The 114588-nt window shown below is 72.0% G+C and carries 97 protein-coding genes, 1 tRNA gene and 3 pseudogenes (2 of these 101 running past the window's edge); 29 read left to right on the top strand and 72 right to left on the bottom strand.

Features of this window, described 5'->3' with window-relative positions:
• On the bottom strand, window positions 1-772 hold the 5' portion of the coding sequence (locus ACODT5_RS40700; protein WP_422524010.1) for an ATP-dependent Clp protease ATP-binding subunit. It extends 1754 nt beyond the left edge of the window; 772 of the gene's 2526 nt are visible here — the first part of the coding sequence; it begins with the start codon at window positions 770-772; its stop codon lies beyond the left edge, outside the window.
• Between the two features lie 486 nt (window positions 773-1258).
• Between ACODT5_RS40700 and ACODT5_RS40695 the strand changes: the two genes are divergently transcribed.
• The gene (locus tag ACODT5_RS40695) at window positions 1259-1921 is read left to right on the top strand and encodes an SCO3374 family protein (RefSeq protein ID WP_422524009.1); all 663 of its coding nucleotides are present in this window, start codon (window positions 1259-1261) and stop codon (window positions 1919-1921) included.
• Here the strand turns inward: ACODT5_RS40695 and ACODT5_RS40690 are convergent.
• The 12 genes from ACODT5_RS40690 to ACODT5_RS40635 all read right to left on the bottom strand — a co-directional run bounded on the left by ACODT5_RS40690 (window position 1903) and on the right by ACODT5_RS40635 (window position 12222).
• Entirely contained in the window at window positions 1903-2241 is a 339-nt protein-coding gene (locus tag ACODT5_RS40690) for a histone-like nucleoid-structuring protein Lsr2 (protein ID WP_422524008.1), read from the bottom strand. The two genes, ACODT5_RS40695 and ACODT5_RS40690, sit on opposite strands and share 19 nt — an antisense overlap.
• Before the next feature lie 166 nt (window positions 2242-2407).
• Window positions 2408-2938 (bottom strand): amino-acid N-acetyltransferase, encoded by a 531-nt coding sequence (locus ACODT5_RS40685; protein ID WP_422524007.1) that lies wholly within the window; start codon window positions 2936-2938, stop codon window positions 2408-2410.
• 9 nt (window positions 2939-2947) lie between these two features.
• Entirely contained in the window at window positions 2948-3412 is a 465-nt protein-coding gene (locus ACODT5_RS40680; RefSeq protein ID WP_422524006.1) for a BlaI/MecI/CopY family transcriptional regulator, read from the bottom strand.
• A gap of 113 nt (window positions 3413-3525) precedes the next feature.
• Window positions 3526-3699, bottom strand: coding sequence for a hypothetical protein (locus ACODT5_RS40675; protein ID WP_327254299.1), 174 nt, complete (start codon window positions 3697-3699; stop codon window positions 3526-3528).
• Between the two features lie 13 nt (window positions 3700-3712).
• Entirely contained in the window at window positions 3713-4306 is a 594-nt protein-coding gene (locus tag ACODT5_RS40670) for a hypothetical protein (RefSeq protein WP_422525179.1), read from the bottom strand.
• A gap of 101 nt (window positions 4307-4407) precedes the next feature.
• Window positions 4408-4593: a DUF397 domain-containing protein gene (locus tag ACODT5_RS40665; protein WP_327254297.1), complete on the bottom strand. Its 186-nt coding sequence runs from the start codon at window positions 4591-4593 to the stop codon at window positions 4408-4410.
• Between the two features lie 85 nt (window positions 4594-4678).
• Window positions 4679-6091 (bottom strand): RNA-guided endonuclease IscB, encoded by a 1413-nt coding sequence (gene iscB / locus ACODT5_RS40660; RefSeq protein WP_422524005.1) that lies wholly within the window; start codon window positions 6089-6091, stop codon window positions 4679-4681.
• Between the two features lie 473 nt (window positions 6092-6564).
• The gene (locus ACODT5_RS40655) at window positions 6565-7374 is read right to left on the bottom strand and encodes a type III pantothenate kinase (RefSeq protein WP_327254296.1); all 810 of its coding nucleotides are present in this window, start codon (window positions 7372-7374) and stop codon (window positions 6565-6567) included.
• A 3-nt stretch (window positions 7375-7377) separates the two neighbouring features.
• The gene (gene nadC / locus ACODT5_RS40650) at window positions 7378-8328 is read right to left on the bottom strand and encodes a carboxylating nicotinate-nucleotide diphosphorylase (protein ID WP_385370806.1); all 951 of its coding nucleotides are present in this window, start codon (window positions 8326-8328) and stop codon (window positions 7378-7380) included.
• A 56-nt stretch (window positions 8329-8384) separates the two neighbouring features.
• Complete coding sequence (locus ACODT5_RS40645) at window positions 8385-10172, bottom strand: L-aspartate oxidase (RefSeq protein ID WP_422524004.1); 1788 nt, start codon at window positions 10170-10172, stop codon at window positions 8385-8387.
• On the bottom strand, window positions 10169-11212 hold the full coding sequence (panC, locus tag ACODT5_RS40640) for a pantoate--beta-alanine ligase (protein ID WP_422524003.1): 1044 nt from the start codon (window positions 11210-11212) through the stop codon (window positions 10169-10171). Before panC ends, ACODT5_RS40645 begins: the two co-directional genes overlap by 4 nt.
• A complete protein-coding gene (locus ACODT5_RS40635; protein WP_422524002.1) occupies window positions 11209-12222 on the bottom strand; it encodes a Rossmann-like and DUF2520 domain-containing protein in 1014 nt (337 codons plus the stop codon). Before ACODT5_RS40635 ends, panC begins: the two co-directional genes overlap by 4 nt.
• 554 nt (window positions 12223-12776) lie before the next feature.
• Here ACODT5_RS40635 and ACODT5_RS40630 point away from each other — a divergent pair.
• Window positions 12777-14003 (top strand): threonine aldolase family protein, encoded by a 1227-nt coding sequence (locus ACODT5_RS40630; protein ID WP_422525178.1) that lies wholly within the window; start codon window positions 12777-12779, stop codon window positions 14001-14003.
• 496 nt (window positions 14004-14499) lie between these two features.
• Here the strand turns inward: ACODT5_RS40630 and ACODT5_RS40625 are convergent, their stop codons facing one another.
• The 3 genes from ACODT5_RS40625 to ACODT5_RS40615 all read right to left on the bottom strand — a co-directional run bounded on the left by ACODT5_RS40625 (window position 14500) and on the right by ACODT5_RS40615 (window position 16745).
• Window positions 14500-14709, bottom strand: a complete 210-nt coding sequence (locus tag ACODT5_RS40625; RefSeq protein ID WP_422524001.1) for a hypothetical protein — start codon at window positions 14707-14709, stop codon at window positions 14500-14502.
• A 768-nt stretch (window positions 14710-15477) separates the two neighbouring features.
• The gene (locus tag ACODT5_RS40620) at window positions 15478-16032 is read right to left on the bottom strand and encodes a DUF3291 domain-containing protein (RefSeq protein ID WP_422524000.1); all 555 of its coding nucleotides are present in this window, start codon (window positions 16030-16032) and stop codon (window positions 15478-15480) included.
• Window positions 16033-16064: 32 nt separating this feature from the next.
• Window positions 16065-16745: a helix-turn-helix transcriptional regulator gene (locus ACODT5_RS40615; protein ID WP_422523999.1), complete on the bottom strand. Its 681-nt coding sequence runs from the start codon at window positions 16743-16745 to the stop codon at window positions 16065-16067.
• A 325-nt stretch (window positions 16746-17070) separates the two neighbouring features.
• Between ACODT5_RS40615 and ACODT5_RS40610 the strand changes: the two genes are divergently transcribed.
• Together ACODT5_RS40610 and ACODT5_RS40605 are read left to right on the top strand one after the other, a co-directional pair.
• Window positions 17071-18195 carry a DUF5937 family protein gene (locus tag ACODT5_RS40610; protein ID WP_422523998.1) on the top strand — a complete coding sequence of 375 codons (1125 nt, stop codon included), beginning with the start codon at window positions 17071-17073 and terminating at the stop codon, window positions 18193-18195.
• Window positions 18196-18522: 327 nt separating this feature from the next.
• A complete protein-coding gene (locus ACODT5_RS40605) occupies window positions 18523-20079 on the top strand; it encodes a M28 family metallopeptidase (RefSeq protein ID WP_422523997.1) in 1557 nt (518 codons plus the stop codon).
• A gap of 322 nt (window positions 20080-20401) precedes the next feature.
• Here the strand turns inward: ACODT5_RS40605 and ACODT5_RS40600 are convergent, their stop codons facing one another.
• The gene (locus ACODT5_RS40600) at window positions 20402-21424 is read right to left on the bottom strand and encodes an SAM-dependent methyltransferase (protein ID WP_422523996.1); all 1023 of its coding nucleotides are present in this window, start codon (window positions 21422-21424) and stop codon (window positions 20402-20404) included.
• Window positions 21425-21530: 106 nt separating this feature from the next.
• On the opposite strand from ACODT5_RS40600, the gene ACODT5_RS40595 reads away from it, so the two are divergent.
• From ACODT5_RS40595 to ACODT5_RS40585, 3 genes are read left to right on the top strand one after another with little or no spacing between them, the layout of a single operon-like run.
• Entirely contained in the window at window positions 21531-22730 is a 1200-nt protein-coding gene (locus ACODT5_RS40595) for a sensor histidine kinase (protein WP_422523995.1), read from the top strand.
• Window positions 22731-22732: 2 nt separating this feature from the next.
• Window positions 22733-23428, top strand: coding sequence for a response regulator (locus tag ACODT5_RS40590; protein ID WP_385370622.1), 696 nt, complete (start codon window positions 22733-22735; stop codon window positions 23426-23428).
• Window positions 23429-23479: 51 nt separating this feature from the next.
• Window positions 23480-24592, top strand: a complete 1113-nt coding sequence (locus ACODT5_RS40585; protein WP_422523994.1) for an endonuclease/exonuclease/phosphatase family protein — start codon at window positions 23480-23482, stop codon at window positions 24590-24592.
• 33 nt (window positions 24593-24625) lie between these two features.
• On the opposite strand, the gene ACODT5_RS40580 is transcribed toward ACODT5_RS40585, so the two are convergent.
• Both ACODT5_RS40580 and ACODT5_RS40575 read right to left on the bottom strand, forming a co-directional pair.
• Window positions 24626-25972 carry a PH domain-containing protein gene (locus ACODT5_RS40580; protein ID WP_422523993.1) on the bottom strand — a complete coding sequence of 449 codons (1347 nt, stop codon included), beginning with the start codon at window positions 25970-25972 and terminating at the stop codon, window positions 24626-24628.
• On the bottom strand, window positions 25969-26460 hold the full coding sequence (locus tag ACODT5_RS40575) for a PH domain-containing protein (protein WP_422523992.1): 492 nt from the start codon (window positions 26458-26460) through the stop codon (window positions 25969-25971). Before ACODT5_RS40575 ends, ACODT5_RS40580 begins: the two co-directional genes overlap by 4 nt.
• A gap of 124 nt (window positions 26461-26584) precedes the next feature.
• Here ACODT5_RS40575 and ACODT5_RS40570 point away from each other — a divergent pair, with 124 nt between their 5' ends.
• From ACODT5_RS40570 to ACODT5_RS40555, 4 genes are all read left to right on the top strand, one after another.
• Entirely contained in the window at window positions 26585-27727 is a 1143-nt protein-coding gene (locus ACODT5_RS40570) for an NADH-quinone oxidoreductase subunit D (protein ID WP_243339796.1), read from the top strand.
• Complete coding sequence (locus tag ACODT5_RS40565) at window positions 27724-28587, top strand: arylamine N-acetyltransferase family protein (RefSeq protein WP_422523991.1); 864 nt, start codon at window positions 27724-27726, stop codon at window positions 28585-28587. The genes ACODT5_RS40570 and ACODT5_RS40565 overlap by 4 nt, the downstream gene beginning before the upstream one ends.
• Window positions 28588-28639: 52 nt before the next feature.
• A complete protein-coding gene (locus ACODT5_RS40560; RefSeq protein WP_266956188.1) occupies window positions 28640-28855 on the top strand; it encodes a hypothetical protein in 216 nt (71 codons plus the stop codon).
• Between the two features lie 92 nt (window positions 28856-28947).
• Window positions 28948-30249 (top strand): alpha/beta hydrolase, encoded by a 1302-nt coding sequence (locus tag ACODT5_RS40555; RefSeq protein ID WP_422523990.1) that lies wholly within the window; start codon window positions 28948-28950, stop codon window positions 30247-30249.
• Between the two features lie 50 nt (window positions 30250-30299).
• Here the strand turns inward: ACODT5_RS40555 and ACODT5_RS40550 are convergent, their stop codons facing one another.
• The 4 genes from ACODT5_RS40550 to ACODT5_RS40535 all read right to left on the bottom strand — a co-directional run bounded on the left by ACODT5_RS40550 (window position 30300) and on the right by ACODT5_RS40535 (window position 34025).
• Window positions 30300-31475 (bottom strand): hypothetical protein, encoded by a 1176-nt coding sequence (locus ACODT5_RS40550; protein ID WP_422523989.1) that lies wholly within the window; start codon window positions 31473-31475, stop codon window positions 30300-30302.
• Window positions 31476-31572: 97 nt separating this feature from the next.
• The gene (locus tag ACODT5_RS40545) at window positions 31573-32565 is read right to left on the bottom strand and encodes an ABC transporter substrate-binding protein (protein ID WP_422523988.1); all 993 of its coding nucleotides are present in this window, start codon (window positions 32563-32565) and stop codon (window positions 31573-31575) included.
• Between the two features lie 57 nt (window positions 32566-32622).
• Entirely contained in the window at window positions 32623-33300 is a 678-nt protein-coding gene (locus ACODT5_RS40540) for an ABC transporter permease (protein ID WP_422523987.1), read from the bottom strand.
• A complete protein-coding gene (locus ACODT5_RS40535; RefSeq protein ID WP_422523986.1) occupies window positions 33300-34025 on the bottom strand; it encodes an ABC transporter permease in 726 nt (241 codons plus the stop codon). The genes ACODT5_RS40540 and ACODT5_RS40535 overlap by 1 nt, the downstream gene beginning before the upstream one ends.
• Before the next feature lie 133 nt (window positions 34026-34158).
• Between ACODT5_RS40535 and ACODT5_RS40530 the strand changes: the two genes are divergently transcribed.
• The gene (locus tag ACODT5_RS40530; RefSeq protein WP_422523985.1) at window positions 34159-35148 is read left to right on the top strand and encodes an ABC transporter ATP-binding protein; all 990 of its coding nucleotides are present in this window, start codon (window positions 34159-34161) and stop codon (window positions 35146-35148) included.
• A 16-nt stretch (window positions 35149-35164) separates the two neighbouring features.
• Here the strand turns inward: ACODT5_RS40530 and ACODT5_RS40525 are convergent, their stop codons facing one another.
• Window positions 35165-36271 carry an alpha/beta hydrolase gene (locus tag ACODT5_RS40525; RefSeq protein ID WP_422523984.1) on the bottom strand — a complete coding sequence of 369 codons (1107 nt, stop codon included), beginning with the start codon at window positions 36269-36271 and terminating at the stop codon, window positions 35165-35167.
• A gap of 152 nt (window positions 36272-36423) precedes the next feature.
• Between ACODT5_RS40525 and ACODT5_RS40520 the strand changes: the two genes are divergently transcribed.
• The 6 genes and pseudogenes from ACODT5_RS40520 to ACODT5_RS40495 all read left to right on the top strand — a co-directional run bounded on the left by ACODT5_RS40520 (window position 36424) and on the right by ACODT5_RS40495 (window position 41294).
• The gene (locus tag ACODT5_RS40520; protein WP_422523983.1) at window positions 36424-38283 is read left to right on the top strand and encodes a phosphatidylglycerol lysyltransferase domain-containing protein; all 1860 of its coding nucleotides are present in this window, start codon (window positions 36424-36426) and stop codon (window positions 38281-38283) included.
• A 23-nt stretch (window positions 38284-38306) separates the two neighbouring features.
• Complete coding sequence (gene folP, locus ACODT5_RS40515; protein ID WP_422523982.1) at window positions 38307-39212, top strand: dihydropteroate synthase; 906 nt, start codon at window positions 38307-38309, stop codon at window positions 39210-39212.
• Window positions 39209-39652, top strand: coding sequence for a nuclear transport factor 2 family protein (locus ACODT5_RS40510; protein ID WP_385370648.1), 444 nt, complete (start codon window positions 39209-39211; stop codon window positions 39650-39652). The genes folP and ACODT5_RS40510 overlap by 4 nt, the downstream gene beginning before the upstream one ends.
• Window positions 39653-39783: 131 nt before the next feature.
• Window positions 39784-40142: pseudogene (gene folB / locus ACODT5_RS40505) on the top strand (dihydroneopterin aldolase).
• Window positions 40143-40150: 8 nt separating this feature from the next.
• Window positions 40151-40747, top strand: a complete 597-nt coding sequence (gene folK / locus ACODT5_RS40500) for a 2-amino-4-hydroxy-6-hydroxymethyldihydropteridine diphosphokinase (RefSeq protein WP_422525177.1) — start codon at window positions 40151-40153, stop codon at window positions 40745-40747.
• A 58-nt stretch (window positions 40748-40805) separates the two neighbouring features.
• Window positions 40806-41294: a DUF3180 domain-containing protein gene (locus ACODT5_RS40495; protein WP_422523981.1), complete on the top strand. Its 489-nt coding sequence runs from the start codon at window positions 40806-40808 to the stop codon at window positions 41292-41294.
• On the opposite strand, the gene ACODT5_RS40490 is transcribed toward ACODT5_RS40495, so the two are convergent.
• The 8 genes from ACODT5_RS40490 to dacB all read right to left on the bottom strand — a co-directional run bounded on the left by ACODT5_RS40490 (window position 41291) and on the right by dacB (window position 50497).
• The gene (locus ACODT5_RS40490; protein WP_422523980.1) at window positions 41291-41848 is read right to left on the bottom strand and encodes a GNAT family N-acetyltransferase; all 558 of its coding nucleotides are present in this window, start codon (window positions 41846-41848) and stop codon (window positions 41291-41293) included. The two genes, ACODT5_RS40495 and ACODT5_RS40490, sit on opposite strands and share 4 nt — an antisense overlap.
• A 40-nt stretch (window positions 41849-41888) precedes the next feature.
• The gene (locus ACODT5_RS40485) at window positions 41889-42875 is read right to left on the bottom strand and encodes a hypothetical protein (RefSeq protein WP_422523979.1); all 987 of its coding nucleotides are present in this window, start codon (window positions 42873-42875) and stop codon (window positions 41889-41891) included.
• A gap of 66 nt (window positions 42876-42941) precedes the next feature.
• On the bottom strand, window positions 42942-43550 hold the full coding sequence (gene folE / locus ACODT5_RS40480; RefSeq protein ID WP_327254273.1) for a GTP cyclohydrolase I FolE: 609 nt from the start codon (window positions 43548-43550) through the stop codon (window positions 42942-42944).
• Window positions 43551-43646: 96 nt separating this feature from the next.
• Window positions 43647-45674 (bottom strand): ATP-dependent zinc metalloprotease FtsH, encoded by a 2028-nt coding sequence (ftsH, locus tag ACODT5_RS40475; RefSeq protein WP_422523978.1) that lies wholly within the window; start codon window positions 45672-45674, stop codon window positions 43647-43649.
• 182 nt (window positions 45675-45856) lie between these two features.
• Window positions 45857-46417: a hypoxanthine phosphoribosyltransferase gene (hpt, locus tag ACODT5_RS40470; RefSeq protein WP_243339812.1), complete on the bottom strand. Its 561-nt coding sequence runs from the start codon at window positions 46415-46417 to the stop codon at window positions 45857-45859.
• Window positions 46418-46483: 66 nt separating this feature from the next.
• Window positions 46484-47617, bottom strand: a complete 1134-nt coding sequence (gene tilS, locus ACODT5_RS40465) for a tRNA lysidine(34) synthetase TilS (RefSeq protein WP_422523977.1) — start codon at window positions 47615-47617, stop codon at window positions 46484-46486.
• Between the two features lie 233 nt (window positions 47618-47850).
• Entirely contained in the window at window positions 47851-49002 is a 1152-nt protein-coding gene (locus tag ACODT5_RS40460) for a zinc-dependent metalloprotease (protein WP_422523976.1), read from the bottom strand.
• A gap of 58 nt (window positions 49003-49060) precedes the next feature.
• Window positions 49061-50497 carry a D-alanyl-D-alanine carboxypeptidase/D-alanyl-D-alanine endopeptidase gene (gene dacB, locus ACODT5_RS40455; protein WP_422523975.1) on the bottom strand — a complete coding sequence of 479 codons (1437 nt, stop codon included), beginning with the start codon at window positions 50495-50497 and terminating at the stop codon, window positions 49061-49063.
• 181 nt (window positions 50498-50678) lie between these two features.
• On the opposite strand from dacB, the gene ACODT5_RS40450 reads away from it, so the two are divergent.
• Complete coding sequence (locus ACODT5_RS40450; RefSeq protein ID WP_266912864.1) at window positions 50679-51173, top strand: inorganic diphosphatase; 495 nt, start codon at window positions 50679-50681, stop codon at window positions 51171-51173.
• A gap of 405 nt (window positions 51174-51578) precedes the next feature.
• Window positions 51579-53285, top strand: a complete 1707-nt coding sequence (locus ACODT5_RS40445) for a threonine/serine exporter family protein (RefSeq protein ID WP_422523974.1) — start codon at window positions 51579-51581, stop codon at window positions 53283-53285.
• Between the two features lie 65 nt (window positions 53286-53350).
• Here ACODT5_RS40445 and ACODT5_RS40440 read toward each other — a convergent pair whose 3' ends face one another.
• The 4 genes and pseudogenes from ACODT5_RS40440 to mrdA form a co-directional block, all read right to left on the bottom strand.
• A complete protein-coding gene (locus ACODT5_RS40440) occupies window positions 53351-54052 on the bottom strand; it encodes a DedA family protein (RefSeq protein ID WP_422523973.1) in 702 nt (233 codons plus the stop codon).
• 86 nt (window positions 54053-54138) lie between these two features.
• Entirely contained in the window at window positions 54139-54891 is a 753-nt protein-coding gene (locus tag ACODT5_RS40435) for a MerR family transcriptional regulator (RefSeq protein WP_422523972.1), read from the bottom strand.
• Window positions 54892-55031: 140 nt separating this feature from the next.
• Window positions 55032-55535 (bottom strand): annotated as a pseudogene (locus ACODT5_RS40430) (DinB family protein).
• 110 nt (window positions 55536-55645) lie between these two features.
• Window positions 55646-57715 (bottom strand): annotated as a pseudogene (mrdA, locus tag ACODT5_RS40425) (penicillin-binding protein 2); the annotation flags it as partial.
• A gap of 549 nt (window positions 57716-58264) precedes the next feature.
• Here mrdA and ACODT5_RS40420 point away from each other — a divergent pair.
• Window positions 58265-60031 (top strand): transposase, encoded by a 1767-nt coding sequence (locus ACODT5_RS40420; protein WP_422523971.1) that lies wholly within the window; start codon window positions 58265-58267, stop codon window positions 60029-60031.
• 15 nt (window positions 60032-60046) lie between these two features.
• Here the strand turns inward: ACODT5_RS40420 and ACODT5_RS40415 are convergent, their stop codons facing one another.
• Entirely contained in the window at window positions 60047-61504 is a 1458-nt protein-coding gene (locus ACODT5_RS40415) for an aldehyde dehydrogenase family protein (protein WP_422523970.1), read from the bottom strand.
• A gap of 119 nt (window positions 61505-61623) precedes the next feature.
• On the bottom strand, window positions 61624-62484 hold the full coding sequence (locus tag ACODT5_RS40410) for a helix-turn-helix domain-containing protein (RefSeq protein WP_422523969.1): 861 nt from the start codon (window positions 62482-62484) through the stop codon (window positions 61624-61626).
• 353 nt (window positions 62485-62837) lie between these two features.
• Here ACODT5_RS40410 and ACODT5_RS40405 point away from each other — a divergent pair, with 353 nt between their 5' ends.
• The gene (locus ACODT5_RS40405; RefSeq protein WP_422523968.1) at window positions 62838-63326 is read left to right on the top strand and encodes an ATP-binding protein; all 489 of its coding nucleotides are present in this window, start codon (window positions 62838-62840) and stop codon (window positions 63324-63326) included.
• A 99-nt stretch (window positions 63327-63425) separates the two neighbouring features.
• Here the strand turns inward: ACODT5_RS40405 and ACODT5_RS40400 are convergent, their stop codons facing one another.
• The 3 genes from ACODT5_RS40400 to ACODT5_RS40390 form a co-directional block, all read right to left on the bottom strand.
• Complete coding sequence (locus tag ACODT5_RS40400; protein WP_215011402.1) at window positions 63426-63662, bottom strand: DUF397 domain-containing protein; 237 nt, start codon at window positions 63660-63662, stop codon at window positions 63426-63428.
• Window positions 63663-63766: 104 nt separating this feature from the next.
• A complete protein-coding gene (locus ACODT5_RS40395) occupies window positions 63767-65863 on the bottom strand; it encodes an FUSC family protein (RefSeq protein ID WP_422523967.1) in 2097 nt (698 codons plus the stop codon).
• Window positions 65864-66256: 393 nt separating this feature from the next.
• Entirely contained in the window at window positions 66257-67435 is a 1179-nt protein-coding gene (locus tag ACODT5_RS40390; RefSeq protein ID WP_422523966.1) for a DUF2786 domain-containing protein, read from the bottom strand.
• Between the two features lie 222 nt (window positions 67436-67657).
• Here ACODT5_RS40390 and ACODT5_RS40385 point away from each other — a divergent pair, with 222 nt between their 5' ends.
• Window positions 67658-69316: a bifunctional 3'-5' exonuclease/DNA polymerase gene (locus ACODT5_RS40385; RefSeq protein ID WP_422523965.1), complete on the top strand. Its 1659-nt coding sequence runs from the start codon at window positions 67658-67660 to the stop codon at window positions 69314-69316.
• Window positions 69317-69348: 32 nt separating this feature from the next.
• Here ACODT5_RS40385 and ACODT5_RS40380 read toward each other — a convergent pair whose 3' ends face one another.
• From ACODT5_RS40380 to ACODT5_RS40370, 3 genes are all read right to left on the bottom strand, one after another.
• A complete protein-coding gene (locus ACODT5_RS40380) occupies window positions 69349-70629 on the bottom strand; it encodes a hypothetical protein (protein ID WP_422523964.1) in 1281 nt (426 codons plus the stop codon).
• An 86-nt stretch (window positions 70630-70715) separates the two neighbouring features.
• On the bottom strand, window positions 70716-71225 hold the full coding sequence (locus ACODT5_RS40375; protein ID WP_422523963.1) for a SigE family RNA polymerase sigma factor: 510 nt from the start codon (window positions 71223-71225) through the stop codon (window positions 70716-70718).
• 65 nt (window positions 71226-71290) lie between these two features.
• On the bottom strand, window positions 71291-71848 hold the full coding sequence (locus tag ACODT5_RS40370; RefSeq protein WP_422523962.1) for a GNAT family N-acetyltransferase: 558 nt from the start codon (window positions 71846-71848) through the stop codon (window positions 71291-71293).
• Between the two features lie 124 nt (window positions 71849-71972).
• Here ACODT5_RS40370 and ACODT5_RS40365 point away from each other — a divergent pair, with 124 nt between their 5' ends.
• Both ACODT5_RS40365 and ACODT5_RS40360 read left to right on the top strand, forming a co-directional pair.
• A complete protein-coding gene (locus ACODT5_RS40365) occupies window positions 71973-72536 on the top strand; it encodes a LemA family protein (RefSeq protein ID WP_422523961.1) in 564 nt (187 codons plus the stop codon).
• Complete coding sequence (locus ACODT5_RS40360; RefSeq protein WP_422523960.1) at window positions 72537-74594, top strand: DUF2207 family protein; 2058 nt, start codon at window positions 72537-72539, stop codon at window positions 74592-74594.
• Here the strand turns inward: ACODT5_RS40360 and ACODT5_RS40355 are convergent.
• The 5 genes from ACODT5_RS40355 to ACODT5_RS40335 all read right to left on the bottom strand — a co-directional run bounded on the left by ACODT5_RS40355 (window position 74572) and on the right by ACODT5_RS40335 (window position 80023).
• Entirely contained in the window at window positions 74572-75735 is a 1164-nt protein-coding gene (locus ACODT5_RS40355; protein WP_422525176.1) for a serine hydrolase domain-containing protein, read from the bottom strand. The genes ACODT5_RS40360 and ACODT5_RS40355 overlap by 23 nt on opposite strands.
• A 146-nt stretch (window positions 75736-75881) precedes the next feature.
• Complete coding sequence (locus ACODT5_RS40350; protein ID WP_422523959.1) at window positions 75882-76745, bottom strand: hypothetical protein; 864 nt, start codon at window positions 76743-76745, stop codon at window positions 75882-75884.
• Window positions 76742-78757: a GMC oxidoreductase gene (locus tag ACODT5_RS40345; RefSeq protein ID WP_422523958.1), complete on the bottom strand. Its 2016-nt coding sequence runs from the start codon at window positions 78755-78757 to the stop codon at window positions 76742-76744. The genes ACODT5_RS40350 and ACODT5_RS40345 overlap by 4 nt, the downstream gene beginning before the upstream one ends.
• Window positions 78754-79179, bottom strand: coding sequence for a hypothetical protein (locus tag ACODT5_RS40340; RefSeq protein ID WP_422523957.1), 426 nt, complete (start codon window positions 79177-79179; stop codon window positions 78754-78756). The genes ACODT5_RS40345 and ACODT5_RS40340 overlap by 4 nt, the downstream gene beginning before the upstream one ends.
• Window positions 79180-79474: 295 nt before the next feature.
• Window positions 79475-80023 carry a sensor histidine kinase gene (locus ACODT5_RS40335; RefSeq protein ID WP_422523956.1) on the bottom strand — a complete coding sequence of 183 codons (549 nt, stop codon included), beginning with the start codon at window positions 80021-80023 and terminating at the stop codon, window positions 79475-79477.
• 782 nt (window positions 80024-80805) lie between these two features.
• On the opposite strand from ACODT5_RS40335, the gene ACODT5_RS40330 reads away from it, so the two are divergent.
• On the top strand, window positions 80806-81042 hold the full coding sequence (locus tag ACODT5_RS40330) for a hypothetical protein (RefSeq protein WP_422523955.1): 237 nt from the start codon (window positions 80806-80808) through the stop codon (window positions 81040-81042).
• Between the two features lie 331 nt (window positions 81043-81373).
• Here the strand turns inward: ACODT5_RS40330 and ACODT5_RS40325 are convergent, their stop codons facing one another.
• Complete coding sequence (locus tag ACODT5_RS40325; protein WP_422525175.1) at window positions 81374-81940, bottom strand: Uma2 family endonuclease; 567 nt, start codon at window positions 81938-81940, stop codon at window positions 81374-81376.
• 309 nt (window positions 81941-82249) lie between these two features.
• Window positions 82250-84832 (bottom strand): DUF6397 family protein, encoded by a 2583-nt coding sequence (locus ACODT5_RS40320; protein ID WP_422523954.1) that lies wholly within the window; start codon window positions 84830-84832, stop codon window positions 82250-82252.
• A gap of 704 nt (window positions 84833-85536) precedes the next feature.
• On the opposite strand from ACODT5_RS40320, the gene ACODT5_RS40315 reads away from it, so the two are divergent.
• Window positions 85537-85680: a hypothetical protein gene (locus tag ACODT5_RS40315; protein ID WP_422523953.1), complete on the top strand. Its 144-nt coding sequence runs from the start codon at window positions 85537-85539 to the stop codon at window positions 85678-85680.
• A gap of 140 nt (window positions 85681-85820) precedes the next feature.
• Here the strand turns inward: ACODT5_RS40315 and ACODT5_RS40310 are convergent, their stop codons facing one another.
• Genes ACODT5_RS40310 through ACODT5_RS40290 form a run of 5 tightly spaced genes read right to left on the bottom strand, consistent with a single transcriptional unit; the run spans window position 85821 to window position 90414 of the window.
• Window positions 85821-86780, bottom strand: a complete 960-nt coding sequence (locus ACODT5_RS40310) for a hypothetical protein (RefSeq protein ID WP_422523952.1) — start codon at window positions 86778-86780, stop codon at window positions 85821-85823.
• Complete coding sequence (locus ACODT5_RS40305) at window positions 86777-87829, bottom strand: protein phosphatase 2C domain-containing protein (protein WP_422523951.1); 1053 nt, start codon at window positions 87827-87829, stop codon at window positions 86777-86779. Before ACODT5_RS40305 ends, ACODT5_RS40310 begins: the two co-directional genes overlap by 4 nt.
• A gap of 11 nt (window positions 87830-87840) precedes the next feature.
• On the bottom strand, window positions 87841-88506 hold the full coding sequence (locus ACODT5_RS40300; RefSeq protein ID WP_422523950.1) for a vWA domain-containing protein: 666 nt from the start codon (window positions 88504-88506) through the stop codon (window positions 87841-87843).
• A gap of 25 nt (window positions 88507-88531) precedes the next feature.
• Complete coding sequence (locus ACODT5_RS40295) at window positions 88532-89023, bottom strand: hypothetical protein (protein ID WP_422523949.1); 492 nt, start codon at window positions 89021-89023, stop codon at window positions 88532-88534.
• Entirely contained in the window at window positions 89020-90414 is a 1395-nt protein-coding gene (locus tag ACODT5_RS40290) for a hypothetical protein (RefSeq protein ID WP_422523948.1), read from the bottom strand. Before ACODT5_RS40290 ends, ACODT5_RS40295 begins: the two co-directional genes overlap by 4 nt.
• Before the next feature lie 274 nt (window positions 90415-90688).
• Between ACODT5_RS40290 and ACODT5_RS40285 the strand changes: the two genes are divergently transcribed.
• Window positions 90689-91375 (top strand): restriction endonuclease, encoded by a 687-nt coding sequence (locus ACODT5_RS40285; protein ID WP_422523947.1) that lies wholly within the window; start codon window positions 90689-90691, stop codon window positions 91373-91375.
• 198 nt (window positions 91376-91573) lie between these two features.
• Here the strand turns inward: ACODT5_RS40285 and ACODT5_RS40280 are convergent.
• The 11 genes from ACODT5_RS40280 to bldG all read right to left on the bottom strand — a co-directional run bounded on the left by ACODT5_RS40280 (window position 91574) and on the right by bldG (window position 108733).
• Window positions 91574-91647 (bottom strand) — tRNA-Thr (locus tag ACODT5_RS40280).
• 117 nt (window positions 91648-91764) lie between these two features.
• Window positions 91765-93345: an alpha/beta fold hydrolase gene (locus tag ACODT5_RS40275; RefSeq protein WP_422523946.1), complete on the bottom strand. Its 1581-nt coding sequence runs from the start codon at window positions 93343-93345 to the stop codon at window positions 91765-91767.
• A 182-nt stretch (window positions 93346-93527) separates the two neighbouring features.
• On the bottom strand, window positions 93528-94739 hold the full coding sequence (locus ACODT5_RS40270; RefSeq protein WP_422523945.1) for a DNA polymerase III subunit delta': 1212 nt from the start codon (window positions 94737-94739) through the stop codon (window positions 93528-93530).
• A gap of 120 nt (window positions 94740-94859) precedes the next feature.
• Window positions 94860-98141, bottom strand: a complete 3282-nt coding sequence (gene tmk, locus ACODT5_RS40265; protein WP_422523944.1) for a dTMP kinase — start codon at window positions 98139-98141, stop codon at window positions 94860-94862.
• A gap of 289 nt (window positions 98142-98430) precedes the next feature.
• Entirely contained in the window at window positions 98431-101250 is a 2820-nt protein-coding gene (gene topA, locus ACODT5_RS40260) for a type I DNA topoisomerase (protein WP_422523943.1), read from the bottom strand.
• A gap of 473 nt (window positions 101251-101723) precedes the next feature.
• Window positions 101724-101921, bottom strand: coding sequence for a hypothetical protein (locus ACODT5_RS40255; RefSeq protein WP_385367422.1), 198 nt, complete (start codon window positions 101919-101921; stop codon window positions 101724-101726).
• A 225-nt stretch (window positions 101922-102146) separates the two neighbouring features.
• Complete coding sequence (locus tag ACODT5_RS40250; RefSeq protein ID WP_422523942.1) at window positions 102147-103718, bottom strand: DUF7059 domain-containing protein; 1572 nt, start codon at window positions 103716-103718, stop codon at window positions 102147-102149.
• Between the two features lie 315 nt (window positions 103719-104033).
• Window positions 104034-104600, bottom strand: a complete 567-nt coding sequence (locus ACODT5_RS40245; RefSeq protein WP_422523941.1) for a small secreted protein — start codon at window positions 104598-104600, stop codon at window positions 104034-104036.
• Between the two features lie 173 nt (window positions 104601-104773).
• Window positions 104774-107191 (bottom strand): sodium-translocating pyrophosphatase, encoded by a 2418-nt coding sequence (locus tag ACODT5_RS40240; protein ID WP_422523940.1) that lies wholly within the window; start codon window positions 107189-107191, stop codon window positions 104774-104776.
• A gap of 658 nt (window positions 107192-107849) precedes the next feature.
• Window positions 107850-108290: an ATP-binding protein gene (locus ACODT5_RS40235; RefSeq protein WP_422523939.1), complete on the bottom strand. Its 441-nt coding sequence runs from the start codon at window positions 108288-108290 to the stop codon at window positions 107850-107852.
• Window positions 108291-108391: 101 nt separating this feature from the next.
• Window positions 108392-108733: an anti-sigma factor antagonist BldG gene (bldG, locus tag ACODT5_RS40230; RefSeq protein WP_243339893.1), complete on the bottom strand. Its 342-nt coding sequence runs from the start codon at window positions 108731-108733 to the stop codon at window positions 108392-108394.
• An 81-nt stretch (window positions 108734-108814) separates the two neighbouring features.
• Here bldG and ACODT5_RS40225 point away from each other — a divergent pair, with 81 nt between their 5' ends.
• A complete protein-coding gene (locus ACODT5_RS40225; RefSeq protein ID WP_422523938.1) occupies window positions 108815-111286 on the top strand; it encodes a DEAD/DEAH box helicase in 2472 nt (823 codons plus the stop codon).
• 589 nt (window positions 111287-111875) lie between these two features.
• Here the strand turns inward: ACODT5_RS40225 and ACODT5_RS40220 are convergent.
• The 5 genes from ACODT5_RS40220 to ACODT5_RS40200 all read right to left on the bottom strand — a co-directional run.
• Entirely contained in the window at window positions 111876-112238 is a 363-nt protein-coding gene (locus tag ACODT5_RS40220) for an Rv3654c family TadE-like protein (RefSeq protein ID WP_422523937.1), read from the bottom strand.
• A complete protein-coding gene (locus ACODT5_RS40215; protein WP_422523936.1) occupies window positions 112235-112588 on the bottom strand; it encodes a TadE family type IV pilus minor pilin in 354 nt (117 codons plus the stop codon). Before ACODT5_RS40215 ends, ACODT5_RS40220 begins: the two co-directional genes overlap by 4 nt.
• A complete protein-coding gene (locus tag ACODT5_RS40210; RefSeq protein ID WP_422525174.1) occupies window positions 112575-112757 on the bottom strand; it encodes a DUF4244 domain-containing protein in 183 nt (60 codons plus the stop codon). Before ACODT5_RS40210 ends, ACODT5_RS40215 begins: the two co-directional genes overlap by 14 nt.
• A gap of 195 nt (window positions 112758-112952) precedes the next feature.
• Entirely contained in the window at window positions 112953-113729 is a 777-nt protein-coding gene (locus tag ACODT5_RS40205) for a type II secretion system F family protein (protein ID WP_422523935.1), read from the bottom strand.
• Window positions 113729-114588 carry the 3' portion of a type II secretion system F family protein gene (locus tag ACODT5_RS40200; RefSeq protein WP_422523934.1) on the bottom strand. It continues 25 nt past the right edge of the window, so the window shows 860 of its 885 coding nt (coding positions 26-885); its start codon lies off the right edge, out of view — the gene reads right to left on this strand; the stop codon is at window positions 113729-113731. The genes ACODT5_RS40205 and ACODT5_RS40200 overlap by 1 nt, the downstream gene beginning before the upstream one ends.

The following is a 114588-nucleotide window of genomic DNA, read 5'->3' as shown; positions in this document are numbered from 1 at the left end:
GGGAACCGGCAACCAGGGCACCCAGGTCAAGCGTGTAGAGGTGCTTGTCCTTGAGGGTCTCGGGGACCTCGCCCTTGACGATCGCCTGGGCCAGGCCCTCGACGACGGCGGTCTTGCCGACGCCGGGCTCGCCGATGAGGACCGGGTTGTTCTTGGTCCGGCGGGAGAGCACCTGCATGACCCGCTCGATCTCCTTCTCGCGCCCGATGACCGGGTCGAGCTTGGATTCGCGAGCGGCCTGCGTGAGGTTGCGGCCGAACTGGTCCAGGACGAGCGAGGTCGAGGGCGTGCCCTCGGCCGGGCCGCCGGCCGTGGCCGACTCCTTGCCTCCGCCGGAGTAGCCGGAGAGCAGCTGGATGACCTGCTGCCGGACTCGGTTGAGATCGGCGCCCAGCTTCACCAGGACCTGGGCGGCGACGCCCTCGCCCTCGCGAATGAGGCCGAGCAGGATGTGCTCGGTGCCGATGTAGTTGTGGCCGAGCTGGAGGGCCTCTCGGAGCGAAAGCTCCAGGACCTTCTTCGCCCGCGGGGTGAAGGGGATGTGGCCGGAAGGGGCCTGCTGCCCCTGTCCGATGATCTCCTCAACCTGCTGGCGAACAGCCTCGAGCGAAATCCCGAGGCTCTCCAAGGCCTTAGCGGCGACACCCTCACCCTCGTGGATCAAGCCCAGGAGGATGTGCTCGGTGCCGATGTAGTTGTGGTTGAGCATCCGGGCTTCTTCCTGAGCCAGGACGACAACCCGCCGCGCGCGGTCGGTGAACCTCTCGAACATCGTTTATCGCTCCTCAGAGCGGTCGGGCAGTTCGGGGTCGGTCCCCGCCCTGTCCTTCCGCATGCTAGTCCCGCGGGGCGGGACAGCTCATTCCAACTGCCGACATCCGTCCGCGGCTCACCCTCACGTCCGTGGGAAAACCCGGCTGTAAGTGCCGACAACTGCTCCAACCCGATGGTGCGAGACGATGTTCCCGCAGGCCAGGCAGATACCCGTCACACGTGTACGCCGATGGCGAACGCAAGCCGGTCTCGGACCCTGCAAATCAGCGTGTCGCCCCGATCCACTAGGAATGTCTTACCCGTAAGAGCGGACGATTCACGCTGGTGGAGGACTGTTCCCTCCGCTACGGGCGAACACGCTTCCGTCCTGAATGTGAGACTCCGGCTCCTCGGGCGTTTACGCTCCGCATTGGGACGAGTGCACTGCGTCACGCCGCGCATCCCTCCCGCGTAACTCCCGAGCGTTTCCGCAGTTGCTCCGGGCATGGCCCTCACCGCGCCGCCCCCCACCGTCCCGCTCCCCCGCGCCCCGATCGGGGCGCCCGCCGCCGAAGCGGCCGGAGGCACCGATGCGTCCGCGGACTGGTACGCCCGCGTGCTCGGCTGGCCCGTGGCCGGCGGACCGCCCGCGCAGCTGGTGACCGGCGTGCGGTTCGACGTACTGGAGCTGCCGGCCGATGCCGGTGCCGCGGTGCTGCGCGGACCCTGCGGCAGCGCCACGGGTCCGGTGGCGCTCATGGGACGCAGGATGCGGTTCCTGGTGGCCCCGGGGAGCGCCGATGAGCTGGAGGGGCTGCTCGACTGGCTGGAGTGGGGCGGGGTGGCCCTGGATCTCGCCGCCCTGGGTACGGGTGGCCGGATCACCGCTCCGGCGCCGCCGGGACACCTGGTGGGGCCCGGGGAAAGCCCTCGGGGGGCCGCCGTGTGGCTGCGGCCCCCCGAGCAGGGGTGTGAGGCACTGCTGCCCGCCCTGCCCGTTGCGGGGCGGGGCTCCGGGCCCGGTCGTGGCGGGGACGCCGCCGGGCCCGGTCTCGTACGCCTGGTCGCGGCGGCGGCGACGGAATGCCACCGGGCGCGGCTGCGTACGGCCTGTGCGGATCGCATCGCCGCCGCGACTGTGACCGGAGGTCAGTCGCGGTTCTCGTAAGCCTCGCGGATGTCCTGCGGGACGCGGCCGCGGTCGTTGACGCTCATGCCCTTGGCCTTGGCCCAGGCACGGATCTCGGCCGTGTCCGGGTTGCCGGGCGCCGCTGCGGCGCGGCCGCCCTTGCTACGACCCGCCGCGGCACGGCCACCGGTGCGGCGACCGCCCTTGGTGAACGGGTCGAGGAGGCCGCGGAGCTTTTCAGCGTTGGCGGTGGTGAGGTCGATCTCGTAGGTCTTGCCATCCAGCGCGAACGTCACCGTCTCGTCCGCCTCGCCGCCGTCGAGGTCGTCGACAAGAAGGACCTGAACCTTCTGTGCCACCGGGATTTCCTTTCATCGAAAAGCAGTACGCGGAAAGGAAACCGCTTTTGCCTGGAAAACACAAACCCCCCGTCACGGGTTCGGGTCCGCAACGGGTCGGGAAACGTGCGCGATTCGGACATAGGGCACGGAGCCGGGGCTCCCGTGAAATCCCCGCGGTGATCGATCAGAGGTGCAGAAGCATCCGGCTGTTGCCCAAGGTGTTCGGCTTCACTCGTTCGAGACCGAGGAACTCGGCGACACCCTCGTCATAGGAACGCAGCAGCTCCATGTACACATCGGTCTCGACCGGGGTCTCGCCGATCTCGGTGAAGCCGTGCTTCGCGAAGAAGTCCACTTCGAAGGTCAGGCAGAAAACCCGGCTGACGCCCACCCTCCGGGCGGTCTCCAGCAACTTGTCGAGCACGAGATGCCCGACTCCCCCGCCCTTCAAGTCGCGGTCGACGGCAAGAGTGCGGACTTCGGCCAGGTCTTCCCACATCACGTGGAGCGCACCGCAGCCGACGACTTGGCCATCGGAGTCGCGTTCGGCGACCCAGAACTCCTGGATGTCCTCATAAAGGACGACCGGCGCTTTGTCCAGCAGGATCCGCTGCTGAACGTACTGGTCGAGCAGGCGGCGCAGCGCGGGAACATCACTGGTGCGCGCTCGGCGGATCGTCACTGTTTTTGCATGTGCAGCGGAAAACTCACCCATGCCCGGACGTTATCGCCCCGGCGCGGTGCCCGGTGCCGCGGAGTCGCCTTCGGCATCGGGCGGCGACGGCGGGGACGGCGGGGAGTCGGCGGCCTCCGCGGACGCTTCGGGTTCCGCGGGCTGCACGATGCGCACGGCGTCCCTGAGTGCCTCGCGCTGTTCCGCCGACATCATGCCGAAGAAGGCCACGAGGGCGGCTGCGGGGTTGTCGCTCGTCGACCAGGCTTCGTTCATCAGTGCGGCCGAGTAAGCGGCCCGGGTGGAGACCGCCGTATATCGATAGGCGCGGCCTTCGGCCTCGCGGCGGACCCAGCCCTTCTGGTGGAGATTGTCCATAACGGTCATGACCGTGGTGTACGCGATGGACCGTTCCTGCTGGAGGTCTTCCAGGACTTCACGAACGGTGACCGGGCGGTTCCACTGCCACACCCGCGTCATGACTGCGTCTTCGAGTTCTCCCAAGGGGCGAGGCACACCAGCACGATAGTGCGGGTTGTGGTGAATTGCGCGGCTATCCGGGCGGCAAGGCGCAACAAAATACGGGCGTACGGCTGGGAAGCCGTACGCCCGTCCCCTGTCGAGGGGGCCTACTTCTGGGGCTGGGACTGCTGGGCGGCCTCGGCGCGGGCGAGCACGGCGTCGACGGCCGCGTCCTCCTTGCCCTTGTTGGCACCGCCCTGGCTCTTCACGATCGTCACGACGAGCGCGATGAAGAACACGGCCATCACGAAGGGGGGCACGAGCGCGGAAACGTAGTCCATGCCCCCAGCCTAGCTACCCTGCCGCGCGCCCGGCCTCCGGGGGCGGGCTGGGCTTGCGGCGCGGCGGGAAGACCTCGCCCGGGGTCGGGACGGGCCGTGCGGGGCGGTCGTCGGGGCGCGGTTCGGTCTTCGGGCGCGCGGGGTCGTTCTCCTTCTCGGAGCCGCCCTTGCCGGCGCCGCCCGTGTCGGTGCCGCCCGCGAGGGTCAGCAGCCGGGTGCGCGGTGCGGGCGCCGTGGACAGCCTGCGGCGTACGGAGCGCTCCGCGATGGTCTGGGCGCGCTCCAGCAGCGCGGCGGCGACCGGGTTGGCGCGCAGCGCCCGCAGGGCGGCGAGGTCGTCCGGGACCGGTTCGTAGCCGGCGGCCAGGGCGTCCTGCAGCAGCTCCAGATAGCCGGAGAGGCTTCCGGGCAGCGCGGCTCTGTACCGCGCCAGGTCGGCCAGGAGGAACGCTCTGAGCCTCCCCGCCTCCTGGACCGCGTCGTCCACCGACGCCGCGAGGCGCAGGCAGTCCTGGACCTCGACGGCCGTCAGTGGGGCCGTCGAGGACTGAAGGGCGTGAGCGAGCGAGCGCCTGAGCACGTGAAGCTCATCGGCGCCGAACGCCATGCCGCCGCGGGATCCGTAGGGCGTGGGCATGGGCCGAAGATACGCGCTAATCGGACAAAATCCCTTGAGTGGACACGTACAGGGCGCGTGTCGGGACGGGGCTAGTCCGACTGCTTGACCACGCGCAGGAAATCGGCCCAGGCGGCCTGGGTGGTGGCGAGGACCAGGTGGGCCGGGTCGGCGCGGTCCGCCACCCGGACCAGGGTGCCGGGGGCGGCGCTGACGTAGACGCAGTTGTCCCCCTCACCGCAGAACGAGGACTTCTGCCAGGCGGGCCGAGCGGTCATCGCATTCTTCTTTCGTGGATGCTCCCTGGCTCAGCCAGGAGAGGAGACGAATCCTTGGATCGTAGGCACGGAACGCCGGAGGTCTCTACGGTTTGCCAGTGCCGCTCAGGTGGTGTGTCGGTGGGCCTTCGGGCCGAACGGTGTAGGCGTAGCCGTCGGCTCGTTGGAGGAGCCGGAAGTACTTGTAGCGAACGCCCTGGACGAGGCCTTGTGCCGTCCTGATGTTGAAGTTCCCGTTGGAGCGGACCGCGATGCGGCCGATGTGGGTACCGGCCTTCTTGCCCGTGGAAACGACGGCGCGGGCGAGGTCTCCGGTCTGGTAGCCGAAGAACTGCTTCTGCCTGGGCAGACGCAGGCGGGGGAAGCCGTACTTGTCGGCGCGGGTACGCGCGTAGGTACCGCGCCCGGTAGCGGCGACCGCGAGGACACGGGCCGGCGTACGGGTGATGGTGTCGAGTTCGCCTACGCACAGGGCGTCGAGGGTGTGGGTCTTCGGGGTACCGGTCCGCTGCCGGTTCCATTTCGTGCGGCCACCCGATGCGGTGTACACGGTGGGGAAGGCAGCGCCAAGAGCGCGCCACAGTGCCCAGCGGGTGACGTTGACGGCTGCCGCATCGCGGAGCGGGGCTTTGGCCTGGGCGAGAATCCGAGCCAACAGGCGCGGGGACTTCCTGAGGAAGTCTTCGACCGACTGGTTGGACTTCTTCTCGTTGCAGGGAATGCAGGCGGTGCACAGGTTGGAAACACGGTCGCTGCCGCCGCGTGAGCGGGGCTGTATGTGGTCGATGTTGAGTGGTACTCCGGTGCCGCCGCAGTAGGCGCAGGCCCTCTCCCACTTGGCCAGGAGGTATTCGCGGACTTCTGTGCCGTGCAGGGTCCCCTGCTGGTACTCGGCTCCTTCCAGCGGTCCGTCGTTGGCTATGGCGTGAGTGTCGAACGCGACCCGCTCCACGTGCACCGAGCGGACGGGTGCCCAGCGTGCGAGCCGTGTGGTCCACGACATCGTGGTGTCCACACGGTGGCGCAGCGACGGGGCGAGCCACCCCTTGGGACGGGTGCGATTGGAGAAGCGCGGCGCGCGGTAGCGCATGTTGCGGGTACGCCTGCCACGCCGGTGGGCGGCACGAGCGGTGAGCTTGTCCCGGATCATGCTGCCCCGGTGGGCGAGCTCGACCGCGTACAGGCCGCGGCGCTCACCATCCTTCGCGGTGAACACGGCGATACCGGTGTGCTTGGACCCGGGGTCGATCCCGAGTTCCACACCGTCCACCTGCGATCCGGAGACCGTGCGGTCCTTGAGCCGGATCACGAACGGTGTGTGCCGGGCCACGACCGCCCGGCCCTGACGGAGGAGCTTGCGAGCCCTGGCGGAGCTGGTGGGTTGGAGCGGTGAGCCGTGCCGGTCCAGGACGAACACGGCAGGATGGCCCTCACGGGCCTTCTCCCCAACCAGATGGTCGGGGGTGACGCGCCCGGCGCCAGGTGAAGCGTCGGGCATCTCCCCTCGCACATGTACCGCGCCGGGTGCCTTACGGCGTTCGGGTCCCGTTTCGTCCCCGATCCGGGGGGTGTCTGCTGACTCGAATTCGAGAGCAGGCTGCTGAGGAAGCACAGCTTGGTCGGTCTTCTGTCCTACGCGGTACGTAGCCAACTTCGTTCACCTCCGCATACGCGTTGGCTGGTGCTGGTAACGATGGCCTCAGTCTGTGCGGCTGAGGCCCCCTCCCTCCAGGAGGGGGATCCCGGTACGGCGTCTCCTCCGGTCACGGGCGCCTGGGCGCCGTGGACGAGCTTCAGGTATTTCTCGGGCGACCGTATCTCCGGAGTGGCCCCGCCCCGGCCATTTCCGGGGAATTTCCCGCGCCGGACATAAGCGTGCGGTAGGGGGAGCCTGAGCGGCCGGGGCCGCAGGACGGACGAAGGCCCCCGCCCTCGGGGGCGGGGGCCTCGCGTCAGGCGGTCCCGGCCCGGTCAGCCGAAGGCGGGCGCGTTGCGCTCGTAGACCAGCCGCAGGCCGATCAGGGTGAGCCAGGGCTCGTGGTCGTCGATGGCCTCGGCCTCGCCGAGGACGATCGGGGCCAGACCGCCCGTGGCGATGACGCGGACGTCGTCCGGGACGCCGTTCGGGCCGGCCAGCTCCTTGGCCATGCGGCCCACGATCCCGTCGACCTGGCCGGCGAACCCGTAGACCACGCCCGACTGCATCGCCTCGACCGTGGACTTGCCGATGACGTTGCGCGGGCGGGCCAGCTCGATCTTGCGGAGCTGGGCGCCCCGGACGCCGAGGGCCTCCATGGAGATCTCGATGCCCGGGGAGATGACCCCGCCGACGTACTCGCCCTTGGCGGAGACCGCGTCGAAGGTGGTCGCCGTGCCGAAGTCGACGACGATCGCGGGGCCGCCGTAGAGCTCGGCGGCGGCGACCGCGTTGACGATGCGGTCCGCGCCGACCTCCTTCGGGTTGTCCATCAGGATCGGTACGCCCGTCTTGGTGCCGGGCTCCACGATCACCGCCGGAACGTCGCCGTAGTAGCGCCGGGTCACCTCGCGGAGCTCGTGCAGCACCGCCGGCACCGTCGAGCAGATCGCGATGCCGTGGATGCCGTCGCCCAGTTCGTTGCCGAGCATCGGGTGCATGCCCATCAGGCCCTGCATCAGCACGGCCATCTCGTCGGCCGTGCGGCGCGGGTCGGTCGAGACGCGCCAGTGCTCGACGATCTCGTCACCGTCGAACAGGCCAAGGACCGTATGGGAGTTGCCCACGTCGATGGTGAGGAGCATCGGTTACACCGCCTCGCGCAGATCGAGGCCGATGTCCAGGATCGGGGAGGAGTGGGTGAGACCGCCGACGGCGAGGTAGTCGACGCCGGTCTCGGCGTAGGCGCGGGCGTTGTGCATGGTGAGGCGGCCCGAGGACTCCAGGACCGCGCGGCCGTGGACCAGCGCCACCGCTTCCTCGGTCTCGATGGGCGTGAAGTTGTCGAGCAGGATCAGGTCCGCGCCCGCGTCCAGGGCCTCGCGGACCTGCTGGAGGGTGTCCACCTCCACCTCGATGGGAAGGTCGGGGAACTGCTCGCGCACGGCCTTGAACGCCTCGCGGACCCCGCCCGCGGCGATCACGTGGTTGTCCTTCACCAGCGCCGCGTCGGACAGCGACATGCGGTGGTTGACGCCGCCGCCGCAGCGGACCGCGTACTTCTCCAGGCAGCGCAGGCCCGGGGTGGTCTTGCGGGTGTCGCGGACCTTGGCCTTGGTGCCCTCCAGCTCGTCGGCCCAGGCGCGGGTGGCCGTGGCGATGCCCGACATCAGGCAGAGCAGGTTCAGCGCGCTGCGCTCGCCGGTGAGCAGGTCCCGGGTGCGGGCCCGTACGGACAGCAGCACCTGGCCGGCCTCGACGCGGTCGCCGTCCTCGACGTGCCGCTCGACCTCGAAGGTGTCGGTGCAGACCACGGACAGGACGGCCTCGGCGACGCGCAGGCCGGCGACCGTGCCGGCCTCGCGCGCGGTGAAGTCGGCCGTGGCGACGGCGTCCTCGGGGACGGTGGCCACGGTGGTGACGTCGACCCCGCCGTCGAGGTCCTCGGAGATCGCCATGTGCGCGATGTCCTCGACCTCGATCGGGTCCAGGCCGGCGTCCACGAGCAGCTGGGCGAGCGCCGGGTCCAGGCCGGTCTCCTCGCCCTCGCCGCAGGCGCAGTCGTCGCCGCAGCCGCCGCCCTCGCTCTGGTCGAGGATCGGGAGCTCCTCGTGCGGGTGGGTGTGGTCGTTCTCGTGCTCGTGCGTGCTCACGGTTACCGCTCCAGGCTGTCGGTGCTGCGGGTACTGATGCTGTCGCTGCTGCTGCTGTTGCTGCTCAAGGGGACGCGTACGGACGGGAAGTCCGCCGAGTCCGTGGAGGTGACGACCAGGGCGCGCCGCTCGGTCTGCGACAGGCGCACGACCAGGTGGCGCCGCCACTCGGCGTCGTCCCGGTCGGGGTGGTCCTCGCGCCAGTGGCAGCCGCGGGTCTCCGCGCGCCGCTGGGCGGCGGCGACCAGTACCCGGGCCACGCACAGGAGGTTGGTGGCCTCCCAGGTCTCGGTGCCGGGGACGGCCGTCTTGCCCCGGGTCTCCAGCTCCGTCAGCGCCGTCGCGTACAGGGCTTCGAGCGCGGCGGCGGCCCGGCGCAGGGACTCGGCGGAGCGGAGCACGCCCGCGCCGTCGGTCATGATGCGCTGGATCTCGTAGCGCGCCTCGGCGGGCTGGAGGGGGCCGGTGGCCGGGACGGGGATGCCGGGGCCGGTGCCCACGGGCGGGTTCCCGATGATGTCGTCGGCGATGCGCTCGGCGAAGACCAGGCCCTCCAGCAGGGAGTTGGAGGCCAGCCGGTTCGCGCCGTGCACTCCGGTGCAGGCGACCTCGCCGCAGGCGTACAGCCCGGGGACGGTGGTGCGGCCGTGCAGGTCGGTCCGTACGCCGCCGGAGGCGTAGTGCGCGGCCGGGGCGACCGGGATGGGCTCGGTGACCGGGTCGATGCCGTGCGAGCGGCAGGCGGCGAGGATGGTGGGGAAGCGCTGCTCCCACATCTCGGCGCCGAAGTGCCGGGCGTCCAGGTACATGTGCTGCGTGCCCTGCTCCTGCATGCGGCGCATGATGCCCTTGGCGACGATGTCGCGGGGCGCGAGCTCGGCGAGCTCGTGCTGGCCGGTCATGAAGCGGACCCCGTCGGCGTCGACGAGGTACGCGCCCTCGCCGCGGACGGCCTCCGACACCAGGGGCTGCTGGCCCTCGGCGTCGGCGCCGAGGAAGAGCACGGTGGGGTGGAACTGCACGAATTCGAGGTCGGAGACCTCGGCGCCGGCGCGCAGCGCGAGGGCCACCCCGTCGCCGGTGGACACCGACGGGTTGGTGGTCGCGGAGAAGACCTGGCCCATGCCGCCGGTCGCGAGGATCACGGCGGGCGCGTGGACGGCGCCGACCCCGTCGTGCTGGCCCTCGCCCATGACGTGCAGGGTGACGCCCGCGGTACGGCCCTCGGCGTCCAGGAGCAGGTCCAGGACCAGGGCGTTCTCGACGGTCTCGATGCCGGCGTCCTGGACGGCCTCGACGAGCGCCCGGGAGATCTCGGCGCCGGTGGCGTCGCCGCCGGCGTGCGCGATGCGGCGGCGGTGGTGGCCGCCCTCGCGGGTCAGCTCGATCTCGCCGGTCTCGGCGGAGGTGTCGAAGACGGCGCCGGTCGCGATGAGGCGGCGTACGGCGTCGGGCCCCTCGGTGACCAGGAGCCGGACGGCGGCCTCGTCGCACAGGCCCGCGCCCGCGACGAGGGTGTCGTCGAGGTGCTGCTCGGGGGTGTCCCCGTCGCCGAGGGCGGCGGCGATGCCGCCCTGGGCCCAGCGGGTGGAGCCGTCGTCGAGCCGGGCCTTGGTGACCACGACGGTACGGCGGCCGGCGGCGGCGCAGCGCAGTGCGGCGGTCAGTCCGGCGACGCCGGAGCCGACGACCACGACATCGGCGTCCACGGACCAGCCGGGCGCCGGGGCGTGGAGCCGTATGCCGGTGCTGGTGCCCGCTGTTGCGGGGCCTCTGCCTGGGGTGCTCACGGTTGTGCTCCGAACTCCAATGGGATGTTGTCGATCAGCCGGGTCGCGCCCACTTTCGCGGCGACGGCCAGCACGGCCTGACCGGTGAAGCCGTGGCCGGCCTCGGTGAAGTCCTGGGGGTCCACCAGCGCCAGGTAGTCCAGGACGAGCGGCGGATCGTGCCGGCCCGCCTCCTCCAGGACGTGGCGCGCGGCGGCCCGTACGGCCTCCGGCAGCCCGGCGCCCGCCGCGGCGACGGCGTGGGCGTCGGCGGAGGCGCGGATCTCGCCGAGCCGGGCCAGGCCGGTGGCCCGCTCGTCGCCGGCCGGCGGGGCCTGCGCCTCGGCGCGGGCGCGCAGCGCGGACTGCGCGGCGAGGCGGTCGCGGCCGGCGAACAGGGCGCGGGAGAGGGCGAGGGCGGTGCCGCGTTCCTTGGCGGAGAGGTAGCGGTTGCGGGAGGAGAGCGCGAGCCCGTCCGTCTCGCGGACGGTCGGTACGCCGACCACCTCGACGGGGAAGTTCAGGTCGGTCACCATGCGCCGGATCAGGGCCAGTTGCTGCGCGTCCTTCTGGCCGAAGAAGGCCAGGTCGGGGCGGGTGAGGTGGAGCAGCTTGGCGACGACGGTCAGCATGCCGTCGAAGTGGCCGGGGCGGGTGGCGCCTTCGAGGCGGCCGCCCATCGGGCCGGCGGTGATCCGGACCTGGGGGTCGCCGCCGGGGTAGACCTCGTCGACGGCCGGGGCGAACACGGCGTCGGCGCCGGCCGCTTCGGCGATCGCCAGGTCGGCGTCGAGGGTGCGGGGGTAGCGGTCGAGGTCCTCGTTCGCCCCGAACTGCAGGGGGTTGACGAAGACGGTGACCACGACCTGGCCGGTGGGGCCGACGTGTTCGCGGGCGGTGCGGACCAGGGTGGCGTGGCCCTCGTGGAGGGCGCCCATGGTCATGACGACGGCGCGGCGGCCGTCGGTGGCGGCGGTCGCCACGGCGGCCGTCGCCGTGGCGGCGGCCGCCGTGGCGCGGGGCAGGCGGTGCAGTGCGTCCGCGGTGTCGAGGAGGATCACAGGTCGCCGCCGCCTTCGTTTCCCTCGGGGGCGGGGCGGCCGGGGTCGATGCCGTTCGCGCCGTCGGCGAGCACGCCGAGGAGGTCCTCGGCCAGCTCGGGCTTGAGCAGGCCGTGCGCGATGGCCCGGTCGGCGGTCGTACGGGCCATCGCGAGGTACCCGGCGACCGTGCCCGGGGCGTGCTTGCGCAGCTCCGAGACGTGCGCGGCGACCGTACCGGCGTCACCGCGGGCCACCGGGCCGGTCAGGGCGGCGTCACCGGAGCGCAGGGCGTTGTCGAGGGCCGCGCCGAGGAGCGGGCCGAGCATCCGGGCGGGGTGTTCGACGCCCGCCTTGCCCAACAGCTCCATCGACTGGGCGACCAGGGTGACCAGGTGGTTCGCGCCGAGGGCCAGGGCCGCGTGGTAGAGCGGGCGGTTCGCCTCGGCGATCCACTCGGGCTCCCCGCCCATCTCGATGACCAGGGCCTCCGCGGCGAGCCGCAGCTCGTCGGGGGCGGTCACGCCGAAGGAGCAGCCCGCGAGGCGCTGCACGTCGACCTCGGTGCCGGTGAAGGTCATCGCGGGGTGCAGGGCCAGCGGGAGCGCGCCCGCGCGGCGCGCGGGGTCCAGCACGGAGACCCCGTACCGCCCGGAGGTGTGCACGAGGAGCTGCCCGGGGCGGACCGCGCCGGTCTCGGCGAGGCCCTCCACCAGGGACGGCAGTGCGTCGTCGGGGACGGTCAGCAGCACGAGGTCGGAGACCTGGAGGACCTGCGCCGGGGACACCACGGGCACGTCGGGCAGCATCCGCGCGGCGCGGCGGCGCGAGGCGTCGGAGACACCGGACACGGCGACGGGCCGGTGCCCGGTCTGCTGCAGGGCGCGGGCCAGCGCCGGGCCGACCCTGCCGGCTCCGACGACACCGACGGAGAGCCGGGCGGGGCGCTCCGCCTGGGGGGCTGTGTTCACGCGGGGGAGGCCTTCCGTTCCGTTCCGGTCCGCGGGGGGTACCGGACGATACGTCGCCATGCTAGCTCCTGGTGTGCGGGCCGGTCGGCGATGATCGGGGCATGAACCAGGACACGGAGCGAACGGCGACCACGGGGGCGGGCTCGGGGCCGGGCACGGGGGCGGGGACGCAGTCGGGCTCGGGGACGGACACGGGTTCGGAGCCCGGCTCCGGTACGGGGACACAGCCGGTCGCAGGGCCGGGCTCCGGATCCGGAGCCGGCCAAGGGGCGGGAAGGAGCACGGGCGTGCAGCGGATCGCGGAACCCGATGCGGCGGCGGAGCAGGTCGCGGGCACGGAGCGGATCGCGGAACCGGACGCGGCAGCCGAACGGGCCGCGGGCGCGCACCCGGCCCCGGCCCCGGCCCCACAGCGGGGCACGGACGAGGCCGGGGAACGAGCGACCGTCCGGGTGACGGGGGCGGGCGCGGGCGCCGAACTGGCCCCGGGGCGGGCCCCGGACGAGGCCGGCGCGCCGGGCGGAGATGACGTAGCGGAGCAGGTCGCGGACCCAGCGGCGGCCCAGGAGGCAGAACCGGTGGCGGCGGAGCGCGCGGTCCAGGCTGCGGGCGCGGTGACGCGGCAAAGCGCGGGCGAGGGTGCGGCACAGGCCGCGGACCCGACGGCGGCACAGGGCGCGGACTCGGCGGCGGCACAAGCCGCGGAGCAGGCGGCGGAGCAGGCCGCCGACGATGTCGCGGCACGGATCGTGGTCGCGGGGCGGGCCGCCTCGCGGAAGCTGTCGGACAGCCTGCGGGAGGCGACGGTCGGGGAGCTGCTCGCGGAGCTGGGCGGGATGGCCCCGGACCCCGACGAGCCGGGCGACATCTACGGCAACGGGATCGTGGAGCGGCTGGAGCGGCGGGTCGCGGAGCTGCTCGGCACCGAGGACGCGGCGTTCTTCCCGACCGGGACCATGGCCCAGCAGATCGCGCTGCGCTGCTGGGCCGGCCGGACCGGGAACCCGGTGGTCGCCCTGCACCCGATGAGCCACCCGGAGCGCTGGGAGGGCGGCGCGCTGTCCGTCGTCTCGGGGCTGCGGACCGTCTACCCGACGGGCGAACCCCGCCAGCCGACCGCGTCGGAGCTCGCCGAGCTGCCGGAGCCGTTCGGGACGCTGATGCTGGAACTTCCGCTCCGCGACGCGGGCTTCCTGCTCCCGACCTGGGCGGAACTGTCGGCGCTGGTGGACACCGCCCGGGAACGGGACGCGGTGGTCCACTTCGACGGGGCCCGGCTGTGGGAGTCGACGGTCCACTTCGGCCGGTCGCTGCCGGAGATCGCGGCGCTGGCGGACTCGGTGTACGTCTCCTTCTACAAGTCCCTCGGGGGCCTCAGCGGGGCCGCCCTCGCCGGCTCCGCGTCGCTCGTGGCGGAGGCGCGGGTGTGGCGGCACCGGTACGGGGGCCAGATCTTCCGCCAGTTCCCGGCCGCCCTGTCCGCCCTGGCCGGGCTGGAACGGGAACTGCCGCAGCTGCCCTCCTACGTGGCCAAGGCGCGGGAGGTGGCCTCCGCGATGTCCTCGGCGTTCGCCGCGGCTCCGGAGGTGCCCTGGTTCCGGGTCCACCCGGAGGTCCCGCACACCCACCAGTTCCAGGTGTGGCTCCCGTACGACGCGGACCGCCTCACGGAGGCGGGCCTGCGCCTCGCGGAGGAGACGGGCACGGTCCTCTTCCGCCGCTGGTCCCCCGACGGCCCGCCGGGCCTCTCGATGACGGAGGTCGAAGTCACCCGCCCCGGCCTGTCCTGGACGGACACCGAAGTCACCACGGCGATCGCAGACTTCGTGGCCCGCCTGTAGCCCGGACGGGCGGGGCGGTCGAGCCGACGGGACCGGGGCGGCCTGCGCCGAGGCGAGCCGGGCCTGGGCCGGGCCGGCAGGAGGCCCAGGCCCGGCCGGGATGAGGCTAGGCCGGGGCAGGCAGAGCCTGCGAGTGGGCAAGAAGGGCGGGGACAGAGCCCGTGGGCCGCGCGCCGGGCCGTCAGGCGGTCGGGGGTGGGTCGGCAGGCGGTGCCAGGCCGACGCCAGGGGTGACCTGGGCCCGGCCGAGCCGGGGAGTGAGCAGGAGCGCGGGGAGGGGACCCGCAGCCCGTGCGTCGGAGCGTCAGGCGGTCGGAGGGCGGGTCCACAGGCGGTGGAGGGCCGAACGCCAGGAGTGGCCTGGGCCCGCAAAGCCGGGGCCGGGGCCGAAGCCGAGGCCGGACTGAAACCGACTGGCCGAGTCGGCCGGCCGTAGCCGGGCCTTGGAGTGGGCGGGAGCGGCGGGGAGAGTACCCGTGGGCCGCGCGCCGGGGCGTCAGGCGGTCGGGGGGCGGGTCAGTAGGCGGTGGAGGGCCGAGCGCCAGGGGTGGCGGGCCGAGTCACCGTCGAGGACGGCCCGGAACTGTTCGTAGCTGCGGGCCTCGCGCAGGACGGCCACGTCGTCGCGGCCCGGCGGCGGGGGCATCGGGGTGCCGTGCTGTGAGGCGCGGTAGATGTCGACGAGGTACTGCTCGATCGCGGTCATGCATCCACCCTGAACCCGTATGCGGGCGCTCCGCGCGGTGATTGACGGACACCGTCAATCCGCCCGCGGGGGTGGCGGCTCCGGCCGGTTGGATCCCCCTGCCCCCGCCGGGGAGGCTGCGCCGCCGCTGCGCGGGGCGGAGTCCCCTACCCGCCCTGCCACCGTTCCCAGGGCCGGCCCTGACCCGCGCCTCAAACGCCGGCGGGGCTGAGGAGGTACCGGGCTCTGGCTCTGCCCGGACCCGGTCCTCAGGCGCCGGATGGCTGGGGGTACCGCTGGGCTCCGTTCGGGCCCCCTTCAAACACCGGCGCCGGCTAGAGGCACCACCGAGCTCCGGACCGCCCCCTCAACCGCAGGCCGGGGGCTGGAGGCACCGCGGGGCCCCGACCACCCCCTCAACCGCGGGCCGGGGGCCGGAGGCACCGCGGGGCCCCGACCACCCCCTCAACCGCGGGCCGGGGGCTGGAGGGTGTACCGGGCGGCACCCGAACCCTTCTTGGGCTCCGCCCAGACCCAGGTCCGCAAACGCCGGGCGGCTGAGAACCCCCAGATCCCGATCTCCAGCACCTGACGGGTGGGGCCGGTTTCCGGGTGCGCAGGCACTGCTGCGGCTGCGGCGATGGCGCCGTGACCCCAGCCCGTCCGGCGGTTGAGGACCGGGTCAGGGCAGAGCCCTGGGAACGGTCGAAGGGCGGGTAGGGGACTCCGCCACCACCACGAGGGTGTCCAGCGCCGCGCCGTTACTCAGACGGGCTGAGCGGCCCTGCTTCAGGCCGCCGCCGGGTCCCCCGCAGGCGCCGCCCGCACGCTCCCTGCGGCCTGCTCGGGCTGCGCTGCCGGCATGGCCCCACCGTGCTGCGCGGCCTCGGCGGCGGTGTAGGAGGAGGCGAAGGTGAACGCGCGCGGGGACGGCCCGTGCGCCCGTAGGTCCGCCAGCTGCTCCAGCGCCTCACCGACGGTCGGGAGGTGCCCGGCGGGAACCCACCAGAGCACCATGTGCGCCTCGACGTGCCGTTCGAACCATTCGCGGCGCCGCCGCATCACCTCCAGGTGCCCGCTGCGGTAGGCGAAGTCCCACAGGGCTTCCTGGGTCTCCCACACCGACAGGTTGACGATGACGTTCTCGCCCGCCGGCCGCAGGCCGGTGGCGTCGCCCGCTCCCTCGTCCACGAGCCGCCACACGAAGCCGGGCGCGCCGTCGGCGGCTGCGTTGACCGGGTCGAGCATCTCGACGAAGGGCGCCATGCGCGGGTCGTCGAGCGGGTGGCTGAGCGTGGAGACGTTGAGCTGGGCGAGATGGGCGGCATGCGCGGATGCGGTCATGGCCTCATCCCAGCACGACCCGCATTTCTATGTCAACGATCATTGTCTTTAGAAGCCTCGATCACCACGCAGCACTCTCCCGGCCGGGCGTCCATGCGGGCGCGTACGGGACCGTCCGCACCGAGCAGCCCCTCCAGCAGGGCGAGATTCATGCCGCAGACGAGCGGCGGGAAGCGTTCGGCGACGGCATGGAAGGGGCAGTTGCGCATACGAACGACGGGCGCGGCCGCCCCGTCCACCCCCTCGGCGTCTTCCAGATGGGGTTCGTAGCCGCGGGCGGCCAGCATCTCCACCGCCTCCGCAAGGCCTCCACAGGGCGCCGCCGAGCCGCGCAGGGCCTCACCCCGGCGGTGAGCGGCCGCACGGAGCCCGGCGTCCAGCCCCGCCTGCTCAGCGGCCTCGGCGAGCAGCTCGGCGACCGTGCGGTAGTCGCGGGCGGGCAGCGACACGGACCACTCGGCCGGAGCCCGCGTGTACACCTTGGCGGGACGGCCCGCCCCCGGCCCCGAACGGCCCGTCAGGCGCCGGCTGCCGCTCTCCAACAGCCCGGCCTCAACCAGCCTGTCCAGGTGGTGCGCGGCAAGCGTGCGCGCCACCCCGGCCGCCTCGGCGGCCTCGTTGCGGCCGACCTCACGGCCCTGCGCCACCACGAACTCGTACAGGCGGCGCCGCACCGGATCCTGCAGCACCGCGATCACATTGATGTCCTCCACCCGGCCATTCTAGGAACAACACAGATTGGAGATAGAAGGCTGAAATCCACCCCACCCGCAGGCCTGGACGCGGCCCCCGCACCGAGGCCGGGGACGGGGGCGGGGTGGGGTGTCGGCCTGGACGTAAAGCGTGATGTGTGACGCACAAAAGGCCCGCGCTGTCGAAGCAGAACACAGGGCGCCTAAATCATGCAGTCCAGGCCGACACCCCACCCCGGCACCGGCCCACCGCAGCCACCCCGCACCCCGCACCCCGCATCGGCCGGGTGGCCGAACGAAGCGTGGCCTGGCAGGCACAGGGGCCGCGCAGCGGCAGAATGATCCGATGAGCGTCACCATCGACATCACCGGGCTCCCCGCGGAGCGGATCGGCTTCGCGCCGTCCCCGCTCGCAGAGCTCTGCATGGCGTTGCACGCGCTCTCCCAGCCCGGCCATCACCCCGGGCTCGCCTCCTGGACCTCCACCACCGCGGCCGCCCTCGAACCCGACCTCGCGGACCGGCTGCTGGAGGGCGATTTCATGTGGCGCAGCTCCTTCGCCGATCTGTTCATGGCCTTCGCCGGGATCCCCGGCGGCTCCGGCCTGCCCGCCGCCACCCTGGCGGCCGAGCTCGACGTCCTCGACCGGCTGGACGACGAGCGGTTCGTGACGGCCGCCCTGGAGCACTGCCGGCTGGCCCTCTACAACGACGACAGCGGGCCGTCCCCGCTCGCGGATCCGCTCGCCCGGGCCAAGGCCCTGGAGACGGCCTCCGCGCGCGGGCCGCAGCAGCTGGCCTTCGCCGTGCGGGTGCTCGACGACACCGCCGGCGTGCGGGTCTGGCTGCGCCGGCTCCTGGAGGACTGCGACGAGGCCTTCTTCGCGGAGACCTGGCGCCGGGTCGAGCCCCGTCAGAGCGCGGACGCCCGGCACAAGAAGGAGGTGCTGCGGCGCAAGGGGCTGCCCGCCGTGCTGAAGGAGGTCTCCTCGGCGCTGAGCGTCGACGAGCGGCTGACCACGGTCACGGTGGACAAGATGGTCCACGGGTCCACGACCGCGACCGACCCCCGAATAGGTGACGGCCTGCTGTTCGTGCCCACGAACTTCGGCTGGCCCCACCTGCTGGTACTGCACGCCCCCGGCTGGCGCCCGGTGATCCACTACCCGCTCGGCTCGCCCGAACTGGCCTCCTCCCCGGGGTCGGTGGAGCTGCTGCAGCGGCGCATGGAGGCACTGGCCCATCCGATGCGGATGCTGCTGTGCCGCAACCTGGCGCGCGCTCCGTACACGACCGGCGAGTTGGCGGCCGCGCACGGGATCACCGCCCCGGAGGTCTCCCGCCATCTGGCGGTGCTGAAGAAGGCCGGACTGATCCAGACCCGCCGCCAAGGACGGTACGTCCAGCACCAGCTGGACCTGGCGACGGTCGCGCGGATCGGCTCCGACTTCATCGAGGGCATCCTGCGGTAGCTCTGCGGCAGCCCCACGGCGGCCCCGCGTGAGCGGAGAGCGCAGAGCGGGCACTGGCCTGTTTTCGACGGCTCAGATACTCCGATATACGGATTTCACAAACCGGAATCAGTGAAAAGTCTGGCCATGGCCGCCACTTGGTGTCTAACGTGCGTCCACCGCTCCCCCTTACTCGGCGCAACGCACCTGACCTGCGTCCGCATCCGCGTATCAGCACCCCTGCACGCCTGCACACCTGCACTCCCGCACGTCATAGCCCCAACGCCGTACAGCCTTACGCCACACGCCATACGCATGCGCACGCGCATCTGCCGTGGAAGGACTTTCATGCCCTCACGCCGTATAGCCGCAGCCACCGCCGCCCTGGCGGCCGCGGCCCTCGTCTCCCCGCTGCTCCTCGCCGGACCCGCCGGAGCAACCGGCAGCCCCGCGAGCGACGCCGCCCGGGGTGACGCGCTGGCCCGAAAGCTGGTCAAGGACTCCACCGGCAAGGGTGCCAACAACCACCTGAAGGTCTTCCAGGCCATCGCCGACTACAACAAGGGCAACCGCGTCGCGGGTTCGAAGGGCCACGTCCAGTCGGCCCAGTACGTCGAGCTCGTCATGCGCGCGGCCGGGTACGAGGTCACCAAGAACGAGTTCGACTTCGTGTTCGTCGAGACGGTCGCCGAGACCCTGAAGGTCAACGGCCCGGCCGGCCGCGACGTCCCGATCAAGCTGATGACGTACACCGCCAGCGGCCCGGCGAACGGCGTGACCGCGCAGATCGCCGTCACCCCGGTCGACGCCGACGGCACCAACGGCTGCGAGGCCACCGACTTCGCCGCGGGCGCCTTCACCGGCAAGGTCGCGCTGATCAAGCGCGGCGGCTGCGCCTTCGCGGTCAAGCAGCAGAACGCGGCGACGGCCGGTGCGGTCGGCGCGGTGATCTACAACAACGCCGAGGGCGCCCTGAACGGCACCATAGGTTCGGCCGACGCGGGCAAGATCCCGACCGGCGGCGTCACCCTGGCCGAGGGTCAGCGGCTCGCCGCCGACGCCGCCGCGGGACCGGTCGAGGTCACCCTCGACATCCGCGAGTTCCGGGAGAACCGCAAGACGTACAACGTCATCGCGGAGACGCGGGGCGGCGACGAGAACAACACCGTCTTCCTCGGCGCGCACCTCGACTCCGTCGCGGCGGGCCCGGGCATCAACGACAACGGCTCCGGCTCGGCCGGCATCCTCCAGGTCGCGCAGCAGCTCGCGCACAGCCAGGGCAAGATCAAGAACAAGGTCAAGTTCGCCTGGTGGTCGGCGGAGGAGTACGGCCTGCTCGGCTCCGAGGCGTACGTCGCCGGGCTGACGGAGGAGCAGAAGAAGCAGATCAAGCTCTACCTGAACTTCGACATGATCGGCTCGCCGAACGCCGCGTACTTCGTCTACGACGGCGACGACTCGGACAAGGTCGGCGCGGGCCCCGGCCCCGAGGGCTCGGCCCAGCTGGAGAAGGGGATCAACGACTTCCTCGACTCCAAGAACATCCCGCGCGAGGGCACCGACTTCTCGGGCCGCTCGGACTACGGCCCGTTCATCGAGGTCGGCATCCCCTCGGGCGGTACGTTCACGGGCGCCGAGGGCATCAAGACGGCGGAGCAGGCCGCGAAGTTCGGTGGACAGGCCGGGGTCGCGTACGACGTGAACTACCACGGCAAGGGCGACACGATCGCGAACATCGACCAGAAGGCGCTCGACATCAACGTCGACGTCATCGCGGACGCGGTGGGGCACTACGCGTACGACCTCGCGCCGCTGGGGCGGCCGGTCGTCTCCGAGCCGACCAACGGTGGCGGTAGTGGGGGTGGCCTCCACGAGGGCCACGACCACGTCGGCGACACGGAGTAGTCCGGACGGGGGCGGGTCGGGGACCGGTGCGGCCGCTGCGCGGCGCCGAGTCCCCTACCCGCCCTTCGCCCGTTCCCCGGGCTCCGCCCGGACCCCTTTGCCGCGTGCGGCGCCGTTCCCGGGGGCCAGCCCCCGGACCCCCGCTCCTCAAACGCCGGAGGGGCTGGATATTGCCTGGTAGGGGCTGGATTGCCCGGAGGGGCTGGATTTTGCCCGCAGGGCAATTCCAGCCCCTCCGGCGTTTGAGGAGCGGGGTCTGGGGCGGAGCCCCAGGGAACGGCGGAAGGGCGGGTAGGGGACGGGCCCCGCGCAGCGGCGGCCGCTACCCCGGCCAGGGGGCCACCCCGGCCGGCTGGATCAGCCAGCCGAAGTCGCCGAGCCCGCCGCGGGCGGTGAGTTCCGCGGCCTCCCCGGCACGGGACAGCGCGCGCACGTACGCCGCCGGGTCCGTGGAGGCCAGCGCCAGCGGGGGCCGGGCCCCCGAGACGCCGAGCGCGGCCAGCGCGTCGCGCTGCGTCAGCAGCACCGCCCCCGGCCCCGCACACGCGTCGAGCGCCACGTGCGCGGTGACGTCGCAGCTCCCGTCCGGGACGGGGGCGGTCTCCCGCCCGGCGCGGAATCCGGTCAGCGTCCCGAAGGGCGGCCGGGCGTCCCGCGTGTGGGCGTAGTCCACGGCGACCGCGAGGCCCCGCTCCACCGTCGCGACGGCTCCCGCCCAGGCTTCGTCGCGCGACCGGCCGATCTCCGCCCGGCCCGCGCCCGCCTCCGCGCCCGCCTCCGGCCACCACCGCTCCAGCCAAGCCCGGTCCGGACCGTCCAAGGCGCCGCCTGGGCTCTCCGTGCCGTCCCGCGCGACCTCCACGTAGCGGCCGTCCTCCGCGAGGTCCAGCGGTACGTTGTCGAGCCACTCGTTGGCGAAGAGCAGCCCCCGGATCCCCCGGGGCGGCTCGCCCACCCAGCGGATCCGCCCGTCGAGCCCGGCGGGCCGCCCCGCGCGCTCCACCCCGTACGGCCGCACCCGCGCGGCGGTCTCCGGCGGCAGCGCCGCCAGCACCCCGGCCAGCAGTTCCCCGCGTCCGGCCCCTACGTCGACCAGGTCCAGCTCCTCCGGGCGGCCGAGCTCCCCGTCCACCCACAGGAGCAGCCGGGCCACGGCCCCCGCGTAGAGCGGCGAAGCGTGCACGGAGGTGCGGAAATGCCCTGCGGGGCCGGGCCCACCAGGGCGTACGTAGAAGCCGTCGGGACCGTACAGCGCCCGCTCCATCGCCGTCCGCCAGCGGACCGGACCGGCCTGCGGACCCGGCTGCCGATCCGACTGTGCCCTGCCTTCACCCTGAGTACTCATCGCTGAAAGGTTATGGTCGCCTCCACCTCCGGTAGTACTCGCGTCCCGCTCGGATCGCCCCTCTGGTTGACTCCAGCACCTATCTGCTGTCCCTACTCTGGGTTACGTGCAGAGCCTCTACGATTTCCTCCGCAGACACCCGACGGGCGTCGACAGCTTCTGGGCTGTCCTCTTCTTCGGGTTCTCGATGGCCATCGTCGCCTCGGAGCACCAGGGCACCGGCTCCGCACTGCTCGCCACGCCCTGCGTGGTCGCGCTGAGCACCGCCGTCGGCCTGCGCCGCAAGCGGACCGTGCCGGCGTTCTGGCTCACCGTCGCCACCGGCCTGTACCAGCTGGCCATCGGCGCGGAGGTGAGCTTCTACGACTTCGCGATGCTCGTCGTCCTCTTCACCGTCGCCGCCGCCGACGTGCCGCGCTGGGTCTCGCGCGCCGCGCTCGGCTGGGGTCTGCTCGCGTCCCCGCTGTACTTCGCGCGCATCGGCGTGGACAAGAACTCCTCCACCACCGACAGCGTGCTCTTCGTCGTGTTCATGATGATCCCGTTCGCCCTCGCCTGGGTGACCGGCGACTCCCTGCGCACCCGCCGGGCCTATTACGCCCAGCTCGTCGAACGCAACCAGCGCCTGGAGCAGGAGCGCGCGGCCCAGGCCAAGGTGGCCGTCGCCGCCGAGCGGGCCCGGATCGCCCGCGAACTGCACGACGTCGTCGCGCACAACGTCTCGGTGATGGTGGTCCAGGCCGACGGCGCCGCCTACGTGATGGACGCGGCGCCCGAGCAGGCCAAGGAGGCCCTGCAGACCATCTCCGGCACCGGGCGCCTGGCCCTCGCCGAGATGCGCCGGCTGCTGGGCGTCCTGCGCACCGGCGAGCCGCAGGAGTCCGAGGACTACGTGCCGCAGCCCGACGTGGAGCAGATCGAGGTACTGGTCGAGCAGGTACGGGCGGCCGGGCTCGCGGTGGACTTCGAGGTCGAGGGCGCCCCGCGCAAGCTGCCCAGCGGCGTGGAGCTGACGGCGTACCGGATCGTCCAGGAGGCGCTGACCAACACGCGCAAGCACGGCGGCCCCGACGCGAAGGCCAGCGTGCGGCTCGTCTACTTCGACGACGGGCTCGGCCTGCTCGTCGAGGACGACGGCCGGGGCGCGGCCCACGAGCTGTACACGGACGGCGGCGCGGACGGCGCCGGACACGGGCTGATCGGCATGCGCGAACGCATCGGTATGGTCGGAGGCACCCTCGACGCGGGCCCCCGGCCCGGTGGCGGCTTCCGGATCAGCGCCCTGCTCCCCCTGAAGAAAAGGTGACCATGTCCTTCCCCACCGGCCCCTCCATCCGCGTGATGCTGGTCGACGACCAAGTACTGCTGCGCACCGGTTTCCGGATGGTGCTCGCCGCACAGCCCGACATGGAGGTCGTCGCCGAGGCCGGCGACGGCCTGGAGGCGCTGGAGGTGCTGCGCGCCACCAAGGTGGACGTGGTGCTGATGGACGTCCGCATGCCCCGCCTCGACGGGGTCGAGGCGACGCGCCGCATCTGCGAGCCGGAGGAGCACCCCAAGGTCATCATCCTGACCACCTTCGACCTCGACGAGTACGCCTTCTCGGGCCTGAAGGCGGGCGCGAGCGGGTTCATGCTCAAGGACGTCCCGCCGGGCGAACTGCTGGCCGCGATCCGCTCGGTGCACAGCGGCGACGCGGTCGTCGCCCCGTCCACGACGCGCCGGCTGCTGGACCGCTTCGCGCCGATGCTGCCGTCGACCTCGGCGGAACCGCGGAACAAGGACGTCGAGCGGCTGACGGAGCGCGAGCGCGAGGTCATGCTGCTGGTCGCCCAGGGCCTGTCGAACGGCGAGATCGCCGCCCGCCTGGTCCTCTCGGAGGCCACGGTCAAGACCCACGTGGGCCGCATCCTGACCAAGCTGAACCTGCGCGACCGGGTGCAGGTCGTGGTCCTGGCGTACGAGACCGGGCTGGTCCGTGCGGGCGGCGGCGGGACCCTGTAGACAGTGCGACGCACCTCGAAGCCGCCCCTGGCAGGGGACGGCTCCCCATCCATGTCCAGCCCCGTACCCGGGGCCCGGCGCCGCAGGCGGTGGCCCCTCGTCACCGTGCTGGGGGCGGCCGTCCTGGCCCTGGCGATCCTGCTCGCGGGCGGCTGCCGGTCCGACGGACCGGACTGGGGGGCCGAGCTGGACACGGGCCCGGATCCGGACCTGGGGGTCACCGAGGCCCGGACCTACTCGGTGTGGCACTGGAACGTGGCCGGGAGCGCCATCCACCACGGCCGGACCGACACCGGCCTGATCGAGAACGCCGCCCGGTCCATCACGGCGGCGCGGCCCGACTTCATGTCCTTCAACGAGATCTGCCAGGGCCAGTACGAGGCCCTGGTGAAGCGGCTCGCCAAGACCGAGGGGTGGAAGGAGCCGTACGCCCACGCCCGGTTCACCCTGACCAGGGCCCCCGGCACCGGCATCTGCGAGGGCGGCGGCTTCGGGAACGCGCTGCTCAGCAGCCACGAGCTCGGACCGTCCAAGGACTACGTCCTGCCCAAGGACTACACCAAGGCCGAGAAGGCCCGGCTGACGGCCGCGGGCCGGGGCGTCGAGGACCGCAAAATGCTCTGCGCACCGCTGCGGGACCAGCCGCGGATGAAGTTCTGCACGGTCCACATCACCGGATCGAACCGTCCCATGCCCACCGGGGGCGGCGGCTCCGAGGAGAAGAAGATCAACGCGCAGCAGCTGACCGCGGTGGGCCGGGTGCTCGACTCCTTCGCCAAGGCCAGGCAGGTGTACCTCGTCGCGGGCGACTTCAACGCCCAGCCCGACCTCGACAAGTACGCCCGCCTGAAGCCCCTGATGAAGAAGCACACCGAGCTCGACGACTCCGACCCCGCCCACTGCCCGGGCTACGGCTCGTGGACGGCGCTGCCCCCGCGCGAGGTCAACGGGCCCCCCGCGTGCGGTCCGCACGCGAAGATCGACCTGATCCTCGCCCGCGGCGACCTGCCCGGGGGCACCTATTCGGCGCGGGTGCGGAACATCCCGGACGACTGCGAGGCCGTCGGGCCGGACGACCTGATCGCCCGGCCGGTGAAGCGGGTCAACTGCTCCGACCACCGCATCCTGACGGGCCGCGCCACGCTCCGGGTCCCCACGGGCTGAGCCCGCGGGGCCGGCGGCGGGGCCGTCACGGCCTCAGGTCATCCAGCGGTCCGGGCGGGCCGCGGCCCGGGAGGTGCGGGAGCGGGCCGCCTGGGCGTGAAGCAGTTCGGCGGCCTGGGGCGCGCCGCGCAGGCGGGCCGTGACCGTGCCGTTCGCGCCGGTGTCCACATGGACGTCGGCCAGGCCGCGGGCGCGCTGCCAGGGGCCCTGGGAGTGGCGCACGCTCTGCACCTTGGCGTGCGGGACGATCTCCGTACGCCGGCACAGGCGGCCGTGCCGGGCGGCGAACACGTCCGCGGAGACGGCCAGGCCGTACCCCTTCCACCACACCGGCACCACCCAGCGCGATCCGCTCCGGGGCGAGGGCTCGAAGACGAGGCCCCCGAGGTCGACCCCGGGCAGCACCCGCGCGACGACGGCGTGGGCGTCGGCCCGGGTGGCCACCGGGACCAGGACGTTGTTCTTCGAGCCGGCCACCGCCAGCTCCACCCGGACCCAGCCGCGCCGGCGCCACAGCAGCGGCTCGACGATCCGTACGGTCTGTACCCGGCCCGGCGGCACCGTCTCGTGGGCGCGGTCGAGCATCCCGTGGTCGAGCCGGAGCCCGTCCGGGGACTCGGCGACCCGCCAGTCGTACTCGGCGAGGAACCGGCCGGCGCTGCCCGCCCACATCGCGCCCAGGACCGGGAGCAGGGCGACGATGGCCACCCACGGGCTAGAGCTGAACCACCACACCAGCGAGGGGCCGATGATCCCGCCGGCGAGGATCGCCCAGGTGGTCAGGGTGAGCAGCAGGGACACCGCCAGATCGCGCGGCGCCACACGGAGCAGCTCCCGCTCGGGGGCCTCCCCCAGGAGCGGTGCCTCGGCCGGGGTGAAGCCGGCCGCGCGGGCCAGCAGCTCGGCGCGGAGCGAGACGGCGTCCTTCTCCGCGAGGAAGGCCAGCTCGTCCTTGGCCTCGGTCCCGATGACGTCGAGCCGCAGCTTGGCGACGCCCGCGATGCGGCCCAGGAGGGGGCGGGTGACGTCGACCGCCTGGATCCGGTCGAGGCGGATGTGCGCGGTGCGGCGGAAGAGGAGCCCGCTGCGGATGCGCAGTTCGGTGTCGGTGACGGCGTAGTGCGTGAACCACCAGCTGAGGAAGCCGTACGCGCCGAAGACGAGGACCAGCGCGAAGAGCGCGAGGACGCGCAGGGCGGTGGAGACGGCCGTCACCCACTCGGCGAGGTTCTCGCCCTGCTGGGCGATGATGCCGATGGTCGCGGCGATCGGCACCCAGGCCCGGCGCAACGGGGTGAGGAAGTGCAGCCGCCGCTCCTGCCCGGTCCCGGCTCCCGCTCCCGCTCCCGCCGACGGCGACGGCGACACCGACGGCGTCACAGTCCCGCCGACCTTGCCTCGCCGAGCTCCGTCAGCCGGTCGCGCAGCCGTTCCGCCTCCTCGGGCGCGAGTCCGGGGATCGTGGCGTCGGTCGCCGCCGCGGCCGTGTGGAGCTGCACGGTGGCCAGACCGTACCGGCGCTCCAGGGGGCCCGAGGTCACCTCCACCAGCTGCATCCGCCCGTACGGGACCACGGTCTGCTCGCGCCACATCACGCCCCGGCTGATCAGCAGGTCGTCCGCGCGCTCCGCGTACCGCCAGGAGCGCCAGTTCCGCCCCAGCATCACCCAGCCCCAGGCCAGCACCACCAGCCAGAACCCGCCGACCGCCGCCCACCCCGGTCCGACGGCCAGCCCCAGTACGAGGGCCGTCACCACCGCGAAGAGGGACATCCACAGCGCCAGCAGGAGCCTGCGCAGCGTCAGCAGTTCTCCCCGCAGCCCCACCCACTCGGGCAGACCCGTCCCACCCTCTGTCCCCGTGTCCATCCCCCCACCCTAGGGGCGTGCCCCTCGGATCGGGCCGGGCCCGCACCGCCCGCCGGCCGCCGCGCCCCGATCCGCAATCCGGACCGAGCTACGGGTCACCCCCGCAGGCTGAGACAATGCCGCCATGACGGAGACCACGGTCGGCATCGGCGGCGCGGCGGAGAGCACCGACATGGTGCTCAACATCGGCCCCCAGCACCCTTCCACGCACGGCGTGCTGCGCCTGCGCCTCGTCCTGGACGGCGAGCGCATCGTGAGCGCCGAGCCGGTGGTCGGCTACATGCACCGCGGCGCCGAGAAGCTCTTCGAGGCCCGCGACTACCGCCAGATCGTGATGCTCGCGAACCGCCACGACTGGCTGTCCGCGTTCTCCAACGAGCTGGGCGTGGTCATGGCCGTCGAGCGGATGCTCGGCATGGAGGTGCCCGAGCGGGCCGTGTGGATGCGGACCCTGCTCGCCGAGCTGAACCGGGTCCTGAACCACCTGATGTTCCTCGGCTCGTACCCCCTGGAGCTGGGCGGCATCACCCCGATCTTCCACGCGTTCCGCGAGCGCGAGGAGCTCCAGGCCGTCATGGAGGAGATCTCCGGCGGCCGCATGCACTACATGTTCAACCGCGTCGGCGGCCTCAAGGAGGACCTCCCGGCCGGCTGGCTGGGCCGGGCCCGCGCCGCCATCGCCGACGTCAACACGCGCATGCACGTCTACGACGACCTGGTGCGCGGCAACGAGATCTTCCGCGCCCGCACCCGCGGCGTCGGCGTCCTGTCCGCCGAGGCCGTCCACGCGTACGGGGTCTCCGGCCCGATCGCCCGCGCCTCCGGCGTCGACTTCGACCTGCGCCGCGACGAGCCGTACCTCGCCTACGGCGAGCTCCAGGACGTCCTGAAGGTCGTCACCCGCACCGAGGGCGACTGCCTGGCCCGCTTCGAGGTCCTGCTGGAGCAGACCCACAACGCCCTGGACATCGCGGTCGCCTGCCTGGACCGGATGGCGGAGCTGGCCCCCGGCCCGATCAACCAGCGGCTGCCCAAGGTGCTGAAGGCGCCCGAGGGCGAGACGTACGCGTGGACCGAGAACCCGCTCGGGATCAACGGCTACTACCTGGTCTCCAAGGGCGAGAAGACCCCCTACCGGCTGAAGCTGCGCTCGGCGTCGTACAACAACATCCAGGCGCTGGCGGTCCTGCTCCCCGGGCAGCTCGTCGCGGACATGGTCGCGATCCTCGGCTCGCTGTTCTTCGTCGTCGGCGACATCGACAAGTGACCGGCACGTACGCCGCCTACCTGCGGCGGCTCGGCATCGAGGAGCCCGGCGCGCCGTCCGTGGAGGGGCTGTTCGCCCTCCAGCGGGCGCACCTGGAGCGCGTCCCGTACGAGAACGTCGACATCCAGCTCGGCCGCGCCCCCGGCATCGACCCCGAGCTGTCGGCACGCCGCTTCGCCGCCGGTCGCGGCGGCTACTGCTTCCACCTCAACGGGGCCTTCGCGGCGCTCCTCGACCACCTCGGCTACGAGGTGAACCGCCATGTGGGCGGCGTGTACAAGGAGTCCCAGTCCGAAGACGCCGCACAGGGCGTGAGCGGCGACCACCTGGCACTCACCGTCCGCGTGCCGGGGGCCGGGGGCAGCTCCTTCTACGTGGACGCCGGGCTCGGCGACGGCCCGTACGAGCCGCTGCCGCTGCGCGAAGGCTCGTACCGCCAGGGGGCCTTCACCTACTCCCTGGAGCGGCTGCCCGCGGTGGGCTGGCTCTACCGCCACCCGGGCAGCTCCGCCCCGCTCGCGAACTTCCGCGCGGAGCCCGCCGGGCCGGCCGCGGCGGCCGGCTTCGAGGCCGAGCACGTCCGGCTGTCGACCTCCGCGGACTCCGGTTTCGTACGGACCTTCGCGGCCCTGCGGCGCGACGCGGACGGCATCGACGCCCTGCGGGGCCGGGTGCTGAGCCGCATCGACCCGGTGCGGGGGAACACGGAGCGCGTGCTCGACGGCCCTGAGGAGTTCTACGCCGCGCTGGAGGGGGTCTTCGGCCGTGCGCTCGACGACCTGACCCCGACCGACCGCGCGGCCCTGTGGACCCGGGTGGAGCGGGCCCACGAGAGCTGGGCGGCCGCCCGGGGCCGCTGACCCGAGGCCGGCCGGGCGGGCCGATGTCCGTGGGGCAGGGCAGACTTGGGGGATGTCCCTCTCACCCCGCCGGGCCTGCCCCTCCTGCGGCCGCGACTGCGCCGTCACCGCCGGGCGGATCGCCCGCCACGACCCGCCCGCCGGGCGGGGCCGCGGGGACCTCGTCTCCTGCCCCGGCTCCCGCGCCCGCGTCACCCTCGGCGCCTCCGCCCCCACGCTGGACGGCTTCACCCTGTCCCCGCTGCCGGGCCAACTCCCGCTGTTCTAAGGCCTGCGGGGCCCGGAGCAGGGGGTTAGCACCCCCAACTCGTTGAGGACAGCCGGATGTCGGGAGCCGCGGAGGCTCCGTAGTTTCGGGGTATGACGACGACCCAGCAGAAGCAGAGCAACCGGCAGCGGCTGCGCCGCGGCGCCGCCGCCGTGGTCCTCGCGGCCGTCCTCGGCGGGCTCGCCGCACCCGTGGCGCTCGCCGCCCCGGTGGGGAGTCCCGCGCCGGTCGCGTCCGCCGCGACCGTACAGACCGGCCGCGGGCACCTGATCTCCCTCACTCCCCTGGAGCGGCTCGCCCCCGCGGACGTCACCGGCCGCCTGTCCGACTTCGGCTTCGACGCCTCCACCGTCCGGTACGGCGTCGCCGCCTACCGGCTCACCTACGCCACCGTCGACCCGCAGGGCCGCCCGACCACCGCCACCGGCCTGTTCGTCCTCCCCCGAGGGGGACCGCACCGGCTCGACCTGGTCTCCGACACCCACGGCACGGTCGCCAACCGCGACGACGCCCCGTCCGGCGGCGCGGGCTACAACCGGCTCATCCCCTACCTGCACGCCTCCGCGGGCCGTGCCGTCGCCGCCCCGGACTATCTGGGCCTGGGGGGCGGGCCCGGCGCCCATCCGTACATGGACACCCGGTCCTCGGTCACCGCCTCCGTCGACATGCTGGAGGCGGCCCGGACCGCCGCGGACCGGCTGGGGCGCCCGGTCACCCGGGACGTGTACGCCACTGGCTTCTCCCAGGGCGCCCAGGTGGCGATGGCCCTGGGCCGCGAACTGTCCCGCCCGGGCTCCGGCTTCCGGCTGCGCGCGCTGGCCCCGATCGCCGGACCGTACGACCTGGACGGCTCCGAGCTGCCCGGCATCACCGACGGCCGGGTCGCACCGCGCACCGCCGTCTTCTACCTCTCCTACTTCCTCACCGCGCAGAACCGGCTGCACCCGCTCTACGCGGACCCGGCCGAGGTGTTCCGCGCACCTTATGCACAGGCTGTGGAAAGTCTGTTCGACGGGAACCACCGGGAGGAGGACATCGTGGCCGCGCTCCCCGCAACGCCGGAGGAGCTGCTCACCCCGGAGTGGTACGAGAACGTCCGCGCCCCGCGCGGGGCCCTGAAGGCGGCCGTGCGCGCCAACGACGACGCCTGCGCCTGGAAGCCCGCCGTGCCGGTCCGCCTCTACGCAGGCTCCGCCGACACCGACGTCCCGTTCGGCAACACCCGTGCCTGCGCCGCCGATCTGGCCCGCCACGGGGTCCGGGCGAAGGTCGTCGACCAAGGGGCGGACGCCGATCACTTCGTCTCGGCGATCCGCTCGGCGCCCCAGGCGGCTCGCTGGTTCGACTCACTGGGCCGCGGGACGGGACCGCGCCAGGAGACCGCGGTGCGCTAGGAACTCCCGGTGCGCCAGGAGCCCCCAGTACGCCAGGAGCTCGCGGTGTTCTAGGAGCTCGCCGCGCGCAGCTGGACCACGTCGATCGGCTCGGTCTCGTCGTGCGCGGTGAGGTCGATGACCTGGCCCACGGCGCGCTGCTCGTCGGTGGGCGCCTCGACGGTGCCGGCCAGGGCCGCCGGCGCCGCCCCGACCCGGGCGGACTCCGCCTGGTGGACGGCGAGGGCCTCCGCGCCGACGACGTCGGCGAGATCCTCGTTCTGGACGGACTCGATGACCGCGCGGGCCTGCGCGGCCGTCTTCGTACCGAAGAAGTCGAAGCCGCCCTCGACGCGCGAGGTCGGCCGCCGGTGCGCTGCGTACGGGGCCACCGCGGCGGCGAGCCGGCGCGCGGGGACGGCGGCCGCCGGACCCACGGGCACCGGGCCGGCGAGCACGGGGCGGGAGTGCGACTCCAGCGCGGCGGGCTTCGCCAGGGTGGTGGGGCCGGCCGGGGCTGCCGGGGCAGCGGGGGCGGCGGAAGCCGCCGGGAGGGCGCGGGCGCCCGGGGCCGCCTTGGCCGCCGGGAGCGCGGCCGGGCCGCGCCGGGGCTCCGGGGCGGGCCCGTCGCCGTCGGCGGCCTTCGCCACCTTGTCGGCCAGCGCCGCGAGCGCGGCGTGGGCGCGGGCGAAGCCCACCGAGGTGGCGGCGCCGGCGCTGGTGCGCTCCTCGGAGACCGCGGGAAGTTCCTTCTGCCCCGCGGCTGCGGAAGCGGCCCGGGCCGCCGGGGCCGCGGCCTCGATGGCCAGCAGCCGGCGTCCCTCCAGGGCGCTCGCCCGCTCGGTCTCCGCGGTGGCGTAGCGGCGCAGCAGCGCCGCGTGCTCCCCGCGCAGGCCCGCGAGTTCGACCCGCTTGGCGCGCAGTTTGGCGTCGAGCTTGCCGCGCAGCACCCGGGCCTCTTCGAGGTCGGATTCGAGCTCGGCTATCCGCTCGTCGGTGCGCCACTCGTCCTTGACCCGTTCGCGCCCGAGCTCGCTGACCCGGCGGCCGGCCGACAGGTCCCACGAGCGCATGACGACGGCGCCGGCCAGCCCGACGGCCGCGGTGAGCGCCACGAGCAGGCGCAGCGCCATCGGTTCCGCGAGCAGCCAGGCGGCTCCGGCGCCGGCTACGGACACACCGGCGACGGCCGTCGGCGTGAGCAGCCGGTGAAGGGGTTCGGGATTGCGGTGGCGTCCACGGGGCATGGCCTGAAATTTACAGGGAGTGGACGGGGTGTGGGGTAGCCGCCCGGGAATCTGTTCCCGAGCAGTTACCGCACCCGGCGCACGAAAGGCGCAACTCCTACTTCTTCAGAAGGCCCTTGGACTCCAGATAGGCCTTGGCGACATCCGCCGGCTTGGCGCGCTCGGCGTCGACCTTGCGGTTCAGCTCGACCAGGTCGGCCGTGGTGAGCGCCTTGGTGATCTTGTCGAGGGCGGCCGCGATCTCGGGGGCGCCGGCGTCCTTGGCGTTGACCACCGGGAGCACGTTGTCGGCGTTCTGGAGCTTCTTGTCGTCCTCCAGCAGGACCAGGCCGAAGCTGTCGAGGGTGGCGTCCGTGGTGGTGGTCAGGACGAGCTGGTCGGCGCCGTCCTTCACCGCCTGCTTGGCCTGCGGGGTTCCGACGCCCTTGGGGTCAATACCGGAAACGTCGATTCCGTATGTCGTCTTCAATCCGGGTGCGCAGAAGGGCCGCACCGCGCATTCGTCACCGGCCGCGATCTTCACCTTCAGACCGGACTTGCCCAGATCGGAAAGGGTCTTGAGATTGTTCTTCGTGGCGAATTCCTTACTGACCGCGAAGGCGTTCTGGTCGACCGCCGAGCCCGCGGGCAGCGCCTTCAGCCCCAGCGGGCCCGCCAGCTTCTCCAGGGCCGCGACCGTCGCCGCCACGTCGCTCGACGCGACCGGCTTGTCCGTCGGCGCCTTGGAGCCGTTCACCTTGGCGTTGAGGAACTCCGCGAGGGTCGCCGCGTACTCCGGGACGACGTCGATCTCGCCCTTCTCCAGCGAGGGTTCGTACAGCTCGCGGTTGTTGACCGTGGTGATCGACGTCTCGTAGCCCGCGTCCCCCAGGACCTGCGCGTACAGCTCGGCCAGCACGTTGGACTCGGTGAAGCCGGCGGCGCCGATCACCAGCTTGCCGCCCTTGGCGCCCTCGGACGACCCGGAAGCGGCGGCGGAGGAGCCCCCGTCCTTGGTCTTCTCCAGGCTGTCGCCGCCGCACGCGGCGAGCGATGCGGTCAGGGCGACCGCGCCCAGGGCCGCGCCGAGGGCGCGCGTGGACTTGCTCATCTCAATCTCCTTCAAGGGGTGGGCCAACAAGGGGTGGGCCGGCGTGTCGGGGCCCGCTCAGCGGGTGGTCGCGCGGGTGGCCGCGCCCGGCAGCAGCCGGTCGGCCGCCACCAGCGCGCCCTCCACGAGCAGGGCCAGCGCCGCGACCAGCAGGGCGCCCGCGACGACCTGCGGGGTGTTGTACGTGTTGAAGCCGGCGGTGATGATCCGGCCGAGCCCGCCCTGGCCGACCATCGCGGCGATCGTGGCCGTGGCGATGACCTGCACGGCTCCCGAGCGCAGCCCGGTCATCACCAGTCCGCGCGCGAGCGGCAGTTCCACCCGCCAGAAGAGCTGGCGGCCGGACATGCCCATGCCCCGCGCGGCCTCCACCACCGAGCGGTCGACCTCGCGCATGCCGACGTAGGCGTTGGTCAGCAGCGGCGGGATGGCGAAGAGGACGAGCGCGGCGATGGTGGGCACGTACCCGGCATTGCGCAGCGGGGAGACCATGAACAGCGCCAGCACCGCGAAGACCGGGACGGCCCGCCCGATGTTGGAGACGTTGACGGCGAGGCCGCCGCCCTTGCCGAGGTGGCCGAGCCACAGTCCGACCGGGAGGGCGAGCGCGCAGGCCAGCGCCAGGGCGACCCCGCTGACGTACGCGTGCTCGCCGAGCCGGTGCCACACCCCGCTCTCCCCGGCCCAGTTGGCCCCGTCGGCCAGCCAGTCCCAGGCCTGTCCCAGTACTCCCATCAGACGGCTCCCGCGCTGACCTCGGTGGCGCGCACGGCGCGCGTCCTACGGGTGGCCCGGGTCGCGCGGGTCCACGGCGTCAGCAGCCGCTGGACGCCGAGCAGGGCCAGGTCCGCCACGAGCGCGAGGAGCACGCACAGCACCGAGGCGGTGAGCACCTGGGCCTTGAACGAGCTGTTCACGGCGGGTGCGATGAGATTGCCGAGGCCGCCCTTGCCCACGATGGAGCCGACGGTCGTCAGCGCGACCGTGGAGACGGTCGCGATCCGTACGCCGGCCAGCAGGGCGGGCAGCGCCAGCGGCAGCTCGACCTGCCACAGCAGCCTGCCCGGGCCGTACCCCATCCCGCGCGCGGCTTCCCGTACGTCCTCGGGTACGGCTTCGAGACCGGCCAGCACGTTGCGCACGAGGATGGTCAGCGAATACAGCACCAGGCCGGTCACCACCAGCGCCGCCGAGAGCCCGAAGACCGGCAGGAGCAGGGAGAACATGGCCAGCGAGGGGACCGTGTAGAGCAGGGTGGTGAGGCCCAGGACGGGGGCCGCCCAGTGGCGGCCGCGGCGGGCCAGCAGTGCCAGCGGGACCGACACGGCGATGCCGATCAGCACCGAGACGCCGGTGATCCACACGTGCTCGAGGGTGGCGTCGGTGAGCTCCTGGGAGCGGGACGTGACGTACTCCCAGCAGATCCAGTCGTTCGCCACCAGGCAGCTCTGCCCGGCCATCGCCCCTCACCCCCCGTCACCGATCGTACGTAGGAGCGACCATAACCCCCGGCACGGACAATGGCCGGAATCCTTCGCACGCGGGCAACACGCCCTTCACAAACGGACCCCGCGGGTAGGGAAAGATGGCCGTGTGATCCGATTCGAGCAAGTGACCAAGCGCTACCCCGACGGGACCACGGCGGTCGCGGACCTGTCCTTCGAGGTCGCCGAGGGCGAACTGGTCACCCTGGTGGGCCCGTCCGGCTGCGGCAAGACGACCACCATGAAGATGGTCAACCGGCTCATCGAGCCGACCTCCGGCCGGATCCTCCTGAACGGCGAGGACATCGCGGAGGCCGACCCGGTCGAACTGCGCCGCCGCATCGGCTACGTCATCCAGCAGGTCGGGCTGTTCCCGCACAAGACGGTGCTGGAGAACACGGCCACCGTGCCGCAGCTCATCGGCACCCCCAAGGCCAAGGCCCGCGCGCGGGCCGCGGAACTCCTCGACCTGGTCGGCCTGGACCCGGCCGTCTACGGCGGCCGCTACCCGGAGCAGCTCTCCGGCGGGCAGCGCCAGCGCGTCGGCGTGGCCCGGGCGCTCGCCGCGGACCCGCCGGTGCTGCTGATGGACGAGCCGTTCGGCGCGGTGGACCCGGTGGTGCGCGAGCGGCTGCAGAACGAGTTCCTGACGCTCCAGCAGACCGTGCGCAAGACCATCCTGCTGGTCACGCACGACCTGGAGGAGGCGGTCCGGCTCGGGGACCGCATCGCGGTCTACGGAGCGGGCACCATCGAGCAGTTCGCCAGCCCGGCGCAGGTACTGGGCGCCCCGGCGACCGACTACGTGGCCGGGTTCGTCGGCTCCGACCGCGGGCTGAAGCGCCTCGCCGTCACCGCCGTGGCGGAAGCCGACCTGACCGACCTGGGCGACCCCTCCCACCTGGCCTCCGCCGACGGAAAGGCCCCCACCGCCGGAGTGGCGCTGGGGGCCAGTCTGCGCGAGGCGCTCGCGCTGCTGCTCCAGGAGGACTCGGGGCGGATCGGGGTCACGCATCCCGAATCCGGCGAGCTGATCGGCGTACTCACCCCGGAGGGGGTGCACCGGGCCCTGCGCCGCGCCCGGTTGCAGGAGGCCTGAGCCCCCTCGGCACGTGTTACGCCTGGATCCTGCCGCTCATCCACACCAGCATCGGCGGGATCTCGCGGCGCCAGGTGTTGAAGTTGTGGCCGCCGCTGTCGAGGATGATCGAGGAGACCCGGTCCGGGCCCTTGACCAGCTTGATGAACTTCTTCGTGCCGGCGAGGTTCGGCTCGCCCTTCTCGCTGCTGGTGACCAGGAACGACGTACCGGACGGCTGCTTCGCCTTCAGCGACTCCAGCACGTTCGCGCGCGCCTTCAGCTTGTCGTCCCCGTGGAAGAGGTCACCGGTCGTCGGGTCGTCCGCGGCCTCGTAGTACGCGGACAGCCCCGCGGCGGCACCGAAGGTCTTCGGGTAGTGCGCGGCGATCTTCAGCGCGCAGTAACCGCCCGTGGAATTGCCGATGAAGCCCATGTTCTCGGGCTTCTTGCCGACCCGGAAGGTGCTCTGGATGGCGCGGGGAAGGTCCTGGCCGTAGAAGGTCTCGGTCTGCGGGCCACCGGGTATGTCCACGCACTCGGTGTCGCGCGAACCGGGGGTCGGACGGAGCATGACCAGGATCATCGGCTTCATCTTGCCCGTCTTGGCCTGCCTGAAGGCCGTCATCGGGTAGTCCAGCCCTTTGATCAGGTTCTCCGCCATCCCCGGGTAACCCGTGAGGACGATGGAGGCCGGGAAGTTCTGTTCCTTGTGCTGCGGCTGGAAGTACTCCGGCGGCAGCCACACGAAGCCCATCGTCGTTATCTTCGACTGCTGGCCGGTTATCGCCACTTTCAGGATCTGCCCGCCGACGGGCGGCTTGGCCCCGCCGGGCACGTCGAGCTGCTGCTTGTCGACGACCTTGATGTCGGCACTGCTCATCGAATGGTCGACGACCTTGCCGATCGAGGTCTCCTGGCCGAACAGGTCGGCCCAGGACCCGTAGAACAGGAACGACTTGTTCGCGCCGAGACCGATCGCCGCGAACAGGGCCAGCTGCGTCGCCAGCAGGAGGCCGATCCGGCCGAGGACCGAGCGCCAGGAGCGGCCCGAGAGCTTCGGCCAGAACCACACCGTGGCCGCGAACAGCAGCACACCGACAAGGACGGCCAGCGCCAGAACCGTATTACTGGTGAGACCCATGAGCAGTCAGTCGACTTTCTATGGCAGGACTAGATTTTTTCTCGAGGATGAGTGAACCCGCTCCCCTTCGATGTCGTCCTAGTGGACGCACCACCCAACGAAGGCCCCAGCGGCCTTCGGCCACATGATCTCTCGCGGAGCAACGGGAAGCGATGTCTAGCAGGATAGATGGCGATAAGTCGGGACAGGTTCCGAAGCCTGTCAGCCGAATCCTCCGAGGCCCACGACCGGAGTCCGTCCCCGGGATCGTGGGCACCGCCGTCACGGTCGTCGGCCTGCTGGACATCGCCGCGGGAGTCTTCCCGCGGTTCCGGCACAGCCGCATCCACGCGGTCACCGAGGTGCTGCCCGGCTCCGTCGGTCCCTTCGCCGCAGCCCTGGCCATCAGCGCCGGCGTCCTGCTGCTGCTGCTCGCCCACGGGCTCAAGCGCCGCAAGCGCCGCGCCTGGCGGGCCGCGGTCGTGCTGCTGCCGGCGGGCGCCGTCGCGCAGTTCACGTACCGCCACTCGGTCCTCGGCGTGGTCATCGCGGCGGTGCTCCTGGCGCTCCTGCTGCGCCACCAGAGTGAATTCAAGGCGCTGCCCGACCCGCGCAGCCGCTGGAAGGCGCTCGCCAACTTCGTGCTGATGAGCGCGGGCTCCATCGGCCTCGGTCTGGTCATCGTCAACTCGCACCCCGGCCGCGTTGTAGGCAATCCGGGTGTTTACGAACAGATCAGCCACGTCGTCTACGGGCTCTTCGGCTTCGAGGGTCCCGTCGACTACGCCGGCCGGGTGTCCTGGACCGTCGGCTACTCGCTGGGCGCCCTCGGCATGCTGACCGCCGTCACCACCATCTACCTGGCCTTCCGCCCCGAGCACCCGGCCGCCCGGCTCACCGCCGACGACGAGGTCAAGCTGCGCGAGCTGCTGACCCGGCACGGCGGCCGCGACTCGCTCGGCCACTTCGCGCTCCGCCGCGACAAGGCCGTCGTCTTCTCCCCCAGCGGCAAGGCCGCCGTCACCTACCGCGTGGTCTCCGGCGTGATGCTCGCCTCCGGCGACCCCGTCGGCGACGTCGAGGCCTGGCCCGGCGCCATCGAACGGTTCATGGAGGAGGCCAAGACCCACTCCTGGACCCCCGCCGTCATGGGCTGCAGCGAGACCGGCGGCGAGGTCTGGACCCGCGAGACCGGTCTGGACGCCCTGGAGCTCGGGGACGAGGCGATCGTCGACGTCAAGGACTTCTCCCTCGCCGGCCGCGCGATGCGCAACGTCCGGCAGATGGTGAAGCGCATCGAGCGCAACGGCTACACCACCAAGGTCCGCCGGGTCAGCGAGCTGACCGCGACCGAGCTGGAGCAGGTGCGCGGCGCCGCCGACGCCTGGCGCGGCACCGACACGGAACGCGGCTTCTCCATGGCACTGGGCCGCGTCGGCGACCCCGGCGACGGCGACTGCTACATCGCCACCGCCCACCGCGTCGAGGAGGGCGACACCTCCCCCTTCGGCGACCTCAAAGCCGTCCTGCACTTCGTCCCCTGGGGCAAGGACGGCATGTCGCTGGAGCTGATGCGCCGCGACCGCGCCGCCGACCCCGGCATGAACGAGCTGCTGATCGTCGCCTCCCTGGAGGCCTCCCCGGCGCTCGGCATCGAGAAGGTCTCCCTGAACTTCGCGATGTTCCGCTCGGCCCTGGCCCGCGGCGAGAAGATCGGCGCCGGCCCGGTCCTGCGGATGTGGCGCAGCCTGCTGGTGTTCCTCTCGCGCTGGTTCCAGATCGAGTCGCTGTACAAGTTCAACGCGAAGTTCCGGCCCCGCTGGGAGCCCCGCTTCGTGGTCTTCCGCACCACCCGCGACCTGCCCCGCATCGGCTTCGCCGCGATGCAGGCCGAGGGCTTCGTCACGCTGGCCCTGCCCCGCCTGTTCGCCGGCCGCCGGCGCCCCAAGCCGGTCCGCACCTGCGCCCACCACCGCGTACAGACCCCGACGGTCGTTCCCGCCCAGCCGGAACGCGAAATCCAGGCAGCCTGAACCCGGGCCCTACCCTGGGAACCATGAACACGAACCGCGGCCCCGCCCCCAGGGGCCTGGTGACAGGCCTCCCCGACTGGGACCGCTGCGCGGTCATGGGCGTCGTCAACGTCACCCCCGACTCCTTCTCAGACGGCGGCCGCTGGTTCGACACCACCGCCGCCGTCAAGCGCGGCCTCGACCTCGCCGCCCAGGGCGCCGACCTCGTGGACGTCGGCGGCGAGTCCACCCGCCCCGGCGCCTCCCGCGTCGACGAGGAGGAGGAGCTGCGCCGGGTCGTCCCCGTCGTCCGGGGCCTGGCCTCCGAAGGAGTCGTCGTCTCCGTCGACACCATGCGCGCCTCCGTCGCCGCGCAGGCCGTCGCCGCCGGCGCCACCCTGGTCAACGACGTCAGCGGCGGCCTCGCCGACCCCGGCATGATCCCGGCCGTCGCCGCCGCGGAGGTGCCCTTCGTCGTCATGCACTGGCGCGGATTCAGCGACGGCATGAACAGCCTCGCCGTCTACGAGGACGTCCTCGCCGAGGTCACCGCCGAACTGCGCACCCGCATCGACGCCGTCGTCACCGGCGGCATCGCCCCCGAACGGCTCCTCGTCGACCCCGGTCTGGGCTTCGCCAAGAACGCCGAGCACGACCTGGCCCTGGTCGCCCACCTCGGAGAGCTGCGCGCCCTCGGTTTCCCGCTGCTGGTGGCCGCCTCGCGGAAGCGTTTCCTCGGCCGGGTGCTGGCCGGCGCCGACGACGCCTCCCCGCCGCCCGCCCGCGAACGCGACGCCGCCACCGCCGCCGTCTCCGCCCTCGCCGCCTCCCAGGGCGCCTGGGCCGTACGGGTCCACGAGGTACGGGCGAGCGCCGACGCGGTTCGGGTGGCCCGCGCCGTGGAAGGGGCACTGCGTACGTCCCGTAGCAACGAGGAAGGGGCACGGTGAGCCGTACCGACATCGAATCCGTCGAAGAGGTCAACACGGCCTTCTACGAGGCCATGGAGCGGGGGGACTTCGACGCGCTGTCGGCGCTCTGGCTCGAAGACGAGATCTCCTGCGTGCACCCGGGCTGGCCGGTGCTGTCGGGACGCGGCGAAGTGCTGCGCTCCTACGCGCTGATCATGTCGCACACCGAGTACATCCAGTTCTTCCTCACCGACACCAAGGTCACCGTCATAGGCGACACCGCCCTGGTGACCTGCACCGAGAACATCCTCAGCGGCGGACCCGCCGAGGACGGCGGTGAACTGGGCCCGCTCGTGGGCCAGCTCGTCGTCGCCACGAATGTGTTCCGACGCACACCGGAGGGCTGGCGGCTCTGGTCGCACCACGGTTCTCCCGTGCTCACGGACTCCGACGAGGACGAGGACGAAGACCCCTCCTGACCCCCTGCGTCGGGCTCCGAGGTATTTCGCAGGTAAATTCGAAGATGGACGACGCCGACCGCACTCGGCTACGGCCATGGATCCGGGGAGTCCCGGACCGGAAGCACCTACGAAAAGCAGGAGTGATTCGCGTGGATCGTGTCGCGCTGCGCGGCCTCAAGGCTCGCGGGCACCATGGCGTCTTCCCCGGGAACGCGAGGAAGGCCAGACCTTCATCGTCGACCTGGTGCTCCACCTCGACACCCGTCCCGCGGCGGCGGGCGACGACCTGGCTAAGACCGTGCACTACGGGGTAGTCGCGGAAGAAGTCGTCGGCGTGGTCCAGGGCGAGCCCGTGGACCTGATCGAGACCCTCGCCGAGCGGATCGCCCAGCAGTGCCTCAAGCACGAGGCGGTCGCCCAGGTGGAGGTCGTCGTCCACAAACCGGACGCGCCGATCACCGTCCCCTTCGACGACGTGACCATCACGATCACCCGGAGCCGCGCGTGAACAACGGAATGAACGCCCAGAGCGACCCCACGGTCCAGCCCGTACCCGCCTCCGTGGTCGAGGCCGTCGACGCGGCAGACGTCACCCTGTCCAACCCCAAGTGGGCCGTCGTCGCGCTCGGCGCGAACCTGGGCAACCGCCTGGAGACCCTCCAGGGCGCCATCGACGCCCTCGGCGACACTCCGGGTCTGCGGGTCAAGGCCGTCTCCCCCGTCTACGAGACGGAGCCGTGGGGCGTGGAGCCCGGCTCGCAGCCCGCGTACTTCAACGCGGTCATCTCGGTGAAGACCACCCTGCCCCCCAGCTCGCTGCTGGAGCGCGGCCACGCCATCGAAGAAGCCTTCGACCGCGTCCGCGAGGAGCGCTGGGGGCCCCGGACGATCGACGTCGACATCATCGCCTACGCCGACGTGGTCTCCGCCGACCCCGACCTCACCCTCCCGCACCCGCGCGCCCACCAGCGCGCCTTCGTGCTGGCCCCCTGGAACGACATCGACCCCGAAGCGCAGATCCCGGGCCACGGGCCCGTCGCCGCGCTCCTGGCGGCGGTCGGCCTGTCCGGACTCACCCAGCGCACGGACCTGGAACTGCGCCTCCCCGAATAGGATCACCGGATACGCACGCGCGGAGAGCGGGCGCTGGGGAATGGCGGGAGAGGCGTACGTGAAGCAACTGAGGCCGGCGGTCCTGGCGGGCATTTTCGCGATCGCGGCAGTGCTGTCCTGGGCCGGAGCCCGGCTGTGGAACGCGTACGGCACGCTCCCCGGCGTCCCCGTGGCCGCGCCCATCGTGCTCGGCGCCATCGCGGTGGTCCTGCTGGCGACGGCCCTGTCGCTGCGCTCCCGCCTGAAGGCCCAGCGCGAGCGCGTGCCCGGCGCCAAGGGCGTGGAGCCGCTGATGGCGGCCCGCGCGGTGGTCTTCGGCCAGGCCAGCGCCCTGGTGGCGGCCCTGGTAGCGGGCGCCTACGGCGGCGTCGGCGTCTTCCTCTTGACCACCGCCATGGACGTCCCCGCCCGCCGCGACCAGACCTGGTACGCCGGCTTCTCGGTCCTGGCGGGCGCGGCGGTCATCGCAGCGGCCCTCTTCCTGGAACACGTCCTGAAACTCCCGGACGACGAGGACCCCGCACCCGAGGCCCCGGCGCGCGCCTAAGCCGCCGGGCAGGCCGCGCCCACCACACCGTAGGCGCGGCCGTCGAGGTCGAACTCTCCGAGCGGGGTCATGCCCAGCCCGTCGACGTGCACCGTCCACGAGGCCCGGTTCGTCATCTCGATGAAGGCCACCATCACCTCGGCCCGCCCCGAGGCGGCCTCCAGCGCGGTGGTGAACAGCCCCCGGGCGATCCCCCGGCCCCGGTACGCGGCCGCGACCACGACGGGCCCGTAGAGCAGCCAGCGCAGGGACCCGAGCGGCTTCCCGTCCCACAGCAGGGAATCCTGGGCCCGGAGCAGCGCCCGCACGGGCGCCGGCGGCCCCGGCACGCTCTCCGCCGGCACGAGCCCGAGCAGCCCGGCGATCTCCCCGCCGTCGTCCGCGACGAGCAGCCCCCCGCCCTCGGCCATCACCCGCAGCGCATCCACATCGAGGGCCCCCTGCACGAACCCCTGCCGGGACCGCTCCTCCTCGCTCAGCGCATCGTGGTGATTGGCGGCGAAGATCCCCGCCATGGCCGGTGCGTCCGCCTCAACGGCAACCCTGTATTCCATGGCCCCGATGCTTCCACCCACCCACGACGGCCGCATCCGCTCACCCCCGTGCCCGGACCAGGTGCCCGCTCACCAGGAAGCCCGGGTGGGGATCGAGCCGGTAGGTGTAGAGGGTGAACGGCTTCGCGCCGATGGCAGCGTGCGGCCGGACCTCGGAGACCGTCGCCGACTGCCGCTCCACGAGGTGCATGGGGTGCTGTTCCGCTACGAAGGTGCCGCGCCTCTGCCAGCGGTCGGTGACCACCAGCCGCGATGCCCTCCCGCTCAGCGGTGTGAAGCGAGCCCCGATGATCACAGCTAGCTCCGCCAGGAACGGCACGTTGGCGCTGGTAACCGTCCGCCCATCCCAGTGCTTGTGGCGGAAGCCATCGCCGTCTGCGTAGCCGTCCAGGAAGCCTTCGAAGGTGGCGAGGTCTTTCAGCACGACGCGAGGAAACCTCTGCCGCAGGTGGTGCGCATCTCCCCCCACGTACTGCCGCAGGACGTCGGCAAGGTACGAAGAGACCACGCGCACGCGGAACCCCGGAGCGTCGCGCTGGAGGAAGCCGGACGGCCTTGTCACGGCTTCCAGCCTGGCGGGGAGACCAGTCGCTGCGGTCAGACACTCCGCGTACTTGGCCGCGAAGCCCTGATCGTTCACGACCAGGGACACATAGTTCTTGCCGACCGTTCCGTCGGCGCAGGTGGCACCCACCAGGTAACCGAACGCGTAGCCGGGCCCGATCGTCAGGCGCATGCGGCACAGCTTGCGCGGCGGAGTCCATACCACGACGCTGCCCATCGCGTAGCGGGCCGGAATCCACCCGTCATGGGTACCCAGCAACTGGTCCGGCGCCACGGTGAACGTCTGACCGTCCGTGACCACGTCGACGACCTCGCGGGCTTTCACGGCCGTCACCCCCAGAACGGCCGTGTGCACGGTCCTGTCACCGTCCAACGTCCAGAGCCGGTCGCCCACGCCGATGGATCTCGCCTGAGCGGACCCATCGGCTCCATTCACGATCTGCTTGCTCGGCAGCCCACCCATCCCGCCCCCTGATCAGTGCGTGAATCACCTGATCGACGACGTTATGGGGCGGGTCTGACAATCCGGCTAGCGGGCGATGATCAGGCTCATCGCCTCGTTGCGGGTCGCGGGGTCGCGGAGCTGGCCGCGGACGGCCGAGGTGATGGTCTTCGCGCCCGGCTTGCGGACGCCGCGCATGGTCATGCACATGTGCTCGCACTCGATGACCACGATGACCCCGCGCGGGTCCAGGATCTCCATCAGGGAGTCCGCGATCTGCGTGGTCAGCCGCTCCTGCACCTGGGGGCGACGCGCGAAGACGTCCACCAGCCGGGCCAGCTTCGACAGACCAGTGATCTTGCCATCGACGGACGGAATGTACCCAACATGGGCAACTCCGACGAATGGCACCAAATGATGTTCACAGCTGCTCATGACCTCGATGTCCTTCACCAGGACCATCTCGTCGTGGCCGAGGTCGAACGTCGTGGTCAGCACCTCTTCGGGCTTCTGCCACAGACCCCCGAATATCTCCCTGTACGCCCGCGCCACCCGGGCCGGCGTCTCCAGGAGCCCCTCGCGGTCCGGGTCCTCGCCGACCGCGATCAGGAGCTCGCGGACCGCCGCCTCGGCGCGCTTCTCGTCGAACTCGCCGATCGTGCCCTCGCCACCGGTCAGGGTCACTGGGTCGGTCATCTCTTCCTCGTTCCTGTGTGCACGGTGCCCGGCACGTGAAAGTGCCGCGCCCCCCAGGCTAGAACCTGGGGGGCGCGGCTTCCATTCCGGGAGGTACTAGGCCTCCGGGAGCTCCTCCGGGGAGGGCTCCGGGGACTTCTCCACGGACACGGCCGAGGCCGCGGACGTGCCGTTCGCCGCGTTCGTCAGCTGGAGCTCCTTGGGAGAGAGCACCGGCGGACGGGTGGACGGCGTGCGGTGCGAGGAGCCGGTCCACGCCGGGCGGGCCGGGCGCTTCACGATCGTCGAGAAGACCTCGGCGATCTGCTCCTTGTTGAGCGTCTCCTTCTCGAGGAGGGCGAGGACGAGGTTGTCGAGGACGTCGCGGTTCTCGACCAGGATTTCCCAGGCCTCGTTGTGCGCGGTCTCGATGAGCTTCTTGACCTCTTCGTCGACCAGCGCGGCGACCTCTTCCGAGTAGTCCCTCGGGTGCGACATCTCGCGGCCCAGGAACGGCTCGGTGGCGTCTCCGCCGAACTTGATCGCGCCGAGACGCTCGGTCATGCCGTACTGCGTGACCATCGCGCGGGCCGTTGCCGTGGCCTTCTCGATGTCGTTCGCCGCGCCCGTGGTCGGGTCGTGGAAGACCAGTTCCTCGGCCGCGCGCCCGCCCAGCATGTACGCGAGCTGGTCGAGCATCTCGTTGCGCGTGGTCGAGTACCTGTCCTCGTCGGGCAGGACCATGGTGTAACCCAGGGCCCGGCCGCGGGACAGGATCGTGATCTTGTGCACCGGGTCGGAGTTCGGGGAAGCCGCCGCGACCAGGGCGTGTCCGCCCTCGTGGTACGCGGTGATCTTCTTTTCCCGGTCCGACATGATCCGGGTCCGCTTCTGCGGACCCGCCACGACGCGGTCGATCGCCTCGTCCAGCGCGTGGTTGTCGATCAGCTTCCCGTCCGAGCGGGCCGTGAGCAGCGCGGCCTCGTTCAGGACGTTGGCGAGATCGGCACCCGTGAAGCCGGGCGTACGACGGGCGACAGCGCCCAGGTCCACGTCCGGTGCGGTCGGCTTGCCCTTCTGGTGGACCTTGAGGATCTCCAGACGGCCCTGCATGTCCGGACGGTCGACCGCGATCTGGCGGTCGAAGCGGCCGGGGCGCAGGAGGGCCGGGTCGAGGATGTCGGGACGGTTCGTGGCGGCGATCAGGATGACCCCGCCCTTCACGTCGAAGCCGTCCATCTCGACGAGCAGCTGGTTGAGGGTCTGCTCGCGCTCGTCGTGACCGCCGCCCAGGCCCGCACCGCGGTGCCGGCCGACGGCGTCGATCTCGTCGACGAAGACGATCGCCGGGGCGTTGGCCTTGGCCTGCTCGAACAGGTCGCGGACACGCGAGGCACCGACACCGACGAACATCTCGACGAAGTCGGATCCGGAGATCGAGTAGAAGGGGACACCGGCCTCGCCCGCGACGGCACGCGCGAGCAGGGTCTTACCGGTGCCGGGCGGGCCGTAGAGCAGCACGCCCTTGGGGATCTTGGCGCCGACGGCCTGGAACTTGGCCGGCTCCTGGAGGAACTCCTTGATCTCGTGGAGTTCCTCGACGGCCTCGTCCGCGCCCGCGACATCGGCGAACGTCGTCTTCGGCGTGTCCTTGGTGATGAGCTTGGCCTTGGACTTCCCGAACTGCATGACCCGGGAACCACCGCCCTGCATCTGGTTCATCAGGAACAGGAAGACGACGACGATGAGGACGAACGGCAGCAGCGAGAGCAGCACGCTCAGGAACGGGCTGGTCTTGTCCGGCGTGACGGAGTATCCGTCAGGGATCTGACCGGCTTCGAACTTGGTCTGGAGGTTCTGGGCGAGCTGTACGCCCTGGTCCCCGATGTAGTTGGCCTGGAACTTGGTGCCGTCGTTGTCGCCGAGCTTCTGGTCCTTCTTCAGCTCGATCTTGATCATCTGGCTGTCACCGGTGGTGAGCTTGGCGCTGTCCACCTGGCCACTGTTGATCGCCTTGATGACCTCGCTGGTCTCCACCGACTTGTAGCCGCCGCCGGAGCCGACGACGTTCATCAACACGACCACGGCGAGGACGGCCAGCACGATCCACATAACCGGCCCACGGAAGTATCGCTTCACGTCCATCCATACGGGGCGCTAGGCACCCCGTCCCTCCTGCCCGTAGGTAAATGCTGCTGTGAGTAAAGACTGTTCGTCGGAATGTACCCCTGCATTGTCACCCGCGGCCTCATGGGACGGCTGACAGACCCGCCTTTCCATGCTCCAACGGCGGGAAACGCTCCAGGGTTCCCCTGTCGGGCTCTGGATCAGCCGCCGTAGACGTGGGGAGCGAGGGTGCCGACGAACGGCAGGTTGCGGTACTTCTCGGCGTAGTCGAGGCCGTAGCCGACGACGAACTCGTTCGGGATGTCGAAGCCGACCCACTTCACGTCGATCGCGACCTTGGCGGCGTCGGGCTTGCGCAGCAGCGTGACGACCTCCAGGGAGGCCGGCTGGCGGGAGCCGAGGTTCGACAGCAGCCACGACAGGGTCAGGCCCGAGTCGATGATGTCCTCGACGATCAGGACGTGCTTGTCCTTGATGTCGGTGTCCAGGTCCTTGAGGATCCGCACCACGCCCGAGGACTGGGTCCCGGCGCCGTACGAGGACACCGCCATCCAGTCCATGGTGAGCGGGGTGGACAAGGCGCGCGCCAGGTCCGCCATCACCATCACCGCGCCCTTGAGGACGCCGACGATGAGCAGGTCCTTGCCCGCGTACTCCGCGTCGATCTTCGCGGCCAGCTCTGCCAGCTTCGCGTCGATCTCTTCCTTGGTGATGAGCACCGACTGGAGGTCGTTGCCCATGTCCTTCTCGTCCACCCGCATCACTTTCGTTGTCGGCTGGGGCTCCGGGGGGTGACCCCGGAGGTCTCAGCCGTGTTTCAGCACCAATCAGCCCTGCCGGATGACCAGTCTGCCACCCTGCCGCTGGGCCTCGACCCGGCCGGGCAGGTTGATGGCTCCCTGACCGCGCCATCCGGTGATGAGCCGGTCGACTTCCTCGATGTGGCGGGCGAAGAGGGAGCCTGCGGGGGAACCGGCGGCGACGACGGCCCGGCGCAGCACGCGGCGGCGGACCGCGGGGGGCAGCGCGTAGAGCTTGGCGCACTCCAGGCGGCCGTCTTCGTCGCGTACGCCGCTCTCGGCGTCGGCGGCCCAGGCGTCCAGGGCGTCGGCGTCGTCGCGGGAGAGCTGGGCGGTGCGGGCGAGCGCCTCCACGACCCCCTTGCCGAGCGCCTTCTCCAGGGCGGGCAGGCCCTCGTGGCGCAGCCGTGAGCGGGTGTAGGCGGGGTCGATGTTGTGCGGGTCGTCCCAGACGGCGAGGGACTGGACCATGCAGGCCTTGCGGGCGGTCTGCCGGTCGACCTGGAGGAAGGGCCGCCGGTAGCGGTGGCCGCGGCCCCGGGCGCCGGGCTCCCCGGAGCCTCCCGGGCCTCCGGACACTTCGGGCATGCCGGAGAGCGAGCGGATGCCGGAGCCGCGGGCGAGGCCCAGCAGGACGGTTTCGGCTTGATCGTCGCGGGTGTGGCCGAGCAGTACGGCGACGGCGCCCAGCCGGTCGGCGGCCTCGTTCAGGGCCGCGTAGCGGGCGTCGCGGGCGGCGGCTTCGGGGCCTCCGTCGCGGCCGACGCGCACGGCGACGGACTCGACGGGGTCGAGGCGCAGCGCGGTCATGCGGGAGACGACCTCGGCGGCGCGCAGGGCGGAGCCGTCCTGGAGGCCGTGGTCGACGGTGATGCCGCCGGCCCGGATTCCGAGTTTGGGGGCCTCGAAGGCGAGGGCGGAGGCGAGGGCCATGGAGTCCGCGCCGCCGGAGCAGGCCACGAGGACGAGCGGGGCGGTGTCGGGGAGGGGGTCGTGGGGGGCGGCACCGGCCGAGGATCCGACGGTGCGGCCGGGGCGGCCGACCCGGGGTGCGGGGGTGGTGGCGGGACGGTCGGTGAGGTCGGTGAGGTCGGTGAGGACGTCGTGGAGTACGCGGCGGACCGCCAGGCGTATCGCCGCGACCGCAGGATGGGGACCCATGTCCGGTGCCCTTCGGTGGAGTTCGGTGCCTCGGAGGCGCTGGGGAGGCTTGGGGAGGTGGTGTGCCGGTGTGCTGCCCGGCGCCCCCCGCGGGCGGAGGGGCTGTCACTCAGAGTGCGTCGATGGTGACAGAACCGAGCCGTTCCCCGAGCATCGCACGCCCTTCCACGCCCCACGGTCCCTCGGACGGGTGACGCTGCTTCCCCCAGAGGGACATCTTCACGCCTCTTGGGTCACACCTCTTCGCTCGCCTCGCTCTGCTCGCTCCCCTTGCGGTGGACCCGGGCCACCCAGTCCGCGGGGCAGGCGATCTCGGCCTTGGTCGGCAGTGTGTTCGGGGAGGTCCAGACCCGGTTGAAGCCGTCCATGCCGACCTGGCCGACGACGGCGCGCACGAAGCGTTCGCCGTCGCGGTACTGGCGCAGCTTCGCGTCGAGGCCGAGGAGTTTGCGCAGCGCGGCGTCGAGCCGGCCCGCGCCGCTGGCCCTGCGCTGCTGGAACTTCTCGCGGATCTCGGCGACCGAGGGGACGACCTCGGGGCCGACCCCGTCCATGACGAAGTCGGCGTGGCCCTCCAGCAGGGACATGACGGCGGTGAGCCGGGCCAGTACCTCGCGCTGTTCGGGGGTCTGGACGAGCTCGACGAGGGAGCGGCCCTCGTCTCCGGTTTCCGCGTCGGGGCGGGCGCCGGCGAAGGACTGGGCGGCTTCGCGCAGTCGCTCCAGGACGGTCATCGGGTCCACTTCGGTGGCGCCGAGGAACGTCTGGATTTCGCCCTCCAGGTGTTCGCGGAGCCACGGGACGGCCGTGAACTGGGTACGGTGCGTCTCCTCGTGCAGGCAGACCCAGAGCCGGAAGTCGTGCGGGTCCACCTCCAGCTCCCGCTCGACGTGGACGATGTTCGGCGCGACGAGGAGCAGCCGGCCGCCCGTGGCCGAGCCCGGGAGGTCGAGGCCGGCGGGCGCGAAGGTCTCGTACTGGCCGAGCACGCGGGAGGCCAGGAAGCTGAGCAGCATGCCCAGCTCGACGCCGGTGACCTTGCCGCCGACCGCGCCGAGCACGGCGCCGCCGGGGGTGCCGGAGCGGCGGTCCTGCATCTTGCCGAGGAGGGGGGACAGGAGCTCGCGGAAGCCCGCCACGTTGGCCTTGACCCAGCCGGCCCGGTCCACGACGAGGACGGGGGTGTCGGCCGGGGTCATGCCTTCGGGCATCATCCGCGTGAACTCGCGCACGTGCCGTTCCGAGGTCTTGGCGTGTCTGCGCAGTTCGGCGACGACGGCCCGTGCCTCGTCCCGGCCCACCTCCGGACCGGGCCGCACGAGCCTGGTCGCGGTCGCCACCGCGAGGTTCCAGTCGACCATCTCCGCACCGCCGAAGCTCGTCATGCGTCAACCGTACGTGGACCTGCGCGCGGGCGGGATCCCCAGGAAGCGGACGGGATCGTCAGGAAGCCGTGGCCACGGCGGCGGCGAGCTTGTCGAGGCCCTTCTCGGCGGGGCCGGGCTCCGGGGTGTTCGCGGTCAGGAACGCGAAGGCGAGCAGTCGGCCGGTGGGGTCGACGACGGTGCCGGCGAGGGAGTTCACGCCGCTCAGGGTGCCCGTCTTGGCCCGCAGCAGGCCGGCTGCCGGGGAGCCGCCGGAGTTGCGGGTGCGCAGGGTGCCGGTGAATCCGGCGACGGGCAGTCCGGTCAGGACGGGCCGCAGTTCGGGGCGCTGGGGGTCGGCGGCCTTGGCGAGGAGGGCGGTGAGCAGGCCGGCGCTGACCCGGTCGGCGCGATTGAGTCCGCTGCCGTCGGCGAAGCGGGAGCCGGCGGTGTCGACTCCGAGGGCGGCGATCTTGGCGCCGACGGCTCCGGCGACGCCGTCGAAGCTGGCGGGTGCTCCGGAGGCGAGGGCGGTCTGGCGGGCCAGGGCTTCGGCGATGTCGTTGTCGCTGTGGGTCAGCATCCGCTCGACGAGCCCGGCGAGCGGCGGCGAGAGGGTGGTGGCGAGCGGGACGGCCCCGGTGGCGGCCTTGGCCCTGGCGGGTTCGCCGGTGACCTTGACCCCGCGTTCCCGGAGCAGGGCGGCGAAGGCCCGGGCGGTGTCGCGGGAGGGGTCCTGGCTGCGCTTGACGGGGCCGGAGAAGGAGTTGTCGGGGCGGCCTTCGTCGGCGGTCAGGGCCGTGACGGGCGCGAGGTTGGGGTTCTCGCCGATCGGGTGCACGACGGGGCCGGTGTAGAGCGAGTCGTCGTAGCCGAGGGCCACGGAGGCGGTGTCGGCGGCCTTGAGGGCCTGCGCGGTGTCCGCGGCGAGGGCGACGAGGCTGCCGCCGGAGCCGGCGGGGGCCTTCTTCTTGGCGGTGAGCGAGGGGTCGCCGCCGCCGACCAGGATGATCCGGCCGGGTGCGGAGCCGGGGGTCACGGTGGTGCGGATCCGGTGGTCGGGGCCGAGGGCCGCGAGGGAGGCCGCCGCGGTGACGATCTTGATGGTGGAGGCGGGGGTCATGGCCTGCCGGGCCCCGGCTTCGTAGAGGACCCGCCCGGTGGCGGTGTCGATCACGGAGGCGCCGCGGGCGGTGCCGAGGGCGGGGTCGGCGAGCAGCGGCCGCAGGGCGGCGGCGAGGGCGCCGGGGTCCACGGCTCCGGCCCGGTCGCCGGAGCCGGCTCCGGCCGGGCGCACGCCGGCGAGCACTCCGGGGGCGCTGGGGGCCGCCTGCGGGAGCGCCGCGGGGGCGTCCGTACCGTGATCTGCGCCACCCGTACGGCCCCAGGAGGCGGCCTTGTCCCGCTCGGCCTTACGCTGGCCGGAGTCCCAGGGACCCGCGGCGGCCACCGTCGCGGCCGACAGGGCGAGGCCGGCGACGGCCGACACCGCGATGAGCTGCCAGGTCTTGACCACCAATGGCACCTCGGACCAGCCCCTTTCGCGATCACACATATGCGTGAGGGACACTTAACCATTGCGTCTTGCCGCGAGCATGGCACCCCACCCGGCAGGGCCGGGTCGGCCACGCACGCAGGCGAATCAACGCAGTCTCGAAGCAATCAAGCTGCTGAAGCTGATCATGGAGGAGCAGGACGTGGAGTTCGACGTCACCATCGAGATCCCCAAGGGTTCGCGGAACAAGTACGAGGTGGACCACGAGACCGGCCGGATCCGTCTGGACCGTCGTCTCTTCACCTCGACCAGCTACCCGGCCGACTACGGCTTCGTCGAGAACACCCTCGGCGAGGACGGCGACCCGCTGGACGCGCTGGTCATCCTTGACGAGCCGACCTTCCCGGGCTGCCTGATCAAGTGCCGCGCGATCGGCATGTTCAACATGACGGACGAGGCGGGCGGCGACGCGAAGCTGCTGTGCGTGCCGGCATCCGACCCGCGTGTGGAGCACCTGCGCGACATCCACCACGTGTCCGAGTTCGACCGCCTGGAGATCCAGCACTTCTTCGAGGTCTACAAGGACCTGGAGCCGGGCAAGTCGGTCGAGGGCGCGAACTGGGTCGGCCGCGTTGAGGCCGAGGCCGAGATCGAGGCCTCGTACAAGCGCCTCGAGGCCCAGGGCGGCCAGCACTGAGCTCCGCTCGGTGAGGGGCTGACGGGATGCCCCGTCGGCCCCCTGTGACACCGCGGGCGGTACCCCCTTGAACGGGGTGCCGCCCGTCGTCGTGTCCGGGTGCGGGTGCGGGGTGCGGGTGCCGGGTGCGGGTGCGTGTCCCAGGGGCTCCGCCCCCGGACCCCCGCGCCTCAAACGCCGGCGAGGCTGGATTTGGCCGGCCCCGGCTCGGATCTGGCCCACCCGGCCCGGATTTGGTCGGCCCGGCCCGGATTTGGTCAGCCCGGCTCGGATCTGGTCAGCCCGGCTCGTATCTGGCCCGCCCGGCTCGGATCTGGCCCGCCCGGCTCGGATCTGGCCCGCCCGGCTGGAAAGGCGCCTGCGGCTGAAAGTTCAGCTGCGGGGCAGATTCCTGTTTCGCCGTGGATGGAACGGTTCCGCATACTGATACCGGCTGGCTCGGGGACTGGAGGACGCGTGGCGGAGGGCGAGGGATCCGGGTCCGAGGACCGGAAGCCGAAGTCGGACGAGGCGCGCAGCGCGTTCTCCGTGCCGGACGGGGTCGGGGTGGACCCCGAGGCGACCGAGGAGGACCAGCCGACCTCGGAGTTCGCCGTCCCCGACGGGCTCGCGTCGGTCGCCGTGGAGCCGGAGGGCTCCGCGTTCGCCACGCCGCACACCTACAGCGCCGCCCACTCCCCGCCGGCCTACACCGGTTCTCCGGGCTTCCCCGTCACCCGGTTGAAGGAGTCCCCCTGGCAGGACCGCATGCGCACGGTGCTGCGCATGCCGGTCGACGTGCGGCCGGTGCCGGAGCCCTCGCAGCGGCTGGCCGCGGAGACCGGGCCGGCCGTGGGGCGCGTGCTCGACCTGACGCTGCGCATCGGCGAGCTGCTGCTCTCGGGCGGCGAGGGCGCCGAGGACGTGGAGGCCGCGATGTTCGCCGTGGCCCGCAGCTACGGCCTGGACCGCTGCGAGCCCACCGTCACCTTCACCCTGCTGTCGATCACCCACCAGCCCTCCCTGGTGGACGACCCCGTGTCGGCGAACCGCACCGTCCGCCGCCGCGGCACGGACTACACCCGGCTCTCGGCCGTGTTCAGCCTCGTCAACGACATCACCGCGCACGAGGTCGACATCTCGCTGGAGGACGCGTACCGCCGGCTCGCCGAGATCCGCCGCAACCGGCACCCGTACCCCGGCTGGGTGCTCACGGGAGCCGCCGGCCTGCTCGCCGGCGCGGCCTCCACGCTGGTCGGCGGTGGCGTGCTGGTGTTCTTCGCAGCCGCACTCGGGGCGGTGCTCGGAGACCGGCTGGCCTGGCTGTGCGCCGGGCGCGGGCTGCCGGAGTTCTACCAGTTCGTGGTCGCGGCGATGCCGCCGGCCGCGATGGGCGTGGCGCTGAAGATGACCGACCTCGACCTGCGCTCCTCGGCCGTCATCACCGGCGGGCTGTTCGCCCTGCTCCCGGGGCGTGCCCTGGTGGCGGCCGTGCAGGACGGTCTGACCGGCTACTACATCACCGCGTCCGCCCGGCTGCTGGAGGTGATGTACCTCTTCATCGGCATCATCATGGGCGTCCTGGTGGTGCTCTACGTCGGCGTCCAGTTCGGCTCCAATCCGCAGCCGGAGGACGTGCTGCAGATCGAGCAGCGGCCGCTGCTCCAGATCGCCGCCTCGATGGTTCTGGTGTTCACGTTCGCGATCCTGCTCCAGCAGGAACGTTCCACCGTGTCGTTCGTGACGCTGAACGGCGGGATCGCCTGGGTGATCTACGGGGCCCTGCACTACGCCGCCAACATGCCGGCGGTGCCGTCCACCGCGATCGCCGCCGGACTGGTCGGCCTCTTCGGGCAGCTCCTCGCCCGGCACCGGTTCTCCTCGGCCCTCCCCTTCGTCACGGCCGCCATCGGCCCGCTGCTGCCCGGCTCGGCCACGTACTACGGGCTGCTGCTGATCGCCGAGAACCGGCTGAACGAGGGGCTGGGCTCGCTGACGAACGCCGCGGCCATCGCGCTGGCCATCGCGATCGGCGTCAACCTCGGCTCGGAGACGTCCCGCCTGTTCATGCGCATCCCCGGCGCGGCCAGTGCGGCCAAGCGCGGCGCGGCGAAGCGCACCCGCGGCTTCTAGAACGCCGATGCCCCGCCGACCGGGGTGCCGGTCGGCGGGGCATCGTACGGGGCTTCGGGCGGGCCCTAGCGCTTCGCGTGGCGGCCGCTGCGCTGGCCCGGGGCCTGCGGGTCCTCGCCGGAGCCGGGCTCGGTGCCGCCGGCCGCCGCCGCCTTCTTCTGCTTGCGGGACTTGAGCACCTCGAAGACCACCGGGATGACCGAGATCAGGACGATGCCGATGAAGATCGGCTCGACGTTGTTCTTGATGACCTCGAACTGGCCGAGCTGGTAGCCCAGGATCGTGACGCCCGCGCCCCACAGGATGCCACCGATGACGTTGAACGTCAGGAAGGTGCGGTACTTCATCGCGGTGGCGCCCGCGACCATCGGCGCGAAGGTGCGGATGATCGGCACGAAGCGCGCGAGCACGATGGCCTTGGGGCCGTGCTTCTCCATGAACTCGTGCGCCGCGTCGAGGTTCTCGCGCTTGAAGAGCTTGGAGTTCGGCTTGTTGAAGATCTTCGGGCCGAAGACCTTGCCGATCATGTATCCGACCTGGTCACCGATGATCGCGGCGATCACGATCAGGGTGCACACCAGCCACAGCGGCTCCTTGACGGCGCCGCTCGCGACGAACAGGCCCATCGTGAAGAGCAAGGAGTCGCCGGGCAGGAAGGCGAAGAGCCCCGATTCGGCGAACACGATGATCAGGGTGCCGACCAGGCCGAATTGCCCGATCAGGTACTCCGGGGAGATCCACTCGGGGCCGAGCGCAAGCGTATTCACGGGTTCCGGGCTCTCCTGGATCAGGTGGGGGGTGTCCGTCCAATTATGAACGCACACCGCCCCCGCCTGGTTCCAGGGGACCGGCGCTACGACTTGCGGACCGCGTTGGCCAGGATCGCGTCCCGTACGAACACCGCGAGCCCGGGCCGCACGGCCTCGTAGTACGCCGTGAACCGCTCGTCCGCGACGTACATCTCGCCGAGGCCGGTGTGGATCTCGTACGTGCAGAAGTAGTAGCTGCCGTTGATCCAGCCGCGGTGCTCCTCGGCCAGGTCCATGGCCTCCTCGGACTCCGCGGACGTCCCGGCGTCCAGGAGGGCGGCGAACCGCCGGTTGATGTCCTCGGCCAGGGCCTGGATCCGCAGCCAGTCCTCCTTGGTGTACGAGGCGGTCCGGCGGGCGGACTCCCGGTACGTGTCGCCCCAGCGGCGCTCGGCCTCCTCGGCGTGCTCCTCGGGATCGAAATCCCCGAAGACCTCGAACTTCTCCTCGGGCGTGAGGTTGATGCCCATCTTCTTCGCCTCCATGGCGTGCTCGACGGCCGCGGCCATCTGCTGGAGCCGGGCGATCCGGTCGGTCAGGAGGGCGTGCTGCCGGCGCAGGTGCTCCCCCGGGTCCGATTCCGGGTCGTCCAGCAGGACCGCGACCTCTTCGAGCGGAAAGCCGAGCTCCCGGTAGAACAGGACCCGCTGCAGCCGGTCGAGGTCGGCGTCGTCGTACCGCCGGTGTCCCGCCTGGCTGCGGCCGCTCGGGGAGAGCAGCCCGATCTCGTCGTAGTGGTGCAGCGTGCGCACCGTGACTCCGGCGAATCCGGCGACCTGGCCCACGGAGTAGCCCATCGCTTTCCGCTCCTCTTCTCGGGTACGCGGCCAGCCTGGTCCCTCACGCCGCGTGAGGTGCAAGTCCCGGTGCCGGGGGCGTCACGGAGTCGGGGCGAGGACCGGAACGCCGCGGCCAGGCCGTCTCCGAAAGGGGCTGCCTAGCCCATGGCGCGGGTGCCGTCGATGGACTCGCGGATGATGTCGGCGTGGCCCGCGTGCCGGGCGAACTCCTCCACCAGGTGCAGGAGCACCCAGCGCATCGAGACCTTCGCGTCCGCCGGGAATCACGGGGCCGGAGGCAGCGGGAAGCTGTTGTCGAGGCTGGGGACCGCGGCGATGAACGCCTCGGTCTCCTGCCTGATCCCGTCCCAGTACGCCAGCACCGAAGGCATGGACTCGCCCTCGACCAGCCGGAAGCCGTCGGCCCAGTCGCCCTCCGGGTACTCGGTCGCGCCCTGCGCCATCCGCAGCCAGCCCTCCTCGCAGTTCGCCGCGTGCTTGAGCAGCCCGGACAGGGAGAGCTCGCTGACGCTGGGCTTGCTCGCCGCCTGCTCCTCGGTCAGCCCCTGCGCGGCCTCGCGCAGCGCCGCGCGCTGGGCCTCGACGAAGGCGAGGAGCGTGCCGCGCTCGTCACCGGGGACCTCCATGGAAATCTGAGCCATGACCTGACCGCCTTCTGTTCCGTGTGTCCTGCGTGTCTCTCCTGCTGACAAGAACCACGTTACGAAGCCTTGCGGTCAGTTTCTGTCCGCAATCACGGGAATCACTGGTTTTCCTGCCGGACCGGCGGAAGTTCCTTCTGCGGCTTGGGCAGCAGGGCCTTCTTCAGGTCCTGGGCGCCCTTCTCGTCGAGGCCGTACATCGCCTCGTAGATGTTGCGGACGGCCGGTCCCGAGGCTCCGGAGCCGGTGCCGCCCTGGGAGATGGTCATGACGATCGCGTAGTCCTCGGTGTAGGAGGCGAACCACGAGGTGGTCTGCTTGCCCTGGACCTCGGCCGTACCGGTCTTCGCGTGCATCGGGATCTGCTTCTGCGGCCAGCCGCCGAACCGCCAGGCCGCGCTGCCGGTGGTGGCCACGTCGGCGAGGGCGCCGTCGATGTCCTTGCGGAGCTTGGCGTTCATGGGGAGCTTGCCCTGCACCTTCGGGGCGATCTCCTTGACCGAGGCGCCGTCGGCGCTGACCACGGCCTTGCCGATGCTGGGCTGGTGCAGGGTGCCGCCGTTGGCGATGGCGGCGTAGACGGAGGCCATCTGGATCGGGGTGACGAGGGTGTCGCCCTGGCCGATGGAGTAGTTGATCGCGTCGCCCTCGCGGAGCTGGTTGCCCTGGCGGCAGTTCTCGTAGGCGATCTTCTCGGCGTACGAGCCGTTCTTCTTGCCGTCGCGGCACCAGGCGGCCTTGTTCGCCTCGAAGAAGTCCTTCTTCCACTGGCGGTCGGGGACCCGGCCCGGGACCTCGCTGGGCAGGTCGATGCCGGTGCGCTTGCCGAGGCCGAACTCGTGGGCGGTCTTGAAGAACCAGTCGCCGGGCTTGGCCTTGGGCTTGATGCCGCCGTCCTTCTTCCACTCCTTGTCGGCGATGGCGTAGTAGACGGTGTCGCAGGAGACTTCCAGGGCCTTGCCGATGGTGATGTCGCCGTAGCCCTGGGACTCGAAGTTGGTGAAGACCTGGCTGCCGACCGAGTACGAGCTCGGGCAGCCGTAGAGCCGGTTGAAGGGGTAGCCGGCGTTGACCGCGGCCGTCGAGGAGACCACCTTGAAGATCGAGCCGGGGGCCGCCTGGCCCTGGATGGCGCGGTTCAGCAGCGGGTAGTTCGATTCCTTGTCGGTGAGGGAGGCGTAGTCCTTCGCGGAGATCCCGCCGACCCAGGCGTTCGGGTCGTACGTCGGGTTGGAGGCCATCGCGACGACCCGGCCGGTCTTGGACTCCATGACCACGACGGCGCCCGAGTCGGCCTCGTAATGGCGGCCCGTGTTGTTCTTGTCGATGCCCTTGCGGGCCTCGATCATCGCGTTGTTCAGCTCGCGCTCGGCCACGGCCTGCACGCGCGAGTCGATCGAGGTCACGACGTTGGCGCCCGGCTGGGGCTTGTCGCTCGTGCCCTCGCCGAGGATCCGGCCGAGGTTGTCCACCTCGTAGCGGGTGATGCCCGCCTTGCCGCGCAGGTCCTTGTCGTAGGTGCGCTCCAGGCCGCTGCGGCCCACCTGGTCGGAGCGCAGGTACGGGGAGTCGGAGCCCTTCGCCTTGGTGATCTCCTCGTCGGTGACCGGGGAGAGGTAGCCGAGCACCTGGGAGGTGTTGGCGCCGTCGGGGCCGGCGTAGCGGCGCAGGGCGGTGGGCTCGGCGGTGATGCCGGGGAACTGCTCGGCGTGCTCCCGGATCTCCAGGACCTGGTCGGTCGTCGCCTCGTCGGTGATGGGGATCGGCTGGTACGGGGAGCCGTTCCAGCAGGGCTTGGGGGTCTTGGAGTCGCACAGCCGGACGCCGTTGACCACTTCCTCCGCGTCGAGGCCCAGCACCCCGGCGAGCTCGGTGAGGACGCCCTTGCCGCGGTCCTTCATCTTGGAGAGCTCGGTGCGGCTGGCGGAGACGACCATGCGGGTCTCGTTGTCGGCGAGCGGGATCCCGCGGGAGTCGAGGATCGAGCCGCGCACGGCGGGCTGGACGACCTGCTGGGTGTGGTTGTTCTTCGCCTCGTCCGTGTACTCCTGGCCGTTGCGTATCTGCAGGTACCACAGACGCCCGCCGAGGGTCAGCAGCAGCGAGAACACCACGATCTGGATCATGACGAGCCGGTTCTGGACCCGGGGTGTGCGCCCGGTCTCCGGTATGTTGCTCAACTCGGCTCTCCCCCGGACTGGTCCTCGCCTGACCCGCCCGAGTCTAGATCCCCCGCACGGATAAGCCTTGATCCCTAATTCAAGCGTGTTCGATCTTGGGATCGAACGCGCCGGCGACGCGGGCCAGGAGGGCGAAGACGACCTGCTGGCGCCATAGGCATCCGGGACGGCCATCTTGGCTATTACGCCACATGCCGGGCATCTGCACATCTAGCCTGGGCGGCGGGAGGTGACGATGATGCAGGCTACCGAGACGCGAAGGGTCCGAGGGAAGAACAAGGCCCCGAAGTGGACCAAGCCCGACGCTGGGATCGTGTCGGTGATGGTACTGCCGCTGGCCGTCACCGACCCTGTCGAACTGGCTCGGCTAGTGCTGCGGCCGGAAAGGTTTGCCGGGTCGCGGTGTTCGGTGCGGTGCATCGCAAGGCGGAGGACCGCGGTTCGTACTGGACGTACTTCCGTGGTCCGACAACGCGGCGAGGTGCCGTGCCGGGCGCCGTGACCCGGTGAACCTTTCCGGTCACAGCACTAGACAGCTTGTACCGGGCGATGTGGTCGCTCAAGCGCGCCGTCCAGCACGACGCCCGCGCCAAGGTGGACGCCTACTGGGCCGCGTGCCACGAACGGGAGCAGCAGGGGGCGAAGGCCGTACGGCAGCGCCTCGGCCTGTCCCGCGAGGGCCTGGAACGCTGCGCGTACAAGCATGTGGAGGACTCCGGGCACCTCAAGCACCACGCCAGCAAAGCTCTGGCCATGCACATGGCCGATGAGGTGTGGAACGGGGTGCAGCGGCACCTCTTCCCCGACACCACCGGCCAACGTTTCGGCCGTCCGAAAGTCGGTGACTGGCACGACTTCATCCGGATCCCCGGACGCGCCCGCTCCCACACGACCGAGAGCAAGTGGGAGACCTTCCGACTGGTCGGCACCCTCCACGGCCACTCCGCGGGCTACACCTCAGGCGGCCGGTACGCGCTGACGCAGCCCCGCCGGATACCCAAGCCCACCGTGACCAAAGTCCGTGTCGCCACCGGAAAGCTGACCACCGGGGGCAAGCCCGGCACCCGGAAGGCGACGTGGTGGGACCACTCCGGCCCCCTCGCCGTCGTCTTCACCGGAGGACCCGACAGCAGGCGCGGCGACCTCGTGCTCCCCGTACGCATCCCGCAGCGGCCCGGCCAATGGGCGCGGATGCAGCACTTCCTCTCCCACCCCGGCCGCTGGCACAAGGTGGACCTCGTCCGCCGCCGCAAGGCAGGCGCACCGGGCGGCTGGGTCTATGAAGCGCACCTGATGGTCTTCGGTCCCGACCTCTCCATCGTCTCCTTCCCCGCCAGCCTCACCGGCGGCGAGCCGGAGTCCACCGAGATCACACTCACCGAAGCCGAGCAGCGGCTGTTGGAGAAGCAGGCGAAGAAGCGGCGGGGCCGGGCGCGGGCGCTGGAACGCTCCCGCAGGGCCATGAACGCCACGCAGTACGGGGTGTCGAAGCGGCAGGACAAACGAGCCGCCAGGCGTGATGAGAAGGGCCTACGACCCAAGGCCGTGACCATACCGGGCGGTGCCCGCGCCGCACGGTCCGACGGGGTGCCGCAGCAGGCGTTCCGCCGCGACCGGCTCTCCGCCACCTACCGCGAGCAACGGGCCCGCCAGGCCGAACACGCCGCCGGAATCGCCGAACACCGCCGCCACCGCGCCCGCCTGTTGGCCCGAGAGATCATCGCCGTCCACGGCCCCGTACTCGTCGTCGAGGACTGTGACATCCGCACGTGGTTCCGGCTGTGGGGCAAGCGGCTCTCGCAGACCACGCCCGGCATACTGATCTCCGCGCTCAAGGCGGAGTGTGAGGCCGCCGGCGGCCGGCTGGTCCGGGCCTCTACCTGGTCAACGGCCCTGTCGCAGCACTGTCTGTGCGGTGAACGCGTCTCCAAGACGCTGCGGGACCGTGAGCACACGTGCACGGCGGGCGGCCTCACCGGCAGGCGGGACCTCGTCTCCGCCGCGCTCGCCGCGTTCGTCCGCTTCACCGACGTGGACGACCACAAGACCGCGTACCTGGACACCACCATGTCCCGGCACGCGCAGGTCACCTATGCGCAAGCGCTGGAAGAAGCGCTGCGGGAGTCAACCACACCGAGCCCGAAACCGCTCCGGCGGCCGGGTCGCGTGGCAGTCCCACGGCAACGCCGTGAGACCTCTGCTCCCCGAACCGCCGGACAGCGGCACCGAGCAACCCCGGATGAGTCACGCTTGCGTGGCCACGCCGGAACGCCCGGTACCCGCCCCGGCTGCAATTCGCAGCTCACCCTTTGGTGACGCACGGATCAAGTCTTAGAACGGGAACTGCGTCCGGCCGTGCTGGACCGAGATCCATTTCTGGGTGGTGAAGGCCTCCACGGTGGCCTCGCCGTTGAGGCGGCCCATGCCGGAGGCCTTCTCCCCGCCGAACGCCGCGAGCGGCTCGTCGCCGATGGTGGAGTCGTTGACGTGGATCATGCCGGTCTCGATGCGCTGCGCGAAGCGGACCCCGCGCTCCACGTCCCGGGTGTGGACGGCGCCGCTGAGTCCGTACGGGGTCGCGTTGGTGAGGCGGACCGCATCGTCCTCGCCGTCGAAGACGACGAGGAGGGCGACGGGGCCGAAGATCTCCTGGCCGAGCAGCGGGGAGTCCTCGGGGAGCCCGGCGAGCACGGTCGGCTCGACCAGGTTGCCGCGCGTGGAGCCGCGTACGAGCGCCTGCGCGCCGGAATCGACGGCGCGGTCGACGAGCGCGGTGAGGGCGTCGGCCTGGAAGGAGTTGATCAGCGGGCCGATGTGGGTGTCGGCGTCGTGCGGGTCGCCGGTCTTCAGGGCGCGCACGCGGGTGGTGAACTTCTCGGTGAACTCCTCGGCGACCGAGGCGTCGACCAGGATCCGGTTAGCGGCCATGCAGACCTGGCCCTGGTAGACGAAGCGGCTGAAGACGGCCGCGTCCACCGCGTAGTCGAGGTCGGCGTCGTCGAGGACGACCAGCGCGCTGTTGCCGCTCAGTTCCAGGACGGTCCGCTTGAAGTGGCGGGCGGCGACCGCGCCGACGTGCCGGCCGACCCGGTCGGAGCCGGCGAAGGAGATGACCTTGGGGACGGGGTGGGTCAGGAGCGCGTCGCCTATTTCGGCTATGTCGGTGACCAGGACGTTGAGCAGGCCGGCCGGCAGGCCCGCCTCCTCGAAGATCTTGGCGATGACCCCGCCGCCGACGACGGGCGCGTTCTGGTTCGGCTTGATGACCACGGCGTTGCCGAGCGCCAGGGCCGGGGCGACCGACTTCAGGGTGACCAGGAAGGGGAAGTTGAAGGGGCTGATCACGGCGACGACCCCGACGGGCAGGCGCTGGACCCGGTTCTCCTTGCCCTCGACCGGCGAGGGCAGGATGCGTCCCTCGGGGCGGACGGCCAGCTGCATGGCCTCGCGGATGAATTCCTTGGCGAGGTGGACCTCGTACTCGGCCTTGGGACGGGTCCCGCCGAGCTCGTCGATCATCGCCTCGACGATCTCCTTCTCGCGCTCCTCGGTGATCCGCAGGGCGCGTTCCAGGACGGCTCGTCTGGTGTAGGGGCTGGTGGCGGCCCAGTCCTTCTGGGCCCGCTCGGCGGCCCGGTAGGCCTGGTCGACCTGCTCGACGGTGGCCACGGTGATGGCCGCGAGCTTCTCCCCGTTGTACGGGTTGACGTCGATGATGTCCCACGACCCGGTCCCGGCCAGCCATTCGCCGTCGATGTACTGGTGAGCCAGGTCCTCGAATATGGACATGCCATCCCTTACGTCGAACGCGCGTCCTTGCGCTGCACCGGAGACCCAGGGGTCATCTGGGTCATCGTCATGCTCCGATCAGACGTCATGGTCTGATCAGGCGTCATAGTACGTGTGAATCAAGACAGTTGGAGCAGACCGCGCAGGAGATCCCGGGTCTTGTCGGGGTCCGGGCAGTCGTTCTGGAGGCGCAGCATCGCCCGCTCGTACTGCCCCACTTCCTCGTCTTTGTCGAGGTAGAGGGCGCTGGTGAGCTGTTCCAGATAGACGACGTCCTGGAGGTCGGACTCGGGGAAGCGCAGCAGGGTGAAGGCACCGCTCTCGCCGGCGTGACCGCCGAAGGAGAAGGGCATGACCTGCAGGTGCACGTTCGGCCGCTGCGAGATCTCGATGAGGTGCTCCAGCTGACCGCGCATCACGTCCCGGTCGCCGTACGGGCGGCGCAGCGCGGCCTCGTCGAGGACGGCGTGGAAGACGGGGGCGTTCTCGGAGACCAGTACCTTCTGGCGCTCCAGGCGCAGCGCGACCCGGCGGTCGATCTCGGCGTGGCCGGCGCCGGGCATGCCGCGGCTGACCACGGCCTGGGCGTAGGCCTCGGTCTGCAACAGGCCGTGCACGAACTGGACTTCGTAGATGCGGATGAGGGAGGCGGCGCCTTCCAGACCCACGTACGTCTGGAACCAGCCCGGCAGGACATCGCCGTAGCTGTGCCACCAGCCGGCCACGTTGGCCTCGCGGACCAGTCCCAGGAGGGACTCCCGCTCCGCGCCGTCCGTGACTCCGTAGAGCGTGAGGAGGTCCTCTACGTCTCTGGCCTTGAAGCTCACCCTTCCCAACTCCAAGCGGCTGATCTTCGATTCGGATGCGCGGATCGAGTAACCGGCCGCCTCACGGGTGATGCCGCGGGATTCTCGGAGTCGCCTGAGCTGGGAGCCCAGGAGGATGCGGCGCACCACAGAACCACTGGCTTCTGCGGTCACGAGTCCTGCCCCTCCCCATGCCGTGGATGGATACGTACGCCGAACGCGCGTGTGGCCGCGTCCGACTGCGTCGCAGGGGCCCCCGTGCCCCTCAAAGCCCGCAGTCTGCCACCAAAACGCATCTGTCCGTACTCGTTCTGTAACGGATTTGGCCGCGCTGTAAAAGAAGTCCGTAAGTATGCGTAGGAAGAAATGAGCAAGAACCGTCACGGGACCGGACAGGTCCGGCGCGTGCACGTGCATCTGCCCTTGCATCCGGCTCGGTCATTCGGAACCATGGTCCCGCGCACCTGCGTGCCCCGCAGTTCTTTCGAATCCCGGGAGTGCCTCGCATGGGGACGAATGGATCGACCATGCTCGAGCCGTTACGGCAGGGGCTTCCCCCGGTCGACCCCACGGCTGTCTCCGGGTCCGCGTCCTGCGCCCTTCCCGCCCGCCTCGAAGCGGTCCGCGGTGCACGCACCTTCACCCGTTCCACCCTTTCCCAGTGGGGCCTCGACGACCGGTTCGACGACGTGGCACTGGTCGTCTCCGAACTCGTCACCAACGCGCTGCGCCATGCCCTCCCGGACGATTGCCCGCCCGCCCCGGGCGAGAGCGAGCCGCCGGTACGCCTGCACCTGATGCGGTGGAGCACCCGACTGGTGTGCGCGGTGCGGGACCCCAGCGAGGACCGGCCCGGCGGGAGCTTCGCGCCGGAGGCGACGGAGCGCAACTGCGACCTGGAGTCGGGGCGCGGGCTCTTCCTCGTCGACTCCTACAGCGACAGCTGGGGCTGGCATCCGCTCGCGGGGCGGCTGACCGGCAAGGTGGTCTGGGCGCTGTTCACGCTCCAGGACTAGAACCACCGCACAATCACCATAAATATGACAAGCGGCCGGGATTGATCATGGCGATCAATCCCGGCCGCTGCACGTGCATGGCTGATCTTGAGCTGGTCTTCAGCCGATCAGGTGGTCGAACTCGCCGTCCTTGACACCCAGCAGCAGCGCTTCTATCTCGGCCGGCGTGTACACGAGTGCCGGTCCGTCCGGAAACCGCGAGTTGCGCATGGCAACGTCGCCTCCGGGCAGTTTCGCGAACTCCACACAGGAACCTTGCGAGTTGCTGTGTCTGCTCTTCTGCCAGGTCACCCCGTCAAGCTCTGCAGCTGCCATCCCGTTGTACGCGTGGTCCACAGGAAGCCCCCGATAGTGCAGATGTCAACTGCACCGGATCATAGCTGTGTTCATGAACGCCTGCATGGGCAGATGCACGTGCACGAACGGAGGGCACGGCACCACTAAGGGTGACGACCTTCCCCGGCACCTTCCCCGGACCTGGGGCGCGGCGGGGTCCGCAGGGCGGCGGAGACCTCCTCCAGGGAGTCCAGCAGCTGCCGCGCCGCGCCGCGCAGCACGCCCGGGTCGGGGGCGTCCCCGTCGGCCAGGGCCGTGCGGACCCCCTCCCAGTCGGGCACCCGGCGCTCCCGCACCGCCTTGGCGCCCGCCTCCGTCGCCTCGCGCAGGGCACGGGCCAGCTCGGCCGCGCCCGGGACCGGGGGCCGGGAGCGGTCCGGGAAGTGCGCCTCCAGCAGCATCGCGTGGCGGCCCATCGCGGCCAGGGCCCGGCCCGCGTCCTCGGCGGCCGCCCCGGAGATCCCGCGGTGGCGCACCGGCTCCCCCGCGGCCCGGCCCACCGCGTCCTGCCAGGCGACCCGGGCGTCGCGCACCGCCAGCAGGGCTTCGCGCACGTCCTGGCGGCGGGCTCCGGCCGGGTCGGCGTACTGCTCGAGCACGGCTGCCGCGTACCGCCCGTTGGCCTCCACCCAGTCCGCCAGCCGGGTCCGCAGTCGCGGGGTCTCCCAGGCCGGGTAGACGGCGTAGGCGATCATCGCGAGGACCCCGCCGACCAGGGTGAGGGTGACGCGGTCCGGCACGGTCTGGTCCCAGCGCAGGCCGCCCATGCCGAGCAGGAACACCACGTAGGCGGAGACGAAGACCATCGATACGGCGTACCCGGTGCGCATGAAGGTGTACATCAGGCCCGCGCTGACGACGGCGAGCAGCCCGGACACGTACATCCCCGGGTGCGCGAGCTGGACCACGGCCGTGGCGAGGGCGACCCCGACCAGGGTGCCGCCGAAGCGGGCGACGGCGCGGGTGTAGGTCTGCGTGAAATCGGGCCGCATGACCATGACGGAGGTCATCGGGGCCCAGTAGGCGTGCCCGAGGGGCAGCGCGTGGCCGATGCCGTAGCCGGCGCAGGCCACGGCGGTGACCCGCACGGCGTGCCGCAGGATCGGCGACCCGGGGCGCAGTTCGGCCCGTACGGAGGCCAGCACCATCGGCGCGAGCGCCCGCAGGGTGGGCCGCAGCATCGATTCGTCGGGATCGGCGGTGCGGCCGGAGCCGCCCGGCTCGGCGGTGTCGAGTACGCCGTCCAGCAGGGCGGCGAGCCGGTGCGCGGCGCGCAGCGCGGGGCCCTGGAGCAGGTCGGCGGTGTCGGGGGCCTTGAGCACGGCCAGGGCCGGCCCGGGCACCCGTACCGCCTCACCGCGCCGGATCGCGGACGCGGCGGCGTCCAGCACCGACCCGGCCGCGGCGAGCAGTTCCCGTGCCCGGTCCCGCGCCGGGCCCTCGGCCGGGGCCCCGACCGCCGGGTCGGCCAGCAGGGCCAGCACCGGCCGGATCCGCTCCGCGATCCCCCGTGGGCCGTGCAGCTCGGCGGGGCGGCGGCGGGCCTGGCGCACCGTCACCGTCGCGGCGTCGCGCGCCCTCATCAGCGGCTGCGGGTCGAAGGAGGCGACCGGGTCCTGGCGCAGGCGGCGCGCGTAGTCGGCCTCGGCGGCCAGCGCGTCGGCCAGGGCGTCGCGCTGGGCGCCCCAGCGCCGGATGGGGAAGAGGACGATGAGCAGGGCCTGCACCACCCCGCCGGCGGCGATCATCGCGGCGTGCCCGGCGGCCTGGGGCACGGAGGTGGGCAGGGTGACGGTGACCAGCATGATCGCGACGTTGCCGGAGGCGATCATGCCGGCGGTGGGGCCGGCCGCCCACATCAGGCCCGCCGCGAAGCTCCACACGGCGAACAGCAGCATGAAGGCCAGGGTGTGCGAGGACCCTACGAGGTAGCCGATGAAGGTGGACACGGCCAGGGTCAGCCCGGCGGCGAGCGCGAGGACGGGCCGGGGGCGCCAGCTCTTCTGGAAGGTGGCGACGGCCGCCATGTACGCGCCGAAGGCGGAACTGGCGGCGGAGCCGGGGCCGAGGAAGGCGAGGCCGGCGCCGATGACGATGGCGAGACCGACGGCGGCGCGGAGCGCGACGAGGGGTTGCAGCCGGGTCCGCTCGACCCGCAGCCCGGACCGGGCGGTGTCCTTCAGCGCCCGGACCCAGCTCATGGCCCCGAGCGTAGCCCCGGCGGCGCCGGAACCCGGGAGCCCGCGCCCGACCGGCCTTCTGCACCGGAACCCGTCCCCGTGCACGCCCCGCTGCGCGGGTCCGGGCCCCGCAGCAACCGTTGCCGCTGCGCGGGGCGAAGTTCCCCTACCCGCCCTTCGCCCGTTCCCCGGGCTCTGCCCGGACCCGGTCCTCAAACGCCGGACGGGCTGGATACATCCAGCCCCGCCGGATACATCCAGCCTCGCCGGCGTTTGAGGCGCGGGGTCTGGGGCGGAGCCCCAGGGGGTCCGGGCGCAGCCCGGGGAACGGTGGAAGGGCGGGTAGGGGACAGCCCCGCAGGGCAGCCGGGGCCCGCGGCCAAGGGCGGCGGGCCCGCAGGGGGCCGGGGTGGGTTACTGGTGGAGGGAGCGGCGGCCGGCGTTCGCCATGTGGGCGCGGTTGGCGGCGGCCGTGCCGTCCTCCCAGCCCGCGAGGTCGGTCGCTCCGCGCAGCCGGGTCGTCGTGGTGCGGGGGAACATCTCCTCGGCCCGCGAGGTGACGGCCACGTCCCGGGCGACCAGGGCCGGCAGGTTGTCGGGGGCCTCGGCCACGGTGTCGGCCACCGTGTGCTCCGCCGTCTCGGCGAGGCGCTGGCCGAGCCGGCTCGCGTAGGCCAGCAGGAAGGACTGCCGGAAGGTCTTGGTGCGCTTGCGCCCGCCCGCCCGCTGCCCGGCCTCCGCACGGGTCATCGCGGCGGTCCCCTGGACCAGCAGGGAGGTGTACAGCAGCTCCACCGCCTCCAGGTCGCTCTCGAAGCCGACGACGGTGGAGAACTCGTAGGCGCTGTTCCACACGGACCGGCAGCGGTTCGCGCTCGCCACCGCGTCGAGCAGCACCGCCTTCGCCTCCTCGTACGGCGCCTCGACGCCGATCCGGCAGGCGCCGGGTATCTGCGCCGCGCCGGACTTCACCGCGAGCAGCGCCGCGTCCACGGTGTGCCGGGCCATGAGTTCCTGCGCCTTGGCGCTGAGCGCCTCCGCCTCCTCCGGGAAGGTGGTCGCCTCGGCCTTCGCGAGCAGCGCCCGGATCCGGCCGAGCATGCGGGGCTCGATGTGCGCGTGCTCGAGTACGTCGGCGGGGTCCCCCGGCAGCGGTCCGACCGGCTCGATGGACGGCAGCCGGATCAGCAGCCGGAACACCTCCAGGACGGACCCGGCCAGGCTGAAGCGGTCGGTGCGCTCCCGCTGGACCAGCCGCTCCCCGTACGCGGTGTCGTCCCCCCACCACACCTCGGCCTCCGTCCACCGCTCGGGCAGCCGCGCGTACCGCCGGGCCTCGGCGGCGATCAGGTCCTCGGTGATCCGCAGGTGCGGCTGCTCCAGGTCCCGGCGTACGAGCCGCAGCACGTCGGCCGGCCGCCACCCGCGCTCCCAGGCCTGGCGCACGTACTCCTCCCCGCGCGCGAGCAGCGCCTGCCCGACCCCGCCCCACCGGTCCCCCTCGGCGACGAGCACCGACGCCCCGGCGTCCAGGCCCGCGTCGTCCTGGTTGTACAGCGCGGCCTCGCAGGCCCGGTCAACGATGTCTCTCACCCGTTCAGCTTGGCATGCCCGCCTCCCGGCTCCGTCCCGGCCCGATCCGGCCGTCCAGCGTGGGCGCAGCCAACCCAGCCGTCCGGCGTTTGAGGACCGGGGTCCGGGGCGGAGCCCCGGGGAACGGGGGAAGGGTGGGTAGGGGACAGCCGCCCGCAGGGCCCGCCCGCCCCCGCGCGGCACGCACCGGCACTGTCAGACCCCGGTGGGACACTCGCACCCATGACCGAGCAAACCCCCCGGTGGGCCCTGGCCGAGGACGGCGACGGCCGCTGGCATGCCGCCCCCCTGGACGGTCCGACGGGCGGAGCCCGTGTCACGGTCACCGACCCCGCCGAGGCGATCCGTGCCGCCCCCGCCGGCACCCGCTGGGTCTGGCGGTCCACCGCCGCCGTCTACCCCCGACTCCTCGCCGCCGGCGCCCGCGTAGACCGCTGCCACGACATCGAGGACGCCGAGCTGCTCCTGCTCGCCCACGAGGGCCGCCTCGGCGAACCCCGCTCGGCGGCCGCCGCCTGGGCCCGCCTGACGAACGCCCCCGTACCGCCCGATCCCCCGCAGCGCGCGGCGGAGCCCGGCAGCCAGCACTCGCTCTTCGACCCCCAGCCCGCCCCCGTACCGCTCGACGCCCTCGTCGCCGTCCATGCCGACCAGGCGAAACGGCTCGAAGCCACCGCCCACCCCGACCGGATGCGGCTGCTCGTGGCCTCCGAGTCGGCGGCCTTCCTCGTGGCCGCCGAGATGAACCGCGCGGGCCTGCCCTGGCGGGCCGACGTCCACCGGGCCCTGCTCACCGAGCTGCTCGGCGAGCGGTACGCCGGCCGCGGCCAGCCCCGCCGGCTCGCGGAGCTGGCCGACGAGGTCTCGGCCGCGTTCGGGCGGCGCGTACGGCCCGAGCTGGCCGCCGATGTCATCAAGGCCTTCGCGGAGGCCGGGATCAAGCTCAAGTCCACCCGCCGCTGGGAGATCCAGGACCTGGAACACCCGGCCGTGGAGCCCCTGCTCGCGTTCAAGAAGCTGTACCGGATCTACACCGCCCACGGCTGGTCCTGGCTCGCGGACTGGGTCCACGACGGCCGCTTCCGCCCCGAGTTCATCCCCGGCGGCACCTACACCGGCCGCTGGGTCACCAACGGCGGCGGGGCCCTGCAGATCCCCAAGGTGATCCGCCGGGCGGTCGTCGCCGACCCCGGCTGGCGGCTCGTGGTGGCCGACGCCGACCAGATGGAGCCCCGGGTGCTCGCCGCGATCTCCCGCGACCCCGCCTTCATGGAGGTGGCCGGCCGCCCCGAGGACCTGTACACGTCCATCTCCCGCCAGGGCTTCTCCGGCGACCGCGACATGGCGAAGATCGCCGTCCTCGGCGCGGTGTACGGGCAGACCTCCGGGGACGGCCTGAAGAACCTGGCCGCGCTGCGCCGCCGCTTCCCCCGGGCCGTGGCCTACGTGGACGACGCCGCGAAGGCGGGCGAGGAGGGGCGGCTCGTACGGACCTGGCTGGGCCGGACCTGCCCGCCCGCGGCCGATCCGGAGGAGGCCGAGGAGGCCCCCGACGGCTGGGTCCCGAGCTACGCCTCCACCGACGCCCGGGCGCGCGGCCGCTTCACCCGCAACTTCGTCGTGCAGGGCAGCGCCGCGGACTGGGCGCTGCTCCTGCTCGCCGCCCTGCGCCGGTCCCTCGCGGAGGCGGGGATGCGGGCCGAGCTGGTCTTCTTCCAGCACGACGAGGTCATCGTCCACTGCCCCGAGGAGGAGGCGCAGGCCGTGGCCGCGGCGATCCGCGAGGCGGGCGACCTGGCCGGCCGCATCACCTTCGGCGAGACCCCCGTCCGCTTCCCCTTCACCACGGCCGTCGTGGAGTGCTACGCGGACGCGAAGTGACGTAGGGGGAGCGGCCGGCCTGCTGGTTCCTTCTACTGCCCGTACTCCGAGGACCACTTCGGGCTCGACACGATCTCCTTCATCCGCGCCACCGTCAGCACCGGCTCCTTGCGAGTCGCCGCCGACCCCTGGGTCTCGGCGTTGAACGCGGACAGGATCAGCCGGGTCCCGTTCGGCCGCAGCGCCTCGGCACTCCACCAGAGCATGCCGGGCACGCCCTTGTCCCCGTCCCGCTTCCGGGTCAGGACCTTCGTTCCGTCCGGCAGCGTCTCGGCGCCGGTGAACAGGTCCGCCCATGTCCCGGGGTGCTCCGGGTTGTCCGGCTGGATCTGGAGGCTGACCAGGGACTTGCCCTTGCCCTCGTCGAACACCAGGTAGCCCAGATCCGCGTCCTCCTCGTCCCGGCTCACGACCGGGATCCCGTCCGTGCGCAGCAGCTCCTCCAGGATGTCCACCGCCTTCGCCCCCTGGCGGGCGGCCGGACGCGGATCGGCCTGACCGGCGGCCGGCAGGTCGTTCAGGGCCGGATGCCACAGCGGGGACGTCACGAGCGCCTTGAGCTGCGCGATCGTGAGCGGCGGGGTCGGACGGCTGACGGGCGAGTCCTTCTCCGTCGCCGCGTTCTCCTCGTGGGCGTCCACGATGAACCCCTGGGGGGTCACCACGATGGCGCGCCAGGACTTGACGTTCGCCCGGTGGTCGGGGAACACGTAGCCCTTGTAGAGGTGCAGCCGCGAACCGTCCGCGAGCGTCTCCGAGGTGCAACTGTCGTACTTCGTCGTGGTCTTCGAGGGGCACTTGAGCATGTCGTCGGCCATCTCGCCCTTCGGGTCGATCCGGCCCAGGCCGAAGCCGATACGGCCCTTGCCCTCGCCGTCATCGAAGGCCCCGGTCACCATCGGGCCCAGCTCGTGGCCCGTTCCCCTCGCCTCGACGTCGCTGAGCGTGCCCTGCGGCAGGAGCTGCTTGAGGACCCCGGTCAGCTGCTCGGCGGAGACGGCCCCGGTGCCGACCCGGCTCTTGCCCCCACCGTTGCCCCGCAACAGCGGCCCCAACGCGGGCGGTTCCTGCGAGGACGCCACGTTCCCGCCGCCGCCCCCGCCGCCACCCGGCCCGAGCAGCCCGTTCGCGTAGGCCCCGGCGGTACCGATCAGTGCCAGGGCGAGCGCCGAGCCGCCGGCCATGGCGGCCCGTCGACGGGCCACCATCCGCCGCCCGCGCCGCTCCCCGGCGTCCACGAGGTCGCGGCCCTCGGCCGTGAAGCCGTCACCCGTACGCCGGAGGGCTTCGCCGAGCTCATCTTCAAAGGGCATGCGGAATCAGACCTTCCGTCCAAAGGGGTCATGGAATGAGGAGAAGGGAAGAAGGGAAGAGATGTGCACCCAGGAGGGCGGGGTGCTCAGCGCCCCGCGAACTCCGCGAGCGAGCCGCCCAGTTGCTCCCGCAGCCGGGTCAGCGCTCGCGAACTGCGGGTCCGTACCGCCGCCGAGCTCACGTTCATCGCGTCGGCGGTCTCCTCGACGCTGCGGTCCTCCCAGTACCGCAGCACCAGGACCGCCCGGTCCTTCGGCGCCAGCCGCCCCAGCGCCTCCAGCAGCGTGAGCCGCAGCGCGGGATCGCCGCCGGCCGGCGCGCCCGCGTCGGGGAACTCCCCGACCGGGCGCTCCCCCGCCGACCGGCGGCGCTGGTACGTCAGGAAGGCGCGCACCAGCACGGTTTGCGCGTACGCCGCCGGATTGTCTATCCGGGCGACGCGCCCCCAGAGCAGGTACATCCGCCCGAGGGTCTCCTGGACGAGGTCCTCCGCGAGGTGGGTGTCACCGCTCGTCAGCAGGCAGGCCGACCGGTACAAATGCGCCGATCTGCCCGTCGCGAACTCACGGAACCCATCTCTGCGTCCGTACCCCATCCGCTCCCCCTCGCGTCCGTCTCACCCCAATGACGCGACGGGGGCCTGGAATGTTTCAGTCGATCTCAAACTGATGCGGACCCGCTCGCCGCCCCGCTCTCGGACCCGGTCGCGGACCCGCTCTCGGAGAGGTCGTGGAAGTACATGTGGAACTCCTCCCGGACGAACCCCTCCGCCTCGTACAGCCCCTGCGCGACGAGGTTGTCGTACGCCGTCTCCAGCTGCACGCCCGAGACCCCGGCCTCCCGCGCCCTGCGCAGCACCTCGCGCAGCAGCGCGCGGCCCGCGCCCGTACGGCGGCCGGCGGGGGCCACGTACAGGTCGCCCAGCAGCCACGCGGGCTTCATGGCCAGCGAGGAGAACATCGGGTAGACCTGCGTGAAGCCGACCGTGCCCGCGCCGGGGACCTCGGCGAGCAGGATGAAGGAGTCCCCGCCCGCCAGCCGCTCCGCCAGGAAGGCGCGCGGCCGCTCCGGGTCCTCGACCTCCACCTCGTAGAACTCCAGGTAGCCGCGGAAGAGCTCGGCGGCGGTGTCCAGATCCGCCTCGCCCGCCTCCCGCAGGACCACCTTGCCCGCCTCTCCTGTCGCCAGGAGTTCGCCCTGCGTCGTCCGACCGTTCATATCGCTCTCCCTCGTCCACTCCCACGCGCCGATTCCATTGTGCGCGGGGGGTCCCAATCCACCTGCGTCGCCCTACGCTACGGCCGGGCCGGCAGGGGACCGGTCCCGCAACGGGGGGCCGCACATGACACCGCTCGGCATGCTCGTCATCTTCTGCGTCGTGATCGTCCTGCTGGTTCCGGTCTGGCTGATCACCACCTACAACGGACTCGTCCGGCGCCGCAACCAGGTCGACAACGCCTGGGCCCAGGTCGACGTCCAGCTCAAGCGGCGCTACGACCTGATCCCCAACCTCGTCGAGACCGTGAAGGCCTACGCCGCCCACGAGCGCGGCACCTTCGAGGCCGTCGTCCGGGCCCGCGAAGCGGCCGTCGCCGCGAGCGGCCCCGCCGACAAGGAACGGGCCGAGGCCGTCCTGCGCACCGGCCTGACCGGGCTGTTCGCCCTCGCCGAGGCCTATCCGGCGCTGCGCGCCACCGGCAACTTCGACTCCCTGCAGCAGGAGCTGGCGACCACCGAGGACCGCGCCGCGTACGCCCGGCAGTACTACAACGACGCCGTACTGGCCTACAACACCGCCGTCTCCGCCTTCCCGGCCCTGCTGGTCTCCGGGCCGCTCGGCTTCCGCGTCCGCGCGTTCTTCGGTGCGGGAGAGGGCGAAACCGGCCCGGTCCAGGTCCGGTTCTAGGTGACCTGGACCTGGACCTGGTTCGTCGGGGTGGCCACCCTGGCGAGCGCCCTGCTGTGGCTGTCCGCCGTCGGCTGGGCGGTGGTCGCCACCCGGCCCGCAAGCGTGGCCGCCGACGGGCCGACGATGGAGCTGCGGCCGGAGCCGCCCGCGCTGGTGGAGTTCCTGACCGGCGGCTGGGAGCCCGGCCGCGGCGCCCCGCGCGCCACGCTCCTGGACCTGGCCGCGCGCGGGTTCCTCGCCCTGGAGCAGACCGGCCCCGATCCGCGCGACACCCTCGTCCGCATCCGGCCGGCGCGCAAGGAGCCCGCCGAGGACCTGCTGCCCTACGAGGCCCTGGTGCTGGCCCGGGTCACCGCCCTGGCCTCCGCCGGGGTGCTGCCCGCCGGCGCCCTGGCCCGGGGCACCGGGGACGAGGACCGGCGCTGGTGGCGGGCCTTCGGCCGGGCCGTGGCCGCCGACGCCCGGGACCGCGGACTGGCCCGGGAGCGCTACCCGGCGCGGCTGAAGGCCTGGCTGACGCTGGCGGCGGTGCCTCCGGCGGCCCTGGCGGCCGTCCTGTTCCTGTCCCTGGCCGGGGTCGGGGGCTGGTTCATGTCCCTGGCCGTCGCCCTGGTCGTGTGGTTCCTCGGCTCCGTGCTGGTCGCCCGCCTCACCGGGGAGCGCGAGACGCCCGCCGGTGTCGAGGCCTGCGCCCACTGGCTCGGCGTACGGGAGTGGCTGGCCCGCGACGAGTCCTTCCCCGGGCTGCCCCCGGCAGCGGTGGCCCTCTGGGACCGCTACCTCGCCTACGGCGCCGCCACCGGCGTGGCCCGCTCCGCGCTCGCCGTGCTCCCGCTCGGCCCGCGCGACGAGCGCCGCGCCTGGTCCACGTACGGCGGCACCTGGCACGAGGTCCGGCTGCGCTACGCCCCCGCACCGGCCCGCGCCCTGCGCCCGCCGCGGGACAGCGTGCGGCTCGCCCTGCGGCGGGCCGGGTCGGCCTCGATCGTGCTGCTGCTGGTGGCCTGGTGGCACACGCACCCGCCGACCGAGCTCCGGCTCCCGGTCCCGAGCGTCCCGCTGCTGGTCGCGGAGCTGGTCCTGCTCATCGGCGTGCTCATGGGCGCCCGCTGGCTGTGGACCGGCCGGCGGCCCGTGATCCCGCTCGCGGCGTACGTGTACGGCGGCCTCCTCTGCTTCGTCGGCTCCACCTGGGGACTCCAGGCCTCCGGGCAGTGGGCGGTGCCGCCGCAGGCGGTGTGGGCGCAGCTGCCTCCGGTGCTGATCGCCGGTCCCGCGCTGCTCGGGTACCTCTTCCTCCTCGCCGCCTCCCTGCTGGACCTGTCCCGGCGGGCCTGGAGCGAAGGCGAGGTGGTGCGGCTGCGCACCGGGAAGGAGGTCCGCCACCTGGCGCTCGACCCGGGCGGACGGACCGCGGTCACGGCCTGGCCCGTACGGCCCGAGCTGTACGGGGCGCTGCGCGAGGGGGCGGTCGTACGGGTGCTGCGGGGCCCGGTGCTCGGGCACGTCTACGAGGTCGTGCTGGTGACGCCGTCACCGCAGGGCGAGCTGTTCCCGGCGGGGTACGCGCAGGACGGTGATGACGACGAGGGCGATGACGGGTACGGCTACGAGTCCTCGGACGAGGGGGCGGCCGGAGCGGGGCCCGGGGCCCCGTGGGCCGGGGTGGCCGCACTGTTCGCGCGGGGCGACCCGAAGGAGTTCCTCCCGCTCGCCGAGGCCGCCCGGATCCTCCGGACGGAGCTGCGCGAGTCCGAGCACTCCCCCCAGCTCGGAATCCGGACCTACGACACCCCGGACGGCGAGGGGTTCCTGCTCATGCAGACGGCTTCGAACGCCCTGGGCCGTCGGCTGCTCGCCACGCACAGGCGCCGGGCGACCCCGGTCGGCGCGGGAGCGGCCGACGAGGCGTACCTGCGGGGCCGCCGCCTGGTCCTGCGCCGCGGCGAGCACGTGCTGATGCTGCAACTCCCGTACGGCGCCGACCATTCGGCGCTGCCGGCCCTGGCCGAGGCGGCGGCCGACCGGATGGTCAGTGGTCCTCGTCCCCGGTGACGGGCTGGGCCGGCAGGGTGTAGACGTGCTGCGGGGTCACGATCTTGGTGATGGCCTCGCCGAACAGCGTGCTCGGCTCCTCGCCCTCGGCGGATATGTCGGTGTTGAGCAGCACCACCAGGGTGGCCTTCGACTGCGCGTCGTAGACGGCGAGGGTCTGGTAGCCCGGGATGGAGCCGTTGTGCCCGATCCACCCCTGGACGTTGAAGATCCCCAGTCCGTAGCCGGTGCCCGGCAGGGCCTGTACGACATCGAGGCGCTCGGCCTGGGTGGCGGGGGTGAGCAGCTCGCCCGTGGCCAGCACCTTGGCCCATCTCCGCAGGTCCGGGAGGTCGGAGATCATCGCTCCGGCGGCCCAGCCCCAGGAGGGGTCCCAGTCGGCCGCGTCCTCGGTCTTCCCCGAGGCCGTCTGGTCCGTGTAGCCCTGGGAGTGCGGGGTCGGGAACTCGGCGCCGGTCGGGAAGAGGGTGTTCTTCAGCCCGGCGGGCTGGATGACCTCCTCGGTGATGTAGTCGGCGAGCGTCTGCCCGCTGATCTTCTCCACGACGAGCCCGATGAGGATCAGGTTGGTGTTGCAGTAGTAGAACTCCGCGTTCGGCTCGAAGAGGACCGGGTGCTTGAAGGAGTAGTCGAGCAGTTCCTGCGGGGTGAAGGGCCGCCTGGGATCGCTGGTCAGCGCCTTGAAGAAGTCCTCGTCGGCCGAGTAGTTGAACAGTCCACTGCGCATGCCGGCCAGCTCGCGCAGCGTGATGCGGTCGCCGTTGGGGACGCCGTCGATGTACTTGCCGATGGGGTCGTCCAGCCCGATCTTGCCGTCGTCGACCAGCTTCAGCATCGCGGTCACGGTGAAGGTCTTGGTCTCGCTGCCGATCCGCATGTTGAGGCCGTCGGTCATGGGCGCCCCGGTGGCCTTGTCCGCCACGCCGAAGGCCCGTAGGTACTCTCCCTTGCCCGGCGCCGACAGGGCCACTTGCACCCCGGGCACCTTGGCCTCGTCCATCACCTTCCGGATGGCGTCGTCCAACTGCCGTGCCACGGCGGGGGTGAGCTGCGGAAAATCGTCGGAGACGGCCGGACTGCTCGCCGCCGGTGGTGTCGGTGCGTCCACCGCGTACCCGACACCGGCCCCCACGGGCACCATCAGGAGCCCCACTGCGGCCGCTCCCACAGCCGCCTTGCGCAACCGTGTCGTGCTCACCCGTCCAACGTAGCCCCGGGCCGGGGGCCGGGCGACCGGAAGGGCCGGTACGGGCTCGATGGGCTCGATGGGCTCGCTGAGCCCGGTGGTCACGCCTGCGCCGGCCCGAGGTAATACGGCCGGTTGTGAGCGGCGACCGGCGGTGACTGGTAGGTCCACGCCCCGGCCGCCGGGGTGTCGCCGATCAGCCGGGTGAGGTCCTGGCCGGCCTCCACGGCGGTGTCGTGGACGGTGAGCCGTACCCGGGAGCTGGTGGACGGGCCGAGGGTGTACTGGCGGTAGGGCTGGTAGACGTTCATCGGCCCGGCCAGGGCCCGGCCCGCTTCGTCGGTGCCGTAGCCGGTGATCGGGGTGTTGTTCGCCGGGGTGTGGTCCAGCCCCGTCAGGTCGGCGGTGAAGGAGAGCAGGTCGGCCTCGTGGCGGGTGATGCTCGACGCGTCCGGGCCGGGGGAAGCCTTCTTGCACCGCACGGACCAGGCGTCCCCGCCCGGCCCGTTGAGCGAGGGCATCGTCGTCTCGAACCAGCCGGGGTACTTGGGTTCCGCGTACAGCTTGCGCCCCGCGTCGATGGCGAAGGGGTTGTCGCACAGCACGTGGATGCGCGCGATGCCGAGCAGTTTGGTCTGGTCGTAGCCGTGGGCGTACTCCTCGTACGTCAGGCGGGGCAGCCGGCCGCCCGCCGCCGTGGGGAAGGCGACGATGTTGCACTCGATCTCCTGCGTGACGCCTCCGCCGAAGGCGTACTGGGCGAAGTACAGCTGGTAGTTCAGGGATACGAGGGCGCGTCCCTCGAACTCCGCCGCGGTCAGGGCCGGGTGGTGCTTGGCCAGCAGCTCGCGCACCGGCTCCGGCTCGACCAGGAAGTCCAGCCCGATGTGGTGCAGGGCCCCGTAGTGGAAGGGGAGCTGGAAGGGGGCCGCGACGGGCGGCAGGGGCAGCGGATCGGGGGTCATGAGGCAGCTCCGGGGGTGAGGGGGGTTGCGGGGATGAGGGGGGTTGCGGGTGCCGGCGGAGTGACGGATGCCGGCGGACCGGCCGGGGCGGTACGCGGATCGGGTGCGCGGCCCGTGAGGGTGACGGGCCGGTCGCGGGCCGCGAGGTCCCGTTCGATCCGTTCGGCACTGCGCAGGGCGAGGGCCGCCATCGTCAGGGTGGGGTTGGAGGTGGCGACCGACGGCATGCTGCCGCAGCCGACGGCGTACAGGCCCGGGTGGTCCCAGCAGCGCTGCCACTCGTCGACCACGGAGGAGGCCGGCGACCCGCCCATGACGTGGGTGCCCGCGGCGTGCCCGGCGCCCCGGTAGGCGTACGGCCGCCCGTCGTGGACGAAGTGGCCCGGCCACCCCGGTCCGGGGGCGTGGTCGGTGTGGTCCTCGGCGCCGAGCAGCGCGAAGATCTGGTCGGAGACCGCCCTGGCCGCCGCCATCCCGTTCTTGACGTGCTCCGAGAGGCCGTACGTCACCACGGGGCGGGGCAGCCCCAGCGCATCGCGCCGCTCGGGGTCGAGGGTGATCCGGTTGGCCGGGTCGGCGCTCTGCTCCATCTCGAACTGCAGCGAGAACTGCCGCCCGACCCGGTCCCCCAGGGCCCTGCGCAGTTCCGCTCCGAACAGCCCGCGCCCGTCCTCGCCGCCGGTCCGCAGCAGCTCGGCCACGTCCGCGTCGACCGGCCCCTTCGCCCACACCCAGCCCCAGTTCCCGATCTCGACGCGGAACGGGGCACGGGAGCGGCGGGCCGGGCCGAACCGGAAGCCCTCGAGACCCGAGGTGGAGCCGGGACCGCGATAGGGCCCGACCGGTTCGGGCATCAGCCCCCAGGTGAGCAGGACCGGATGGTCCATCAGGTTGCGGCCGACCTGGTCGCTGCGGTTGGCCAGGTCCGAGAGCAGCAGCAGCCGGGCGTTCTCGATGGCGTGCGCGGCCAGTACGACGACGTCCGCCGCGACCCGGGCCGTCACCGCACCCGCCCCTTCCCCCTCGGCGGCGTACGCGAGGTATTCGACGCCGGTGGCACGGCCGTTGCCGTCGACGAGGACCCGGCTGACCACGGCACGGTCGACCAGCCGTACGGTCGGCCCCCACTGGCCCTGGGTCTTCAGCGGCGTGTACTTGGCGTGCGACGGGCAGATGGGGATGCAGCTGGCGCTGCCCGCGCAGCGGCTGCCCGCCTCCGGCCGGCCCCCCGCGCCGGCGGGCACGTACCCCGCCCCGGCGTCGTACGAGGGATTCGGCTCGCCGTTGCGGCCGTGCGGCGTGCCGGTCACCCGCAACTCGACCGGTACGCGGGCGGCCGGGTCCTTGACCCACCGCCCGTCGAGCCGCTCGGCCATGACCCGGTCCAGGTGGCCGGCGGGCAGGGAGCGCATGGGGAAGACGTAGCCGTCCGGAAACGGCAGACCGACGTGGGCCCGCTGCTCCTCGACGTCGGCGGCCACCCCGATCTCCCGTTCCGCGGCCCGGTAGTAGGGCTCCAGTCGGTCGTATCCGAGCGGCCAGCTGCGGCCGTAGCCGAAGTCCTCGGTCCGGAAGTCCTCGGGGTGCATCCGCGGCGTCAGCCCGGTCCAGACGTTCCCCGTGCCGCCGTTGACCCGTACGTACCCGCTGCCGTACGGCAGTTCACCGCGCTGGACCAGATGTCCGCCGGCCCGGTAGCCGCCGCCGGCCCGGCCCGTGACGTCGGTGACCTCGGGCCAGGGCGCGGCCGGCTGGGCCCGGTAGGGGGAGCCGGGCACCTTGGCCACCGCCGAGCGGTACGTCTCCAGTGCCGCGCGGTGGCCCTGCTCCGGATCGGCCGCACGCATTCCGGCCTCCAGCACCAGGACCCGCCGGCCCTGCTCACCCAGCGCTTTCGCCACCAGCGACCCGGCGATGCCCGCGCCCACCACGATCACGTCGTAGCGCGGCCCGTCAGGCGGCCCGTCCTGCCGCCCGCCCTGACGCCCGTCCGGTGTCCCGTCCGCCCTCACCGGGCCTCCTCCGCGTTGCGGGAAGGCACGGCGGGCGGCTCGGCCCAGGACCCGAAACCCGGCCGGGCGGTACCGGGCGCGTCCCCGCCGAACGTCTGCCACACCAGACCCCCGGCGTACGCCCGCGACGACACCACGAACGGTTCCGCGCCTCCGATTCCCGGCCAACAGCCGGTGTACCAAAGGTGCGTGACCGCCCTGGCCGCCTCCAGCAGCCCCTCGTCCCGCACAGCGTCCGAACCGCCGGCCTGCTCCAGCGCTTCGGCGAGCCGGCCGAGAACCGGGGCCTCGATCTGCCCCGCCACGACGGCCGCGTAGTCCTCCGCCAGCCCCAGGGCCTCCAGCTCGGCAGCACCGAACCCGGTCAACACGGCGGACACGGCAACGAACTCACCGACCGGGTCCACTACTTCCCTACGCACGTCCGCCACACGCCTTTCTCCCCGCCCGCCCGGCCGCCCGGCAGTCCGTCGTCGTCCAAGCCCGGCTCCGGAGGCGGCACACGGCTGTGATCCATGCCCCGCCCCAGCCGGGCCAAGCGCTCGGATCCGGACAAACTCCACGGCCACGGCAAGCGGGGCGACCCGCCCGGAAACCCGCGGCTCCAGCCCGCCCGTACGGGCACACGCCCGGGGGAAGGCCTCGCGGCGCGGGGCATGCGGACAGGCGGAACGCCGCCGGGTCAGCGCCGCTCTCGCGGGCCGGGGCGTCGGCCGTTCACGGCCTGGCGGCCGTCGGGAGGCAGGCGCTGACCAGGAATCCGCCGTCCTCCGTCGGGCGGGCCTCGAAGGCGCCGCCGAGGAGTTGGGCCCGCTCGCGCAGGCCGACCAGGCCGTGGCCGCCGTGGGGGAGGTGCGGGCGCTGGACCGTGGGGTCGGGCGGACCGCTGCGGATCTCCACGCGCAGCCCGTCGGCCTCCTGGCGGACGGCTATCCGGACCGGGGCGCCGGGTGCGTGCTTGCGTACGTTGGTGAGCATCTCCTGCACCGTCCGGAACGCGGCCCGCTCCACGGACTCCGGGAACCGGCCCGTGAACCCGTCGGCTACGTCCCACTCGACGGTGAGCCCGCTGTCCTCGATCAGCCGGGGGATGTCGGAGAGGCGGGGCTGCCGGCCGAGCTGTTCGCAGTTCCCGCCCGCGGCACGCAGTACGCCCACCATCTGGCGCAATTCGTTCAGGGTCCGGACGGACAGCTCGCGGATCGTCGCCGCGGCGTCGCGGGCCGCCGGGTCGCCGGGTCGCCGGGTCGCGGGGTCGCGGGCCACCACCCGGCACGAGCCGGGCCATCGCGGCGGAGACGGCCCAGCAGCCCGAGGCGACCAGTTGGAGCGCCCGGACGAGGTCGATGGGCTCCATGTCCCTCGTCAGCACGCCCTGGGCACCGGACCGCAGCGCCAGATCCACGTCGGCTGCGGCCCCCGTCGCCAGCAGTGCGACCTTGGGCGAGGCGGGCACCGCCCGGAGGTGCTCCACCACCGTGCGCAGCTCTGCGGAGGGGATGTCGGCGGTGTCGATCAGCACCAGATCGATCCGGTCACCCGCGGACCTCTCCAACGCCCGGTAGCCGGCCCGCTCCCCCACGACCTCGAGATCGTCGACCTGGTCGACGGCCTCCCGGATGCTGCGCCTCAGTGGAAGGGAGTCAGAAATGACAATCAACGAACTCTTGTACACAATGCCCCGTTTTGTCGCGCTCAAGCAAAAGTCGCGGCGCATGGTCAGTTGCGCCACACGAGCGAGCCTAGGCAGCGACAGGGCCCACCACATCACCTGCCCGAACGATCCGACCCCCGCCGCCCGGCGAGTTTACGTACATTGCGTTCACGCCCACAGAAGCCCTCGCAGAGGCACCCGGCACCACACACCGGAGCGATCGGCCCGACACCCGTCAACGGAAGATCGCGTACCGGATGCCTGCGCACACGGGCTGCGCGATGCGCGACAACTCACCCAGGCACAGCCTCGTTACGGAAGGGCGTGCGCTCCCATCAGCGTCAACGGTGTGCGCCGGACAGCCAGTACCCCCACACCACGAAGCGAGCCGCACATGACCCTCCAGCCCTCGCCCGACGACCCCGCAGGGGAAGCCAAGCGCCGCCGCGCCGGCCTGGCCGCCTTCCTGATCGCCACGGCCCTGTCCTTCGCGTTCTTCGCCTTCTTCCCGGGCCTCCCCCACGTCATCGACTGGGGCGCGATCGTCACCTCGCTCGCCGTGGGCGGCCTGGCCCGCTGGGCATGGCAGTCCCACCTGTCGAGGAAACACGCCTCCCACTCGCGGAGCTGATCGCTCGCCACGCCCCCGAAGCATCGCCGGTCCGGCGTTCGCGGGCATGAAAAAGCCCCAGGTCACGGCGAGTGAGTCCTGGGGCTAATCCGAGCCGCCTTCGGGATTCGAACCCGAGACCTACGCATTACGAGGCCCCACAAGATCATCCCGAACCGTGCCGAGCCGTGCTGCTGAATCCCATATCCCTAGGTCGGCACGTTGCGTCCACGGCCCCGCGTGCCACCCCATCCATCTCATGCCAACCAGTCCGCTCACGCATCGCTCACGCAAGTGGGGCTGCCCCCGGCTGACGACAACGCGCTCAAGCGCGGTGGCACCCAGCAGGAGGTCAGATCCGGCCGAGGTCGAACTCCACCGGGAAAGGAGCCGAGACCTTGACGACATCGGTGAACACGTCCCCGTCTCGGTAGGCCCTGGTCGCGGGGTCGAGAACATAGGTGTACACCAAAGGGACACCGGTCGCGGCCTGCTCGACCCGCCAGTAGAAAGCGATGCCGGACTTGGCGTACTGGTCCGTTTTCACGATCCGATCGGTTGTCTCCGATCCCGGTGAGACAACCTCTACGACGAGCAGCACGTGCTCAGGACGGGTGGGCGTGATGTCGATCGTGTCTGCGCGATACACAACGACATCCGGACGACGATTGGTGAGCGGGACGTCCTGAAGCCGGACGTCGAAGTCTGTATCAGCATTCCAGTCCGGCCCTGCAGCCGCCTCCAAGGCATTCGCCAAGATCCGAGCGAGTCGATTGTGCCGCTTGGACGCACTGGGACTCACCACAACCATCCCGTCCACGATCTCGATCCCCGCACATTGCTCCTCGGACCAGGAGTCGTACTGCTCCGCCGTGATCTGCTCGTGCATCCACGCAGGGGCTGCCGTCTCGGCAGTCATGACGCACCTCCCGGACACCATGCGCGCGGGCCCGATCCCGCTGAGTTCAGCGTACTGTCTCAGCTCGGCCGGCACTCTGGACGCCAGAGAGGACAGCGATCCGAGATCACGTACCAGAACGCCGGCGTCACGTCCCGAGGTCATCGACTGGGGCGCCCTCATCACCTCCCTCACCGTCGGCGCCCTGGCCCGCTGGGCCTGCCAGTCCCACATGACGAGAAGGCGCGCCTCCTCCAGGTAAGGCCGCACAGCAGCCCCTCGATGGCGCTCGCGGCAGTGTGGGCGGGCACAGCCGGAGCAGTCCCGCTCTCACCAGTCGAGCCGGACACCGTCATAGCAGGAGAACCGGGCGGAGTGGCAGGCATCGCAGTGTGTGTACCAGGGGGCGCAGGGTTCGCCACAGGAGGCACAGCTGCCGTGCGTGGCCAGTGGCCGGGAAGTGGCGACCAGTTGGTTGATCCGTTCGGCGGCCGCCTGCTCGCCAACCGCCACTTCCTCGGCACTCAGCCCGCCACATTCGCGGCCGAAGGCCAGGACGGCCGTACGCAGGTCCCGCATGGTCGCGGCGTACTCCTCGGCGTGGGACAAGGACATCCGCTCGATGCTTGTGCGTGGACGGATCAGATGGTGCAGGGCGGCACCATTCAGGACCGCCCGGCAAACGGCCGGGTAGGCCGGGCGGTCGGCGTCGATGGGCAGGGTGATCAGGATCCAGACGGTGTGGCCGTCGCGCGGCCAGCGACCGCTGACGTCCGGCGGAGCCCCGACGGCCTGGCGTGCCACCAGTAGCTTGGTGTGAATCTCGTTCACGGGCATCGGCCGCAGCCATGAGCGCTCCTGCGCGGCCGTACGAGCGGCAGCGGTCCAGCCGGCCAGAGCGTGCGGGATCTCTCCGGGCTCCTCCGGTTGTCCGAGGTCGGTCCAGGTGGGGCGCAGCTGAGCCGTCGTGACGCGCAAGCTACCGGGCCGCGCTCCATTGGCTGCCTGAACGGCCTGGTCCAGGAGCCGGGCCCTGGCGGTGAGGCCGGGCAGTCGGCTGCGATAGCCGCCCACGAGCCCTTCCCCCGCGTCATGGCCCCGCCGCCCGGCCCGGCCCGCGATCTGGCCGGCCTCCCAGATCAGCAACTCCCGGCGGGATCTGCCGTCGTACTTGCCCGTTTCCGCGAATGCCACAGCACGCAGCGGAAGGTTGACTCCGTGCCCGATCACATCCGTGGTGACGATCACTTCGACCTCGCCCTCGGACAGGCGCCGGATCTGCTCGCGGCGGGCCGCGGGCGGCATCGTGCCGTAGAGGACCGTCGCCGAGCGGCCCGCCTCGAGCAGTTCGCGGTGCAGAGCGAGAACGGCTCTGCGGGAGAAGGCCACCACCGCGCTTGCCTGCGGAAGGGTCGCAGCACGGAACTCCTCCGTCCGGCTCAGCGTGCCGTGCCGGGTGTGGCGAACCACCGTGATGTCCGTGCCGGGGGCGAAAAGCTTGCGCAGCAGGTCTTCGGCTTCCGGTGCGGCACAGACGTGCACGTCTGTGTGGGATCCGCTCAGCAGCAGGCGGGTCCAGGCGTGGCCGCGGTCTTCGTCAGCCAGCCAGTGCGCCTCGTCAACGACCAGGAAGTCGCCGGCGGTGGGCGCCGCTTCAGCCGTGCAGCACAGCACCGGCGCGTCCGGGTTGACGTACTCCTCACCCGTGCGCAGACCAACCCGCTCCGCACCGAGCCGAGTGCGCAGCCGTTCGTAGATCTCGAAGGCAAGCATGCGCAGCGGCGCTGCGTACACGCCGGTCCCTCCGGCCTCGGCGCGGGCGACCAGCAGAGCGATGGCATCGTGTGTTTTACCGGAGTTGGTGGGGCCCAGGTGGAGGGTCACTCTTGGGTCGGCTGTCCTCTCCGGGATACGGGCGCGGGCACGCGCGGCGGCTGCGCTCTCGCGCTGCTCGCGCAGCAGCTTCGCGGCCTGTTCAGCCTTCCGGGCCGCCTCCCGCTCCTCCTTCCGGCGCTGCGCAGCCCGGTGTTCACGCCCCGCCATGACTCCCGTGGGGGTGGGAACCGTGGTCGAGCCATCGGCCACGCTCTGCTCGAGTAGATCGGCGGGGACGCCGCGGTCGCGGTACTCGTCCGGGATCTGCTCCACGGCGCACCCCAGCCGTGCCGCCGCGTCGGAGGGAGCGACCAGCTCGGGCACCGGGCGGCTACGCCGGGCCCTGCGCAGCGCGGCCGTGAACTCGCGGGCAGCTTCTTCGTGCTCCTCGAGGGTGACAGGGTCCGTGTGCGAGCCCAGCACGTCCGTCAGCCTCTCCTCCGCAGCGCGCCTCGCCAGATGGGCGGCCTCGGCCTGACTGATCTTCGTCCGTTCGTCGGACGGCTGTACGGAACGCGACCAGTGGGACCACGCGGCAGCTCTCGTCCAAGGGTCACGCATCTTGATCAACGACTGGGCACGCAGACGAGAGCGGTAGCTCTCAGCCCGGCGGTCGACGCCAGAGGCCAGTCCGGCCAGGAAAGGGCCGGGCAGCCGGGTACCGAGCAGCTCGGGACGGAGCACAGGCAACTGGCGGGCGTCGGCGGCCGAGTACTGCCAGACCTCGGCGTGATAGCGGTTGGTGTACGACCGGACCGGGCGGATGACCCCGGCGCGCGCCAGCTGGTCGAAACGGTGCCTGCTGACCCCCGCGAGCTCAGCGGCCTCCACGGCGTGCACCATGCGCGTGAACTCGGCGAGTTCACCGGGGCTCGCGCGCCACCGGGCCACCTCACCCGCTCTGACGTACAGCTCATCTCCGCTCCAGCATGTACGGATCAGGCCGTGTTCGATCCCCAGAGTGAACTCGTCCCTCCGCAGGCCAAGTTCCCGGCGTGCCGCTTCGAGCGTGAGGTGCTTTGCTGTCGTACCGGCCATGATGCGCCTCCCCTGTCGTCACCATCCTTCACACGGTGACACGAGGGTCTGACAATCGGTGATCACCTCCTTACCAAGGGCAACCACCGGGCGGCTTCACGCATCTGACGAACCTCACCGGAGTACCGGGCCGGAAGCCGGATCCGCCGGAGCGCCGCCCCATGCGCCGACCGACCCTGGAAATAGCAAAAGCCCCAGGTCACGGCGAGTGAGTCCATCTAGACTGGTGCCAGACCGTGCCGCAGAATGCTGTTTCCCCAGGTCATCAAGGTGTGGTCGGCCCTTGCATGCCGATCAATCCACCCCATGCCAGCCCGTCCGCTCACGCAGCGCTCACGCAAGAGATCAGCATCCGGGGGCGGCGGTTACGGGTGGTCAGCATGCCAATCTGCTGATCACTCTTCGTAGTGGACTGTCTCTCGGGGCGGAACCCCGAGTCGACGACAGGCGTTCCGTTCGGCAGACACACTCCGCCGGAAGGGACACCGACGGGCAAGCTCTTCACAGCCCGGATCATTACGCGGACACCGACAACAAGATCTACCGCACTTCCCCCGGCAAGACGCACACCGAGTGCGAGATCCACCCGATGCGCGACAACGCGCCCCAGACCCTGCCCCGTTACGGCAAGGCGTGCACGCACCTCAACATCAACGGCGTGCGCCGGGTCAGCCAGTGCCACCACATCACGAAGTGAGCCGGACATGACCACCCAGCCCACCCCCGAAGACCCCGTCTGGGAAGCCAAACGCCGCCGCGCCGGCGTCGTCGTCTCCCTCGCCGTCGGCGGGCTTGCCCGCTGGGCATGGCGATCCCACATGACAAGGAAGCACACCGCTCTGGAGTAAGGCCTCACCGTCCGCGTTGCGGTCTCTTCGATTGTGGGGACCACGCCCATAGGTTCACCTCCCCGCGACGCAGTCGTCACACGAAGGGACAGTCACCCGCTGAGCACGTCGACATCCAGTTGGTGCACCGGACCGGGGTCTTAAGGCCGAAGCCGTATGCTCCTCCGGGCCGAGGGGCTGTCGTCCAGCATCGCGTCGTCCACGGAGAGGGGTTGTCGGGGAACGGGCCGCATCAGCGGGATGACCTTCCGGTCGGACAAGGCCGCGGCCCACTGCCGCATGTCCGGTCGCGTGCCGGCCGCCCCTGCCGCCTGCGTGAGGAGACGTGTGACGGCACTCAGCTGCCGGTCGTTCAGCACCCCCGGTACGGGGAACCACGCCTCGCCCGGGCGCGCATAGGCGTTGCGGGCCAGGACACGCACGACCAACAGCGCCATCTTGTAACGGTCGCTGTCCAACGTCGGACGGCTCTGCGACACCAACGGGTCGTCCCAGTCGGGAGTGTCCGCCTGAGGCAGCACCGGATTGCCACCCATCCTGCGGACTCCGTCACAGTCGATCAGGTGGACCGCGGGCACGGGTGCGATGCTCCACAGCAGGTTGGCATGGGAGATGTCCCCGAACACCAGGCCCCAGTCGTGCAGGCGATCCAGGAGAGCGACGTAGGCCCGGACGAGTTCGAGGCGCTCCTCCGGGGTCGGCTGAGGCACGGACTGAAAAGCCGGCTTCGGCGGGCGCAGAAGGTACTGCGCCTCGGTGAGCCGAGCATTCCCCCCAGAGGTCCGCCAGGTGAAGGCGTCAGGCACTCTGTTCATGAGGAACCCGGTCGCCCGGCCACCCTCGGTCACCCGGCACAGCGGCCAGGCGGCCTGAGAGTCCAGCATCGCGCGGTCTGCGGGAGACAGCCTCAGCCGCTCTCCCACCAGGGCGAAAAGGGCGTGCGAGTCAGGGCTGCCGTTATAGAACTCCTTGAAGAGCAGTCCCGGTTCGTCGAGCAATTCATGGATGTGTCCCTGCCCACCAGTAGCCAGCTTGGCTCCCAACCGTAGGCTGCGCCGTTCCACGTCAGCGCCCGAGGCCGCCCCGCCGCGTGCCGTCACGGCCGTACCTCCCAGAGGCAGATGACGCTACGGTCGTCGTCATAGCTCTTCGCCCGCACCTGGGACTGCCAGAGAAACTCGGTGAGGCCGGGGATCCGTCCGAATGCCCACTCCTGTGCGAGGAACCCCTGGACCTGAGGGTCGTTCATGGGGCCGGAGAGGCCGTCGGTGCAAATCATCAGTACGTCGCCCGGTTCCGTTTTCAGCAGTTGAACCTCGACCTTCGGGTCTTCGCTCGGAAGGGCTGCGGTCCTGGTGTCGATCACACCGTCAGGGGAAAGGCCCCCAACCGGCCCTTCCAGGTTCTGCCAAGACTCGGTGCGGGCCCGGAAGAAGCCTCCGTCGCCGACCGCGAAGAAGACCCGCTCTCGGTGCTCGGGCGAAGTGGGGACCAGCAGACAACGGAGCGTCGTGGCATAGGCCTTGGGTGAACCCGGGTCGGCGTACCTGACGAGATCTCTACTCACCTGCGCTACCACCCGCCCCAGCTCACGGTCGAGCGCCTCCCTGTCCTCGGCGCGCAGAGCCGCCCAGAGGACAGCCTGGGATTTCTCGACCTCCAGAGAAGCCAGCCGGCAGGCCCGGTGTGATCCCAGATGCGATTTGGCCGCGGAACCCACCCCGTCCGCCACGGCGAGGAACAGCAGCTCATCCCGGCCCTCGCCGATCCGGGACAGCGACATCGCGTCCTGGCGTTGCTCGCCCTGGTACCGATGCGAGTCCCCCTTGACCGAAACTCCGCGAACGACCAGCGAGCCGTAGTGCGCGCCGTCCAGAGCGATGTCCGGGATGACCACGTCAGTACGTGTCTTCTCGGTGAGGGGAAGCCGGAGCGGATCGGGGCTGTAGCCAGGGGGACGTGATCCGATGAACGGAAGATCTCGAAAGCCGGCCGGTGGCTCTTCCGCGGCGACCGGCACCGTCTCCTTCGGCGCGGCCTCCTCGATGGACGCCGCCTCGACCTCCGCCTCCCCAGAATTCGCCAGGGCCAGTGCTTCCTCGATGTGGCTTTCGACGCCGTCCACGATGTCTGCCGTGCGCTCGCTCATCTACCTGACTCTCAGACGGTCTCAAGTGGGATCGAGGTGAATCCAGGCACCGAGTCCGCGACCTGGATACCGGCACCCTGTCCGCCAGGCACCATACTGTTCGCCGACCGTACGATGGACCTGGTCAACGCCGTGGCGAATTCCTTCAACGCCGTGGCCGGAGAGACCGAGGCGTCCTGCTGGATGAATGCCTTGAAATTGGCCACCTGGGTGATCGTGGCCCGGTCGCAGTCCCCGATACCGAAGGCAACGATGGTGGGGCGAATCTTGGCACTGGCCCCTGCCAACGCCTCGTATTCGTGCATCCACATGTCGGTCGGTACGCCGTCCGAGAGGAAGAAGACCACCGGCCGGTAGACCTGGTGGCCCTGCGCCTTCAGCTGCGCGACATCCTGCTCGATCGTCACCCGCAGCGTACGGAACGCCTCCCCGAAGTTGGTCATCCCGCTGACCTCAAGAGCCGGCAGCTCCGTGAGGTCACTGATGTCGGCCAAGGGCTGGAGAACCCTGGCCTCGCTGGAGAACCCGATCAGGCAGAACCGGGTCTTGTCCGACACTGTCGGGTTGGAACTGATCTCCTCGTACAGCCCGGGCAAGGCGTTGTTGATCGCGTCGATGGGGTCACCGCCCATGGAGGTCGACTCGTCACAGACCATGTAAAAGGGAAGGAGCTGCATTATTTCCTCCAGTATCGGGTTCTCGTCACGAGGCGCGGGTGTAGAAGTAGATCTCCAACTCGGCACTGCCACTCGGACCGCTCAGGTTGTGGAAGTCCCGGGTTGTGGTCTGCGTGAACATCTCCGGTCTGGCCGCCGCCAGCAGCCGGTTCACGGAATGGGCGTACACCTGCCCGGCCGCAGCGTTACCGCCCCCGCCGAAGGTCAGCACCATGGCCGCCTCCCGCCCCTCGTGCGTACTGGTGACGGCGCGGATCTGCGTGATGAGGGCCTCCTGGTCATCGGGGTCTCCGCTCACGCTCACCTCCACGCCCTTCTTCTCCACGGCGCGGGGCCCGGCTGGTTTCACGGACACGGTGGGACTTGGCACGGCGGATTGTGCGGCAGGTCGCGATTTCGCGAGGTCAGGCTGGTTTCCCAGCGCGACGAGAGCGAAGACCAACAGCATGTCGGCGAAAAGCCAGCCCGCGATCGCGGCAGGGCTGAGGAGTCCACTGCCCGCTTCGGGCCGCTTCATCGGACGGGTTCCTTCTGCAGGTGGACTCCCGGAGTCTGATGCGGCGCCTGGTCCGCGACCGTGTCCGTCGGCGGAACCACGTCGCTCGTCAGTTGAGAAGTACTCCGAACCTCGAAGGCCGTGACTCCGGCGGCGAATTCCATGGCGCTGGCCTGCGCCAGGTCGGCTCCTCTTCTGACATCCGTGGCGATGCCATCGAGGCGGCCGACCGATTCGCGGAGCGCATTCAGCGCCTGCCCGGTGATATCGGCAACGAGTTCCGTGCCCGTGGTGAAACCCCGTTGGGCCGCCGCGAGGTCGGACACGGCGTCTTCGATCCGCTCGCCGGCCAGCTCCAACTTCGTAGCGACCGAGCCCGCAAGCTTCGCCACGCTCTCGCGGGTATCCGCTCCGACCCCTGCGACCGTCACCGCGGTCGCGGCGACCTGCTCCACGTTCTCCCGGACCACGCCCTCAATCCGCGCACCGATCTGCTCCAGCTGCGTACCGACCGCCTCCGCGAGCTTCTCCATACCCTCGCGGGTGTCCGCTCCGGCCCCTGCGACCGTCACCGCGGTCGCGGCGACCTGCTCCGCGTTCTCCCGGACCACATCCTCAACCCGCGTCACCGCCGCAATCAGCGGGCCCATGAGCCCCTCAAGGCTGGTCATGTTCTGGGTCGCCGCCTCGGTCGCGGCGACGACCGACTCGGCTGCTTCCCGCAGAGTTTCCTGCGTTTCCAGTGTGCGAGTGGTCAGCTTCCCGAGGCGCCGAGCAGCTTGGGAAAGTTCGGCGGCGAACCGCTGTGGGGACGACAGCCGGTGGGAGTTGAGTACCAACTGAATACGCGTCAACAGCGGAAGGAGCTCCGTGAGAACGTTCTGCACCCGCTGCTCGGCAGCCTCCACCCGGCCTGCGGCCCTGGCCCGCTTGACCGCGTGCACCACGGAGATGACGAGCAATCCGGCGATCGCCACGGTCGCGGCAGTGGCGACGTGGCCGAACGTCAGCCATCCGGCGAGCCTGCCCTCGAAGCCGCCCTGCCACAACTGCAGGAATGGGCGACCCGCCTGGTCAGGATCCGCGCGGATCAGCTCGCCATACGCGGCGCTGGCCCGCCCCAGCCCGAACCAGGTGATCAACAACGGGATGAACACCATGACGCCCAGAACAATTTCGAGGATCACCAGCCATCGGGTTCCAGGCTTCGCGTCGCCGGCGGTCAGGCTCTCCTGCCGGGCGTATGCGGCAACCAGATCCAGCTCCGTCCAAGGGTCGAGCGACCCCTTTCCTGCCAACGCATCAGCCAGGGCGTCCAGTTCACCCTTGCGCGAACTGAGCTCAGGCGCCTCAGCCCAGGACCGCAAGTGGGCGGACAACACGTCCTGGTTCAGCAATTGGGCGTTGGCCACAGATTCGGCTCTTCCTGGAGGTCAGCGGGACAACTCTGGAGCGGGCACATGCTATGTCGACAGAAGTGTGAATCAGATGGACAGTTCAGCCTTTGGACAGCCAACACGGCGGCAAAAATGCACATTTTCGGTCATTGCGGCAAGAGAATTAGACTTCGCCCCTACACGCGTATCCGGCGGGCAGGGGTCCGTCCTCTAGAATCGGCGCCCCGGTGGAGCGGCCCGACGCAGCCTCACCACCCCACCGTTCACCACGATCACCGGCGGTCACCACATGACTCACCAGTTGCCGCCGCACGCGCCTGCCCCACGAGGGATTTCCGATTGGCAGGCCGCAGAGACCAATGCCCTCGCCTGGCTCCGCTGGTTGGGACACAGCGGAGCGGCATCCACCTCCGGCGGCGCCGACGGCGGCCTTGACGTACTGGGCGACGGCTCCTTCGCCCAGGTCAAGTTCTACGGCAAAGCCATCAGCGTCCAACCGTTGCGGGAACTGTACGGCGCCAGGGCCGGGCGCCGAGGCCGGCTGTATTTCTTCATCAACTCCGGCTACAGCCAACCGGCCCTGGACTACGCCGAGCAGGTAGGTGTCGCGGCCTTCACCTACGCAGTCGACACCGGGCGGCTAACCCCCGTCAGTTCCACCGCACACACGGTCTACGAGGAGGCAGCGCGCCGCGCCGCCCCCACCTCCCCCGCCACTCCTCCCGCAATGCCTCCCGCCCCTTCGGCGCGCCTGCTCCCGCCCTCCGCACCGGCACAGTCACGACGGTCCATCCCGCTGGCCCCACGCCCCATCGCGCCCGCCACCCCCACCCCGGCCCCACGGCGCACCATCCCCTTGCCGAAGTCCGGCACTCCCCCACACTCCCCCGAACAGGCTCAGTTCCGAGCGCAAGAGGCCATCCCCGGGAAACTTCCTGCTCAGCAGACGCGAAAGAGCATCCGGCTACGGCCGTAGTCCGTGATCGATGAGCACCGGGCTCCCGTGAGCGCCACGAGAGATCACCCAGCCGATGCCGGTCCGTCCCGCCGGCCGACCGCTCGACCCACGGGCCGACCGGGAGGACGAGGCGGTACCCGCGCGCGACGGCGGCGCAAGGTCCGGGAAATAGCAAAACCCCCAGGTCACGGCGAGTGAGTCCTGAGGGTTCTACAGAGCCGCCTTCGGGATTCGAACCCGAGACCTACGCATTACGAGTGCGTTGCTCTGGCCAGCTGAGCTAAGGCGGCACCGCTGGGAAGACAAGAATTTCCCTGGTGGGAGGCCCTCATCAGCAGCGGCGCCAAGTCTACAGGGTTAAACGGGGTGCCTCGGACCGGGGCCTCGGGCGGCCCCGGCGGCCGGGGTCAGCACTTCTTTCCGTCCTTCGGAGCCGTGCCTTCCAGGAGGTACTGGTTGATCGCCGAGTCGATGCAGTCGCTGCCCCGGCCGTACGCCGTGTGGCCGTCGCCGTCGTAGGTCAGCAGGACGCCCGAGTCGAGCTGGCTCGCCAGGGCCTCGGCCCACTTGTACGGGGTCGCGGGGTCGCGGGTGGTGCCGACCACCACGATCGGCGGGGCGCCCTTCGCGTGCAGGGCCCCGGCCGTGCCGGTGGCCTTCGCCGGCCAGTACGCGCAGTTCAGCGAGGCCCAGGCCAGGCCCGCGCCGAAGACCGGGGAGGCCTTCTCGAAGGACGGCAGCGCCTTCTCGACCGCCTCCGGCCCGGCGAAGGCCGGGGGCTGGTCGAGGCAGTTGACGGCCGCGTTCGCCGACATGAGGTTGGCGTACTTGCCGTCCTGCTCGCGCTCGTAGTAGCTGTCGGCGAGGGCCAGCAGCCCGTTGCCGTCGTCGCCGTTGATCGCGGCCCCGAGCGCCTCGCGCAGCTGCGGCCAGGCGTTCTCGTCGTACAGGGCGGCGATCACCCCGGTCGTCGCCAGCGACTCGCCGAGCGCGGTGCGCGACCGGTCGGTCGTGGGGACCGGCTGGGCGTCGACCTTGCGGAAGAACTCCTTCAGGCGTTCCGCGATCTGCTCCGGGCTGCCCTGGCCGAGCGGGCAGTCGGTCTGCTTCGCGCAGTCCGCGGCGAAGGCGCGGAAGGCGGTCTCGAAGCCCTCCGTCTGATCCCGGTTCAGTTCGATCGCGGGCCGGGAGGGGTCCATCGCCCCGTCCAGGACCAGCCGGCCGGTCCTGGACGGGAAGAGCTCGGCGTACGTCGCCCCGAGGAAGGTGCCGTACGAGGCTCCGACGTACGTCAGCTTCTCGTCGCCCAGCGCCGCACGCAGCACGTCCATGTCGCGGGCCGCGTCGATCGTGGACACGTGCGGCAGGACCCGCTGCGAGTGCGTCTGGCAGGCGGCCGCGAACTCCTTGAAGGCGGCCACCAGCAGGGCCTGCTCCGCCGGCGTGTCCGGCGTCTGGTCCACCTGGGTGTACTTGTCCATGGCCGGGCCGTTCAGGCATTCCACGGGGCTGCTGCGGTCCACGCCGCGCGGGTCGAAGGAGACCATGTCGTACGCGGCACGCACCGGGGCCGGGTATCCGATGCCCGCGTACGCCTGGAGGTACCCGATGCCGGAGCCGCCGGGGCCGCCCGGGTTCACCACCAGCGAGCCGAGCCGCTTGGCGGGGTCGGTGGCCTTGCGGCGGGCCACCGCGATGTCGATATCCCCGGCGGCCCCGGCCTCGGGCTTCTCGTAGTCCAGCGGGACCTTCAGGGTGGTGCAGTCGAAGCCGGGCACACCGCACTCGCGCCAGCTCAGCTTCTGGTCGTAGTACGGGCGCAGCGCGGCCGGCACGGCGGTCGGCGCGGCCGACGGCGTCTCGGAGGCCCCGCCGGACGACGCGGCGGCGCGGGGTGTCCCCGAACCGCCCGAGGTGCACCCGGAGAGCAGTAGCCCCGCGGCGGCGATCACGGTCCCGGTGGTGCGCAGCAGGCGACTGGTGTCCATTCCCGGAGCCTACGGCCTGCGGGCCTGCCCGGGGCGGTGGCACCCGCGCCGGGCGGCGGGCGCCCGCCCGGGCGCGGGGCGCCGCCCCGCACGGACCGGCGGCGTCTGCGGCCCGCCACGCGGACCCCTCGAACGGGTGAGGCGGTCAACCGGAGTCGCAGGCCCGGGGAGGGCCGCGCGCGTCAGCCCGCGCGCAGCGACATCGTCATCGCCTCGACCGCGAGCAGCGGGGCGACGTTGCGGTCGAGCGCCCGCCGGCACGCGATGATCGCCTCAATGCGCCGCAGCGTGCGCTCGGGTCCCGACTCCCGGGCGATCCGGTCCAGGTCTTGGCGTATCTCCTCGTTCGCGATGGCCAGCGAGGAGCCGAGCTGGAGGGCCAGCACGTCCCGGTAGAAGCCGGTGAGGTCGGTCAGAGCCAGGTCGAGGCTGTCGCGCTGCGTGCGCGTACGCCGGCGCTTCTGCCGGTCCTCCAGCTCCTTCATCACGCCCGCCGTACCGCGCGGCATCCGCCCGCCCGTACCCGCTCCGGCGCCGAGCGCGGCCCGCAGCTCCTCGGTCTCCTTGGTGTCGACCTCTTCCGCCACCTGCTTGGCGTCCTCGGCGGCGGCGTCCACCAGCTCCTGCGCCGCCTTCAGGCAGTCGCCCACGTCGCTCACGCGCATCGGCAGCCTCAGCACGGTGGCGCGCCGTGAGCGGGCCGCCCCGTCGGTGGCGAGCCGGCGGGCCCGGCCGATGTGCCCCTGGGTCGCGCGGGCGGCGGCCTGCGCGACGTCCGGCTCGATGCCGTCGCGCCGCACGAGCACCTCCGCGACGGCGGACACCGGCGGGGTGCGCAGCGACAGGTGGCGGCAGCGGGAGCGGATGGTGGGCAGCACGTCCTCCAGGGAGGGGGCGCACAGCAGCCACACGGTCCGCGGAGCGGGCTCCTCCACGGCCTTGAGCAGTACGTTGCCCGCGCCCTCCGTCAGCCGGTCGGCGTCCTCCAGGACGATGACCTGCCAGCGTCCGACGGCCGGGGAGAGCTGCGCCCGGCGCACCAGCGCCCTGGTGTCCTTCACGCCGATGGACAGCTGATCGGTACGGACGATCTCCACGTCGGCGTGCGTACCGATCACGGTGGTGTGGCAGCCGTCGCAGAACCCGCAGCCCGGCTCACCGCCGAGGGCGCGGTCCGGGCTGGTGCACTGGAGCGCGGCCGCGAAGGCGCGGGCGGCGGTGGCCCGCCCGGAGCCGGGCGGGCCCGTGAACAGCCAGGCGTGCGTCATCTTGGAGGCGGCCGGCGGCGGGGTGCCCGCCTCGATGGCGGTGACCAGGCCGTCGGCGTCGACCGCGGCGGCGGCCAGCTGCGTCTGGACCCGCTCCTGTCCCACCAGGTCGTCCCATACGGGCATCCCGCCCACCACCTTTCGCCTCGCGTACCGTCCGTGCCGTCTGCTCACCCAGTGTGGCGGGTCCCACTGACAATCCCCGTCAGCCGGTCCCCACGACGGCCACCACCGTCACCGTCGCCGTCAGCGGCGGCGCGGCCCCCGGCCCTGCTCGTCCTCGTCGTCCCGGCGCGGTCCCAGCAGCTCGTCGGCCAGGGTCGGCAGATCGTCCAGCGGGGTCTCCTCCGCCCAGTCCGAGCGGGGCCGGCGCGGCCGTCCGTCCTCGGCGAGGAGCGGCAGTTCACGGGTCGCGTCGTTGCCCGAGTCGCGGAAGATGCCCGGCGGAACCCGGTCGGCCGGGTTCTCCTCGGGCCGCTGCGCCGTCGGACGCGACGCGGAGTACGAGGCCCTGGGCGCGGCCGGCCGCGTCGCCGCAGCCTCACCGGAGCCCGAGCCGGCCGCCGTGCCGGAGCCCGACCCCGAGCCTGCGGGGCGTACGGGCGGCAGGACCGCCGTCTCGTCCGCCGGACCCGTCGCGCGGACGGGCGGCAGCACCGCCGTCTCGTCGGCGGGACCCGCCGCCGGAGCGGCCTTCGGGACCGGGACCGTCTGGGTGACGTCGTCCGGCCGCGTGACCCGCTTGACGATCGGAGTCTCGATCGTGACGGCCTCGTCGTGGTGCGGATCCTTGCGCAGGTCCGCCTTGGGAGCGGGAGCCGCAGGTGCCGCCGGGGCCGCAGGAGCAGCCGGCGCCACGGGTGCGGCCGCCGCCACGGACTCCGAAGCGGCCGCGACCGAGGCAGCGGCCGCAGCAGCCGCAGCGGACTTCGCCGCCGCCTCCGCCGCCGAGGCCTCGGCCAGCCGTCGTGCCTCCTCGGCCTTCAGCAGGGCCTCCTCGGCCCGCCGCTGCTTCTCCAGCCGGCGCTCCTCGGCCTCGGCGTGCAGCCGGGCCTCCTCCTCCGCCTGCTTGCGCAGTCGCTCGGCCTCCACCGCGCGGGCCTTCGCCTCGGCTTCCAGCCGCAGCCGCTCGGCCTCGGCCCGCTCGCGGGCCTCCTCCTCGGCGCGCAGTCGCTCCTCGCGCTCCTTGCGGGCGGCCTCGGCCTCGGCCGCGAGCCGGGCCTCCTCCGCCTCGCGGGCCCTGCGGGCCTCTTCCTCGGCGGCCAGCCGGGCTTCCTCGACCTTGCGCGCCGCCTCTTCCTCGGCCTTGCGCTTGGCCTCCTCGAGGGCGAGCCGGCGGGCCTCCGCCTGCGCGGCCACCTCGGCCTCCGACAGCGGGAGCATCCGGTCCAGGCGGTGGCGCACGACGGTGCTGACCGACTCCGGGTCCTGGCCCGCGTCGACCACCAGGTAGCGCCCGGGGTCGGCCGCGGCCAGGGTCAGGAATCCGGACCGCACCCGCTGGTGGAACTCCGCGGGCTCCGATTCCAGCCGGTCCGGCGCCTCCGTGAACCGCTCCCGGGCCGTCTCCGGCGACACGTCGAGCAGCACGGTCAGGTTCGGTACGAGGCCGCTCGTGGCCCAGCGTGAGATGCGGGCGATCTCGGTCGGGGACAGGTCCCGGCCGGCGCCCTGGTAGGCCACCGAGGAGTCGATGTAGCGGTCGGTGATGACCACCGCGCCGCGCTCCAGGGCGGGCCGTACGACGGTGTCCACGTGCTCGGCCCGGTCGGCCGCGTACAGCAGGGCCTCGGCGCGGTTCGACAGACCGGCGGAAGAGACGTCGAGCAGGATCGAGCGCAGCCGCTTGCCGACCGGGGTGGCCCCGGGCTCGCGCGTGACGACGACCTCGTGGCCCTTGGCCCGTATCCAGTCGGCCATCGCCTCCACCTGGGTGGACTTGCCGGCGCCGTCGCCGCCCTCCAGGGCGATGAAGAACCCGGCGTCGGACGCGGCCTGCACCGGCTCCCCGCCGCGCAGCGCCTCGCGCAGGTCGCGGCGCAGCGGTACGCCGCTGCGGTCGTCGGCCTTGGCCAGGACGATGGCGGCGACCGGCAGCAGCAGGGCGCCGACCAGCATCAGCGTGAAGGCCGCGCCGCCGTGCGCGAAGACGACCTCGCCGGCCACCACCCGGTGCGGTCCGATCAGGGCGGCCAGCAGCGGGGCGGCCACGGCGCCGACGGCCACGGAGACCCGGACGGCGGCCTGCAGGTGCTCGGTGACCCGGGCCCTGCGGAACTCCTCGGTCTCCTGGTCGAGCAGCGTGTGCCCGGTGTTCGCGGCGACGCCCGCGGCGCCGCCGGCGAGCAGCGCGAGGAACACCACCGTCGAGGTGTCCGGAACCAGCCCGGTCAGCAGCAGCGCCAGCCCGGCCACGCCGACGGACAGCGCCAGCAGGCGCCGCCGGGACAGGGCGGGGAGGACCTTGCCGGCCTGGGTGGCGCGGATGCCCAGCGCGGTGCCGCCGAGCAGGGCCAGTACGAACAGCGAGAACGCGGCCGCTCCGCCCCCCAGGTCGGTGGCGTGCAGCACGGCCACGGCGGCGGCGGAGGCAACGGCTCCGGCGACGGCGGAGCAGACGAGGACGAGCAGCGGGATGGCCCCCGTACGCCCCTTCTCCGGCCGGTCCCCCGTCTTGGGGGCGCGCAGGCCCTCCAGCGGGGAGCGCGGACGCGGGGTCTTCGTGCCGGGCAGCATCAGCGGGAGCAGCAGCGACACGGACGCCGCGAAGAGACCGGAGGCCACGTACGAGCCGAGGGCCGCCTGGTTCTCGGCGAACCAGCCGATGCCGAGGCCGAGGGCCTTGCCGATCAGGGTCGCGGCAAGCAGCGCGGCCGCGGCGATCGGCAGGGCCGCGAAGGCGGTGCGCAGGTTCAGCCGGCGCAGTGCGTCGAGGTGGTCGGGCAGCGGCCGTACGGTCGCCCCCTCGGGCGGCGGCGTCGGCAGCAGGCCGGGCGCGGCGCTGTCCTTGGCCAGCCCCCACAGCCGCTCGGCGGCGCCGGAGACGAAGACGGTGGCGAGCAGGGCGGTCAGCGCGTGCGGGCCGATCCAGTCGAGCCACAGCGGGGCCACCACGAAGAGGCCGAGCCGCAGCCCGTCGGCGCCGATCATCGTCCAGCGGCGGTCCAGCTTGCCGCCGGGGGCGGTGAGCTTGGCCAGGGGGCCGAGGAGGACCGCGCCGAACAGGACGGTGGACACCACGCGGACGCCGAAGACGGCTGCGACGGCGAGGGCCCAGCCGGTGTAGCCACCGCCGAAGGGCTCCTGCTCCACGGCCGTCTGGAAGACCAGCAGCACCAGGACCAGCAGGGCGAGGGCATCGCCGATGCCGCTCACCAACTGCGCGCTCCACAGCCTGCGCAGCCCGGGGGTGCGCAGCAGGGCGCGCACCGCCCGCTCGCGGGAGTCCGCGGCGAGGGCTTCGTCGTAGGTGGGGGCGGTGTCGGTGGTGGTGGCGGTCACGACCGTTGGCTGCTCGGCTCGCGTCATCCGCCCAGCCTATCCGCTGCGCTGGGCGGGTGCGGAGGGCTGTGGACAAGGTCCGGTGTGACCCCCGACCCACCCGTCCGGGGGTCCGCTCCCGGGCCCGTGACGCCGCTGCGCGGGGCTTCTCCCCGCCCCACCCTTCCACCGTTCCCCGGGCTGCGCCCGGACCGCTGATCCCGGGCTGCGCCCGAGCCCCTGGGGCTCTGCCCCAGACCCCGGTCCTCAAACGCCGGACGGCTGAAAAACAGGGCCCGTGCGCATCGCACGGGCCCTGTCGGTGACTATTCGGTGACTACTCGTCCGCCGCAGTGGCCGCCGTCTTCTTCGCGACGGTCTTCTTCGCCGTGGTCGCCTTCTTGGCGGTCGTCGTCTTCTTGGCCGCCGTCGTCTTCTTCGCGGCAGCGGTCTTCGTCGCCGTCGCCTTCTTCGCCGGGGCCTTCTTCGCGGGCGCCTTCTTGGCCGTCTTCTTGACCGGTCCCTTGGCGCGCTTCTCCGCGAGGAGCTCGTAGCCGCGCTCCGGCGTGATCGTCTCGACGTCGTCGTCCCGGCGCAGGGTCGCGTTCGTCTCGCCGTCCGTCACGTACGGACCGAACCGGCCGTCCTTGACGACCACGGGCTTCTCGCTCACCGGGTCGGTGCCCAGCTCCTTCAGCGGCGGCTTCGCGGCCGCGCGCCCCCGCTGCTTCGGCTGCGCGTAGATCGCGAGCGCCTGCTCCAGGGTGATGGCGAAGAGCTGGTCCTCGGTCTCCAGCGACCGCGAGTCCGTGCCCTTCTTCAGGTACGGGCCGTAGCGGCCGTTCTGCGCGGTGATCTCCGCACCCTCCGCGTCCACGCCCACGACGCGGGGAAGGGACATCAGGCGCAGGGCGTCCTCGAGCGTGACCGTGTCCAGGCTCATCGACTGGAACAGCGAGGCCGTCCGCGGCTTCACCGCGTTCTTGCCCGTCTTCGGCGTGCCCTCGGGCAGGATCTCCGTCACGTACGGCCCGTAGCGACCGTCCTTCGCGACGATTTCGTTCCCGCTGATCGGGTCCTTGCCCAGCTCGAACTCGCCGCTCGGCTTCGCGAAGAGCTCCTCCGCGTACTCGACCGTGAGCTCGTCGGGGGCCATCTCCTCCGGGACGTCCGCCCGCTGGTGGCCCTCGGAGTCCTTCTCACCGCGCTCCACGTACGGCCCGTAGCGGCCGACGCGCAGCACGATGCCCTCGCCGACGGGGAAGGAGGAGATCTCCCGGGCGTCGATCGCGCCCAGATCGGTCACGAGCTCCTTCAGACCGCCGAGCGCGTCACCGTCGGCCGGCACGACCTCGGTCGCGTCCTCCGCACCGAAGTAGAAGCGCTTGAGCCACGGCACGGACTGGGCCTCGCCCCGCGCGATGCGGTCGAGGTCGTCCTCCATCTTGGCGGTGAAGTCGTAGTCGACGAGCCGCCCGAAGTGCGTCTCCAGCAGGTTGACCACGGCGAACGACAGGAAGGACGGCACGAGCGCCGTGCCCTTCTTGAAGACGTACCCGCGGTCCAGGATCGTGCCGATGATCGACGCGTACGTCGACGGGCGGCCGATCTCCCGCTCTTCCAGCTCCTTGACCAGCGAGGCCTCGGTGAAGCGGGCCGGCGGCTTGGTCGAGTGGCCGTCGACCGTGATCTCCTCGGCCGACAGCGCGTCGCCCTCGGCGACCTGCGGGAGGCGCTTCTCACGGTCGTCGAGCTCGGCGTTCGGGTCGTCCGCGCCCTCCACGTAGGCCTTCATGAAGCCGTGGAAGGTGATCGTCTTGCCGGACGCCGAGAACTCGGCGTCGCGGCCGTCGGCCGACCGGCCGCCGATCTTGACGGTCACCGAGTTGCCGACCGCGTCCTTCATCTGGGAGGCGACGGTGCGCTTCCAGATGAGCTCGTACAGGCGGAACTGGTCGCCGGTCAGACCGGTCTCGGCCGGGGTGCGGAAACGATCACCCGAAGGACGGATCGCCTCGTGCGCCTCCTGCGCGTTCTTGACCTTGCCCGCGTAGACGCGGGGCTTCTCCGGCAGGTACTCGGCGCCGTAGAGCTGCGTGACCTGCGCACGGGCCGCCGACACCGCGGTGTCGGACAGCGTCGTGGAGTCGGTACGCATGTAGGTGATGAAGCCGTTCTCGTACAGCTTCTGCGCCACCTGCATCGTCGCCTTCGCACCGAAGCCGAGCTTGCGCGAGGCCTCCTGCTGGAGCGTCGTCGTGCGGAACGGGGCGTACGGGGAGCGGCGGTACGGCTTGGACTCGACCGACCTGACGGCGAACGAGGTCTCGGCCAGCGCGGCGGCCAGCGCCCGCGCGTTCGTCTCGTCGAGGTGCAGCACCTCGCTCTTGAGCTGCCCGGTCGAGCCGAAGTCGCGGCCCTGCGCCACGCGCTTGCCGTCCACCGTGTTCAGGCGGGCGACCAGCGTGGAGGGGTCGGAGGCGTCACCGACGCGGCCGGTGGCGAAGGTGCCGGTCAGGTCCCAGTACTCGGCCGAGCGGAAGGCGATGCGCTCGCGCTCCTTCTCGACCACCATGCGGGTGGCCACCGACTGGACGCGGCCCGCCGACAGCTTCGGCATGACCTTCTTCCACAGGACCGGCGAGACCTCGTAGCCGTAGAGGCGGTCGAGGATGCGGCGGGTCTCCTGTGCGTCGACCATGCGCTGGTTGAGCTCGCGCGGGTTGGCGACGGCGTCGCGGATCGCGTCTTTGGTGATCTCGTGGAAGACCATCCGGTGGACGGGGACCTTGGGCTTGAGGACTTCCTGCAGGTGCCACGCGATGGCTTCGCCCTCGCGGTCCTCATCGGTGGCGAGGAAGAGTTCGTCGGACTCGGCCAGCAGCTCCTTGAGCTTCCTGACCTGGGCCTTCTTATCGGCGTTGACGACGTAGATCGGCGCGAAGTCGTGCTCGACGTCCACACCGAGGCGACGGACCTCGCCCGTGTACTTGTCGGGAACCTCGGCCGCGCCGCTGGGGAGGTCGCGGATGTGCCCGACGCTCGCCTCGACGACGTATCCGGGGCCGAGGTAGCCCTTGATCGTCTTCGCCTTGGCAGGGGACTCGACGATGACGAGTCGGCGGCCGCCCTTTGCGGTCTCGCTAGTCGGGGACAACTTGGCTCTTCTCTCCGGTCGGCACTCGGTCGCAGTACGGCGACGCTGCGGAGTGTGACGGTACAACCCGCCCCCGTGTCAAACGGCAGAAGCCCGCAACGGCCACTCGAACGGTAACCCGACAAGTGCCATTTCTGCCGCCCGGATGCCGCGGCAGGCCCTCCGCACTCACCGGGCAGAGTGGCCGAAGGGCCGTCTGGCCCCGCCCCGGGACCCCACTTCACGTCGCTCTTTACGATCCTGCGCACATTCCGGACGAGCGGAGGAAACTCGGCGCGTCGCCGGGCCTGAGCGACATCCGGCCGATTCCCCGGCCCCGATCCCCGAGCCCCACCCCGCCGGACCGATCCACCCCTGACCACCAGGGCCGACACCGCCCCCGGGACCCGAATGCCGCACGGCCCGAATGCCGGGCGCCCGGGATGCCGCGGAGCCCCCGGTCCCGTGACCTTCGCCTCAGCGGGCCCCCGCGCTCACAGCCGTCCGAGGCACCAGACCCCGAGGGCCAGCGACACCCCGCCGGCGAACAGCGCCAGCGGTACGGCCACGACGGGGCGCACGCCCTCGGCCACCGGCGCGCCGCGTAGGGCGCGCGCCCCCGTCCAGGCCAGCAGAGCGGCCCCGAACAGCAGGAACACGGCCGCTGCGAAGATCGCCGGACCGTGCTCCATGCCGTTCACCTCATCCCCCGGGCCGCTCCCGGGATCCCCCCGGATCCCGCTGAGCGCAGGATTTCAGCCGGGGGGATACGACAGGCGAACCCTGGGTTACATCCCGGCGCCGACTGCCCGGGACCTGCCCGGGGGCCTGCCCGGGACCTGCCCGGGGCCTGCCCTGGGCCTGCCCTGGGCCTGCCCGCGACTCCGGGGCGGGCCGACGCACAGCGGCCGCCGGCCCTACTCCCCCGGGGCGCCCGCTCCGGCTTCCGCTCCCTCTTGCGCCCCGGTCAGCGGCTCCAGGAACCCCTGCTCCACCAGCATCCGGATCGCCTCGGGCGTCCGGTCCCGCAGAACCACCGGGTCCTCCTCCACCAACTGGGCGATGGCGTCCAGAATCCGCCCCGCGCTCAGTGATCCGTCACACACCCCGGCGAAGCCGGCGCCGACCGTGTCGACCTTGGTGGCGCGCCGCATGCCCCGGTTCTGCCGGAGCACGACGTGCTCCGGATCCTCCGCGCCGGGCGCGCCGACCTGCTCCTGCACGACCTCCGCGGTCAGCCGGAAGTAGCCCGCGAGCAGGGCCGCGTCATCGTGGTCGCGCAGGTAGTCCTGGCGCGCGAAGTGCTCGAGCACGGCCTCCCCGAGCGGCTGTTCCACCGAGTGCGGCCACTCCTCGACCACAATCGACGGCTCGGCCGCGTCGCTGCGCCGCAGCGTGATCCAGCCGAAGCCGACCGCCTTGGTCTTGCGGGCTTCGAACTCGTCCAGCCAGTCCTCGTACCGCTGTTCGTACTCGGCGGGGTCGGTGCGGTGATCACCCGCGTCGCGCAGCCACAGCTCCGCGTACTGCGTCACGTCCTGCACGTCGCGCTGCACGATCCAGGCGTCGCAGCCGCGCGGCACCCAGGCCCGTACCCGGTCGTGCCAGTCCTCGCCGTCCACGTGCTGCCAGTTGCCCAGGAACTGCGCGAATCCGCCCGGGTTGAGCCGGGCTCCGGCCTCCTGGACCAGGGTCCGGCACAGGTCGTCGCCGCCCATCCCGCCGTCCCGGTACGTCAGTCGGGCCCCGGGGGAGATCACGAAGGGCGGATTCGACACGATCAGGTCGTACGTGGCCCCGCCGACCGGCTCGAACAGCGACCCGGCGAGCAGTTCCGCCTCGGGGGCCCCCGACAGCGCCAGCGTCAGCCGGGTGAACTCCAGGGCCCGCGGGTTGACATCGGTCGCCGTGACCCGGGTCGCGTGCTGGGCCGCGTGCAGCGCCTGGATCCCGGATCCGGTGCCGACGTCGAGGGCCGAGCCGACCGGCGTGCGGACGGTGATCCCGGCCAGCGTCGTGGAGGCGCCGCCGACGCCGAGGACCACGCCCTCCTCGCGGCTGCCGATGCCGCCGGCCCCGCCGACGGCGCAGCCGAGGTCGGAGACGATGAACCAGTCCTCGCCGTCCGGACCCCCGTACGGCCGCACGTCCACGGTGGCGTGCACTTCATCGCCCTCCCGCCGCAGCCAGCCGTCGGCCAGCGCCGCGTCGGCGGGCAGGGCGGCCGCGGCGTGCACGTACGGCACCGGCTGCCGCAGCAGGAAGAGCCGGGTCAGGCTCGCGAGCGGCCCGTCACCGTGGCTCCGCGTGGCGCGCAGGGCGGGGACCGTCTCGCTGCGGGCCAGCGCGGCGTACGCCGGGGCACCGAGCAGGTCGAGCAGTCCGTCGGCGGTGAAGCCGGCGGCGAGCAACGCGGCGCGCAGCTCGGCCGCGCGGGCCGACGAGGGGAGGCGGGCGGGCAGACCGGGAGGAAGGCTGGTGGTACTCACCCGCCCATTGTGGCCGCTGCCGCCGTCATTGCCCGCGCCACACGGCCTTCGGCGTGGGAGCCCGTCGCTCCCGCGAGCTCCCGCCCGGGGGCCGAACCCCGGCACGGGCCCCGACCGGGCGCAGCACCGTACGACGGGATCGGTCCGCGGCTTCGTCCCCGAAGCCGTCCGCGGCCTCGTCCGCGGCTTCGTCCCCGGACCTGTCCCCCGGCCCCTGTCTGCACACATGCGCCGGGGCGGCCGGGTTCCCGAAGGATCCCGGCCGCCCCGGTGGGTGCGGCGCCGCCGGCGAGCCGGCCGCGCGCGCGGCACGTCCTAAGACTGCGCCGGCGACGGAGTCGTCACCTGGCAGCCCTTCTGACTGTTCATCGCCTTGTCGAGCCCGCCCGCCTTGAGCTGGTCGAGGGCTTCCTTGCCGCCCTTGGTCGCTTCCTCCAGGCCGCCCGCGACCTCCTTGAGGCCCTCGGCGAACTTGCCCTGGTCCTTGGCGTCGAGGGCGTCCATCTTCGTCTTCAGGGCGGTGTAGCCCGCCGACGTCGACTCGAAGCCCATGACCGCGGCGGCCTGGGTCTTCTCCCCGTCCTTGACGGGCGGAACTCCCGCGTTCGTGAGGGCCGTACCCATCGCCTTGTACGACTCGGACATGGTCCCGAAGGCCGCCGAGTCGGTCGACTGGACCTCCTCGGGCTTGCTGCTCTCGGTCGCCACCCGCTTGATGTCGGCGTTCGCCTGCTCGATCTTCGTGAGCTCGGGCTGCCAGCTGTCGCAGACCTTCTTGGCCCAGGCGTCGGTCTTCTTGTCGCCGTCGTCCCCGCCGCAGCCGGACAGGACGAGCATCAGCACCGCAGCGCCCGATACCGCGGCCGCAAGCTTCTTGTTCACCGGATTGGTCCCTTCGAAGGCTCTCGGCCCGGAAGATACACGCCCACCATCCGGGAAACGCAAAGGCGGACGGACGGCGCGTCAGTCCGCGCCCCCCGTCCGCCGTTCGGGCGTACGGTCGAGTCGAGCCGGTTCGAAGCGGCTCGAGCCGGTTCAGACCCGCGACGGCCGTCTCAGGAAGAGACCGCCGCTGCCGGGTCGCCCTGCTGGCCCACCCGCTCGGCGGGCGCGCCCTCGCTCTCCCCGTCGTCGCCCACGGCGATGCCGCGGCGCTTGGAGATGTACACCGCGCCGACGATGACGCCGATCGAGAGGATCGCGACGATCGCCCGCACGGTCGGGCTGGCGTCGTCGCCGTAGCTGAACTGCACGATCGCGGGGGCGATCAGCAGCGCCACCAGGTTCATGACCTTGAGCAGCGGGTTGATGGCGGGACCGGCGGTGTCCTTGAACGGGTCGCCGACGGTGTCGCCGATGACGACGGCCTCGTGGGCCGCGCTGCCCTTGCCGCCGTGGTGCCCGTCCTCGACGAGCTTCTTCGCGTTGTCCCACGCGCCACCGGAGTTGGCGAGGAAGACCGCCATCAGGGTGCCGGTGCCGATCGCGCCGGCGAGGAAGGACCCGAGGGCTCCGACGCCGAGCGTGAACCCGACGGCGATCGGGGTGAGGACGGCGAGCAGCCCGGGCGTGGCGAGTTCGCGCAGCGCGTCCTTGGTGCAGATGTCCACGACGCGCCCGTACTCGGGCTTCTCGGTGTAGTCCATGATCCCGGGGTGCTCCCGGAACTGGCGGCGCACCTCGTAGACCACCGCACCCGCCGAGCGGGACACGGCGTTGATGGCGAGGCCGGAGAACAGGAACACGACGGCCGCGCCCAGGATCAGCCCGACCAGGTTGTTGGGCTGCGCGATGTCCAGGCTGAGGTTCATCTCCCCGGCCGTCTTGGCTCCGACCTCCTTGACCGCGTTCGCGATGGCGTCGTTGTACGAGCCGAAGAGCGCGGCCGCGGCGAGCACGGCCGTGGCGATCGCGATGCCCTTGGTGATGGCCTTGGTGGTGTTGCCCACCGCGTCCAGGTCGGTCAGCACCTGCGCGCCGGCGCCCTCGACGTCCCCGGACATCTCCGCGATGCCCTGGGCGTTGTCGGAGACCGGGCCGAAGGTGTCCATGGCGACGATGACGCCGACGGTGGTGAGCAGGCCGGTGCCGGCCAGGGCCACGGCGAAGAGCGCCAGCATGATCGAGGTGCCGCCGAGCAGGAACGCCCCGTACACGCCGAGGCCGATGAGCAGCGCCGTGTAGACGGCGGACTCCAGACCGATGGAGATGCCGGCGAGGATGACGGTGGCCGCGCCGGTCAGGGAGGACTTGCCGATGTCCCGGACGGGACGGCGGCTGGTCTCGGTGAAGTAGCCGGTGAGCTGCTGGATCAGGGCCGCGAGCACGATGCCGATGGCGACCGCGACCAGCGCCAGGATTCGCGGGTCGCCGGAGTGCCCGGAGATCGCGGCGTCCTCGACGCCGTTGAGCTCCTTGTAGGTGCCCGGCAGGTACGCGTAGACGGCGATGCCGACGAGGACCAGCGAGATGGCCGCGGAGATGAAGAATCCGCGGTTGATGGCGGTCATTCCGCTGCGGTCGGTACGCCGCGGGGAGACCGCGAAGATGCCGATCATGGCGGTGACGACCCCGATGGCGGGGACGATCAGCGGGAAGGCCAGGCCCAGGTCGCCGAAGGCGGCCTTGCCGAGGATGAGGGCCGCCACGAGGGTGACGGCGTACGACTCGAAGAGGTCGGCGGCCATTCCCGCGCAGTCTCCGACGTTGTCGCCCACGTTGTCGGCGATGGTCGCGGCATTGCGCGGGTCGTCCTCCGGAATGCCCTGCTCGACCTTGCCGACCAGGTCGGCGCCGACGTCGGCGGCCTTGGTGAAGATGCCGCCTCCGACACGCATGAACATCGCGATGAGCGCGGCACCGAGGCCGAAGCCCTCCAGGACCTTGGGCGCGTCGGCGGCGTAGACGAGCACGACGCAGGACGCGCCGAGCAGGCCGAGGCCGACGGTGAACATGCCCACCACGCCGCCGGTGCGGAACGCGATCCGCATGGCCTTGTGGGAGACCTCGGTCAGGTCCTTGGCGGGCTCGCCCTCGGCGGGGGTGGCCTCGCGCGCGGCGGCGGCGACGCGGACGTTGGCACGGACCGCGAGGCGCATGCCGATGTAGCCGGTGGCGGCCGAGAAGATGGCGCCGACGAGGAAGAAGGCGGAACGTCCCGCCCGCTGCGTCCAGTCGTCGGCGGGGAGCAGGAACAGCAGGAAGAACACGACGACGGCGAAGACGCCGAGCGTGCGGAGCTGCCGGCCGAGGTAGGCGTTGGCGCCTTCCTGGATAGCGGCGGCGATCTCCTTCATCTTGTCGGTTCCCTCGTCGGCGGCGAGGACCTGGCGGACCAGGATCTGCGCGACGACGAGTGCGGCGATGGCAACGGCCGCAATGATGATCACGATGAGCCGATTGTCATCCGTGAGTACTGCGGATGCCAGGTCAGTGGTGCGACCGGGCGCGATAGGGGTGAAGAGCCCCGTCATTCGTCCTCCTTGACGTGATGAGCTCAAGATGTGGACGGATTGTAGGGAGCGGGACCCGATCAAAACAGTGCGCAGGAAACGGAATTGGCCCGCACTTGCTCCTCACCAATAGATCTGGTCACTCCATTACCCTCGAAAGCGGTAACGGGGCAAAAGCATTGACGCTTGATCAGCGATCCGGAAAACCGCGAGAGAACCAGCGGAGAACGATCACGAAATGGATCTACGGGCACACGAAAGGCCCTGCTCGGCAGGGCCAGAATAAGATCAGAAGATACGTCGGCACGCGCGGCGGAACATCATCGGCGCCCACTCCCCCGGCGCCTCGGACGCCTTACCGGCACCCACCCGGTCCCCCGTCGCCGAAGGCCAGGACTCCGAGAACCGACCGCCGCGAAGCCCCGCGGGGGCAGGAAACCGGCCGGGAACCACGAAACCCCCGGGACGGGACGAGAACCCGCCGGGCAGCAAGAAGACCCGCCAGACGGCGCGAGGGTCACCCGGCGGGCAGCACGAAACCCCGGGTCGGGACACGGCCCCCAGGCCTCCCGGGCAGCACGAAAACCCGCCGGGCGGCACGAGGGCCACCCGGCGGGCACGAAGCGGTGGGGCGACCGGGCCGCGGCCGGCCACGGCCGGCTGAACCGGCTCCGGCCGGCTACGGCAGTTCGGAGGTCCCCGAGACGGGCCAGCTCATCCGGATGGTCCCGCCGTTCTCCCCGCTGATGACGTCGACGTCATCGACCAGGCCGCTGATCACGGCAAGGCCCATCTCGTCCTCGCCCTCGATGTCGGGGTCCAGAACGGCGTCGATTCCGGGCACGGCGGCAGACGGACCACCGGCCGGTCCGGGTACTTCGTCGCTGACCGCGATGGAGAACACCTTCTCCTCCTCGGTCAGCACCACCCGGACGGGCGCGGTCAGCCCGTTGGTGCGATGCAGTCCGACGGCACGCGAACAGGCCTCGCCCACGGCGAGGCGGACCTCGTCGAGGACGGCTTCCTCCACACCGGCCCGCCGCGCCACGGCGGCCGCGACCAGGCGGGCCGTCCGGACGTGTTCGGGCTGGGCGCTGAAGCGCAGTTCAACGGTGGCCATGCGCGTCCCCCTCGGACTACGGGCGTGCCTTACAGGGGCCCGGACCGCTTGTGGCCCGGTACCCCCCGCTCCATCTTCGGCCGTTTCGCCGCCGAGCGCCGTCAGTCGGTGGCGTTGACGGCGTCTTCCACCGAGTTGTGGATCGGAAACACCTTGGTGAGACCGGTGATTCGGAAGATCTTCAGGATGCGCTCCTGGTTGCACACCAGACGCAGCGAGCCCTCGTGCGCGCGAACGCGCTTGAGGCCTCCCACGAGCACACCAAGCCCGGTGGAGTCGAGGAAGTCCACTCGCTCCATGTCGACAACCAAGTGGTAGCTGCCGTCGTTCACCAACTCGACCAACTGCTCGCGCAGCTTGGGCGCGGTATACACATCAATCTCGCCACCGACCTCCACGACCGTACGGTCGCCGACAGTGCGAGTCGACAGGGACAGGTCCACGGATCCTCCAGCACCTTGCTATCGAGCGGCGCCCCCCAGGGGCCTCCCCACCCGAAGGTAGGCGAGGGATTGGCTGCCGCGATGGCATTCAATCACTTACCGGCAGGCGTGCACGACGCCTTCGGACCATTGTCCCGCACGCCGGTGACACACTCGCTTCCAATGGCCAACACTCACCGTCCCGGTCCGCCCACGGCACCCGAGGACGTCAGACCCACCCCCGGCACGGTCCTGGACCGGCTGTCACGGGGGCCTTCCCGGGCTGCGCGCATCACCCATACGGAGCACTTGCCCCCTCGGGAGGGTCGTCATGCGGTCTGGCCCGATCGCATCCGAACTGATGTCGTAGCCGCGATTGCCGCCGCCGGGATCGACCATCCGTGGGAACACCAGGCCGCGGCCGCCGAGCACGCCCTCGACGGGGAGTCCGTGGTCGTCGCCACGGGCACCGCCTCGGGCAAATCGCTGGCCTACCTCGCGCCCGTGCTCTCCGCCCTCGCCGACGGGGCCGAGGCGCCCAACGGCCGGGGCGCGACCGCCCTGTACCTGGCCCCGACCAAGGCCCTGGCCGCCGACCAGCGCCGCGCCGTACGGGAACTGGCCGGCCCCCTCGGCAACGCCGTACGGCCCGCCGTGTACGACGGGGACACCCCGGTCGAGGAGCGCGAGTGGGTGCGCCAGTACGCCAACTACGTCCTGACCAACCCCGACATGCTGCACCGCGGGATCCTCCCGGCCCACCCGCGCTGGTCCTCCTTCCTGCGGTCCCTGCGCTACGTCGTCATCGACGAGTGCCACACCTACCGGGGCGTCTTCGGCTCCCACGTCGCCCAGGTCCTGCGGCGGCTGCGCCGGCTGTGCGCCCGCTACGGCTCGGATCCCGTGTTCCTGCTGGCCTCCGCCACCGCGAGCGACCCGGCGACCGCCGCCTCCCGGCTGACCGGCCTGCCGGTGGTGGAGGTCTCCGACGACGCCTCCCCGCGCGGCGAGGTCGTCTTCGCCCTGTGGGAGCCGCCCCTGACCGACCTCAAGGGCGAGCGGGGCGCACCCGTACGGCGTACGGCCACCGCCGAGACCGCCGACCTCCTCACCGACCTGGTCGTCCAGGGCGTCCGCACGCTCGCCTTCGTCCGCTCCCGGCGCGGCGCCGAGCTGATCGCGGTCATCGCCCAAGAGAAGCTCGCCGCCGTGGACCGCTCGCTGCCCCGGCGGGTCGCGGCCTACCGCGGCGGCTACCTGCCCGAGGAGCGCCGGGCCCTGGAGCGGGCCCTGCACTCCGGGGACCTGCTCGGGCTGGCCGCGACGACCGCCCTGGAGCTGGGCGTGGACGTCTCCGGCCTCGACGCCGTCCTGATCACCGGCTACCCGGGCACCCGAGCCTCCCTGTGGCAGCAGGCCGGCCGGGCCGGACGCTCGGGCCAGGGCGCGCTGGCCGTCCTGATCGCCCGCGACGACCCGCTGGACACCTACCTGGTCCACCACCCCGAGGCCCTCTTCCAGCAGCCGGTGGAGGCCACGGTCCTGGACCCCGACAACCCGTACGTCCTGGCCCCGCACCTGTGCGCGGCCGCGGCCGAGCTGCCGCTCACGGAGCCCGACCTCGACCTCTTCGGCCCGGCCGCGCGCGACCTCCTCCCCCAGCTCGAAGCGGCGAAACTGCTGCGCCGCCGGGCCACCGCCTGGCACTGGACCCGCCGGGAACGGGCCTCGGACCTCACCGACATCCGGGGCGGCGGCGGGCGCCCGGTCCAGATCGTCGAGGCCGCCACGGGCAGGCTGCTGGGCACGGTCGACGAGGAGGCCTCCCACACCGCCGTCCACGACGGGGCGGTCCACCTCCACCAGGGCCGCACGTACCTCGTGAAGCACCTGGACCTGGAGGACTCCGTCGCGCTGGTCGAGGAGGCGAATCCGCCGTTCTCCACCACGGCCCGCGATACGACCGCCATCTCCGTCCTGGAGACCGAGACGGAGATCCCCTGGGGCCGGGGCAGACTCTGCTTCGGCTCCGTGGAGGTCACCAACCAGGTCGTCTCCTACCTGCGCCGCAAACTGATCACCGGCGAGGTGCTCGGCGAGGCCAAGCTGGACCTCCCGCCCCGCACCCTGCGCACCCGGGCCGTGTGGTGGACGGTCACCGAGGACCAGCTCGACGAGGCCCGGATCAACCCGGAGATCCTCGGCGGCGCCCTGCACGCCGCCGAGCACGCCTCCATCGGCCTGCTCCCGCTCTTCGCCACCTGCGACCGCTGGGACATCGGCGGGGTCTCCGTCCCGCTGCATCCCGACACCCTCCTCCCGACGGTCTTCGTCTACGACGGCCACCCGGGCGGAGCGGGCTTCGCCGAGCGCGCCTTCCACACGGCCCGCGCCTGGCTGACGGCGACCCGGGACGCGATCGCCGCCTGCGAGTGCGAGGCCGGCTGCCCGTCCTGCATCCAGTCCCCCAAATGCGGCAACGGCAACGACCCCCTGCACAAGCGCGGCGCCGTCCGCCTCCTCACCCACCTCCTCTCGGAATCCCCGACTCCCGACCCGCCTGAGCCCGCCTGAGCCCCTCAGGAGCACCCCCACCGGGCCCGGGCCCATCCGGACGCGCCCCGGCCCGTAGCCGCCGGTCCAGGGGCAGCGAGCAGCAACTCAGGCTTCGCGGGACCTCCGGCGATTGGCTTGATATCGCCCTTGGCACCACCCAGACCCCGCCGGCCCACCGAAACCGCCGGCCAGTACCCCGAACCACGCCCGGCCACCCCGGCCCGTCCCCGAACCACGCCCGGCCCCACCGGGCCCTCCGGGACCACACCCGGCCCCACCCGCCCCTCCCGGGAGGGGCTCCCGGGCAACCGCGGCCCGCGGTCCATGGCCCGGCACGGCCGCAGTCCCGGGGGTCCCCCCGGCCCCCGGGACCCGGCCCCCGGGGCCGAGGGCCGAGGGCCGGGGGCCGAGGGCCGAGGGCCGGGGGCCGGAGGACCGGGGGAACTGGGAACCGGGGGACCCGAAGGCCGGGGGGCCGGAGGACGGGGCCGGAGGACCGGGGGGCCGGAGGACGGGGCCGGAGGACCGGGGGGCCGGAGGACCGGGGCCGGAGGACCGGGGGAACCTCGGGACCTGGGACCGGGGGACCCCGCCGGTGGAGGCCCCCTCACTGGGGCTCCCCAGGCAGTGGCGGGCCCGCGCGGGAGCTCAGCTCCGGGCCGAAGGGGCCCGTCGGGGCGCGGGCGGTGACCTCCGCGACCTCTCCCGTCACGGTGCACCCGGTGACCCGCGCGCCCTGCGCCACCGCCACCCGTACCGCCGTGGCGCAGGCGGCCGCCGGGCCGTGGGCCCAGCTCGCCGCCGCCGCCAGGGCGGCCAGGTCGGCCGCCGCCGCGGCACGGTGCCGGGAGACCACCGCCTGCCCGAGCAGGAGCACCCCGCCGAACACCGCCACCAGCACGGTCGCCACCACGACCGCCCACACCGTGGCCGACCCCCGGTCCCGCGCGCCCGCACACGCCCCGGTCACGGCGGCGGCCCCACGGTGTCCTCTGCCAGGGCGGCGGCCAGGGCGGTGAGGCGGACCGGGAGCGCGGCCGGTCCCGGAGCGGGAGCCGAGACGCGGACCCGCCACAGGTCACCCGTCCGCGAGAGCTCCACCCGGGCCCCGGGCGGGGCGGCGGCCACGGCTGCCGCCACCGCCGCGCCCGCCGGCTCCGACCTGGCCGCCGCCCGGGCGCCGGCCCGAGCGGCGTCCACACACCGGATCTGCGCGGCTGCCGCCATCAGCGCCCACACCAGCAGTGCCGCGAACAGCACCAGCGCCGGAATCACCAGGGCCGCCTCCGCCGTCACATATCCGCGGTCAGAACGGCGCATCGAGCGCCTTCCCGATGGTCGACTGAAGTGCAGTCGAGACCAGTTCACTCGTCACCACCTTGTACAGAACGGCCGCGAACGCACACGCCGCGATCGTGCCCATGGCGTATTCGGATGTCGACATTCCTGCGTCGCCCCCACGCCCCTTCAGTCCCACCAGTCCCGCCATTGCCGCCCGCACGCGAATCCAGATGATCGACATGACAACCTCCCGTTGATTCAGCTTTTTGACGTGATCTCAGATCCCGGATTTCGGATCTTGGATGTCAGATGGTCATTTCAGGTGGCCTATTCGGTCGGCCATTCAGACGGCTCTTCAGATGCCCCCTCAAGCAGTCGTTCCGGTGGCCCTTCAGTCGGCCCTTCAGCCGGCGGAGAGGAGGCCGGAGGCCATGCCGATCACCACCGGTGCCACGCCCAGCGCGAGGAAGGCGGGGAGGAAGCACAGGCCCACCGGTGCGGTGACGAGGACCGCCGCCCGCTGCGCCCGGGCTCCCGCCCGGCGGGCGCGGTCCGCCCGGAGTGCCGACGCGAGGCGGGACACCGGTTCCGCGGCGGGCGCCCCGGTACGTGCGGAGCGCTCCAGGCATTCGGCCAGGGCCCGCGCCCCCGGTATCTCCGCCAACCTCCCCCACGCGGCGCCCGGTTCCCCGCCGAGCCGCAGCTCCGCACCGGCCATCGCCAGCCGTTCGCCCACCGGGCCGCCCAGCGACTCCCCCACCGCCTCGGCGGCGTCCACCGGCCCGGCTCCGGCAGCCAGGCACGCGGCCAACAGGTCTGCGGCGAACGGCAGCTGACGCTCCGCCTCCCCGAGGTCCACCCCCGTCGCCGGCCGTCGTCGCGCGAGCCACCTGCGCAGTGCGAAGCCCGCCGCGCAGCCGGTCACCGCGCCCGCGAGTCCGCCGATCAGCAGCCAGGCCGCCGCCAGCGCTCCGGCCGGCCCGGCCCAGGCCGTCACCACCGCCCGCAGCCGGGGCCCGGCCGGCCTCCGCCTGCGCGCGGCCTCCACCGGGAGCAGCCGGGTGAGCCGGCGCCGGGCCGCCCGCGCCCGGATGCGCGCGGCCACCGCCGACGCCGCCCACAGCGCCGCCGCCGCGAGGCACAGGGCCGTCCCCAGCCTGTGGATGGCGAAGCCGTCCATCACCGCTCCCCCACCCGTACGATCCGCCGGCACCACAGCAGCCCCAGCCCCTCCAGCACCGAGCCCGCCAGCAGGCAGCCCCACCCCACCGGCGTGTGCAGGAGCACCCGCAGCGGATCGGCCCCCAGCCCGGTGCCGATCAGCAGACCGACCCCCGGGAGCAGGGCGAGCACCGCCGTCGTCGATCTCGCTCCCGTGAGCTGGGCGCGCAGTGACTCCTCCCGGTCCCGCTCGGCCCGCAGGGCCCCTTCCAGCCGGTCCAGTCCGGCGGCCAGCCCGGCGCCGCCGTCCACCGAGACCCGCCAGCAGGCCGCCATCGCCGCCAGCCCCTCCGCGCCGGGCTCCCGCGCCGCCTGCCGCAGTGCTGCGGCCACATCCCCTCCGAAGGCGGCGGCCGCCAGGACCCCGACCTCCGCGGCTCCCGGCCCGCCGGGGCCGGACACCGTCCGGCGCATCGCCTCGGTCAGCGCCGGGCCGGGCTGCGCACCGGCGCGCAGCTCGCCCACCACCGCGCCGCACAGGGCCACCACTTCGGCGGCCCGCGCCGTCCGGGCCCGAGCCCGCTCCCCGGCCCGCAGCCACCGGCGCACCAGCGGCACGGCCGCCGCCCCCGCGAGCAGCGGGATCACCGACCCGCCCAGCAGTGCGAGCGCCAGCCCGGCCCCGAGGCAGGCCCACTCCCGGCCGCGCGCGGCCCGGACCCGCACTCCGGCCGCCAGCCGCTCCCAGGGCGCCGGTCCGGCCGGTACCGGCGGCCCGGCCCCGGCCAGCACCGCCCTGGCCCGCCGGGGCACCCGGTCGGCCCCGGCCAGCGCCCAGGCGGCCGCTCCGGCGCACAGCACCCCGGCGAACACCGGCA

This window comes from Streptomyces tatrensis (genome assembly GCF_049310065.1).
Taxonomy (GTDB): Bacteria; Actinomycetota; Actinomycetes; order Streptomycetales; family Streptomycetaceae; genus Streptomyces.
Note: the sequence above shows the minus strand (reverse complement) of the source record. Positions and strands in the feature narration are given on the sequence as shown.

Excerpts from the sequence above, each read along its gene's own strand:
- ACODT5_RS40695 (WP_422524009.1), top strand. The coding sequence starts at position 1,259 with ATGGCCCTCACCGCGCCGCCCCCCACCGTCCCGCTCCCCCGCGCCCCG.
- ACODT5_RS40685 (WP_422524007.1), bottom strand. The coding sequence starts at position 2,938 with ATGGGTGAGTTTTCCGCTGCACATGCAAAAACAGTGACGATCCGCCGA.
- ACODT5_RS40675 (WP_327254299.1), bottom strand. The coding sequence starts at position 3,699 with ATGGACTACGTTTCCGCGCTCGTGCCCCCCTTCGTGATGGCCGTGTTC.
- ACODT5_RS40670 (WP_422525179.1), bottom strand. The coding sequence starts at position 4,306 with ATGGCGTTCGGCGCCGATGAGCTTCACGTGCTCAGGCGCTCGCTCGCT.
- ACODT5_RS40665 (WP_327254297.1), bottom strand. The coding sequence starts at position 4,593 with ATGACCGCTCGGCCCGCCTGGCAGAAGTCCTCGTTCTGCGGTGAGGGG.
- iscB (WP_422524005.1), bottom strand. The coding sequence starts at position 6,091 with ATGCCCGACGCTTCACCTGGCGCCGGGCGCGTCACCCCCGACCATCTG.
- ACODT5_RS40655 (WP_327254296.1), bottom strand. The coding sequence starts at position 7,374 with ATGCTCCTCACCATCGACGTGGGCAACTCCCATACGGTCCTTGGCCTG.
- ACODT5_RS40635 (WP_422524002.1), bottom strand. The coding sequence starts at position 12,222 with ATGGCGACGTATCGTCCGGTACCCCCCGCGGACCGGAACGGAACGGAA.
- ACODT5_RS40625 (WP_422524001.1), bottom strand. The coding sequence starts at position 14,709 with ATGACCGCGATCGAGCAGTACCTCGTCGACATCTACCGCGCCTCACAG.
- ACODT5_RS40620 (WP_422524000.1), bottom strand. The coding sequence starts at position 16,032 with ATGACCGCATCCGCGCATGCCGCCCATCTCGCCCAGCTCAACGTCTCC.
- ACODT5_RS40610 (WP_422523998.1), top strand. The coding sequence starts at position 17,071 with ATGAGCGTCACCATCGACATCACCGGGCTCCCCGCGGAGCGGATCGGC.
- ACODT5_RS40605 (WP_422523997.1), top strand. The coding sequence starts at position 18,523 with ATGCCCTCACGCCGTATAGCCGCAGCCACCGCCGCCCTGGCGGCCGCG.
- ACODT5_RS40600 (WP_422523996.1), bottom strand. The coding sequence starts at position 21,424 with ATGAGTACTCAGGGTGAAGGCAGGGCACAGTCGGATCGGCAGCCGGGT.
- ACODT5_RS40590 (WP_385370622.1), top strand. The coding sequence starts at position 22,733 with ATGTCCTTCCCCACCGGCCCCTCCATCCGCGTGATGCTGGTCGACGAC.
- ACODT5_RS40585 (WP_422523994.1), top strand. The coding sequence starts at position 23,480 with ATGTCCAGCCCCGTACCCGGGGCCCGGCGCCGCAGGCGGTGGCCCCTC.
- ACODT5_RS40575 (WP_422523992.1), bottom strand. The coding sequence starts at position 26,460 with ATGGACACGGGGACAGAGGGTGGGACGGGTCTGCCCGAGTGGGTGGGG.
- ACODT5_RS40570 (WP_243339796.1), top strand. The coding sequence starts at position 26,585 with ATGACGGAGACCACGGTCGGCATCGGCGGCGCGGCGGAGAGCACCGAC.
- ACODT5_RS40560 (WP_266956188.1), top strand. The coding sequence starts at position 28,640 with ATGTCCCTCTCACCCCGCCGGGCCTGCCCCTCCTGCGGCCGCGACTGC.
- ACODT5_RS40555 (WP_422523990.1), top strand. The coding sequence starts at position 28,948 with ATGACGACGACCCAGCAGAAGCAGAGCAACCGGCAGCGGCTGCGCCGC.
- ACODT5_RS40550 (WP_422523989.1), bottom strand. The coding sequence starts at position 31,475 with ATGCCCCGTGGACGCCACCGCAATCCCGAACCCCTTCACCGGCTGCTC.
- ACODT5_RS40545 (WP_422523988.1), bottom strand. The coding sequence starts at position 32,565 with ATGAGCAAGTCCACGCGCGCCCTCGGCGCGGCCCTGGGCGCGGTCGCC.
- ACODT5_RS40540 (WP_422523987.1), bottom strand. The coding sequence starts at position 33,300 with ATGGGAGTACTGGGACAGGCCTGGGACTGGCTGGCCGACGGGGCCAAC.
- ACODT5_RS40535 (WP_422523986.1), bottom strand. The coding sequence starts at position 34,025 with ATGGCCGGGCAGAGCTGCCTGGTGGCGAACGACTGGATCTGCTGGGAG.
- ACODT5_RS40525 (WP_422523984.1), bottom strand. The coding sequence starts at position 36,271 with ATGGGTCTCACCAGTAATACGGTTCTGGCGCTGGCCGTCCTTGTCGGT.
- ACODT5_RS40520 (WP_422523983.1), top strand. The coding sequence starts at position 36,424 with ATGTCTAGCAGGATAGATGGCGATAAGTCGGGACAGGTTCCGAAGCCT.
- folP (WP_422523982.1), top strand. The coding sequence starts at position 38,307 with ATGAACACGAACCGCGGCCCCGCCCCCAGGGGCCTGGTGACAGGCCTC.
- folK (WP_422525177.1), top strand. The coding sequence starts at position 40,151 with ATGAACGCCCAGAGCGACCCCACGGTCCAGCCCGTACCCGCCTCCGTG.
- ACODT5_RS40490 (WP_422523980.1), bottom strand. The coding sequence starts at position 41,848 with ATGGAATACAGGGTTGCCGTTGAGGCGGACGCACCGGCCATGGCGGGG.
- ACODT5_RS40485 (WP_422523979.1), bottom strand. The coding sequence starts at position 42,875 with ATGGGTGGGCTGCCGAGCAAGCAGATCGTGAATGGAGCCGATGGGTCC.
- folE (WP_327254273.1), bottom strand. The coding sequence starts at position 43,550 with ATGACCGACCCAGTGACCCTGACCGGTGGCGAGGGCACGATCGGCGAG.
- ftsH (WP_422523978.1), bottom strand. The coding sequence starts at position 45,674 with ATGGACGTGAAGCGATACTTCCGTGGGCCGGTTATGTGGATCGTGCTG.
- hpt (WP_243339812.1), bottom strand. The coding sequence starts at position 46,417 with ATGCGGGTGGACGAGAAGGACATGGGCAACGACCTCCAGTCGGTGCTC.
- tilS (WP_422523977.1), bottom strand. The coding sequence starts at position 47,617 with ATGGGTCCCCATCCTGCGGTCGCGGCGATACGCCTGGCGGTCCGCCGC.
- ACODT5_RS40460 (WP_422523976.1), bottom strand. The coding sequence starts at position 49,002 with ATGACGAGCTTCGGCGGTGCGGAGATGGTCGACTGGAACCTCGCGGTG.
- ACODT5_RS40445 (WP_422523974.1), top strand. The coding sequence starts at position 51,579 with ATGGAACGGTTCCGCATACTGATACCGGCTGGCTCGGGGACTGGAGGA.
- ACODT5_RS40435 (WP_422523972.1), bottom strand. The coding sequence starts at position 54,891 with ATGGGCTACTCCGTGGGCCAGGTCGCCGGATTCGCCGGAGTCACGGTG.
- ACODT5_RS40420 (WP_422523971.1), top strand. The coding sequence starts at position 58,265 with ATGTGGTCGCTCAAGCGCGCCGTCCAGCACGACGCCCGCGCCAAGGTG.
- ACODT5_RS40415 (WP_422523970.1), bottom strand. The coding sequence starts at position 61,504 with ATGTCCATATTCGAGGACCTGGCTCACCAGTACATCGACGGCGAATGG.
- ACODT5_RS40405 (WP_422523968.1), top strand. The coding sequence starts at position 62,838 with ATGCTCGAGCCGTTACGGCAGGGGCTTCCCCCGGTCGACCCCACGGCT.
- ACODT5_RS40395 (WP_422523967.1), bottom strand. The coding sequence starts at position 65,863 with ATGAGCTGGGTCCGGGCGCTGAAGGACACCGCCCGGTCCGGGCTGCGG.
- ACODT5_RS40385 (WP_422523965.1), top strand. The coding sequence starts at position 67,658 with ATGACCGAGCAAACCCCCCGGTGGGCCCTGGCCGAGGACGGCGACGGC.
- ACODT5_RS40380 (WP_422523964.1), bottom strand. The coding sequence starts at position 70,629 with ATGCCCTTTGAAGATGAGCTCGGCGAAGCCCTCCGGCGTACGGGTGAC.
- ACODT5_RS40375 (WP_422523963.1), bottom strand. The coding sequence starts at position 71,225 with ATGGGGTACGGACGCAGAGATGGGTTCCGTGAGTTCGCGACGGGCAGA.
- ACODT5_RS40370 (WP_422523962.1), bottom strand. The coding sequence starts at position 71,848 with ATGAACGGTCGGACGACGCAGGGCGAACTCCTGGCGACAGGAGAGGCG.
- ACODT5_RS40365 (WP_422523961.1), top strand. The coding sequence starts at position 71,973 with ATGACACCGCTCGGCATGCTCGTCATCTTCTGCGTCGTGATCGTCCTG.
- ACODT5_RS40355 (WP_422525176.1), bottom strand. The coding sequence starts at position 75,735 with ATGGTGCCCGTGGGGGCCGGTGTCGGGTACGCGGTGGACGCACCGACA.
- ACODT5_RS40350 (WP_422523959.1), bottom strand. The coding sequence starts at position 76,745 with ATGACCCCCGATCCGCTGCCCCTGCCGCCCGTCGCGGCCCCCTTCCAG.
- ACODT5_RS40330 (WP_422523955.1), top strand. The coding sequence starts at position 80,806 with ATGACCCTCCAGCCCTCGCCCGACGACCCCGCAGGGGAAGCCAAGCGC.
- ACODT5_RS40325 (WP_422525175.1), bottom strand. The coding sequence starts at position 81,940 with ATGACTGCCGAGACGGCAGCCCCTGCGTGGATGCACGAGCAGATCACG.
- ACODT5_RS40320 (WP_422523954.1), bottom strand. The coding sequence starts at position 84,832 with ATGGCCGGTACGACAGCAAAGCACCTCACGCTCGAAGCGGCACGCCGG.
- ACODT5_RS40315 (WP_422523953.1), top strand. The coding sequence starts at position 85,537 with ATGACCACCCAGCCCACCCCCGAAGACCCCGTCTGGGAAGCCAAACGC.
- ACODT5_RS40305 (WP_422523951.1), bottom strand. The coding sequence starts at position 87,829 with ATGAGCGAGCGCACGGCAGACATCGTGGACGGCGTCGAAAGCCACATC.
- ACODT5_RS40300 (WP_422523950.1), bottom strand. The coding sequence starts at position 88,506 with ATGCAGCTCCTTCCCTTTTACATGGTCTGTGACGAGTCGACCTCCATG.
- ACODT5_RS40295 (WP_422523949.1), bottom strand. The coding sequence starts at position 89,023 with ATGAAGCGGCCCGAAGCGGGCAGTGGACTCCTCAGCCCTGCCGCGATC.
- ACODT5_RS40285 (WP_422523947.1), top strand. The coding sequence starts at position 90,689 with ATGACTCACCAGTTGCCGCCGCACGCGCCTGCCCCACGAGGGATTTCC.
- ACODT5_RS40275 (WP_422523946.1), bottom strand. The coding sequence starts at position 93,345 with ATGGACACCAGTCGCCTGCTGCGCACCACCGGGACCGTGATCGCCGCC.
- ACODT5_RS40270 (WP_422523945.1), bottom strand. The coding sequence starts at position 94,739 with ATGCCCGTATGGGACGACCTGGTGGGACAGGAGCGGGTCCAGACGCAG.
- tmk (WP_422523944.1), bottom strand. The coding sequence starts at position 98,141 with ATGACGCGAGCCGAGCAGCCAACGGTCGTGACCGCCACCACCACCGAC.
- ACODT5_RS40255 (WP_385367422.1), bottom strand. The coding sequence starts at position 101,921 with ATGGAGCACGGTCCGGCGATCTTCGCAGCGGCCGTGTTCCTGCTGTTC.
- ACODT5_RS40240 (WP_422523940.1), bottom strand. The coding sequence starts at position 107,191 with ATGACGGGGCTCTTCACCCCTATCGCGCCCGGTCGCACCACTGACCTG.
- ACODT5_RS40235 (WP_422523939.1), bottom strand. The coding sequence starts at position 108,290 with ATGGCCACCGTTGAACTGCGCTTCAGCGCCCAGCCCGAACACGTCCGG.
- ACODT5_RS40225 (WP_422523938.1), top strand. The coding sequence starts at position 108,815 with ATGGCATTCAATCACTTACCGGCAGGCGTGCACGACGCCTTCGGACCA.
- ACODT5_RS40215 (WP_422523936.1), bottom strand. The coding sequence starts at position 112,588 with ATGCGCCGTTCTGACCGCGGATATGTGACGGCGGAGGCGGCCCTGGTG.
- ACODT5_RS40210 (WP_422525174.1), bottom strand. The coding sequence starts at position 112,757 with ATGGCGGGACTGGTGGGACTGAAGGGGCGTGGGGGCGACGCAGGAATG.
- ACODT5_RS40205 (WP_422523935.1), bottom strand. The coding sequence starts at position 113,729 with ATGGACGGCTTCGCCATCCACAGGCTGGGGACGGCCCTGTGCCTCGCG.